Annotated in this window: 106 protein-coding genes and 1 pseudogene (2 of these 107 cut by a window edge); 49 read left to right on the top strand and 58 right to left on the bottom strand. The window is 42.5% G+C overall.

Translation table 11 applies throughout. The annotated features are described in order from the left end of the window. Nucleotides 1–69, bottom strand: partial view of a DsrE family protein gene (locus tag ACOOE0_RS15560; RefSeq protein ID WP_420399829.1) — the beginning only. The gene continues 471 nt to the left of window position 1, outside the view; the window shows 69 of its 540 coding nt (coding positions 1–69); it begins with the start codon at nt 67–69; its stop codon lies off the left edge, out of view. A 133-nt stretch (nt 70–202) separates the two neighbouring features. On the opposite strand from ACOOE0_RS15560, the gene ACOOE0_RS15555 reads away from it, so the two are divergent. Beyond that, a complete protein-coding gene (locus tag ACOOE0_RS15555) occupies nt 203–2527 on the top strand; it encodes an ATP-dependent helicase (RefSeq protein ID WP_420399828.1) in 2325 nt (774 codons plus the stop codon). A 42-nt stretch (nt 2528–2569) separates the two neighbouring features. On the opposite strand, the gene ACOOE0_RS15550 is transcribed toward ACOOE0_RS15555, so the two are convergent. Further along, on the bottom strand, nt 2570–3892 hold the full coding sequence (locus ACOOE0_RS15550) for a hypothetical protein (protein WP_420399827.1): 1323 nt from the start codon (nt 3890–3892) through the stop codon (nt 2570–2572). Nucleotides 3893–4046: 154 nt separating this feature from the next. Here ACOOE0_RS15550 and ACOOE0_RS15545 point away from each other — a divergent pair, with 154 nt between their 5' ends. Next, nucleotides 4047–4667: an L-threonylcarbamoyladenylate synthase gene (locus ACOOE0_RS15545; RefSeq protein ID WP_420399826.1), complete on the top strand. Its 621-nt coding sequence runs from the start codon at nt 4047–4049 to the stop codon at nt 4665–4667. Nucleotides 4668–4722: 55 nt separating this feature from the next. On the opposite strand, the gene ACOOE0_RS15540 is transcribed toward ACOOE0_RS15545, so the two are convergent. The 3 genes from ACOOE0_RS15540 to ACOOE0_RS15530 form a co-directional block, all read right to left on the bottom strand. Continuing rightward, nucleotides 4723–5595: an OmpA/MotB family protein gene (locus ACOOE0_RS15540; protein ID WP_420399825.1), complete on the bottom strand. Its 873-nt coding sequence runs from the start codon at nt 5593–5595 to the stop codon at nt 4723–4725. Nucleotides 5596–5693: 98 nt separating this feature from the next. Beyond that, nucleotides 5694–6695 (bottom strand): glycosyltransferase family 2 protein, encoded by a 1002-nt coding sequence (locus ACOOE0_RS15535; RefSeq protein ID WP_420399824.1) that lies wholly within the window; start codon nt 6693–6695, stop codon nt 5694–5696. A gap of 12 nt (nt 6696–6707) precedes the next feature. Continuing rightward, the gene (locus ACOOE0_RS15530) at nt 6708–7154 is read right to left on the bottom strand and encodes a type I restriction enzyme HsdR N-terminal domain-containing protein (RefSeq protein WP_420399823.1); all 447 of its coding nucleotides are present in this window, start codon (nt 7152–7154) and stop codon (nt 6708–6710) included. Between the two features lie 26 nt (nt 7155–7180). Here ACOOE0_RS15530 and holA point away from each other — a divergent pair, with 26 nt between their 5' ends. Further along, the gene (gene holA / locus ACOOE0_RS15525; protein ID WP_420399822.1) at nt 7181–8182 is read left to right on the top strand and encodes a DNA polymerase III subunit delta; all 1002 of its coding nucleotides are present in this window, start codon (nt 7181–7183) and stop codon (nt 8180–8182) included. A 2-nt stretch (nt 8183–8184) separates the two neighbouring features. On the opposite strand, the gene ACOOE0_RS15520 is transcribed toward holA, so the two are convergent. After that, the gene (locus ACOOE0_RS15520; protein ID WP_420399821.1) at nt 8185–8562 is read right to left on the bottom strand and encodes a DoxX family protein; all 378 of its coding nucleotides are present in this window, start codon (nt 8560–8562) and stop codon (nt 8185–8187) included. A 199-nt stretch (nt 8563–8761) separates the two neighbouring features. Between ACOOE0_RS15520 and ACOOE0_RS15515 the strand changes: the two genes are divergently transcribed. Next, complete coding sequence (locus ACOOE0_RS15515) at nt 8762–11542, top strand: M16 family metallopeptidase (RefSeq protein ID WP_420399820.1); 2781 nt, start codon at nt 8762–8764, stop codon at nt 11540–11542. Between the two features lie 34 nt (nt 11543–11576). On the opposite strand, the gene ACOOE0_RS15510 is transcribed toward ACOOE0_RS15515, so the two are convergent. From ACOOE0_RS15510 to uvrA, 4 genes are all read right to left on the bottom strand, one after another. After that, nucleotides 11577–13988: an alpha-ketoacid dehydrogenase subunit alpha/beta gene (locus ACOOE0_RS15510; protein WP_420399819.1), complete on the bottom strand. Its 2412-nt coding sequence runs from the start codon at nt 13986–13988 to the stop codon at nt 11577–11579. A gap of 158 nt (nt 13989–14146) precedes the next feature. After that, complete coding sequence (locus ACOOE0_RS15505; RefSeq protein WP_420402232.1) at nt 14147–16921, bottom strand: metalloprotease; 2775 nt, start codon at nt 16919–16921, stop codon at nt 14147–14149. Nucleotides 16922–16991: 70 nt separating this feature from the next. Continuing rightward, complete coding sequence (locus tag ACOOE0_RS15500) at nt 16992–17678, bottom strand: TIGR00730 family Rossman fold protein (RefSeq protein ID WP_420399818.1); 687 nt, start codon at nt 17676–17678, stop codon at nt 16992–16994. A gap of 15 nt (nt 17679–17693) precedes the next feature. Continuing rightward, complete coding sequence (gene uvrA, locus ACOOE0_RS15495; RefSeq protein WP_420399817.1) at nt 17694–20555, bottom strand: excinuclease ABC subunit UvrA; 2862 nt, start codon at nt 20553–20555, stop codon at nt 17694–17696. Nucleotides 20556–20660: 105 nt separating this feature from the next. On the opposite strand from uvrA, the gene ACOOE0_RS15490 reads away from it, so the two are divergent. Then, entirely contained in the window at nt 20661–21185 is a 525-nt protein-coding gene (locus ACOOE0_RS15490) for a hypothetical protein (RefSeq protein WP_420399816.1), read from the top strand. A gap of 5 nt (nt 21186–21190) precedes the next feature. Here ACOOE0_RS15490 and ACOOE0_RS15485 read toward each other — a convergent pair whose 3' ends face one another. After that, the gene (locus ACOOE0_RS15485) at nt 21191–21970 is read right to left on the bottom strand and encodes a DNA alkylation repair protein (RefSeq protein WP_420399815.1); all 780 of its coding nucleotides are present in this window, start codon (nt 21968–21970) and stop codon (nt 21191–21193) included. Nucleotides 21971–22005: 35 nt separating this feature from the next. Next, complete coding sequence (locus tag ACOOE0_RS15480) at nt 22006–22605, bottom strand: TIGR03915 family putative DNA repair protein (protein WP_420399814.1); 600 nt, start codon at nt 22603–22605, stop codon at nt 22006–22008. A gap of 104 nt (nt 22606–22709) precedes the next feature. Here ACOOE0_RS15480 and ACOOE0_RS15475 point away from each other — a divergent pair, with 104 nt between their 5' ends. Further along, nucleotides 22710–23474 carry an XRE family transcriptional regulator gene (locus ACOOE0_RS15475; RefSeq protein WP_420399813.1) on the top strand — a complete coding sequence of 255 codons (765 nt, stop codon included), beginning with the start codon at nt 22710–22712 and terminating at the stop codon, nt 23472–23474. Here ACOOE0_RS15475 and ACOOE0_RS15470 read toward each other — a convergent pair. Beyond that, a complete protein-coding gene (locus tag ACOOE0_RS15470) occupies nt 23471–24379 on the bottom strand; it encodes a DUF1338 domain-containing protein (RefSeq protein ID WP_420399812.1) in 909 nt (302 codons plus the stop codon). The genes ACOOE0_RS15475 and ACOOE0_RS15470 overlap by 4 nt on opposite strands. A gap of 87 nt (nt 24380–24466) precedes the next feature. Here ACOOE0_RS15470 and ACOOE0_RS15465 point away from each other — a divergent pair, with 87 nt between their 5' ends. Continuing rightward, the gene (locus tag ACOOE0_RS15465; RefSeq protein WP_420399811.1) at nt 24467–25351 is read left to right on the top strand and encodes a LysR family transcriptional regulator; all 885 of its coding nucleotides are present in this window, start codon (nt 24467–24469) and stop codon (nt 25349–25351) included. Nucleotides 25352–25355: 4 nt separating this feature from the next. Here the strand turns inward: ACOOE0_RS15465 and ACOOE0_RS15460 are convergent, their stop codons facing one another. The 3 genes from ACOOE0_RS15460 to ACOOE0_RS15450 are packed head-to-tail and all read right to left on the bottom strand — an operon-like array spanning nt 25356 to nt 28540. Continuing rightward, on the bottom strand, nt 25356–26270 hold the full coding sequence (locus tag ACOOE0_RS15460; protein WP_420399810.1) for an ATP-grasp domain-containing protein: 915 nt from the start codon (nt 26268–26270) through the stop codon (nt 25356–25358). Between the two features lie 6 nt (nt 26271–26276). Continuing rightward, a complete protein-coding gene (gene ggt / locus ACOOE0_RS15455) occupies nt 26277–27959 on the bottom strand; it encodes a gamma-glutamyltransferase (protein ID WP_420399809.1) in 1683 nt (560 codons plus the stop codon). Then, nucleotides 27947–28540, bottom strand: coding sequence for an ACP phosphodiesterase (locus tag ACOOE0_RS15450; RefSeq protein WP_420399808.1), 594 nt, complete (start codon nt 28538–28540; stop codon nt 27947–27949). Before ACOOE0_RS15450 ends, ggt begins: the two co-directional genes overlap by 13 nt. Nucleotides 28541–28625: 85 nt before the next feature. On the opposite strand from ACOOE0_RS15450, the gene glmM reads away from it, so the two are divergent. Beyond that, nucleotides 28626–30017, top strand: coding sequence for a phosphoglucosamine mutase (gene glmM, locus ACOOE0_RS15445; RefSeq protein WP_420399807.1), 1392 nt, complete (start codon nt 28626–28628; stop codon nt 30015–30017). On the opposite strand, the gene ACOOE0_RS15440 is transcribed toward glmM, so the two are convergent. The 4 genes from ACOOE0_RS15440 to ACOOE0_RS15425 form a co-directional block, all read right to left on the bottom strand. Beyond that, a complete protein-coding gene (locus ACOOE0_RS15440) occupies nt 30014–30553 on the bottom strand; it encodes a YybH family protein (protein WP_420399806.1) in 540 nt (179 codons plus the stop codon). The two genes, glmM and ACOOE0_RS15440, sit on opposite strands and share 4 nt — an antisense overlap. Before the next feature lie 76 nt (nt 30554–30629). Continuing rightward, nucleotides 30630–31613, bottom strand: a complete 984-nt coding sequence (locus ACOOE0_RS15435) for a sterol desaturase family protein (RefSeq protein ID WP_420399805.1) — start codon at nt 31611–31613, stop codon at nt 30630–30632. A gap of 79 nt (nt 31614–31692) precedes the next feature. Next, nucleotides 31693–32562, bottom strand: a complete 870-nt coding sequence (locus ACOOE0_RS15430) for an alpha/beta fold hydrolase (protein WP_420399804.1) — start codon at nt 32560–32562, stop codon at nt 31693–31695. 6 nt (nt 32563–32568) lie between these two features. Next, nucleotides 32569–33465, bottom strand: a complete 897-nt coding sequence (locus ACOOE0_RS15425) for a lysophospholipid acyltransferase family protein (protein WP_420399803.1) — start codon at nt 33463–33465, stop codon at nt 32569–32571. A gap of 53 nt (nt 33466–33518) precedes the next feature. Here ACOOE0_RS15425 and ACOOE0_RS15420 point away from each other — a divergent pair, with 53 nt between their 5' ends. Beyond that, nucleotides 33519–34169: a rhomboid family intramembrane serine protease gene (locus ACOOE0_RS15420; protein ID WP_420399802.1), complete on the top strand. Its 651-nt coding sequence runs from the start codon at nt 33519–33521 to the stop codon at nt 34167–34169. A gap of 71 nt (nt 34170–34240) precedes the next feature. On the opposite strand, the gene ACOOE0_RS15415 is transcribed toward ACOOE0_RS15420, so the two are convergent. Then, nucleotides 34241–35350: a redoxin domain-containing protein gene (locus ACOOE0_RS15415; protein WP_420399801.1), complete on the bottom strand. Its 1110-nt coding sequence runs from the start codon at nt 35348–35350 to the stop codon at nt 34241–34243. 100 nt (nt 35351–35450) lie between these two features. Beyond that, nucleotides 35451–35945, bottom strand: coding sequence for a hypothetical protein (locus ACOOE0_RS15410; RefSeq protein ID WP_420399800.1), 495 nt, complete (start codon nt 35943–35945; stop codon nt 35451–35453). Nucleotides 35946–36032: 87 nt separating this feature from the next. On the opposite strand from ACOOE0_RS15410, the gene ACOOE0_RS15405 reads away from it, so the two are divergent. After that, complete coding sequence (locus ACOOE0_RS15405) at nt 36033–38945, top strand: FAD-binding and (Fe-S)-binding domain-containing protein (protein WP_420399799.1); 2913 nt, start codon at nt 36033–36035, stop codon at nt 38943–38945. Here ACOOE0_RS15405 and ACOOE0_RS15400 read toward each other — a convergent pair. Next, nucleotides 38916–39836 (bottom strand): UDP-2,3-diacylglucosamine diphosphatase, encoded by a 921-nt coding sequence (locus ACOOE0_RS15400; RefSeq protein WP_420399798.1) that lies wholly within the window; start codon nt 39834–39836, stop codon nt 38916–38918. The genes ACOOE0_RS15405 and ACOOE0_RS15400 overlap by 30 nt on opposite strands. Nucleotides 39837–40031: 195 nt before the next feature. On the opposite strand from ACOOE0_RS15400, the gene aroC reads away from it, so the two are divergent. The 7 genes from aroC (at nt 40032) to ACOOE0_RS15365 (ending at nt 50693) form a co-directional block, all read left to right on the top strand. Beyond that, nucleotides 40032–41096 carry a chorismate synthase gene (aroC, locus tag ACOOE0_RS15395; RefSeq protein WP_420399797.1) on the top strand — a complete coding sequence of 355 codons (1065 nt, stop codon included), beginning with the start codon at nt 40032–40034 and terminating at the stop codon, nt 41094–41096. 57 nt (nt 41097–41153) lie between these two features. Then, nucleotides 41154–42479, top strand: coding sequence for a dicarboxylate/amino acid:cation symporter (locus ACOOE0_RS15390; protein ID WP_420399796.1), 1326 nt, complete (start codon nt 41154–41156; stop codon nt 42477–42479). A 19-nt stretch (nt 42480–42498) separates the two neighbouring features. After that, complete coding sequence (gshB, locus tag ACOOE0_RS15385; RefSeq protein ID WP_420399795.1) at nt 42499–43530, top strand: glutathione synthase; 1032 nt, start codon at nt 42499–42501, stop codon at nt 43528–43530. Then, nucleotides 43523–44350: an N-formylglutamate amidohydrolase gene (locus tag ACOOE0_RS15380; RefSeq protein WP_420399794.1), complete on the top strand. Its 828-nt coding sequence runs from the start codon at nt 43523–43525 to the stop codon at nt 44348–44350. Before gshB ends, ACOOE0_RS15380 begins: the two co-directional genes overlap by 8 nt. Then, nucleotides 44347–45519, top strand: a complete 1173-nt coding sequence (locus ACOOE0_RS15375; protein WP_420399793.1) for a flavohemoglobin expression-modulating QEGLA motif protein — start codon at nt 44347–44349, stop codon at nt 45517–45519. The genes ACOOE0_RS15380 and ACOOE0_RS15375 overlap by 4 nt, the downstream gene beginning before the upstream one ends. Before the next feature lie 229 nt (nt 45520–45748). Continuing rightward, nucleotides 45749–49330 (top strand): DUF1592 domain-containing protein, encoded by a 3582-nt coding sequence (locus tag ACOOE0_RS15370; RefSeq protein WP_420399792.1) that lies wholly within the window; start codon nt 45749–45751, stop codon nt 49328–49330. Nucleotides 49331–49340: 10 nt separating this feature from the next. After that, on the top strand, nt 49341–50693 hold the full coding sequence (locus ACOOE0_RS15365) for a DUF1552 domain-containing protein (protein WP_420399791.1): 1353 nt from the start codon (nt 49341–49343) through the stop codon (nt 50691–50693). A 69-nt stretch (nt 50694–50762) separates the two neighbouring features. Here the strand turns inward: ACOOE0_RS15365 and ACOOE0_RS15360 are convergent, their stop codons facing one another. The 4 genes from ACOOE0_RS15360 to ACOOE0_RS15345 form a co-directional block, all read right to left on the bottom strand. Next, complete coding sequence (locus ACOOE0_RS15360; RefSeq protein WP_420399790.1) at nt 50763–51170, bottom strand: thiol-disulfide oxidoreductase DCC family protein; 408 nt, start codon at nt 51168–51170, stop codon at nt 50763–50765. A 60-nt stretch (nt 51171–51230) separates the two neighbouring features. Next, the gene (locus ACOOE0_RS15355; protein WP_420399789.1) at nt 51231–52085 is read right to left on the bottom strand and encodes a nuclear transport factor 2 family protein; all 855 of its coding nucleotides are present in this window, start codon (nt 52083–52085) and stop codon (nt 51231–51233) included. A 1-nt stretch (nt 52086) separates the two neighbouring features. Further along, a complete protein-coding gene (locus ACOOE0_RS15350) occupies nt 52087–52728 on the bottom strand; it encodes a GntR family transcriptional regulator (RefSeq protein ID WP_420399788.1) in 642 nt (213 codons plus the stop codon). 213 nt (nt 52729–52941) lie between these two features. Beyond that, the gene (locus ACOOE0_RS15345) at nt 52942–53289 is read right to left on the bottom strand and encodes a winged helix-turn-helix transcriptional regulator (protein ID WP_420399787.1); all 348 of its coding nucleotides are present in this window, start codon (nt 53287–53289) and stop codon (nt 52942–52944) included. 114 nt (nt 53290–53403) lie between these two features. On the opposite strand from ACOOE0_RS15345, the gene ACOOE0_RS15340 reads away from it, so the two are divergent. Together ACOOE0_RS15340 and ACOOE0_RS15335 are read left to right on the top strand one after the other, a co-directional pair. Next, a complete protein-coding gene (locus tag ACOOE0_RS15340; protein ID WP_420399786.1) occupies nt 53404–54177 on the top strand; it encodes a type 1 glutamine amidotransferase domain-containing protein in 774 nt (257 codons plus the stop codon). An 11-nt stretch (nt 54178–54188) separates the two neighbouring features. Next, nucleotides 54189–54818 (top strand): NADPH-dependent F420 reductase, encoded by a 630-nt coding sequence (locus tag ACOOE0_RS15335; RefSeq protein WP_420399785.1) that lies wholly within the window; start codon nt 54189–54191, stop codon nt 54816–54818. A gap of 235 nt (nt 54819–55053) precedes the next feature. On the opposite strand, the gene ACOOE0_RS15330 is transcribed toward ACOOE0_RS15335, so the two are convergent. From ACOOE0_RS15330 to ACOOE0_RS15265, 14 genes are all read right to left on the bottom strand, one after another. Further along, on the bottom strand, nt 55054–55656 hold the full coding sequence (locus ACOOE0_RS15330; protein ID WP_420399784.1) for a hypothetical protein: 603 nt from the start codon (nt 55654–55656) through the stop codon (nt 55054–55056). 65 nt (nt 55657–55721) lie between these two features. After that, the gene (locus ACOOE0_RS15325) at nt 55722–56960 is read right to left on the bottom strand and encodes an amidohydrolase family protein (protein WP_420399783.1); all 1239 of its coding nucleotides are present in this window, start codon (nt 56958–56960) and stop codon (nt 55722–55724) included. A gap of 228 nt (nt 56961–57188) precedes the next feature. Then, nucleotides 57189–58253, bottom strand: coding sequence for a ribosome small subunit-dependent GTPase A (gene rsgA, locus ACOOE0_RS15320; protein WP_420399782.1), 1065 nt, complete (start codon nt 58251–58253; stop codon nt 57189–57191). A 290-nt stretch (nt 58254–58543) separates the two neighbouring features. Beyond that, complete coding sequence (locus ACOOE0_RS15315; RefSeq protein WP_420399781.1) at nt 58544–59422, bottom strand: bile acid:sodium symporter family protein; 879 nt, start codon at nt 59420–59422, stop codon at nt 58544–58546. Nucleotides 59423–59496: 74 nt separating this feature from the next. Continuing rightward, nucleotides 59497–60285 carry a hypothetical protein gene (locus ACOOE0_RS15310; RefSeq protein ID WP_420399780.1) on the bottom strand — a complete coding sequence of 263 codons (789 nt, stop codon included), beginning with the start codon at nt 60283–60285 and terminating at the stop codon, nt 59497–59499. A gap of 81 nt (nt 60286–60366) precedes the next feature. After that, nucleotides 60367–60747: a DUF1428 domain-containing protein gene (locus ACOOE0_RS15305; protein WP_420399779.1), complete on the bottom strand. Its 381-nt coding sequence runs from the start codon at nt 60745–60747 to the stop codon at nt 60367–60369. 58 nt (nt 60748–60805) lie between these two features. Then, nucleotides 60806–61084 carry a hypothetical protein gene (locus tag ACOOE0_RS15300; RefSeq protein WP_420399778.1) on the bottom strand — a complete coding sequence of 93 codons (279 nt, stop codon included), beginning with the start codon at nt 61082–61084 and terminating at the stop codon, nt 60806–60808. 59 nt (nt 61085–61143) lie between these two features. After that, the gene (locus ACOOE0_RS15295; protein ID WP_420399777.1) at nt 61144–61692 is read right to left on the bottom strand and encodes a hypothetical protein; all 549 of its coding nucleotides are present in this window, start codon (nt 61690–61692) and stop codon (nt 61144–61146) included. Nucleotides 61693–61819: 127 nt separating this feature from the next. Further along, nucleotides 61820–62386 carry an outer membrane beta-barrel protein gene (locus tag ACOOE0_RS15290; protein WP_420399776.1) on the bottom strand — a complete coding sequence of 189 codons (567 nt, stop codon included), beginning with the start codon at nt 62384–62386 and terminating at the stop codon, nt 61820–61822. Nucleotides 62387–62479: 93 nt separating this feature from the next. Beyond that, on the bottom strand, nt 62480–62998 hold the full coding sequence (locus ACOOE0_RS15285) for a hypothetical protein (RefSeq protein WP_420399775.1): 519 nt from the start codon (nt 62996–62998) through the stop codon (nt 62480–62482). A gap of 182 nt (nt 62999–63180) precedes the next feature. Beyond that, nucleotides 63181–63993, bottom strand: coding sequence for an endonuclease/exonuclease/phosphatase family protein (locus tag ACOOE0_RS15280; protein ID WP_420399774.1), 813 nt, complete (start codon nt 63991–63993; stop codon nt 63181–63183). A 199-nt stretch (nt 63994–64192) separates the two neighbouring features. Then, on the bottom strand, nt 64193–64588 hold the full coding sequence (locus tag ACOOE0_RS15275) for a lipocalin family protein (protein WP_420399773.1): 396 nt from the start codon (nt 64586–64588) through the stop codon (nt 64193–64195). An 80-nt stretch (nt 64589–64668) separates the two neighbouring features. Then, nucleotides 64669–65748, bottom strand: coding sequence for a serine hydrolase domain-containing protein (locus ACOOE0_RS15270; RefSeq protein ID WP_420399772.1), 1080 nt, complete (start codon nt 65746–65748; stop codon nt 64669–64671). Between the two features lie 73 nt (nt 65749–65821). Continuing rightward, on the bottom strand, nt 65822–66625 hold the full coding sequence (locus tag ACOOE0_RS15265; RefSeq protein WP_420399771.1) for an AraC family transcriptional regulator: 804 nt from the start codon (nt 66623–66625) through the stop codon (nt 65822–65824). Nucleotides 66626–66635: 10 nt separating this feature from the next. Between ACOOE0_RS15265 and ACOOE0_RS15260 the strand changes: the two genes are divergently transcribed. Together ACOOE0_RS15260 and ACOOE0_RS15255 are read left to right on the top strand one after the other, a co-directional pair. Then, entirely contained in the window at nt 66636–66893 is a 258-nt protein-coding gene (locus tag ACOOE0_RS15260) for a hypothetical protein (protein ID WP_420399770.1), read from the top strand. Between the two features lie 64 nt (nt 66894–66957). Beyond that, nucleotides 66958–67200: a hypothetical protein gene (locus ACOOE0_RS15255; protein WP_420399769.1), complete on the top strand. Its 243-nt coding sequence runs from the start codon at nt 66958–66960 to the stop codon at nt 67198–67200. A 12-nt stretch (nt 67201–67212) separates the two neighbouring features. Here ACOOE0_RS15255 and ACOOE0_RS15250 read toward each other — a convergent pair whose 3' ends face one another. Beyond that, nucleotides 67213–69099 (bottom strand): tetratricopeptide repeat protein, encoded by a 1887-nt coding sequence (locus ACOOE0_RS15250; RefSeq protein WP_420399768.1) that lies wholly within the window; start codon nt 69097–69099, stop codon nt 67213–67215. A 308-nt stretch (nt 69100–69407) separates the two neighbouring features. Here ACOOE0_RS15250 and ACOOE0_RS15245 point away from each other — a divergent pair, with 308 nt between their 5' ends. Beyond that, a complete protein-coding gene (locus ACOOE0_RS15245) occupies nt 69408–71033 on the top strand; it encodes a thiol-activated cytolysin family protein (protein WP_420399767.1) in 1626 nt (541 codons plus the stop codon). A 145-nt stretch (nt 71034–71178) separates the two neighbouring features. Here ACOOE0_RS15245 and ACOOE0_RS15240 read toward each other — a convergent pair whose 3' ends face one another. From ACOOE0_RS15240 to ACOOE0_RS15225, 4 genes and pseudogenes are all read right to left on the bottom strand, one after another. Further along, complete coding sequence (locus ACOOE0_RS15240) at nt 71179–73350, bottom strand: endonuclease MutS2 (protein WP_420399766.1); 2172 nt, start codon at nt 73348–73350, stop codon at nt 71179–71181. Between the two features lie 78 nt (nt 73351–73428). Further along, nucleotides 73429–74652 carry a cytochrome-c peroxidase gene (locus ACOOE0_RS15235; RefSeq protein WP_420399765.1) on the bottom strand — a complete coding sequence of 408 codons (1224 nt, stop codon included), beginning with the start codon at nt 74650–74652 and terminating at the stop codon, nt 73429–73431. After that, nucleotides 74645–75247, bottom strand: coding sequence for a short chain dehydrogenase (locus ACOOE0_RS15230; protein WP_420399764.1), 603 nt, complete (start codon nt 75245–75247; stop codon nt 74645–74647). Before ACOOE0_RS15230 ends, ACOOE0_RS15235 begins: the two co-directional genes overlap by 8 nt. Nucleotides 75248–75275: 28 nt before the next feature. Then, a pseudogene (locus tag ACOOE0_RS15225) lies at nt 75276–76780 on the bottom strand (YfcC family protein). Between the two features lie 73 nt (nt 76781–76853). Here ACOOE0_RS15225 and ACOOE0_RS15220 point away from each other — a divergent pair. Then, the gene (locus ACOOE0_RS15220) at nt 76854–77519 is read left to right on the top strand and encodes a uracil-DNA glycosylase (RefSeq protein WP_420399763.1); all 666 of its coding nucleotides are present in this window, start codon (nt 76854–76856) and stop codon (nt 77517–77519) included. A 140-nt stretch (nt 77520–77659) separates the two neighbouring features. Beyond that, nucleotides 77660–78010 (top strand): response regulator, encoded by a 351-nt coding sequence (locus ACOOE0_RS15215; protein ID WP_420399762.1) that lies wholly within the window; start codon nt 77660–77662, stop codon nt 78008–78010. Here the strand turns inward: ACOOE0_RS15215 and ACOOE0_RS15210 are convergent, their stop codons facing one another. From ACOOE0_RS15210 to ACOOE0_RS15190, 5 genes are all read right to left on the bottom strand, one after another. Further along, the gene (locus tag ACOOE0_RS15210; protein ID WP_420399761.1) at nt 78011–78859 is read right to left on the bottom strand and encodes a substrate-binding domain-containing protein; all 849 of its coding nucleotides are present in this window, start codon (nt 78857–78859) and stop codon (nt 78011–78013) included. Between the two features lie 62 nt (nt 78860–78921). After that, entirely contained in the window at nt 78922–79791 is an 870-nt protein-coding gene (locus ACOOE0_RS15205) for a nucleoside phosphorylase (protein ID WP_420399760.1), read from the bottom strand. Nucleotides 79792–79794: 3 nt separating this feature from the next. After that, nucleotides 79795–80727: a DUF1835 domain-containing protein gene (locus ACOOE0_RS15200; protein WP_420399759.1), complete on the bottom strand. Its 933-nt coding sequence runs from the start codon at nt 80725–80727 to the stop codon at nt 79795–79797. A 145-nt stretch (nt 80728–80872) separates the two neighbouring features. Beyond that, on the bottom strand, nt 80873–81205 hold the full coding sequence (locus tag ACOOE0_RS15195) for a translation initiation factor (protein WP_420399758.1): 333 nt from the start codon (nt 81203–81205) through the stop codon (nt 80873–80875). 2 nt (nt 81206–81207) lie between these two features. Beyond that, nucleotides 81208–82158, bottom strand: coding sequence for an isopenicillin N synthase family dioxygenase (locus tag ACOOE0_RS15190; protein ID WP_420399757.1), 951 nt, complete (start codon nt 82156–82158; stop codon nt 81208–81210). Between the two features lie 114 nt (nt 82159–82272). Here ACOOE0_RS15190 and ACOOE0_RS15185 point away from each other — a divergent pair, with 114 nt between their 5' ends. From ACOOE0_RS15185 to ACOOE0_RS15135, 11 genes are all read left to right on the top strand, one after another. After that, nucleotides 82273–84249: an alpha-ketoacid dehydrogenase subunit alpha/beta gene (locus ACOOE0_RS15185; protein ID WP_420399756.1), complete on the top strand. Its 1977-nt coding sequence runs from the start codon at nt 82273–82275 to the stop codon at nt 84247–84249. Between the two features lie 86 nt (nt 84250–84335). After that, the gene (locus ACOOE0_RS15180) at nt 84336–84821 is read left to right on the top strand and encodes a lipocalin family protein (RefSeq protein ID WP_420399755.1); all 486 of its coding nucleotides are present in this window, start codon (nt 84336–84338) and stop codon (nt 84819–84821) included. A 4-nt stretch (nt 84822–84825) separates the two neighbouring features. Beyond that, on the top strand, nt 84826–85521 hold the full coding sequence (locus ACOOE0_RS15175; RefSeq protein WP_420399754.1) for an OmpA family protein: 696 nt from the start codon (nt 84826–84828) through the stop codon (nt 85519–85521). A 72-nt stretch (nt 85522–85593) separates the two neighbouring features. Then, on the top strand, nt 85594–86721 hold the full coding sequence (locus tag ACOOE0_RS15170) for an NAD(P)/FAD-dependent oxidoreductase (protein ID WP_420399753.1): 1128 nt from the start codon (nt 85594–85596) through the stop codon (nt 86719–86721). Next, entirely contained in the window at nt 86721–87434 is a 714-nt protein-coding gene (locus ACOOE0_RS15165; protein WP_420399752.1) for a methyltransferase domain-containing protein, read from the top strand. Before ACOOE0_RS15170 ends, ACOOE0_RS15165 begins: the two co-directional genes overlap by 1 nt. Then, the gene (locus ACOOE0_RS15160; protein WP_420399751.1) at nt 87434–88489 is read left to right on the top strand and encodes a type III polyketide synthase; all 1056 of its coding nucleotides are present in this window, start codon (nt 87434–87436) and stop codon (nt 88487–88489) included. Before ACOOE0_RS15165 ends, ACOOE0_RS15160 begins: the two co-directional genes overlap by 1 nt. A gap of 10 nt (nt 88490–88499) precedes the next feature. Next, complete coding sequence (locus ACOOE0_RS15155; RefSeq protein WP_420399750.1) at nt 88500–89282, top strand: SDR family oxidoreductase; 783 nt, start codon at nt 88500–88502, stop codon at nt 89280–89282. A 2-nt stretch (nt 89283–89284) separates the two neighbouring features. Next, nucleotides 89285–89743 carry a 3-hydroxyacyl-ACP dehydratase FabZ family protein gene (locus tag ACOOE0_RS15150; protein WP_420399749.1) on the top strand — a complete coding sequence of 153 codons (459 nt, stop codon included), beginning with the start codon at nt 89285–89287 and terminating at the stop codon, nt 89741–89743. Beyond that, nucleotides 89733–91004, top strand: a complete 1272-nt coding sequence (locus tag ACOOE0_RS15145) for a beta-ketoacyl-[acyl-carrier-protein] synthase family protein (RefSeq protein ID WP_420399748.1) — start codon at nt 89733–89735, stop codon at nt 91002–91004. Before ACOOE0_RS15150 ends, ACOOE0_RS15145 begins: the two co-directional genes overlap by 11 nt. A gap of 5 nt (nt 91005–91009) precedes the next feature. Continuing rightward, the gene (locus ACOOE0_RS15140) at nt 91010–91261 is read left to right on the top strand and encodes an acyl carrier protein (RefSeq protein WP_420399747.1); all 252 of its coding nucleotides are present in this window, start codon (nt 91010–91012) and stop codon (nt 91259–91261) included. A gap of 1 nt (nt 91262) precedes the next feature. Further along, a complete protein-coding gene (locus tag ACOOE0_RS15135) occupies nt 91263–91694 on the top strand; it encodes a hypothetical protein (protein WP_420399746.1) in 432 nt (143 codons plus the stop codon). Nucleotides 91695–91857: 163 nt separating this feature from the next. Here the strand turns inward: ACOOE0_RS15135 and ACOOE0_RS15130 are convergent, their stop codons facing one another. Further along, nucleotides 91858–92370: a YceI family protein gene (locus tag ACOOE0_RS15130; protein WP_420399745.1), complete on the bottom strand. Its 513-nt coding sequence runs from the start codon at nt 92368–92370 to the stop codon at nt 91858–91860. Nucleotides 92371–92564: 194 nt separating this feature from the next. Here ACOOE0_RS15130 and ACOOE0_RS15125 point away from each other — a divergent pair, with 194 nt between their 5' ends. Next, on the top strand, nt 92565–92894 hold the full coding sequence (locus ACOOE0_RS15125; protein WP_420399744.1) for a hypothetical protein: 330 nt from the start codon (nt 92565–92567) through the stop codon (nt 92892–92894). Between the two features lie 119 nt (nt 92895–93013). Beyond that, the gene (locus ACOOE0_RS15120; RefSeq protein WP_420399743.1) at nt 93014–93931 is read left to right on the top strand and encodes an EamA family transporter; all 918 of its coding nucleotides are present in this window, start codon (nt 93014–93016) and stop codon (nt 93929–93931) included. On the opposite strand, the gene ACOOE0_RS15115 is transcribed toward ACOOE0_RS15120, so the two are convergent. Further along, the gene (locus ACOOE0_RS15115) at nt 93932–94507 is read right to left on the bottom strand and encodes a Crp/Fnr family transcriptional regulator (protein WP_420399742.1); all 576 of its coding nucleotides are present in this window, start codon (nt 94505–94507) and stop codon (nt 93932–93934) included. 80 nt (nt 94508–94587) lie between these two features. Between ACOOE0_RS15115 and ACOOE0_RS15110 the strand changes: the two genes are divergently transcribed. Next, complete coding sequence (locus ACOOE0_RS15110) at nt 94588–95778, top strand: MFS transporter (RefSeq protein ID WP_420399741.1); 1191 nt, start codon at nt 94588–94590, stop codon at nt 95776–95778. Nucleotides 95779–95795: 17 nt separating this feature from the next. Here the strand turns inward: ACOOE0_RS15110 and ACOOE0_RS15105 are convergent, their stop codons facing one another. Beyond that, on the bottom strand, nt 95796–98024 hold the full coding sequence (locus tag ACOOE0_RS15105) for a DUF5916 domain-containing protein (protein ID WP_420399740.1): 2229 nt from the start codon (nt 98022–98024) through the stop codon (nt 95796–95798). A 112-nt stretch (nt 98025–98136) separates the two neighbouring features. Between ACOOE0_RS15105 and ACOOE0_RS15100 the strand changes: the two genes are divergently transcribed. Next, on the top strand, nt 98137–98709 hold the full coding sequence (locus ACOOE0_RS15100) for a DUF4251 domain-containing protein (RefSeq protein ID WP_420399739.1): 573 nt from the start codon (nt 98137–98139) through the stop codon (nt 98707–98709). An 80-nt stretch (nt 98710–98789) separates the two neighbouring features. Here ACOOE0_RS15100 and ACOOE0_RS15095 read toward each other — a convergent pair whose 3' ends face one another. Together ACOOE0_RS15095 and ACOOE0_RS15090 are read right to left on the bottom strand one after the other, a co-directional pair. Next, entirely contained in the window at nt 98790–99524 is a 735-nt protein-coding gene (locus ACOOE0_RS15095) for a LytTR family transcriptional regulator DNA-binding domain-containing protein (protein WP_420399738.1), read from the bottom strand. 82 nt (nt 99525–99606) lie between these two features. Continuing rightward, the gene (locus ACOOE0_RS15090) at nt 99607–100116 is read right to left on the bottom strand and encodes a hypothetical protein (RefSeq protein ID WP_420399737.1); all 510 of its coding nucleotides are present in this window, start codon (nt 100114–100116) and stop codon (nt 99607–99609) included. A 385-nt stretch (nt 100117–100501) separates the two neighbouring features. Here ACOOE0_RS15090 and ACOOE0_RS15085 point away from each other — a divergent pair, with 385 nt between their 5' ends. Further along, the gene (locus ACOOE0_RS15085) at nt 100502–101680 is read left to right on the top strand and encodes a PQQ-dependent sugar dehydrogenase (RefSeq protein ID WP_420399736.1); all 1179 of its coding nucleotides are present in this window, start codon (nt 100502–100504) and stop codon (nt 101678–101680) included. Between the two features lies 1 nt (nt 101681). Further along, nucleotides 101682–102347, top strand: coding sequence for an ion channel (locus ACOOE0_RS15080; RefSeq protein WP_420399735.1), 666 nt, complete (start codon nt 101682–101684; stop codon nt 102345–102347). Nucleotides 102348–102371: 24 nt separating this feature from the next. Here the strand turns inward: ACOOE0_RS15080 and ACOOE0_RS15075 are convergent, their stop codons facing one another. Beyond that, the gene (locus tag ACOOE0_RS15075) at nt 102372–102878 is read right to left on the bottom strand and encodes a hypothetical protein (protein WP_420399734.1); all 507 of its coding nucleotides are present in this window, start codon (nt 102876–102878) and stop codon (nt 102372–102374) included. Between the two features lie 185 nt (nt 102879–103063). Between ACOOE0_RS15075 and ACOOE0_RS15070 the strand changes: the two genes are divergently transcribed. From ACOOE0_RS15070 to ACOOE0_RS15055, 4 genes are read left to right on the top strand one after another with little or no spacing between them, the layout of a single operon-like run. Then, the gene (locus tag ACOOE0_RS15070) at nt 103064–103468 is read left to right on the top strand and encodes a MarR family winged helix-turn-helix transcriptional regulator (protein WP_420399733.1); all 405 of its coding nucleotides are present in this window, start codon (nt 103064–103066) and stop codon (nt 103466–103468) included. 45 nt (nt 103469–103513) lie between these two features. Then, nucleotides 103514–105841 (top strand): efflux RND transporter permease subunit, encoded by a 2328-nt coding sequence (locus ACOOE0_RS15065; RefSeq protein WP_420399732.1) that lies wholly within the window; start codon nt 103514–103516, stop codon nt 105839–105841. A 5-nt stretch (nt 105842–105846) separates the two neighbouring features. Next, nucleotides 105847–106644, top strand: a complete 798-nt coding sequence (locus ACOOE0_RS15060; protein WP_420399731.1) for an outer membrane lipoprotein-sorting protein — start codon at nt 105847–105849, stop codon at nt 106642–106644. A 2-nt stretch (nt 106645–106646) separates the two neighbouring features. Then, nucleotides 106647–107981 carry a DUF1302 family protein gene (locus tag ACOOE0_RS15055; protein WP_420399730.1) on the top strand — a complete coding sequence of 445 codons (1335 nt, stop codon included), beginning with the start codon at nt 106647–106649 and terminating at the stop codon, nt 107979–107981. Nucleotides 107982–107986: 5 nt separating this feature from the next. On the opposite strand, the gene ACOOE0_RS15050 is transcribed toward ACOOE0_RS15055, so the two are convergent. Continuing rightward, on the bottom strand, nt 107987–111736 hold the full coding sequence (locus tag ACOOE0_RS15050; RefSeq protein WP_420399729.1) for a tetratricopeptide repeat protein: 3750 nt from the start codon (nt 111734–111736) through the stop codon (nt 107987–107989). Nucleotides 111737–112122: 386 nt separating this feature from the next. Between ACOOE0_RS15050 and ACOOE0_RS15045 the strand changes: the two genes are divergently transcribed. The 4 genes from ACOOE0_RS15045 to ACOOE0_RS15030 form a co-directional block, all read left to right on the top strand. Further along, the gene (locus ACOOE0_RS15045; protein WP_420399728.1) at nt 112123–112956 is read left to right on the top strand and encodes an oxidoreductase; all 834 of its coding nucleotides are present in this window, start codon (nt 112123–112125) and stop codon (nt 112954–112956) included. 97 nt (nt 112957–113053) lie between these two features. Further along, nucleotides 113054–113962 carry a helix-turn-helix domain-containing protein gene (locus ACOOE0_RS15040; protein WP_420399727.1) on the top strand — a complete coding sequence of 303 codons (909 nt, stop codon included), beginning with the start codon at nt 113054–113056 and terminating at the stop codon, nt 113960–113962. A 4-nt stretch (nt 113963–113966) separates the two neighbouring features. Continuing rightward, nucleotides 113967–114635, top strand: coding sequence for an NAD-dependent epimerase/dehydratase family protein (locus ACOOE0_RS15035; RefSeq protein ID WP_420399726.1), 669 nt, complete (start codon nt 113967–113969; stop codon nt 114633–114635). A gap of 10 nt (nt 114636–114645) precedes the next feature. Continuing rightward, nucleotides 114646–115343, top strand: the 5' portion of a protein-coding gene (locus ACOOE0_RS15030; protein ID WP_420399725.1) for an MBL fold metallo-hydrolase. The gene runs 436 nt beyond the window's last position; 698 of the gene's 1134 nt are visible here — the first part of the coding sequence; it begins with the start codon at nt 114646–114648; the stop codon falls past the right edge of the window.

Here is a 115343-nt window from a genome sequence, read left to right as displayed (position 1 = left end):
CGGGGATTGGGAATTTACAAAACAGCTAAAAAGAACAAAAAGGGGTAGTAGTCGGAGATGGAATCTCATTCAATTTCAAATTAGTCTTTAAATATATCAATTTCGAGCTAAACGGATTGCTGTTTATAAGTATTAACAGGATGATTTTAGCATGAAACCAAGAATGGCTATTTTCACCTTTACTTTTTAAATACCTGAGCGGTTGGATACTTTTTTGGATGAATTGAATGATGCGCAGCGGGCTCCGGTTTTGCACAAGGATGGCCCCTTAATGGTCATTGCTGGTGCAGGATCCGGTAAGACCAGGGTATTGACCTATAGAATAGCGCATTTGATGGGGCAGGGAGTGGATTCCTTCAATATTCTTGCATTGACCTTTACCAACAAAGCGGCCCGTGAGATGAAAAAACGGATTGCTACAATTGTTGGGAATTCGGAAGCAAAGAACCTGTGGATGGGTACTTTTCACTCTGTTTTTGCCAAATTGTTACGGTTTGATGGGGACAAACTGGGCTACCCAAGCAATTTTACCATCTATGATACCCAAGATTCCCAAAGATTGATTGCCTCCATCATCAAGGAAATGGGATTGGACAAGGATATCTATAAGTACAAACAGATACAGAATAGGATTTCTTCCTATAAAAACAGTTTGATTACGGTCAAGGCTTACTTTCAGAATCCAGAGTTAGTTGAAGCCGATGCGATGGCTAAACGGCCAAGGCTGGGGGAAATTTATCAAAACTATGTGGACCGTTGTTTTAAGGCGGGTGCTATGGATTTTGATGACCTGCTCCTCCGAACCAATGAACTTTTGACACGTTTTCCGGAGGTGCTGATGAAGTATCAAGACCGATTTAGGTATATCCTTGTGGATGAGTACCAGGATACCAACCATTCGCAATACCTCATTGTAAAGGCTTTGTCAGATAGGTATCAAAACATCTGTGTGGTGGGGGATGATGCCCAGAGTATTTATTCTTTTCGTGGGGCTAATATCAGTAACATTCTCAATTTCCAGAAGGATTATGATGATGTAGCGGTCTATCGTTTGGAGCAAAATTATCGTTCCACCAAAAACATCGTTAATGCCGCCAACTCCATTATTGCCAAAAACAAGAATCAGTTGGAGAAGGTGGTTTGGACCTCGAACGATGAAGGCAATAAGATAAAAATCCATAGGAGTATTACCGACGCTGAAGAGGGGCGCTATGTTGCGGGTTCTATTTTTGAGAATCGGATGCAGCATCAATTGATGAATGGTGAGTTTGCTGTTTTGTATCGGACCAATTCCCAATCCAGGGCCATAGAGGATGCCCTGCGTAAAAGGGATATTCCTTACCGGATTTATGGAGGTCTTTCCTTCTATCAACGAAAAGAGATCAAAGATGTGTTGGCTTATCTGCGTTTGATCATTAACCCCAAGGATGAGGAGGCGCTTAAACGCGTCATCAATTTTCCCGCCCGTGGGATTGGTCAGACCACTGTGGATAAACTAGTGGTTGCAGCCAATCACTATGGCCGTTCCATTTTTGAGGTCATGGACAACCTGTCCAAATTGGAATTGAAGATTAATGCAGGAACCCAACGAAAGCTGGGGGATTTTGTGACCATGATCAAGAGCTTTCAAATCATGAATGAAGGTTCGGATGCTTTTACCTTGGCCGAACATGTGGCCAAAAAAACGGGCTTGCTCCTGGAGTTTAAAAAGGATGGGACACCCGAAGGCATTGCGCGGATAGAGAACATTGAGGAACTCTTGAACGGGGTCAAGGATTTTGTGGAAGGACAAAAGGAACTGGCAGATTCCACAGGGAGCTTGACCGAGTTTTTGGAAGATGTGGCCCTTGCGACCGATATGGACAAAGACACTGGAGATGATGACCGTGTTGCTTTGATGACAATTCACTTGGCCAAAGGATTGGAATTCCCATACGTTTACATTGTGGGGATGGAAGAGGATTTGTTCCCTTCCGCCATGAGTATGAACACCAGAAGTGAATTGGAGGAAGAGCGAAGGTTGTTCTACGTGGCCTTGACCCGAGCAGAGAAGCAGGCCTATCTCACGTATACCCAAAATAGATACCGTTGGGGCAAACTTATCGATGCTGAGCCTAGTCGTTTTTTGGAGGAGATAGAGGAGCAGTATGTTGAAAACTTGACCCCAGTAAATGATGGATATCGATACAAATCCATGATCAGCGCCGATATATTTGGAGAGGTGGACAAGAGCAAACTACGGCAGGTAAAACCAAAAAATGGTACTCCACCAAGTGTGCAACGCCCCAATGAAAATCAACTGAGAAAACTAAGGAAGTTAAAACCGGAACTATCAGCCACAAACACCAATGCCTTGGATCCAAATCTTATTGAAGGCTGTCTGGTTAACCATACGCGTTTTGGAAGAGGGAAGGTGCTCAAGATAGAGGGAGTGGGCAATGACAGGAAGGCCGAGATCCAGTTTGAAAAGGGCGACATTAAAAAGCTGCTGCTTAGGTTCGCCAAATTGGAAGTGCTTGATTCATAGAAACCATGCTTTGCTAGTTTGGCATTCAAAAAAAAATACAGATTACAGCTTGGCCAGTTGATTGTTTGAGCTGCTTCCGCAAAAAATCTGGTTGGTGAATTCCACAATAGGATGCTTCTCCCCATAGGTAACGGAATAGACCTTATAATAAGCCCTGTTGACTCCGACCGAGGAACTACACGAGACTTCATTTGGATTGGATAGCAAATACGCCTCTATTTCTTCCGTAAACAGAATGGAGTCATCCAAAATAAGCGCTTTGGTCATCGGGCGGGACCATTGGACGTTTTTTTGGTCAATGTCATACAGGTGCAATCTTCCTACGCTCGAGCCCATCTCTTCGGAAAAAAATAGAAAATGATTTTTTTTCGCAACCAAAGATACTTTTCCCTCCCAAGGGATTTCAGTTTCCAATGCACTGGGAGTGGTCAATTTGAATAAAGATTGATTGTTCCCCTCATTATGGAGTGTTTTAACTGCATACCCATCCAAGAATAATAAAGTTTCATCAGTGGGCCTTTCAATTTTCTTAGGCATTTCGGAACCTTGAAGAAAGCTGTTGGAACTTTCTGCTTCAAACGCCTCGGAACTAAGTTGCTGATCTATGGTAGTGGTAGCTTCAGCATAGTTTACATTTTGATGATCAGCATGTAACTCCAATGGTCTATAAGCCAAGGTTGTTCCCCAAGTCTCTGGTATCAGAATGAGGGAACCATCCATTTCAACATTAAAGTCCAATGGGGAAACCATGGAACTTTGTCTGTTGGGAAAGATTTTGGCGAGTTCCATGCCATGTTCATTGATTGTATAGGCATCCATCCTGAAAAATCCATTTGTGGTATTGGTGCCGCCTTGACCTTGTAATAAATAGAAGCTTTTTGCGCTGGTTTTAATTGTATGGATTTGCTGATAGGCTATGGACTCCCCATATAATGAGGTAGGAATTACTTTTCCATCATTGATATATAATGCGATGTTTCGAATGCTATGAAGTGTCCTCTGCATTCTAGATTCCCATGAAAACACCCCAACTTTTTCGTCTTTAGAGAGGGTAAATACAAAGTCGTGTTCCAAAATGTTATAAGATTTGCAAACCTCTTTCAGTAACTTTTTGGATTGGATTTGTTCTATGGTTTTTCTAATCTGTTCGTTGATCAATACTGCATTTTCGTTGAATTCCTCATCGTTGGCATCCAAGTTCTTGAGCAGGGATAGGTTATAGTCTAGGTGGGCAATCAGTTCCCTGCCATGATTAAATTGGGGAGGAGCTGGTGTTTTGTTGGAGAGATTGTGATTGCCACAGTTTGTCAGCAAAAAGGTGAAAAGGCCAAGAAGTATGAGTAAGTGTATTCTGGAATCTATCATTTTGAAAGTATTGGGTTGTACTTCAACAAAAGTGAAAGTTTGAAGGCTTACTCTAAGCCCTCAATTGACGGATGGCCCATATGAATTGACGGATACCTACTTTGGAGATATTCTTTGTTACTTTGTAGCTCGAACAAAGGTTAACCCCAATGAAATGGCTGAATTAATCAAACTCTTTGAGGAGAACCCCAATCCTAGGCAGGTGGAGAAAATAGGAGATGTCTTGCGCAAGGGCGGATTGATCATCTATCCTACGGATACCGTGTATGGTTTGGGTTGCGACATTACCAATTCCAGAGCGTTACAGCGCCTTGCCAGAATAAAGGGGGTGAAGCTGGAAAAGGCCAATTGGTCCTTTGTTTGTGCAGACTTGAGCAATCTGTCCGATTTTGTGCGGCAAATAGATACTTCGACTTTCAAAATATTGAAACGATCTCTTCCAGGCCCCTATACTTTTATCCTTCCTGGGAACAACAACCTTCCCAAAGACTTCAAGAAAAAGAAAACGGTGGGAATTCGCGTTCCTGACAACGAGATTGTAAGGGCATTGGTTCGGGAACTGGGACATCCTATTGTCTCCACTTCCATTTACGACGAGGATGATATTTTGGAGTACACTACTGACCCAGAACTGATTTATGAAAAATGGGGAGAATTGGTCGATATTGTGATTGACGGGGGATATGGGGGCAATGTGGCTTCCACTGTGGTGGATCTTTCCAGCGGATATCCCGAAATTATCCGTGAGGGCAAGGGGGATTTGGATATCTTCTAAATAAAAAAAGCGACCCAATGGGTCGCCTTTTCTGGTTTTTTTATTGTACTCTCGATTAGTTGCCAGAACCGCCAATGGCTGGATCTTTCATACCTTCTTCGATCATGCTATAGAATTGATCGATTTTTGGTAATACAACAATACGTGTTCTTCTGTTTTTAGCTCTTTCCGCAGCTGTATCGTTGGAAGCCAACGGCACATAGTAACTTCTACCTGCTGCTGTCATGCGTTTAGGATCAACATTGAAATCATTTTGAAGCGTTCTCACAATAGTTGTCGCACGCTTAGCACTTAAATCCCAGTTGTCAACTAAAACACCACTTGAGAAAGATCGATTATCAGTATGTCCTTCCACCATGAACTCAAAGTCAGGTTTGTTGTTCACAACTTTGGCTACTTTGCCCAAAACTTGCTTGGCTGCATTGGTGATGTTGTAGCTTCCGCTTCTGAACAAAAGCTTGTCTGAAATGGAAACAAATACCACACCTTTTTCAACACTTACCTCAATGTCTTCATCATCAAGATTGCCCAGAACACCTTTTAGACTCTGAACCAAGGCTAGGTTCACGGAATCACGACGGGTAACGGCATCCTGCAATCTTCTAATGGTCAAATCTTTTTCCCTTAGGCTTTCCAAAGATTTTTCAAGGTTTTCAGCCCCTTTGGTAGTAAGGGTAGTTAAGTTCCCCATGTTGTTGATCAATTCTTGGTTGTTGGCCTTTAGGAAGGCGTTTTGATCCTCAAGGGTTTGCAATCGGGAAGAAGCGGTCGCTTTTTCCTCAAGGCAATCGTTTAATTTAACGGTTGCGGAATTCAATAGATCTTGGGTCTCTTTTTGTTTGGCCTCAAGATCGGCATACTTTTTTTGTGATACACAAGATGACAACAAAATTGCCATGGACAAGGTTCCTAGGAAAACTTTTTTCATAGTACTGGGTATAAATTATTAAGAATTGTTAGATATTTCACTGCTTAAACTATCCGCCAAAATTAGAGAAATTGCAAAGTTGGCGTCTTTCGGCATCGTTAATCTTTTACTAAAATGTTAAATCGCTTCACTTGATGTACGAAATGAGACCAAACAATGGATGTTGCGGAATAGTATTTTAATAAAAATTTTGCTTTTTCCCTCTTTTTGTAAAGTTTTCTAAAGTTACTATAAAAACTGAGATGGGCACGCAATATGGCCAAGCAATGGCCAAATTTTAATTGCAGGACAAATCGCATTCCGGCGATCCCATCCAAGAGTAACCTCATGAAGATAATCCTAAAAGCAACTTTACCCGGCAAGTTCTTGGTAATGGAGTAGAGGGAGTTCCTGAAATTAAGAAAGGTTTTTTTGGGATCCATGTTCTTCAAGGTGGAACCTCCAAGGTGGAAAACATGGCTGTGGCCCACATAAAGCACTTGATGACCTTGATTCTTGGCCCTCCAGCAAAGATCTATTTCTTCCTGGTGTGCAAAATAATCCTCGTCAAACCCACCAAGATTTCTGAAAACCTCACTTTTAATGAACATGCACGCCCCTGTGGCCCAAAAAACTTCCTTGATATCGTTGTACTGCCCTAGGTCCTTTTCAAGGGCCTGAAAGATTCTTCCCCTGCAAAAAGGGTATCCCAAACGGTCGATAAACCCTCCAGCAGCACCGGCATACTCAAAATACTCTGGGCGTTTTAGATCCAGAATCTTGGGTTGAACAATGGCAGCTTCGGGTCGGGTTTTGAATACTTCCATTACAGGCTCCAACCAATTGGGGGTAACCTCCACATCCGAATTCAATAAACAGAAGATATCGGCATCTACATATTTCAGGCCATCGTTGTAACCTTTGGCAAAACCACCGTTGGTGTCATTTACAATGACTTGTACACTTGGATAATTTTCTCTGAGAAATTGGACGGAATCGTCCTCGCTTGCGTTGTCCACGACATGGATACTCGCGTTTTCTGAATGGGCCATAACAGCAGGGAGAAACTTTTCAAGCAAAGTTTTCCCATTCCAATTCAGTATGACGACTGCAACTTTCAAAACGGCAGCAAATTAACGGCTAAAATCAGGAATTTCCTTCAAAAACTTGTATTTTTCACTTTCAAGATCCATTTTACAGTAATAATGGTTCAGTCCGTTGGTCACCATTAAATACTTGGCCTGCAATTGCAAATTGTATCTTGCTATTTGATCAAAAGTGGCCTGGTCAATGGTAACTTCCGGAGCTTTACATTCCACTAGTAAATAAATGGAACCATTGGGTAGGTATACCACCACGTCGTATCGCTTTTTTAACTTGTTAACCACCAGCTGCTTCTCTACGTTTATCAAACTTTTTGGATATTTCTTTGTTTCGATCAAGAAATGCACCACGTGCTGGCGTACCCATTCCTCGGGCTGTAGCAAAACAAATTTTTTCCGTATGATGTCGAAGATTTGGAGTCCTTTTTCGCTACTTTTGAGTCGGAACGGATATGAAGGAAAGTCCAATGGCTGCATAGGACAAATTTGACGATTTTTTCTGAATGGATAGGGTAAAGGAAATAGTTTCTGACATAAAACAAGGGAATCCCAAACCCATTTATTTTTTAATGGGGGAGGAACCTTATTATATAGACAGAATTTCCCAATACATCGCTGACAACGTATTGACGGAGGACGAAAAGGGTTTCAACCAGATGGTACTGTACGGCAGGGACACCACCGTGGATGAAGTCATTGGGAATGCCAAAAGGTTTCCTATGATGGCAGACCATCAGGTGGTCATCCTTAAGGAAGCACAACATCTCTCCAGAACTATTGAGAATTTTGTGGCCTATGCCCAAAATCCGCAACCAACTACCATTTTGGTGATTTGTTACAAATACAAGAAACTGGACAAGCGGAAAAAACTGTACAAAGCCGTTCAAAAAACCGGGGAACTGTTTGAGAGCAAAAAACTGTACGAAAATCAGGTAGCGGAATGGATTAGGCGAACTTTATCCGGTAAGAAATATAAAATCTCACCTAAGGCGGCCATTATGTTGGTGGAATTTCTGGGAACCGATTTAAGCAAAATCAGCAATGAACTGGACAAACTTACGCTCATTGTACCGTCCAACGTTGAGATTACCCCAGAGCTTATCGAACAGCATATTGGAATAAGTAAAGACTTCAACAATTTTGAATTGAAGAAGGCCCTTGGGGAGCGTGATGTGAAAAAGGCAGCACGCATCGTGGATTATTTTGCCCAAAATCCGAAGGACAATCCTTTTGTGGTCACGATAACCTTGTTGAACACATTTTTCACCCAGCTTTTAAAGTACCATGGTCTCAATGACCATTCTCCAGGAAATGTGGCCAAAGTGCTGGGAGTTAATCCCTATTTTGTAAACGAATTTACCGTTGCGGCCAAAAACTACCCAATGAAGCGGGTTAGCGCCATTATTTCCAATCTTCGCCAATTGGATTTAAAAGGAAAAGGAGTAGGAGCCAGCAATTTGGCCCAAGCAGATTTGCTTAAGGAAATGCTGACCGCAATAGTTTGATCTTATTTTTTGTCCACGCTATACTTACCTGGACCAAGCAAGAACACCACGATAAAAACTACCGCAAAAAGAAGTGCCTTTTCCTTGGTGCCAAAAGGATCCGCCGCATGTACACGGAATGCTGCTACCAGCATCACCAAAGTAGTTGGAATTGCGGCCCAACGCGTTTTTAAGCCAATGATCATCAAAATGGGACAGATAAATTCACCCAACACTGCCAAGAACAAAGAGGGCCCTTGTCCTATTCCAATGGGGTTGGCAAACTCCATATTTCCGCTAATCAACTTTTGGAATTTCGGATAGCCGTGGGTAAGCATAAAGGCAGAAGGAACGATCCTTAGAATGGCCAATCCTAAATGGATCAAAAGATTATTTTTCATTGGTGGGGGATTAAGTTTTCGTGAAAGTATAAATTATGTTTCAACAAAAGAAAAATAGGCATCAAAAATTACATATAGCACTATTGAAGGAACCAAACTTTAGAATTGGCCTTTTTGAGGGGTAGGCGCATGGGATGACAAAAATTTAGTACCTTGTTAAACAGTATTAACATCAATCACTTAACGAAAATTTCATGTCATGAAGAGACTATTGACTTCCTTGGTTATGGTCCTGTTTTGTGTACAATCACAATTGGGCCAAAACTTTCAATTCAAAGCGGATCAAATTGAAATTCCGCATAAGAAATACCAACTTCCCAACGGGCTCACCCTTTTGGTGCATGAAGATCATAAAGCACCTATTGTTGCCGTGAACGTATGGTACCATGTAGGTTCCAAAAATGAAAAATTGGGTAAGAGTGGATTCGCCCACCTATTTGAACATTTAATGTTCAATGGAAGCGAGAACTACAACAAGGACTATTTCCAAGCCTTGGAAAGTATTGGGGGAACAGACCTCAACGGAACCACCAATACGGACAGGACCAACTATTTCCAAAACGTTCCTGTATCGGCTTTGGATCAGGTGCTTTTTCTGGAATCGGATCGGATGGGTCATTTATTGGGTGCCATTGACCAGGCAAAATTGGACGAGCAACGTGGGGTTGTTCAAAATGAAAAAAGACAGGGTGAGAACCAACCCTACGGAAAGCAATGGAACTACTTGACCAAGTCCATGTATCCCAAAGGACACCCATATTCTTGGACGGTCATTGGAGAGATGGAAGATTTGAATGCCGCCTCCCTTGACGATGTTCACGAGTGGTTCAAATCGTATTATGGAGCTGCAAATGCCGTGGTTGCCGTTGCTGGGGATATAGACCCTGAGGATGTCCACCAGCGTGTTTTAAAGTACTTTGGTGACATTCCTGCCGGGCCAACCATTGAACGTCAGGAAGTGCGCATTCCAGAAAGAAATCAGGATACTTATCAAGTTTATGAGGACAGGGTTCCCGAAACACGGGTGCTTTTTGCTTGGCACACACCTCAATTTGGTGACAAAGAGGACCTCCACTTTGATTTGATTTCAGCTATTTTAACAAGTGGTAAAAACTCGCGTTTGTTCAAAAGGTTTGTTTATGAAGATCAGACGGTAAGTCAGGCAGTTTCTTTTCAGGCTTCCAGTGAGATTTCCAGTAGGTTTATTACCTGGTTGAACGTGAAACCAGGTCAGGATGCCGATCAGTTAAAAATTCAATTGGAGGAAGAAATTCAAAAGTTTATGGACGAGGGCCCTACAGAAGCCGAATTGAATAGGGTAAAGGCAGCCTATTTTTCCAACTTTATCAAAGGCTTGGAAAGGATTGGTGGTTTTGGAGGAGTCTCAGATATACTGGCCTCCAATCAGACTTACTTTGGAGATGCGGCCTACTACAAAACCATGCTGAAATTCGTGGAGGATGCTACTGTGGCTGATATCCAAAAAACTGCCAAGAAATGGTTGGGCAAAGGGAAACACGTTTTGGTTTGCAATCCATTTCCAGAATACAGCGTGGAGAAATCAACCGTGGATCGTTCCAGTTTACCGGCCCTAGGCCCTGAAAAGAGTTCCAAGTTCCCAAGTTTGGAAAAAGCGCAACTATCCAACGGATTAAATGTTGTCCTGGCAAAACGTACAGGAGTTCCCACAGTTGTAGTCAATATGGTGTTCGATGCCGGATATAAAACGGATTACCTATCCAGTCCAGGTACGGCGCAGTTGGCCATGAACCTTATGGATGAGGGGACGAAAGACTTAAATTCATTGGAAATCAGCGAGAAATCCGAACTATTGGGTGTTAGTCTCAATACCTTTTCAAATCAAGATCAGTCCAACGTATTCATGACCACCTTGAAGCAAAGTTTTGATGCCAGTATGGACTTGTTTTCTGATGTAGTGTTGAACCCTGTTTTTCCAGAAGCAGAATTTGAACGCTTGAAAAACGAGCAAATCAACAACATCAAAAACGAAAAGGCCCAACCTATTTCCATGGCCCTTCGGGTTATGAACAAGTATATGTATGGCGAAGGGCATCCCTATAGCAATCCATATACGGGAACGGGATATGAAGAAACGGTGGAAAAACTTACCCGAGAAGATGTGGTGAAATTCTATGAAACATGGATGAAACCCAACAATGCTACACTCATAGTAACTGGAGACATTGAAATGTCGGATCTTAAGTCCAAGTTGGAAAAATCCTTGGGCAAATGGAAAAAGGGAGATGTTCCCACAGTAGTCTTCAATGAGCCACAGGTGAATTCCAAAAACACCTTGTATCTGATGAACAGACCCGAATCCCAACAGTCGGTAATAATTGCAGGACATTTAACTGAGAAATATGGGGGTGTTTCAGAAATTGCTTTGGAACAAATGGTGAGTATTCTCGGAGGGGATTTTACTTCAAGAATCAATATGAACCTTAGGGAAGACAAACATTGGTCGTACGGTGCGGGCGGCTTTGTGCTTGGATCCAAAGAAGAAAGACCTTTTATTGTTTACGCCCCGGTTCAAACGGATAAAACTTCGGAATCTGTTACCGAATTAAGAAAGGAGATTTCCGAGTTTATTTCCACGCGGCCCGCTACCCAGCAAGAACTCGATAAGGTAAAAACGAACCAAGTGTTGAGTTTGCCTGGGCAATGGGAAACCAATAGCGCAGTGAATACCTCCATTAGAAATCTTCTTAGGTACAATCTGCCTGATGATTATTATGAGACCTATGATCAAAATGTACGGAACCTTTCGTTGGATGATGTGCGCAAGGTTAGTACCCAAGTGGTAAAACCTGAGGCTGTCAATTGGTTTATGGTGGGTGATCGTGCCAAGATTGCCAGTAAATTGGATGAACTTGGATTTGATAATATCATCGAGATTGACGCAGATGGAAATCCATTGGTCCCAGCGGTGCAACAACCCGAAGAGGAGTTGAAAAACTAAATAAAAAAGCCCCCGATTATCGGGGGCCTTTTTTTTATCTCAATTGCGGATAGGAAACAGGATCCGTCTCGTGCATAATGGAATAGACCTTTTCAAAAATGTCTTCGGCATTGGGCTTGGAGAAATAATCTCCATCCGAAGCGTAAGCTGGTCTGTGTTCCTTGGCCGTAAGGGTTTGGGGAGCACTATCCAAATATTTGTATCCTTCTTGGTTTTCCAGAATTTCTTGCAGTAAATAGGCGGAACATCCACCTGGCACATCCTCGTCAATAATCAGCAGCCTGTTTGTTTTTTGAAGACTTTTAACCACCTCATGGTCTAAATCAAAGGGGAGTAAGGATTGCGCATCAATAACTTCTGCATCAATACCTACTTCCAATAGCTCGGAAGCTACTTTTTGAACGATTCTGAGTGTAGAACCATAGGATAAAAGGGTAATGTCCTTACCTTCTTTCAATGTTTCCACCTTTCCTATAGGTGTGCAAAACTCACCCAAATTGGAGGGTTTCTTTTCTTTTAAGCGATAGCCGTTTAGACTCTCAATGACAATGGCGGGCTCATCACTTTTCAGTAATGTGTTATAAAATCCTGCAGCTTGGGTCATGTTTCTGGGAACGAGAATATACATACCCCGAAGTAAGTGTATCAATCCACCCATGGGAGACCCAGAATGCCAAATACCTTCCAATCTATGTCCGCGCGTTCTAACGATTAAGGGAGCCTTTTGCTTCCCAACTGTACGATACATCAGGCTGGCAAGATCATCACTTAAAGTCTGGATTCCGTATAGAATGTAATCCAGGTATTGTATTTCAGCAATTGGACGAAGTCCTCTAAGGGAAAGACCAATACCTTGTCCTATGATTGTGGTTTCACGTATTCCGGTGTCCGCAACACGTTGCGGTCCATACTTCTTTTGAAGCCCCTCCAATCCTTGATTCACGTCCCCAATATTCCCAGTATCCTCTCCAAAGACCAACGCTTGAGGGTATTTGGCGAAAAGCGCATCAAAATTATCCCTAAGAATGATACGTCCATCCACTTCGTCAGGATTGTTATCATAGGCAGGCTCCAATATTTTAACTTTGGTTGCCTTGCTATCCAGTTCGTTATAGAGGTGCGAGCTGTATTTGGGTTGAACTTCGTCTAGAAAGTTTGAAATCCATTGTTGTAGGGCGGCCCTTTCCGGATTTGTTTCCCCAATGAGATATCGCAAAGCTTTTCTGGCTTTGGAAGCCAAATCTTTTTTGATGGGCTCTTCAATGGCAATCAAATCATTTTTCACCTTATTGATGAAACTGCGATTGGGGCTCTTGGAAGCTGCGCTTTCCAATAGTTGGATCAATTGCTTTTTGGCTTGGATATGCGGTTGAAGGAATTCTGCCCAAGCTTCTTTTTTGGCAGCACGGACTTTAAGCTTGATTTCCCGTTCCAGAAGTTTAAGCTCTTCTTCAGTTTTGATGCCGTTTTCCAGAATCCACTCCCTAAATCGCTTGTTACAATCATTCTCCCGTTCCCATTCCAGACGCTCACTGGATTTATAACGTTCATGGGAACCAGAAGTAGAATGTCCCTGTGGCTGTGTCAGTTCTGTTACATGGATCATCACGGGAACATGGTCTTCCCGGGCAATGTCCGATGCGTTTTCAAAAGCATGGATCAAGGCCGTATAATCCCAACCTTTGACCTTTAGGATTTCGTAGCCAGGGGTGTCTTTATCCCGTTGTAAACCGGACAAAGCTTCAGAAATATCTCCCTTGGTTGTATGGAACTCGGCAGGCACTGAGATACCGTAATCGTCATCCCAAATACAAATGACCATGGGAACCTGCATAACACCGGCAGCATTGATCGTCTCAAAGAAATGACCTTCACTAGTACTTGCATTTCCTATGGTTCCCCATGCCACCTCATTTCCGTTATTGGAAAAGTTGGTTTGGTCAATTTCCTCTAGGTTCCGATATAATTTGGAGGCCTGTGCAAGCCCCAAAAGACGTGGCATTTGACCTGCTGTACAGGAGATGTCCGCGCTACTGTTTTTCTGTTTGGTAAGATCTTTCCAGGTACCGTCCTCATTCAAACTGTGGGTCACAAAATGGCCACCCATTTGCCTACCGGCACTCATGGGTTCTTTTTCCATATCAGTGGTGGCATAAAGCCCATGGAAAAACTCCTTTGGATTTAGGTAACCCAAGGCCATCATAAAGGTTTGGTCCCGGTAATAACCGCTTCTAAAATCCCCATCCTGAAATGCCCTGGCCATGGCCAACTGAGGTAGTTCCTTTCCATCACCAAATATTCCAAATTTTGCTTTACCGGAAAGCACTTCCCGTCTTCCCAATAAGCTACACTCCCTACTGGTGACCGCAACCTCGTAATCCTTAAGGATTTGGGACTGAAAATCATCAAAGGAAATATCGCTGCTTGTCTTGGAATGGGGTTTCATTGGCACATTGGAATTTGCGCAAAAATACTAAAATCGAAGGAGAATGGCAACAGCAAAACCTGTTAATAAAGTAATAATATGTTATGAAAATTGCATTTTTAAGGAAAATTATTCAATCAAACGATAATTAAGAGCCTCTTTTTTGTGAATGTATCAATTTAGAACCATTTTCTGGTAAAGAGGCCAATAAGCGTTTTTGGGCTGATGGTGACCACAAAGCGAATGCGCTCGCCATAATCCCTTTCTGCAATTTCCCAACCTCGATTGCTATATACAGGAAAGTAGAGTTCAAAATAGTCAGTCACCAAATTTAAGCGAACTCCAGAGTCGTAAACAAAACGGGCGTTTTCCCCTTTGTTTCGGATATAGCCCAAATCCCCATAGGCTTCAATCCATCTCCATATATTGGTACTGGCGTTGGTGGTAACAATCCAATCGTTGGCAAAAGGGTTTTCCAGTTTGGATTTAAAACCACCCTCAGCAATAATGATTTGTTGGCTGTAGATTCCGGAGTTTTCTGAACGTCCCAAATAGTTTAGGTCAAACATATAATCCGTGGGTCTATCCAAAGCAAAACTGAAGAAGTCAGAGTCTGTATTGTTGCGCAAAAATTTACCGGCATATAAACGAAAGTTAAACTGCCGGTTGCTTTCAAATAATTTTCGATATTCCAGCTCAAAGGCCAGTTTTGTGAAGTCACTGGAGTGTTGTGCATCCAAAAACCAAGAGGTGTAGTTTAGGATATCGTTGTCCACATCTATAAACCTCAGGTTCAGCACTCCGTAATCCGGTTCTGTATCCAGTTGGTCTGCAATACTCTCATCAATGTTTCTAAAAACACTTCGGTACCGCAGTAAAAGACTCTGCCGTCGATTAGAAATTAGATTATCCGGCCTCCATCCAAATGAAACTGCTGGAGTTAGTGTGGTATATCGGGAATTGACCTGAAAATGCGATGTTGATCCAGCAAAAACATAATTGGAAACAAAGAGGCCACTTTTTCCGTGATATTTACGGTAACGAAAACTAGCCTTGCCCACTACCGTTTTTTCCAAAAAGGAATAGGTGGGGGAAATATCATATTGAAATGGGCGCTCCAAAAAGGTTTTGTTATAAATACGTAGCCCTGGAGTTATCCCATCGTACACATTGAAATTGGCAATGGGCACATAAAATATCTGGTGGTAATAAGGGTCTTCCGTGTCCTTAAAAAATTGGAATTTTAATCGCTTGTTACTGGCAAAAAAACCATTGAGCGTTTTCCAGTTATCGCGCTGGTTGAATTCCGGAATCTTCTTATCGTAGTTGAGCACTAGGCGGTCTTCCCCATTTCTTGGAATGGTAAAAGTTCTGGAGGTGTCAATATCCTTAAACCAATATTGGGACACCACTGAATCCTTATTAAGCCCAAAAAGGGAGACGGGAACCTTGGTTCCTCGTTTATTTTTAATCACAAAAGTCAGCGAATCCTCTGATTTTTCAACCTTTTTGATTTTGTAATCAATCTTCTTTCGTGTGGAAACATATTCTTTAAAGAACCAATCTACATCCTTTTCTGCGTGTTGTTCTATTTCCTTTTGGAAGTCCATGGCTTTTACTGATGGATTCAGCATATGACCTCTATAAAAAGAGGTAATGCTGCTATCCACCTTCTGACCTCCTAGGTATTCAGCCAAATAGGACATCCCCAATCCAGCCTTATAACCATTTGCGATTTTTTGATTGAATTTGATCAAGGAGTCATTAGGTGTGTCCAAGGCCTGGTCAATGTTTTTACGGGCAGAAAGCATACTTAAGAGCGCATATTGCTCATTGAAGTCCATCTGTGCCAAATGAAATCCCCGGAACCCCCAGATTTTGGACAATTTACCAGCCAGTTTCTGGTCAGGATAGTGTTCCTCCACATATTTGATCATCAAATAGTTGCCAATGGCATCCAGTACCCAACGTTCCGCTCTTGGATCCAGATAAATGGTTTCGTTTAAAAAACTATGGATGGCAGTTTTAAGAAACTTCATCTCAAACTGAAACTGCTCTTCATAAGGCCTTATAAAAGAGGGTAGCTGGTTGATACCGTACAAGGGACTTTTGTTGTATGCAATTTCACTTACCAGAAGATTGGGGTGTGGATACTTTCCTAAGTTTTCATTTAAGAAAACGGCAATCTTATTGATGGAAATGCCCTGTGAGATTTTATCATATCGGTTGGATTCCAAGTCCGTGGTAACCGTAATCATTCCGGTTACGTGTTTGGTAAACCTGGAGGTTCTTTCCAAGATGATTTCACAGTTTTTTCTATTATCCCCTTGAAGCTGTATGAATTGTCCACCTGGAAAATTAGATTTCCCAATATCGATAAAATTGGAGGACAAAAATAGTTTGTCAGGATAGGTAAAGTTGATGGAGGTATTGGCTGGATCCGTGTAGTTGTCATCCAAATCCATGTTGTCGTACAGTTTCCAGCCATCGTTGTAAACGGCTGGGGTAAGGTACCAATCCTTTAGATGATACTCACCATTAGGACCAAAACCATAGGCGGTAAACTTGGCATTGGGCAGTTTGATCGTGTAGGTGAAAAATAGCTTTACGGATGCCCCAGGAGCCAGAACCTCTTCCAGTTGTACCCTAATCACGTCGCTATTGCCCATTCTATTCCAACTTAAGCCCGCATAGTTGTGGTCAACTATACTAACCACATTGGTGTGTCCGCGTTCTTTGTCCTTGGCCAAATGCAAACTACGTTTAAACTCCTCCGCAAAACGTTTGGCAAGGGCTGTTTTTTTGTTGGAATAGGCGTGGTTCCAGTCGTTGAAGTAAAGAGCGGTCAATCCATCCTTGGATGTATTGACATAGGTGAACTTTTGTTTGATTTCAACCTCCTTGGTTTCGTCCTTTAAGGCGGCTGTTATCTCATTGGTGTGCTGCCCCAACATCTTGAACCCAACAAGAAGGAAGAGCAAAGAAAAATATGTTATGCTTTTTTTGATCGCCAAAGGCAAGGGATTAAAAATTGGGGCTGAGGTTACGCCCTTTATAGAACGCATCAATAATATCAACAACATCTTCTGCAGAATCCACAATTTTAATCAAATCCAGGTCTGTGGGACTAATGTTGCCCGCATTTAGCATGGTTTCCTTGATCCAATCAATAAGGCCACTCCAGAATTCGGTACCTACCAAAATAATAGGGAACGTATGGATTTTGCTGGTTTGGATTAGTGTTATAGCCTCAAACAATTCATCCAAGGTGCCAAACCCACCGGGCATCACCACAAATCCCTGGGAGTATTTGACAAACATAACCTTCCGAACAAAAAAGTAGTCAAAGTCCAGGTTTTTGTCGTTGTCAATATATGGATTATCGTGCTGTTCAAAAGGAAGGTCAATATTGAGACCCACGGAAGTTCCTCCCGCAAGGTTGGCTCCTTTGTTTCCAGCTTCCATAATCCCTGGCCCACCGCCGGTAATGATCCCATACCCAGCTTCGGCTATTTTTTTGGACACTTCCACGGCTAACTCATAGTAAGGCTGTCCAGGTTTTACCCGAGCCGATCCAAAAATGGAAACACACGGGCCAATTTCACTCATCTTCTCAAAACCATTGACAAATTCACCCATGATCTTGAATATGGCCCAAGAGTCATTGGTCTTTATTTCATTCCATCCTTTATGGTGCTGTTCTTTTCGCATTTGAATAATTATGTATTAAACGGCAGGAGCAATTTTTCGTTTGGATTGCTCAAGCTCCTTCTTTAAAAACCGGGCTGTGTGGCTTTTATTGTCCTTGGCCACCTCTTCGGGTGTACCTTGGGCAACGATCATTCCGCCGCCACGACCGCCCTCGTATCCTATATCAATAATATAATCCATCATTTTTATGACGTCCATATTATGTTCTATGACCAAAATGGTATTTCCTTTGTCCACCAATTTGTTCAAAACTTCCATCAAGACCCTTATATCTTCAAAATGTAGTCCAGTTGTAGGCTCATCCAAAATATAAAAGGTATTTCCTGTATCTCTTTTGGAAAGCTCCGTTGCCAGTTTCACACGTTGGGCCTCTCCTCCGGAAAGGGTAGTGGACTGCTGTCCCAGGGAAATGTATCCCAGCCCAACATCCTGAATGGTTTTTAGTTTCCTATGGATTTTGGGAATGTTCTCAAAAAAGTCCACCGCTTCGTTGATGGTCATTTCCAGAACATCCGCAATGGATTTGCCTTTGTACCTAATCTCTAAAGTTTCTCTATTGAATCGCTTACCATTGCAGGTCTCGCATTCCACATACACATCGGGCAAAAAGTTCATCTCAATAACTTTGAGACCACCTCCCTGGCAGGTTTCGCATCTTCCCCCGGCCACATTAAAACTGAAACGGCCAGGTTTGTACCCACGGATTGTTGCTTCCGTGGTTTTGGCGAACAGGCTCCTAATTTCACTAAAAGTACCGGTATAGGTTGCTGGATTGGACCTTGGTGTTCTTCCAATAGGCGATTGATTGATGTCAATAACCTTGTCCACATGCTCCAAGCCGGTAATCTTTTTATAGGGCATGGGCTTTTTCACCCCATTGAAATAATGGGCATTCATAATGGGGTACAGGGTTTCATTGATCAAGGTGGACTTTCCACTTCCCGAAACACCGGTTACTCCTATAAGCTTACCCAAAGGAAACTGCGCCGTTACATTTTTAAGGTTGTTTCCTGTACAGCCCGTAAGAACAATTTTCTTCCCAGTCCCTTTTCTTCTGTGGGTTGGAACGGGAATTTCCCTTTCCCCGGTAATGTATTCCGCTGTTAGGGTGTGGTGTTGTTTTAATTCCTCGGGTTTACCTTCGGAAATAATTTCCCCGCCATGTCTTCCTGCCTTTGGCCCAATATCAATAACATGGTCGGCATGTTCTATCATGTCACGGTCATGCTCTACCACTATAACAGAATTACCTATATCCCGAAGGGATTCCAAGGAATTGATCAGTCGCTCATTGTCCCGCTGGTGAAGACCAATACTGGGTTCATCCAATATATAGAGAACGCCAACCAATTGAGAACCAATCTGGGTTGCCAATCTGATACGTTGTGCCTCCCCACCGGAAAGCGATTTAGAGCTACGGTTCAAGGATAGGTAATCAAGTCCCACATCAAGCAAAAATTGAACCCTGGTCTTGATTTCCTTGATGATTTCTTCCGCAATCTTTTTCTGGTTACCCTCCAGGTTACTTTCCAGTTGTTTGAAGAAGTCAGCCAATTCCGCAATATCCAGTTGTGCCAGTTCGGCAATGTTCTTTTCGCCTATTTTAAAATACAAGGACTCTTTCCTCAGTCTGGCACCATGGCAACTGGGACAGCTCACCTTGTCCATATATTCCTTGGCCCATCTGCGGATGGAGGTAGAGTTGGCCTCATCAAATTGGGTTTTGATGAAATTGGCAATACCCTCATAGTCAATTTTATATTGCCTTTTTACTCCCAGGGTTTTGGAGTCAACTTCAAAACTGTCATTGCCCCCATTTAAAATGATGTCCATTGCCTCGGTAGGAATCTTTTCAAGCGGATCGGTCAAATCGAATTTATAGCGCTGGGCAATAGTTTCCAGTTGTTTGAAGGCCCAGGATTTTTTGTATTCGCCCAAAGGGGCAATCCCACCAGCTTGGATGGACAATTTTTTATTGGGAAATATCTTCTGTTCGTTTACCTCAAATACATGCCCCAATCCGTTGCATTCTGGACACATCCCTTTTGGGGAATTGAAGGAAAAGGTATTGGGCTCAGGAGTAGGGTAGGAGATCCCTGTTGACGGACACATCAGATCTCGGCTAAAGTACCTAGGAACGGACTCACCTTCTTCCAAAACCATAAGAACATTGTTGCCACTGTACATGGCCGTATTAATCGTCTCGCCCAAACGCTTATGGAAATCTTCGGATTCCGATACTTTGAGGCGGTCAATGACAATCTCAATATCGTGGGTCTTGTAGCGATCCACCTTCATGCCTTTCAAAATATCCAGGATTTCCCCGTCCACCCTTACCTTCACAAAACCTTGTTTGGCTATTTGTTCAAAAAGTTCACGATAGTGCCCCTTTCTGGACTTTACTACTGGTGCCAGTACATTGATTTTCTTGTCCCGATACGAATCTATGATCAAATCCTTTATCTGCTCATCGCTATAACTCACCATTTTCTCTCCTGTGTTATAACTGTAAGCATCCCCGGCCCGTGCGAAGAGCAAGCGGAGAAAGTCATAGACCTCTGTAATGGTGCCCACAGTAGATCGTGGTGACTTGGATGTTGTTTTTTGTTCAATGGCAATTACAGGGGAGAGGCCATCTATTTTATCCACATCGGGACGTTCCAATCCGCCAAGAAATTGTCTCGCATAAGCAGAGAAAGTCTCAATATAGCGCCGCTGTCCTTCTGCATAAATGGTATCAAACGCCAAGGAGGATTTTCCACTGCCGGAAAGGCCTGTGATGACCACCAATTTCTCCCGGGGAATGGTCACGTCAATGTTTTTCAGGTTGTGGACCCTGGCGCCTTTGACTTCAATATTTTCTTCGTAGTTAATCATAGCACAATTTGCTAAAATAAGGTTTTGATACTTAAAAAGGAAGCGTGTTCCAGTTTCGTTATTGACAATGGATGGCTTATTTTTGGGTTCTTTAAATTGACGCAAATGAAACTACTGGGCATAGGCTCTCGTATTAACCATCCTGAGTACGGTAAAGGGGTGGTGACCAATGTATCTTCCCAACACTATTGGGTCACTTTTTTGGAAAATGGTTTGGAAACCATTGACATTGATTCTGAATTTGAGGTAATTGAAGGAGTTTCGGATGAAGTGGATACCGTCAGCTTTTTTGATGTGGAAAGTTCCCTGGTATCCATTCTTAAAAAATGGAGCGATACTACTGAGAAAGTTGCCATAGCGGACAAATGGCGTGGCGGGAAATTGGTTTTGGAACCTGGAGGCGATTTGGCCAACAAGGAAATGCCGATTGACACTTTCTTTCATAAAATTGTGATGGTGCGTGATCGTATCAGGGTAATGGAGCAAAAAATCAACAGTAGCAAAAACCTGGATGATCAAGAAAAAGTTGACCTGCAACAGTACATAACCCGAATTTATGGAAGCTTGACCACTTTCAATGTCCTCTTTAAAAATAAGAGCGACCAATTTGTGGGTGAGCGAAGCAAATAGCCACATCAGGATAAAGAGCCTAATACTCCTATTGACCAAGGATCTTCTGCTTTAAGCAGATTGCGCATCGCATGTTTGATGATCCATTTACGTTGCTTGGATGCCAAGGGAACCCAGTTCTCAATCCAGGTTTTTCCAATGTCGGGATTGTCCTTTAAAACATCGTTGACGCAATTGGCTACGGACTTTTGCACATATTTGCTGGAATCATCCTTCAGGTTCTCCAAAATGGGGAAAATTGGAGTTGGGTCTTGAATAAACTGATCTAATTTACTGGCCCAGGGCAATCTGGGGCGTACACCTTCGCTGCTCAATCTACGCAGGTGTTTATTGTTGTCCTTGGACCAGGTCAGCATAGCTTCTAGGGTTTGCCCAGGGAATCTTTCCAAATATGGTCTTATGGTATATTCCCCCGTATTACGTTGCGTAATTTCCCGAATCGCAGACATGGAAGTATCAAAATGGTCCAACCCATACTTCTCCACATATTTGGCGATGGGCATCACCCAATAAAACTCCTTGAACATCCCAGTTTCCTTTTCATTTTTGGGGCCAAGGATATCCATCAGGTGTGAAGTTGCGGTGGGATAGTCATCCGACAAATGGGAGTGAAGCGCATCCGCCATTAACTCCACACGATCTTTTAGTTCGAGGTAGGCCAATTTTTCAGCTACTGAATTGACAAAGGAGGCCTTATCAAAATCAATGCCTTTTGCAAGGAGTTTGTCCGCAAGGAGTTCAGCCAAATCTGTATCGAACCATAGTTTAAGTTGTTTATAAGCCATGTTCGCTTCGGAAAGTTTAAAGATAGTTTTCAAAGTTAAACCGCAGCCCGGACTTCTGTAGTATTCGAAATTAATTCCAAGCCCAAAGTACTGTATCGAACACCATACCTTCTTTTGTCGTCAAAGACTTGCCAGTCCCTTCCCCTGTAGGTTTGTCTCAGGTGTTTGGACAATAGGGGCAATACATTGTACTTCGGCTTGATATGGGCCGCTCCTGTTTCTTGGGAGAGTTGGAACTGTACAAAAGCTTCCATTCGTCCCTTTTCCCGTGCAACTTTGTTCGACTGTATGTTTAGGGTATCAACAATCTCATTAATATCAACTTCCGGTAAGGCTATTCCCATTACGGACTGAATATATTGGTACAGTAAGATTTCAATATGGGATTGTTCGCTTAGAAATGCATAGTATATTCTTTTTACAGCAGTATGATTTTTTTGATGTATACCGAACCAGACCTTTTTCGCCAGTGCAACATCTGTTTTGACATAAGTGGTATTGGTGAAAAGCTCACTGACTCCAGCACCTTGTTTTTGAATGTTGGTTATGGACCATTTGTGTTCAAACGCCTTAAATATTAAAGTTAAAAACCCATTAAAAGTACCGTCGTAGATGATTGTTTTGCTTGATCCCATGTTACTGCGTCTTGTAATTTGTCCAAAAATATGGAATAATTCCTAAATATGGAAATAATCCATAAAATATTTTGGAAATAATCCAAATTCTATATATTTGAGGTATGGAAAACGAATTGACGCTTAAGCGATTTATTGATATTAGAAGGGACTTGGGGCATACCCAAGCTGAGTTTGCCAAGCTTTTGGGTATATCCAATACGACAGCTGACATTGAACGGGGTCGGACCAAGTTGTCCGGGAAAGTGGTAGTGGAGCTTTTGCGTCAGTTTAATATAAATCCACTGTGGTTGTTTGGGGAAAGTGAGGATAGACATTTGGAAACCTCAAGAACCAGCGTTATTCCTAAAGTGGTCACGGTGAACAGTGAGGAACAAGAGAATATGGTGTTGGTCAACGCCAAAGCAGCAGCGGGTTATCCCCAGAATATTGCAGATACAAGTTGGTACAGGCAATTACCTGCTTTTGACATGCCTATCCCTGAATTTAGGAACGCAACATATAGAGGATTTCAGGTTGAAGGGGATAGTATGTTACCCAATTTAAGGCCCAACGACTGGGTATTGGCCAGGGCCATTGAACATATAGACCATGTGAGTGCCAACAAAATGTATGTGGTTGTACTCCAGGATGCCGTATTGGTCAAGAAGATTGAGAGGCGTCCCAATTCCAACAATATTACCTTGGTATCCCTTAACGAAACCTATCCTCCCTATGAGATCAAACCATTTCAGATTCAGGAAATCTGGGAGGTAAGCAGCAAATTGACCTTCAATTTGGATGCCACCACTGAAACGGGGTTGCTGCGCCAATTGCAACAGTCCATGGAAGAACTAAAAAGACAAGTGGGCCAATCCCGGCCTAACTAGTTTTTCTGGGTTTGTTCCGTATAGGTGCTCTCAAAGATTTTATCCGCGTTTGCAGCCTCAAATCCCTCCCTACGGTGGTTACGGGATAACTGTTCCTTAGCTAAACTTTGAAACTCTGGTAGGGGTAGGCGTTCTGCAAATTCGACATAACTCCCGGCTATTTTGGTTTTTTCCCCATTGGCGAATTCAGCATCCACCATTTGGGCAACGGAACTGCTTTGTCTCAATAGGCCATCTTTGCTTTCTTTAAGTTTTCCTCCGGCAGAGTTCAATACAATACCTATAGATTCCAAAAAACTATTGAAGTTCTCCAAGTCGGCGTAAGCTTCTGGAAGTTCATGTACGCTGATGGTGTAATGGTTAAGGTAATAGCGGTTGTAAATGACCCAGGCAGCATATTCGCTTTCCTCTAAAAGAAGTTTATAGTCTGCTAAGGTTGGCAATGACCATAAGGGTTTGTGGAAGAACTCCCCAACAGCAGTAAGATCGTTCAGATTCAAATGGTCAACTGGGTCTGAGGTAACTTGTCCCGTATATTTTCCAATGATGCCTTGAGCTTGTTGAGATAGATCCTGAACCCGCAATTCACTAATAAATATTCGAGGTAGTCTTTCTTCTGGTGGTGCATACCAATAAGCGTCCAGTTTTTTCTCTGGAAAGTGGTAAGGCTCCATCCGCTTATACCCATGGTGCAGGAATATCTTTTCAAAAGAAGCAATGCCCAAGTTGGGTACGCCCAAGGTTCGAAAAGCTATATGATCATTTACAATGGCCTCTTCATTTGCGATAAGCTTGTTCTGAATCATGGCAGAGATAATTTTGTCCACATCAGCCACACGCTTTTTATAGGGGGTAAAGAGCGCTTCCATTATTGAATCCAAAGGGGTTTGTTCTGTAGCAACCATACTCAACGATATTAATAGATTTATTGGGAACAAAATTAATTGTACTTTTAATCGTTAACAATTATTATTTAATTATAAACAATAAGTTTGACTAATCAAATTGAATTTCGTCATTTGGAGTATTTCCTTACGCTTTCCCAAACTCTTCATTATGGAAAGGCGGCGGAGCGTTTGTTTATTTCGCAATCCGCGTTGAGTCAACAAATCCAGCGGTTGGAACATCTGTTGGGCCAGCCCCTTTTTGACCGAACCAACAGACGGGTCGGGCTAAATCAAGCTGGGCAATTGTTCAAACAAGTCGCACAGCAAGTCACCAATCAAATGCATGGATCCTTGGAAAGTTGGAGATTGGCCTTGGAGGAAATAGAAGGGATGATCAGAATTGGTTTCGTGGGGTCGGCCATGCAGGAGTTTTTACCTCCATTGATCAAGGATTTCAGTGAAAAATATCCTAAAACAAAATTTTCTTTGGATGAGATGAACAACCAATTACAGCTTCAGGCGCTGGAAGCGGAGCGATTGGATATTGGATTTGTACGATCCAATGAGGTTCCCCCTGGTCTCAGCTGCAAAGCGGTTTATACGGAAAATCTTTGCGTGGTACTACCAGAGAATCACGGTATTTCAGATGCGACCTTCAAGGACATAAGTCAGTTTTCTAATGAAAACTTTATCCTGTTTCCCAATCAACAGAGCCAAATGTACTATCAGCAAATTATTAAGTTATGCCAGCACTATGGTTTTTCACCCAGTATTTCACATCGTTCCATCCACGGACCAACCATTTTTAAACTTGTGGAAAGTGGAATGGGAATTTCCATAATCCCCAAGTCGTTGATGGACAACAAAAACTATGGGATTCGATTTATTGAGCTGACCAATGTTCCTTTTGACACGTCACTTTTTGCGGTTTGGAACCCAGAAAACTCGAAAAACGGGCTAAAGCATTTCTTGGAACTCCTTTTTGGCTAGGAGCTTAAAAGAGTTTGTTTTTGATATGTTTCGCCAAGACAGCGGCTGCTCTAGGATTATTTCTGAACCATAGCTCAGGTTCAAAAATTTCCAGTTCGGCAAGCGCAAGTTGATCATCATTGTCTTGAAAGATATCGACTCTGGCATACATGGGAAGTTCCGGTGCCGCGTGAACTGTTTTTAATGCGAACTGGATTTCCGCTTCGCTGGGATGGTATTCATGAACGCTACCTCCAAAATCGTCCTGAACCCTAAAATCCCCTGGTTTGGCCATTTTTAGAACTGCGTGGGTGTATTCTCCATTGAAAACCATCAGTGAGATTTCGCCCTTTTCCACAATGTTATTTTGAAACTCCTGGAGCATCATGGCCTCATTTTTTATCAGGGAACCAAATATCTCTTCGTACTCGTCAATGGCATTGGTTTCAATTTTATAAGTATGTCTAGCTCCTCCGGAAATACATGGTTTCAATATTAAAGTGGAACCTTGGAAACCATAGGATTTTTTTGCAAGTTCCCAGCTATTCTTCAAACTGGTGTCCGTTCCCTTTTCAATAAAAACCGTTTTGGGAATATGCACACCCTCCACTTTCAAATCCTGGAGGTAGTGTTTGTCCAAATTCCAATCGATAAGTTTTTTGGAGTTGATAAACCGGGTTTTTGTTGACGCGCTCTCCAACCATTCCCCAAATTCTTTAACGCGATGAATATAATCCCAAGTAGATCTGAATAGGGCAAATTTGGTTGTTGACCAATCAAAATCTGGATCGTCCCAGGACTTACGAACTACATTTAAACCTTCCTTCCGCAGCGCATCCGCAACTAATTGATCCTCCCGAACTACGTTTTGGAGCAACATCGAGTCTTCCTTGGCTGAAAGGTATCTGGGAGCTGATAGCAAAACAATATCGTAAATCATCCTAAACTAGAATCCAACGGCAGTATCATCTCCCCTGGGGTCGGCGCCACCTTCCAATTTCCCGTCTGGTAATACTCGAATGGCATCAACCTTCCCAATTACAGGTGTCCTGTCTTCTTTGATCACATATCCTTTGGATTTGAGCTCATTGATCAACGCTTCAGGAAAACCATTGGGTTCAAAAGTTATGTGGTCCGGCAGCCATTGATGATGAAACCTTGGTACATTTACCGCTTCCTGCATGCTAAGATTGAACGCATGCACGTTCAAAATAGTTTGGGCAACCGCGGTTATTATGGTAGAGCCACCTGGAGTTCCCACAACCATAAACAATTTCCCGTCTTTCTCCACGATGGTTGGGGTCATGCTGCTTAACATTCTTTTTTCGGGAGCAATACTATTGGCTTCAGCACCAATAAGTCCAAACATATTGGGTACTCCGGGTTTGGAACTAAAGTCGTCCATTTCGTTATTGAGAAAGAAGCCAAGTTCGGCTGCATAAAGTTTGGAGCCGAACCCACCGTTTAGCGTAGTTGTGGCAGATATGGCATTGCCCTCGGCATCAATGATGGAATAATGGGTGGTTTCAGAACTTTCCACGATTTCAACTGCTCCATGCCCCACATCAGCTGATAAGGTAGCCTGTTCAAAACTGAAATCCTTCATGCGTTCTTGTAAATATTCGTCGTCTAGAAGCACATTCAATGGAATATCCACAAAATCAGGATCGCCCAAAAAATAGTTTCTATCCGCATAGGCCCTACGGGCCGCTTCCGTGAAAAGCTGTATGGCCTCCACTGAGTTATGCCCATATTTCCCTATATGATGTGGCTCGATCATCTTAAAAATCTGGTTGATGGTCACCCCGCCGCTACTAGGGGGGCTCATAGAGATCATACGGAGGTCTTTGTAGTCAAAAACCACAGGGTCTCTCCATTTGGCTTCATACTTTCCAAGATCTTCCACAGTAATAAAACCTCCTTTTTCCTGGATAAAACCAGCTAATTTTTCAGCAACTTCACCTTTGTAGAACCCATCTTTTCCATTTTCCATGATGATGGTCAACGTTTTGGCCAACTCCGGATATTTGATGGTATCCCCAGGCTGAAATTTTTGGGCAAACTTGGTGCTGTCCCCATTGACCTGCATAAATTTCTCCCGATATCTCCCAATACGCTTCGCTTGCTTTTCCGTTACCACAACCCCTCTTTTGGCCAAGGCAATAACGGGTTTTATTAATTCTTCCATGGGGAGGGAACCGAATTTCTCATGTACGGCAAAAACTCCTGCCACCGTTCCAGGTACGCCCACCGCTGTTGCGCCCAAGGTGCTCATGTCTGGAATTACATTGCCCAGAGAGTCCAAATACATGTCCTTATGGGCAGACAGGGGAGCTTTTTCCCGATAATCGATGCCGCCAATTTCACCGTTGTTTTTACGGTAGACCATAAATCCACCCCCACCAAGATTTCCTGCATACGGATAAGCTACTGCCAAGGCTAGTTCTGTAGCCACCATGGCATCAAAAACATTTCCACCTTTTTCCATTACTTCGGAACCAATTCGGGATGCATCTTCACGTGCCGAGACTACCATGGCTTTTTCGGTGACCAATCCAGTGGGAGCTGCGGGTTGTTGTTTACAATGGATAAAAAGTAAGAGTGGGAGCGCTAAAATTAGTCTTCGCATAGGGATTTGAATTTATGTCGGGAAAAGGTAATCAATTCTTCAAAAAAACGGGTGAATTCATTTTCAAAGGCTTCGTAATGCACCTCCAAGTCCAAGATGGCAAAGTTCATGCGGGATTTGTTCTTTGTTCTACGGTTCATGCCATCCAGTACTTTGGAAATTCCATCCAAATCCGCATAGCTGAGCAGCCAATTATCTGCGATCAAGAAGGGCATCATTCGCTGTGTGGACAACGGAAGAATGGCATAATTGTCTTCTAAAAGGTCATAAAATCGTTCCACATAATCTTCCAGCGGCACTTCGGAGTAATTGGCCCAATTTTTGGCTAAAAAATGGTCATAAAAAATGTCAACGATAACCCGACTATAATGACTGTAATTCTTATGCAGTCTTTTGCTGCTTTCCTTGGCAATGGGATGGGCATCCGTATACGTATCTATTTCCCGATGAAGCAAAATCCCTTTTTGGATTCGCTCTGGAAAATGTTTGTATTTGTTACCTCGAATATGATCCGCAAAGAAATTCCCCAAGGTAATTTCAGGGTCATCAAAGGAAAGATAAATATGGGCCAGAAAATTCACTAAAAAGTATTGAATGTGAAATTTACGAATTCGAAACACGGAATCTAAACCAGCCTTTTATATTTGCAAAAACTTTTTAACAATTATGACGCTCATCAAATCAATTTCAGGTATTAGAGGAACCATTGGAGGAACCACCAGTGACAATTTAACCCCGATTGACGCAGTTAAATTTGCTGCGGCTTATGGAACTTGGTTGAAGCAATATTCCGGAAAAGATAAATTGACCGTTGTAATTGGGAGGGACGCCCGACTATCCGGGGAAATGATCCAGAATTTGGTGGTATCAACCCTTGTAGGCCTCGGAATTGATGTGACCGATTTAGGCTTGTCCACAACGCCAACCGTTGAGATAGCAGTCCCTTTGGAAAAGGCGGACGGAGGAATTATTCTGACCGCAAGCCACAACCCCAAACAATGGAATGCGTTGAAATTGTTGAATGAGAGAGGCGAGTTTTTGGATGCGGAACAAGGCGCGCGTATTTTGGAATTGGCCGAGGCTGAAGACTTTGATTTTGCAGCGGTTGATGATTTAGGAACTGTTACCCATAACGATGCCTATATCGATATCCACATTGATGAAGTACTGAATCTGTCCTTGGTAGATAAAGAGGTAATCAAAAAAGGCAAATTTAAAGTAGTGGTTGATGGGGTCAATTCTACTGGTGGAATTGCCATTCCCAAACTGCTGGAAGCATTGGGTGTGGAAGTTGTCAAACTCTATTGCGATCCTACAGGCCATTTTCCCCATAACCCAGAACCGCTTAAGGAACATTTGGGGGACATTTGTGAGTTGGTCGTCACGGAGAATGCCGATTTTGGAATAGTGGTAGACCCAGATGTGGACCGTTTGGCATTTATAAGTAATGATGGGGAAATGTTTGGTGAGGAGTACACTTTGGTTGCCTGTGCGGATTATGTACTGGGAAAAACCAAAGGAAATACGGTTTCCAATCTGTCCTCAACAAGAGCACTTCGGGATGTTACTGAAAAACATGGTGGCTCGTATGAAGCAGCAGCCGTTGGGGAGGTCAACGTGGTGACCAAAATGAAGGCCAAAAATGCCATCATTGGCGGCGAAGGTAATGGGGGAATCATTTATCCAGAAAGTCATTATGGAAGGGATGCCCTAGTGGGAACGGCTTTGTTTTTGATGCTGATGTCCGAGCGCGCAGGTACAGTAGCAGAACTAAGGGCAAGTTATCCCAGCTACTTCATGAGCAAAAAGAAAATTCAATTAACACCTGAACTTGATGTGGATGCCCTTCTAGCTGCCATGCACGACAAGTACAAAGACCATGAAGTCTCCACTGTGGACGGAGTTAAAATCGACTTTGCTGAAAATTGGGTGCACCTCAGAAAATCAAATACGGAACCCATCATCCGAATCTATACGGAAGCCAAATCCCAATCCGAAGCGGATGCACTTGCAGATAGAATTATTGGGGAAATAAAAGAAGTAGCGGGACTGGCCTAGGAAGGCCCATCCATTTCGTAAAGGGTTTTTTGCTTGCTGAATTCAGAATCCGAGATGTCGGCTTTTTTATCGGAATCCAACCAGATTCTCCAGCCATCATCTTCCAGTTTCAAGCCTACGTTGAAATACCCGTATCCGCGAACCACCATTTCCTCACCGTCTTTTCCTAAAGAACTAAAACGGTAGTAGCCTGTTTGATAAGCCATTTCCTCACTTTCGTCAATGGCTGTGGACAAGATGGCAAAGGCAATGGCAACTTTTCCTCCTTTTTTCTTTACCACGTCCAAAAATTGGCCAAAGTACTCCAGATAACTCTCACCGGATTTGATTTCGTTGTCATCTATGGTCACCCGAACAATTTCTTGGGAGTGGACAGATTTTAGCTTATTGGAGTTAAGCTCATTGTACGATTCCATAAAAGGAATCCACACATCCTTTTTGATGGCATCAATAATTTCTGGATTAACCGCTTTGTCTTTTTGTCCGAAGGAAATTGCGACGCAAAGCAGCAGCAAGGTTGATACTAACTGTTTCATTTTTTGGTTTTTGAATTAGGTTCAATTTAGGAAACAAAACAGTGATTGACCAAACTTTAGGAAAATTTTATCGGAGCTATCTGTTCTCTAGATACGCCCTGCGAACCAGTTTGGCGGTTTTATGTTCACCAGTATGACTCCAGCCTGGAGGCATGATCAAATACCGAATTTTGTTGGCAATTCCAGGTGCCTTGGCAACATCTTTGGCCAGTGCCACAATTTCTCCGAAATAAACATCCATAAAATTCCCTGAATCCATTTCACGGGTAATGCCATATTCAATTTCCACATTTCTTTGTTCTTCTTGATACGTGCCAAACACTTTGTCCCAAATGTTCAGTAGATTGCAGAAGTTGGTGTCCATGTACAAAGGATTTCTTGCATGGTGGACCCTGTGGTGTGATGGGGTGAGCATCAGTTTGTTCAAAAAGCCGAAACGGGCATCTTTGATCATGTTTTCCCCAATATGGATAAAAGCGCCATACGTTCCATCAATAAACATTACCGTGAACAACATTTCAGGTTGAACTCCCGCCAAAATGCAAATCGTGGTACGGATGGTGTCCGCATAGGGCGCCTCCAAGAAAAAATGGGCATGTGTCACGGAAAGATTCATTTCTTCCGGAGCATGGTGGGTGGAATGTAAACACCAAAAAAGTCGCACCTTATGGCCCAGATAATGATAGATGAAATGTCCAAACTCCCACACCACATAGGCATATAGGAACCAATACCAAGTGTTGGTCGTTTTAAAAGGGGCATAAGCACTGAACAGTCCAATGCAAAAGGCAACCATGGCTATGGAGATAAAACGTCCCACAAACCGATTGAAGATATAAATGAGGAAATTGACCTTGTACACTTTGATCTGTGGCTTTTTATAGATTAAGCCAACAACAAGCTCTAGCAAAAGCAATAGGGGAATTATGGGATAAATCAGGGAGGCTATACCGTCGTAGGTTCTAAATGCGCTATAATCACCGGATTTTAGGATTTCCAGGACTTGGGTTATGCCCAGGAAACCGAGTAGTTCTTCCAAGAGGACTGATAGTATTTCCATGAAAGAAGTATAGGGAATAAGCGTGGCATTTCCATCAAAATTAGACCAACAACTTTGCTGAACTCATCAATAGAAGGTTTTAATCACTTCGTACCCAGCTTAGTAGTGCCTCTTTGACCAATTGCCCCTGGTTCCAAACAATAAAATGGTTTTCATTTTCAATGGATATGACCTTTAAGCTGTCCACCTGGGTAAAGTGATCTTGCATAAAAGCCACATTCTGGTAGGGGACCAATTGATCCTCCGTACCATGAATGATAAGAGTTGGCGTTTTTAGATTTCGGAGCCTGGGTTTCAAATGTTTTAAGTCTTCCTTCAGCATCCAAAGCTCATCGTTGGAAGGCTTTAATGCACCTGGGACCAAATATTTTAAGGGAATCCAGGTAAGGGGTTTGCGCCATTTTTCAGGCTTTTCAGCATCAGGGTCCAGGGCCCCGGCCAGTATAACCAGATTGTCAAATAGTTCTGGCTTTTCCAAAGCCATTTGTACGATGAGTGGGCCGCCATAAGAATGCCCAATGAGTGTAACAGGCTTCCCATTATCCAATCGGGACAATAGTTCATTTAGCAATACTGCTTGGGGTTGGAGCGCCATGCTCTTTCGAAATCCGCTTTTTCCAAAACCAGGCCGATCGGGTGCAATAAGCCTAAATTGACTCGTTAAGGTGGTATCGGAAAGGTAGGCTTTATAAGCGTCCCAGCTACCTGGTGAACCATGTATGAAAACCAGGGTGGGTGCATCTTTTTTCCCTGTCTGAATATAGTGCAGTTCCCTGTCTTGAACAGGGATTGTTTGTTCAGAAAACGTAGTTTCGTGTTCCTCAAAATATATTTTGGTGTTCTTGGAAGAGGTTCGCATGGTCATACAAGAGTGCGCAAAAAGAAGATAGGTAAGAATCAAAAAACCAAGAATCTTACGTTTCAGAAACCTTTTCCTTTTGCCCGCCATTGTACGCTAGATGTTTTTAAACTCCGAAGGCACTTTGTCCTTATGTTTCCATCTTTTGTGGGTCCAAAAATAGAATTCCGGGGCTTCATAAATGGAAGCTTCCACCTCCTTCAAGAAAGCCTTGGTCAATTCAAACTCTGGAAGCATCTCAGGGTTTTCGGACAACACCTTGAACGAGCCTTGATAGTGGCCGCGATTTAATTTGGTCACCTTAAGATAAACTGCAGGCAGGTTCAATTTTTTACAGAGCAACTCGGCACCTGTATGGGCAGGTACGGTAACTCCCATAAAAGGAGTCCACAGATGGGTTTTCTTGATCATGGGGGATTGGTCACTTAGTATCCCATACATGCTCAATTGTCCTTGCTCTTTGTTGTTGGCCACAATTTCCTTGGTGTCTTTGGTAGATATTAGGGTAGTGCCAAATTTTTGTCGGATATCCCTGATCAACTTGTCAAAATACTTGTTCCCAATTTTTTGGTAGATGGCATACCCTTTTGAAGCGATATGTTGGTCCAATGCAATGACCCATTCCCAACTGGCGTAGTGTGGGAACATAAGCATGACGCTCAGCTTTTTTTCTTCCAATTGATGCAGTACTTCTGGATTGGTAAAGGTGAATCTTTTTTGGAGCTGTTCATTGGAAATGCCCATGGTCTTGATCATTTCCAGGAACATATCGCAAAGGTGCTTGTAGAATTTCTTTTCTATGGATTTTCGTTCAAGTTCTGATTTGTTGGGAAACACCAAGGCCAGATTGGCGCGCACTACTTTTTTCCGATAGCCGACCAGCCGATATAGGATAACGTAAACACCATCCGAAAGGAAATAAAGTGCTTTGAAAGGAAGTCTGGAAACCAGCCAGAGTAGGGGATAAACAAGTAAAAAAACAACCAGCTGCATACGTAATTCTTGTGCGCAAATATAGCTATATTTGAGTCCAAACCTTTTTGTTCATGCACAATTTACATGCTGTGACCATAGCCATTATGGTAGCCAATGTTTTAGTGTCCCTAAAGGGATTTAATGATGATGCTTTTTTTGACCGATATAAGTTCAGCATAGGAGGAATAAAAGCTGGACAGAAGGACCGAACGATTACTTCTGGATTTCTTCATGTGGACATGTCACATTTGTTTTTCAACATGTTCACCCTCTATTTCTTTGCCAATGTGGTCATCAATTGGTTTGGCCCCGGAAAGTTCCTGATCATCTACTTTATAAGCTTGTTGGGAGGGAGTCTTTTGGCCCTATTTTTTCATAAAGATGAGCCATATTATAGTGCGGTTGGCGCCAGTGGCGCGGTAACGGGTATTTTATACGCTGCCATTCTTTTGAATCCGGATATGCCCTTGCAATTTGTTTTTATCCCTTTTGAGTTTCCTGCCTACGCCCTAGGGATTGGATATATGCTATACTCCATTTATGGAATGAAAAGTCGAATGGGAAATATTGGTCATTCCGCGCACTTTGGAGGAGCCATAGGGGGGTATGCCTCTGTACTTCTATTCAAACCCGACCTTTTAATTACTGAAACCTTTACTGTGATTTTACTGGCCATTCCCATTGCCATTCTTTTCGTCTTGGAGAAAATGGGAAAAATATAAGTGGAATCAGGACACAAAAAAACCGAAGCGATAGCTTCGGCCTTTCTATTTTTCTTATTTATGTGCCTGAGCTAGTTCAACAGCTCGGCTACTTTTTGTTCCAAAGCTGGACCTCTTAAATCCTTGGCTACAATCACCCCGTTTTCATCAATCAGGAAGGCGGCGGGAATAGCATTGATGTTATACAATCGTGCCACTGGGTCTTGAAAACGTTTTAAGTTGGAAATATGGTTCCAAGCCAGACCGTCTGCTTCTATGGCCTTGGTCCAATCTTCGGCTCTCGTATCCAAAGACACCCCTATGATGTTTAATCCTTTATCGTGGTATTTGTTGTATACATTCACTATGTTAGGATTCTCTGCTCTACACGGTCTGCACCAAGCAGCCCAAAAGTCCACCAAGGTCAATTTGCCTTTGACATCACTTAAAGCCAATAGGTTTCCTTCAGGCGTGGGAGCCGAAAACTCTGGTGCAACTCCACCAATTTCTGTGCTTTTGGCATTGTCCAATTGTTCTTGAAGCTTTTTGCCCGGATTTGAAGCCTTCATTTCCGGAGTCAGCCCATCAAAAAGGGCTTTAACTTCATCATGTGGTATTACTTTGCCCATCATAAGGTTGTTGATGATCAAAACAGAAATCAAAGCACTTGGGTTATCCTTGGCAAATTGGATATTAAAGTTTTTTACGTCGTCTTGGAACTCGATATACTCTTCACGCAGGGCAGATACGGTTGCCGTGTCACGCTGTTGAGCTGCTGTTCGCATATCGTTCTGCATAGATCTTGCCCGGGTTGACAGTTCCCTGGATTCATCCAAAAATGACATGAATAATTCGTTTTGGGGGGTTCCCTTTACCTTGGCAAAATTCATACTATCCTTTTGGAATTTGACCTGAATCTTCCCGTTCTCCAAAACCAAGGGGATATTGCCCATCGCAGTTTCCAAAGTAATGTAATGCAATTGGGGCTCGTTCTGTATACCAGAGAAGGTGAAAGACCCGTTTTCCACGGTAGTGGTATCCACATCCACCAATTTGTTAAGGGTATCCGCAGTTTTTAGGAAAACTCGGGTACCATTGTCCAATTCCCCGGTAACGGTAGCATTTAAGGTAAATCCTTCCGGATTGGAATTGCACGAAACAAGGAATGCAAGACCCAAACCGATGGTCAATATTTTTTTCATTCTATCAAATTTAGCCGCTAAGGTATTCAATCCTTACGGCATAAAAAAGACCCTTAACTTTAAATGAAAGCTAAAGGCCTGTTTATCCAAGAAAGATTGATTAGAACTGATAGCGTATACCCAGCGCTATGTCAAAATCAAAATCATTGTCGAAACCATCGTAGCCAATAAGGCCAATTTCAGGTCTAAAATCCAAGGAAAGTAAGAGCGGGATGTCAAAATTGTATTCTATTCCGATATCTCCAGCGGCAAAAACAAAAAGTCCATCATTGTCATCACCTCCGGGAACGGCATCAAAATCAACACTGCCCAATCCGCCACCAACGCCATAGTACCAGTTAAAATTTCCATCCAATTGGTGCACCCATTGGTAAACTCCTGATAATTTAAAGGCATCAAAAGCTCGGCTGTCTCTCCAACCCAGGTTAAATTCAGCTCTGTTATATCTACCTATTGATTTTTGATACGAAATTTCCGCTCCAAATCCATCGCTGTCACCCAAACGCAATCCTAGGGCATGTTCAGAGATGTCTTGTGCACTGACCATGGTCGTTGCAAACGCAAAAAGTCCGATAAATAATGTGGTAATCCTCATAAGTTTCTCGTTTAGTTAAAAATTAAAGATAGTTTTGTACTTCTTTTTGACATTAAAACTGAGTAGGAGACCAAAAATTGTTCCAGATTGGAAAAATCTTTATTCACAACCCTGGCCGAACAACTGGAAGGGGAACTTCAAATTGATGGTTTAAGCAGGGCACTTTATGCCACCGACGCATCTGTTTATAGGAAATTACCTTTGGCTGTAGCCTACCCAAAAACCATCGAAGATATCCAGGTTTTAATTGCCTTTGCCAACGATCACAAGGTGGGTTTGATTCCCAGGACTGCCGGCACCTCTCTTGCGGGTCAATGTGTTGGGGACGGAATCGTTGTGGATGTTTCCAAGTATTTTACCCAAATTGTTCATCTTGACCAGGATAAAAAACAAGTCAGGGTACAGCCTGGGGTGGTTAGGGACGAACTAAATCTCTATTTAAAACCATTCGGACTTTTTTTTGGCCCAAACACCTCCACATCCAACCGCTGTATGATCGGGGGTATGGTAGGGAACAATTCTTCAGGGACTACTTCCATCCAATACGGAGTAACCCGGGATAAAGTTGTTGCCATGCAATGTTTGTTGGCTGATGGGAGTGAGGTTTCGGTTGCATCCTTGGGTAAGGACGAATTCCTCCAAAAGAAACAGGAACAATCCAAAGAAGGTGAAATTTATGCATTCTTGGATACCGAGCTCGGAAATATTGAAAACCAGGAGCGTATCAGAAACGAGTTTCCTCACCCCAGTATCCATAGAAGAAACACGGGATATGCCGTGGATGAACTTTTGAATAACAATCTATTTGGATCTGATTCCGAGGATTTTAATTTGAGCAAACTGCTCTCCGGAAGTGAAGGGACATTGGCCCTCACCACAGAAGTGACTTTGCAATTGGATGATCTACCACCACCTTTTGCGGCGATGGTAGCCACGCATTACCATACCTTGGAAGACTGCTTGGCCGATGTTGCCCCAGTGATGCAGCATAGCCTGCATCTTTGCGAGATGATGGACAAGGTAATCTTGGATTGTACCAAAAATAATAGGGCACAATTGGCCAACCGTTTTTTTGTGGACGGCGATCCAGCTGGAATTTTAATGCTGGAGGTCAAAGCAAACTCTGAAAAAGAATTGCAACAGCAATTGGATTCACTGTTACAAACCATAGAAGAATCGGGTTTAAGCTATGCCAGTCCTGTTCTTAAAGGAGATGATATTGCCAAGGCCATTGAATTGAGAAAAGCAGGATTGGGCTTGTTGGGTAACATGGTTGGGGACAGAAAGGCTGTTGCCTGTATTGAAGACACTGCGGTGGCTTTGGACGATTTAAAAGACTTTATTGGGGAGTTTACGGATATCATGAAGGGTTATGGGCAAGAGGCTGTGTATTACGCTCATGCAGGAGCAGGGGAACTGCACCTTAGACCCATATTGAACCTGAAGAAATCAGAGGACGTCAAATTGTTCCGTTCCATTACAACGGACGTGGCTCATCTGACTAAGAAATATAAGGGAAGCTTTAGTGGGGAACATGGAGATGGGATTGTGAGAGCCGAGTTTATTCCCATGATGATCGGTGATGAAAATTATGAATTGCTGAAAAGATTAAAATCCACCTTTGACCCCAACAACATTTTCAATCCTGGGAAGATCGTGGATGCATTCCCCATGGATGAATCCCTTCGGTATGAAGTAAATAGAGACGAACCAGAGGTGCATACACTTATGGATTTTTCGGATAGCGAAGGGATATTGAAAGCAGCTGAAAAATGCAACGGAAGTGGGGATTGTAGGAAGAGTCACAACATGAAGGGTGGCATGTGCCCCAGTTACCACGCTACCAAAAACGAAAAGGATACAACAAGGGGGAGGGCCAATACCCTAAGGGAATTTTTGACCCATTCCGACAAACCCAACCGTTTTGACCATCAGGAGCTGAAAGAAGTATTCGATTTGTGTTTGAGTTGCAAGGCTTGTGCAAGTGAATGTCCCAGTAATGTGGATGTAGCGGCATTAAAGGCCGAGTTCTTATATCAATACCAGGAGAATAACGGGTATTCCTTCCGGAGCAAACTCTTTGCATATAACACCAAATTAACAGCTTTAGGCAGCACTTTTCCTGGCCTCACCAATGCAGTCTATAAATCCAAAATATTGGGAGGATTGTTAAAATCGGTAACTGGAGTGGCCAAGGAGCGTAGTTTCCCGCCCGTGCATAAAGTCAATTTTAATGGCCATCTCAATAAACTCAGGGAAGCTCAGGACAAGAAGGGGAAAAAGGTGGTGCTGTACTTGGATGAGTTTACCAGATACTTGGATGTTGAGGTAGGGCAGGACGCCATCGAGTTATTGTGCAAATTGGGTTACGATGTCCAACTGCATTATGCAGAAAGCGGCAGAACCTATTTGTCAAAAGGTTTTCTAAAGCAAGCAAAAAAACTGGCTGCCAAGAACCTGGAGGAATTGGAACCTATAGTTGAGAAGAACATTCCCATTGTAGGCCTAGAGCCCTCGGCCATTTTATCGTTCAGGGATGAGTACAAACGCCTGAGCCCTCGTAAAGAGCTTCTGGAAAAATTGGCATCCCATTCTTTTTTAATTGAGGAATTCTTGGCCTCGGAGATTGAAAATGGGGTTGTTACCGCGGAAAGTTTCACCGAGGAAAAAAAACAGGTCAAAATTCATAGTCACTGTCACCAAAAAGCGCTTTCCAATCAGAAAGTGACATTTGATATCCTGAATCTCCCCAAAAACTATGAGGTTACCATAATTCCCTCGGGTTGCTGTGGAATGGCAGGTTCTTTTGGGTATGAGAAAGAACACTACAAGACCAGTATGCAGGTGGGGGAGTTAAAGTTGTTTCCCTCAGTTCGAAAAAGCGGGAAAGAGACCCTAATAGCAGCCAATGGTACCAGTTGCAGACATCAAATAAAGGATGGAACGGACAGGGATGCGGAACATCCAGTTTCAATCCTGCGTAAAGCTTTGATCGTCTAAATCCCTGGCTTTTTCGGGAACGTCCGCAATTTCAGGATCACCGTCCAGTTCTGAAATCTCAGCATCCACATTCTGATCGGTGATGGAGGCAATCAGTTCATTCATGTCCATATCCTTCAAATCTTCATCTACAAAGAAAGGAGAAAGACGGTCATGGTTATAATGGTAAATCCGCCATCTTTTAAAGGAGTATTCAAGCGCGGTCAGATTTTCCACCCAATCCCCTGAATTGAGATAGACACAACTGCCGTATTTGTTTTCGTAACGTTCTTTTTTAGGTTGATGGATGTGTCCACAAATTACATAGTCGTAATGATTCTCAATGGCCAGGTCTGCCGCGGTACGCTCAAAATTGTTGATGTATTTTACTGCACTTTTTACTCCATTCTTGATACGTTTGGACAGGGAATACTTTTCTCGACCCATTTTAGTCAGACACCAATTGACAAAACTATTGATCAATATCAGCAAGTCGTAACCGTAGCCACCCAATTTGGCCAGCCATTTGGCATTTTGGATGGACATATCGAAGACATCACCGTGGAAAATCCAAGCTTTTTTTCCGTCCAGATTCAGCACCAGCTTGTTCATGATTTTAAAATTTCCCATTGAAGTATCACTGAACTTACGGAGCATTTCATCGTGATTTCCAGTAATATAGTAAACTTCCACACCCTTGGACGCCATGCCAATGAGCTTTTTAAGGACTTTTAAATGTGAGGCTGGAAAGTAGCGCTTGCTAAACTGCCAAATATCTATGATGTCCCCGTTTAAGACCAGCTTTTTGGGTTGAATACTATTGAGGTATGCTATAAGTTCATCGGCGTGGCATCCATAAGTGCCCAGATGCACATCCGAGATTACTGCGAGTTCGATTTTCCTTTTTTTCAATACAGTGGAGGTTTAGTTGCAAAATAAGTTTGTGGGAATAAACTGAAAATCAATTCTAAATCAAGAATTTATGAGTATTTCGTTAAGAAAACATGAATTTGAATCCCCATCTGTTACATATAGGTTAACTGGCTAAGCTGTTTTTGATTAAGCGGAATAACAGCTACCTTTGAAGCTTTTAGATTTTTAGGATAGATGGCAGGTAATAGCTTTGGACAACTCTTTAGACTTACAACTTTTGGTGAATCACACGGCAAGGCACTTGGTGGGGTAATTGATGGCTGTCCGGCTGGGATTAGCTTGGATATGGAACAAATCCAAAGTGAACTTGACCGCAGAAAACCAGGCCAATCGGCCATTGTTACCCAACGCAAAGAGCCGGATACCGTTGAGTTTTATTCTGGGATTTTCGAAGGAAAGACCACGGGAACTCCCATAGGTTTTGCCATCCACAACACCAACCAAAAATCCAAGGACTATTCCCATATCAAGGATTCCTATAGACCATCCCATGCCGATTACGTATATGATAAAAAATATGGCTTCCGTGATTATAGGGGTGGCGGCAGGAGCTCTGCTAGGGAGACGGCAAGTAGGGTAGTGGCCGGTGCCATTGCCAAGCAGCTTTTAAATGGGGTCAAGATAAACGCCTATGTTTCCCAAGTGGGCGAAATGAAATTGGAAAAGGATTACAAAGCATTGGATTTGTCCAAAATCGACTCCAATCCAGTACGCTGTCCAGACATGGAAATGGCGCAAAAGATGGAGGATTATATCAAAACCATCAAAAAAGAGGGAGATACCATTGGTGGGGTAGTGAGCTGCGTCATCCAAAATGTACCTATTGGTTTGGGAGAACCAGTGTTTGATAAGTTACATGCCACATTGGGAGCCGCGATGCTGTCCATCAATGCCGTCAAGGGTTTTGAATACGGTAGTGGTTTTGAAGGCGTACAAATGAAAGGAAGCCAACACAACGATGCTTTCAACTCCGATGGAACCACAACAACCAATCGAAGCGGAGGTGTCCAAGGTGGCATAAGCAACGGAATGGATATTTACTTCAATGTTGCATTCAAGCCAGTAGCAACGGTGCTCCAAGCGTATGAGACCATAAACAAAGAAGGGGAAAAAGTCACTACCCAAGGTAAAGGGAGACACGACCCTTGTGTTGTTCCTCGTGCGGTACCCATAGTCGAAGCCATGGCCGCTTTGGTTTTGGCCGATTACATGCTTTTGGCCCGCTCCAACAAAATCTAATTTTGAGGTTAGGGCAATTCCAGCCAAAATAGTATCTTACTTTCCTAAAACATACGTATGCGTAAATTAGAACTGCATTGGCAGATCCTTATTGGAATGCTTTTAGGAATTGTATTTGGATTTGTCATGACCGGGTTGGATTGGGGCAAGGACTTTGTTACCGATTGGATTCAACCGTTGGGAACCATCTTCGTAAAATTGCTCAAACTCATTGCAATCCCCCTCATAATTGCGTCTTTGGTAAAAGGGATTTCAGACCTGAAAGACATCTCAAAATTTAGGAATATTGGCTTACGAACAATCGGCATATACATTATGACCACAGTTGTGGCAATTACCATTGGGCTATTGCTGGTCAATGTGCTGCAACCAGGCAATGGTATATCGGACGAAACAGTAGCCAAACTCACGGAAACCTACGCAAGCGATGCAGGAGTGACCTCCAAAATTGAAGAAGCAACCAGACAAAAGGATAGCGGACCATTGCAGTTTTTGGTGGATATGGTACCTGACAATGCGCTAAAGGCCATGAGTGAAAATGGCTTGATGCTTCAGGTTATCTTTTTTACCATCTTTTTGGGTATTTCCATGCTACTGATAGGGGAACAAAGAGCCAAACCGCTGAAGGACTTTTTTGATTCCCTGAACGATGTCGTATTAAAAATGGTGGATTTGATTATGCTAACGGCACCGTATGCTGTTTTTGCGCTACTTGCAGGTGTGGTGGTTTCCTCAAGTGACCCAGATTTGTTGCTGGCTCTTCTAAAATATGCCGGTGTTGTTGTTGGAGGATTGATCCTAATGGTAGTTTTCTACACTGCTGTTGTATCCGCTTTCACTAAAAAGAATCCCTTTTGGTTTCTAAAGGAAATCAGTCCAGCCCAATTGTTGGCCTTTTCCACGAGTTCCAGTGCTGCGACCTTACCCGTAACTATGGAAAGAGTTGAAGAGCATATTGGAGTGGACAAGGAAGTATCCAGTTTTGTGCTCCCGGTCGGGGCCACTATAAATATGGACGGAACTAGTTTGTATCAAGGTGTAGCGGCGGTTTTTATCTCGCAAGCTTTAGGTTTTGATTTAACGTTTGCGGATCAATTGACCATTGTGCTTACCGCCTTGTTGGCTTCCATTGGTTCAGCTGCAGTTCCTGGCGCAGGCATGGTGATGCTGGTTATCGTATTGGAATCGATAGGGTTCCCTGCTGATAAACTGGCTATTGGTTTGGCCTTGATTTTTGCGGTGGATAGACCTTTGGATATGTGCCGTACCGTAGTCAATGTCACTGGAGATGCAACTGTATCCATGGTAGTGGCCAAATCCGTTGGAAAATTGGGCAAACCCAATGTAAAGGAATGGGATGACCACTTGGATGAAGTAAGATAAACCATCAAAATAAGGTGCTATGAATATCTGTTTTTTAATGTACCCTTGGGATGAGATAGATCCGGAAAACGATACCAGTTTGGCCCTCATTCATGAATGTGTAAAGCGCAAGCATGGGGTGGCCCTTTGTACGCCTGCCAACCTCACCATTCGGAACAGCGTAACCAGTGCGTTTTGCACGGTCATAAACCGGATGGATAAGGTTTCCAGCAACTTAAAAACATTTTACAGACAGGCCTCTATCAGAGAGGAAATGCTTCCATTGGCAGGATTTGATGTGATTTTTATGCGCGCAAATCCACCTCTTGATCCTTTAATGTTGAACTTTTTGGATTCGGTAAAGGATGATGTATTCATCATGAATTCGCTTCAAGGCCTTCGCGAAGCCAACAACAAACTATACACCGCAGCCTTTGGTGATAGCCATAGCAACATTATACCCGCTACCCACGTCTCCAAGAACAAACGGTATTTGGTACAACAGATTAAAGAATCACCAGCGGACAAGATGATCTTGAAGCCGTTGAATGGTTTTGGTGGATCGGGTGTCATTTTGATTGAAAAATCGGCTATGTCGAATATCAAATCCCTGTTGGATTTCTATGTGACCAACTCCGATGGTACGTCCAACTATGTGATTCTTCAAGAATACATAGAAGGGGCGGATCAAGGAGATGTCAGAGTCTTGATTTTGAATGGGGAACCTATAGGTGCTATGCGGCGCATTCCGGGTTCGGATGACCACCGTTCCAATGTTTCTGCAGGAGGCTCCGTCTCCAAACATACACTGACCAAACAAGAAAAAGCCTTGTGCAAGCAGATTGGCCCAAAACTGGTCAATGATGGACTTTATTTTGTCGGCATTGATGTCATCGGCGGCAAATTGGTGGAAGTCAATGTGATGTCCCCTGGAGGCATTACCTATATGAACAAGGTGTACAAAACCAAGATACAGTGCAAGGTCATTGATTTTGTGGAAAGCAAGGTTTTGGATAAGCTCCAAGCTTTTGACAGAAGGTCAAGACTACGAAGCGAGGTGGAAAATGCATAAGCGGACCGTTGATGATATTATACTTTTAATTGAGGGTGGAGCATGTTTTGAAGCTGTAGCCCAAGATTATTCCTTTACCATAAAAATCGACAGATACGTTCCCTTTGTTTGCGGGGCTGTTCATGACGGACATCAATTCAGACAATCACTTTGGGATAATTGCCTGCATACCGAATATGAACGATGGTACGAAGAGGACCCATGCACCCGAGAAATGGTGCAAACTTTTCCCATTCTAATTACTGGATGTGATAGTCGGTTTGAATACGACCTAAACCGTCCTCCGGAAACCGCAATTTTTGATACGGCCTGGGGCAAACAGTTATGGAAAAGGGAACTACCCAAGGAGGAAAAAGAGAAAAGTCTTGCCAAACACCGCAATTTCTATCGAGTTGTTCATGCGTTGATAGATAAGCTGGAGAAGGAGTTTCGGGATGTTGTGGTTTTTGATATGCACAGCTACAACTGGAAACGTTGGGACAGGAAAGTGCCTGTTTGGAATTTGGGGACTTCCAATATTGATATGGAAAGATATGGCTCCCTTGTTGAAAGTTGGAGATTCAAATTGGAATCCATGCATTTGCCCAATGGCATTCAAACTACCGCCAAAATCAACGATACCTTCTACGGAAATGGGCATTTTTTAAAATATATCACCCAAAACTTCGAAAATACCTTAGTTTTGGCGACCGAAATCTCCAAAATCTATTGTGATGAACTCACGGGAGTTATTTTTCCCGAAGTGGTGAAATCGGTAGAAGATCAGCTGAAGGTTTTAATACCGGAACTGGTCAAAGAATTTGAAAAAGCCTCTGCATGATTGGGACTCAGGAAATAAAGCGACTGGAAAAAGAGTACAGCAATCTTTTTGAAATTGATGCGAACCTTGATCGTTTGGTACGAAGGATTGAGCTTTTGAGCTATATCAATCCTTTGAACATTGAAAAGGAGAAACAACGCTTTTTTGCTTCCAAGTTTACATCCAACCCAAATTTCAAGTATCCCAAATTAAAGTTTGACCCCTATAAATTGCATCGTTTGTTCTTTTCACAGCGATTGGAGCGAATCAAGGATGAGCGGATCAGACAATTGTACCAGGAAGTGATTTATCACTATTCCAATATGATCCAATGCATTGAGACCATTGGGAAAAGCAAAAAATTCTATTATAATTCCCTCCGGGTTTACGGAACTCCAACTGAGCGGGATGTTCAGAATGCAAGGTATATACTGCACTACGAAGATGAACCAAGCTCTTCCGATATAGAGAAAGTGTATACCGCTGAGGAGGCAAGGGCGTATTTTGAAGAGTTTTCACACCAATATAGTTTCCCACTAAACATTAAATTTTCTACCCATATAGCCGCAGAGGCTATGGTGAGCAACAGTTCCCAATCCCTTTTGATTCGAAAAAACATCAAGTTCAGTAAAAATCAATTGCTTACATTATCTAACCATGAGATTGGGGTGCATTTGGTCACCACCTTTAATGGACTGTTGCAGCCTTTAAAGATTTTTTCCAATGGTCTTCCCAAAAATGTAGAGACCCAAGAGGGCTTGGCAGTGTTCAGTGAATATATGGGCGGGGCGCTGACCTTAAAGCGACTGAAGGAATTGTCATACAGGGTTTTGGCGGCGGATAGTTTGATTAAGGGCTATTCATTTGCGGATACTTTCGATTTAATTCATGGGCAATACAAACTTAACAGGGACGAAGCTTTTGGCATTACCTTGCGGGCACATAGGGGTGGAGGTTTCACCAAAGATCGTTTGTATTTGAGTGGGCTACGGAAAATATACAAACGATATCAAAAGGAAGAGAGCTTGGATATTTTGCTTTCCGGAAAGGTAGCTTTGGAAGATGAGGATATGATCAGATATCTAAGGACTTTGGGGTTGGCCCAACCCATTTCGCACAAAAGCATATCCTTTCAGCAAAAACTGAATACCAATCCCACTTTGGATTTTATTTTGAATAATTTGAAATAACTTGGGAAAGGCTCCATGCAACTCCAAACGACTTCTGCAATTGGGTCATTAACCGTATTTTTTTGTTAAAACTTTGGCTATTTATCAGAATAGTGCAATTAAAGTATTGAAAAAAGCAAATTTTTAGGAGAATCCTAGGGCTTTGATGAATTAGATTTGTCTACAAGTTGCATCCTTTGGATGTCAAAGGATTAAAAATTTTTGGTCAAACCTCTAAGCTAGCTACTACATGAAAGACAATAATTTGGTCTTTAAGGCTGTATTATTATCTGTAATTCTTATCGCAATACCATTGTTACCCTTCCAGGGTGATACCCATTGGCTTTTGGACTTTTTTGGAAAATTCCACCCATTGATTGTGCATTTGCCCATTGGGGCCTTATTGTGTCTTTTTATCCTTGAAATTATTGTTCCCAAATCCCATATGGGTCCCATTCGTGGAGTGGTGCTGAAGTTCATTGTCATAACAGCAATACCTGCTGTGTTGGCCGGAACCTTGCTGGCAGGCTCAGGAAGTTATGGTAGTGATGTTTTCACACTTCACAAATGGTTTGGGGTGGCAACTGCGGTGTTAAGCATTTGGCTGTATGCGCTACACAAAAGAAATTTACCCAACAAAATAGGTAAGTTTTCCATATACCAATGGTCCCTGTTTGTAAATGTAGTGTTGCTTAGTATTGCAGGCCATTTTGGAGGTTCCCTGACACACGGCTCAGATTATTTGACCAAAAGTCTTCCACAAGAAGTACGTACTTTTTTTGGTGATGACCCATATGCCCTAAAAGGCTTGGTGGCCATGAATAATTCTAAGGTGGACAAAACACTTAGTACCTACGATTTTGGACAGGACCTCCGCCCGGTAATTGAAAAGTACTGCGTCCAGTGCCATGGCCCTGAAGAACAAAAAGCGGGTTTGCGGTTGGACAGTATCAATCCAGATTTAATTAAAGGACCCGATGCTGCTACATGGCGTGGAATGCTGGATATGATCAATAGCGGTGAGATGCCCCCAGAGGATGAGGAGCAACTTACGGATGAAGAACGGCGGATGTTGGTGGATTGGATTACCGCTTCGGTACAGAATGCGATAAAGATTAAAAAATCAAGTCAGGCGGCTGTAATACGCAGGTTGACCAAAAAACAATATACCAATTCACTTAACGAGTTATTGAATGTATCGGTGGATTTTGGGGATGTGTTGCCCGATGATGAGAAATCCGAGATGGGTTTCAGTAATAATGGGCAAGAACTGCAAACGTCAGCCCTTCATATCGAATACTACAAACAAATTGCAAGGGAAGCCCTGGACAAAGCCATTGTTTCAACTGAAAAACCAGCCTCTACCTACTATCGGATTAAGTTCGGAAAAGGTATAGGCGAAGAATTGCCAGCGGCAATGATAGGAGGATACCAAAGTGCACCCATCAATTCAGACGATTTTATAGTGGACATCTTGGATGGAGACGGCTTGCCCATTCAGCCCAAAGACAGTCTTGAGGAAGCGTACTTTACAGAAGTCAAAAAGAACGTTGGGGTAGGGATGAGAGGTTCCCATGCGGATCGCTACGAAGTAGTGGAGGATGGTGTGATACTCTATTCTGCCTTACCGCATAAAGAAGTAAGTCCAAAATCATGGCAGGGTCCTTCACCCAATTTGAAGCTTTTGGTCAAAGATTATTTTCCCATGGACGGGGATTTTGAATTCCGGGTGAAAGCCTCCAAAGGGTATCAGGAACATGTTAAGAAAGAAGGTTTGATTAGTCTCCGCACACCTGTTCCAGCAGAACCTATGGCGAGTACCATAACCTTGGGTGACAGAGCATTTAAGGATAAGAGAAACCTGATCAAAAAGGGAAAATATTTGGTCTCAGAGGATTTGACCAACTATAGTTTTGCCAGAACCACTTTTATCGCTCCAAAGACGGGCTATTACCAAATTGACTTTACCCACCCCTATGCTGCTCAAGATGGAATGCCTTCCATAGGGCTTAGATTAGATCAGTTCCGTTTACAGGAACGACTGCATTTGGTAGAACCCGAAGAAGGTGGAATGGACATGGTAACCCCATTGACTTTGGCATATCTGGAAGAAGGAAAACACAACTTGGAGCTAGGGGGACGATTTTTTGTAGGTTTTGGAAAGCTAATCATCACCCCATTTCCAGACGACCATCCCGTGTCCCTTCAATTGGATAGCGAAGAAGAGGAAAGCAAGCGGAAATATGATTTAGCGGCACCAATAATGCGGGTTTTTGCAGGAACACGTACCGATGATGGCATTGACTATAAGAACTTTGATGATTTCAGAAACGTTATTAACTCGGACCAACCAAGACAATATATTTTTAAGGGCAGATTGGAAGATCTTCCTATTCCGGTGATTGATACTTTGGAAACCGAAATTTTGGCCAATATCATGGGGATGGGGGTTTGGAACGATTACCTGGTTAAGGACAATCGTGATTCGGGGCCACCGCTTTTAGTTCACGAAATTGAGTTTGAAGCCCCCTACCATCCGGTTTGGCCTCCAAAAAGTCATACAGACATATTTTTTGATTCCCCTGATGTAGCCGATAAGGAGAAGTATACCTCGCAAGTACTCTCCAGTTTTATGGAGAAGGCTTTCAGAAGACCCTTGGAAAAGGGAGAAGTGGAAACATATATGGAATTTTGGAGAGCAATCAAGGAAGACTATGATCGCTATGAAGATGGAGTCAAGGAGGTGTTGGTTGCCATACTCTGTTCCCCCAACTTCATCTATTTGGCGGAACCTGAAAAAGGGACTTCCGATGATGAGCGCGAATTCTTCCTGGCTTCCCGTTTATCCTATTTCCTTTGGGATTCGCCACCAGACCAAGAATTACTGGCACTGGCGGATAGGGGCAAACTCCACAAAAAGAAAGAACTAAAAAAGCAGGTGCAACGGATGTTGCAAGACGATAAGATTTGGGAAATGGTGCGCAATTTTTCCAAAGAATGGCTGCGACTGGATCGTCATGAGACCATGAGCACCAATGTGAACGAATATGAGGCTTTTAGCCGATTTGTAAAACGGGATATGTCCGAGGAAACCTATCATTTTGTACATCATGTGCTCAATTGCAACATGTACATTGGCAACCTGATAGAATCCGACTTTGCCATGTTGAACCAGAATTTGGCCGAGTTTTATGGGATAGAAGGTGTAAAGGGAAACCATTTTAGACCGGTCAGTTTACCTCCTGATTCCAAAAGAGGTGGATTGCTTTCCCAAGGTTCTTTTTTAAGCGGACATTCAGATGGAACCCAAGCGCACCCTATTAAAAGGGCAGTATGGCTTCGCTCTCGAATTTTAGGGGATAGGCCACCAGACCCACCGCCAAATGTACCGGAACTAGATCCGGAAACTCCTGGATTTGAAAAAATGACCTTAAAAGAGCAGTTGTTCCTTCATCGAAACAAGGTGTCCTGTATGGATTGTCATCAAAAGATTGATCCCTTTGGAATTGTATTCGAAAACTACAATGCGGTAGGACTTTTTCAGACGGTTTCCAACAACGGAAATCCCATAGATGTAAAAACCGAACTACCTGATGGTAAGGTAGTTGATGGAATTGACGAAATAAAAGCGTATATTTTAAATGAGAAAATAGACGACTTTACACGATCCTTGGTCAAACATTTATTCTCCTATGCGGTAGGACGTGATGTGACCTTTGTGGACGAACCGGAAATTGAATCGATTGTGAGCGCTGTGCGTGAAGACGGGTATCGTTTCCAATCGGTATTTGAACATATTATTACAAGTAAATCGTTTATTGGTGATTTTTAAAGACTAGATTATGGCTCGAAAATCTTGGCATTTAGATCGAAGAACATTTCTCAAAGGATTGGGTGTTAGCTGCATGATTCCCTACATGGAAGCCATGGGAATGGGTAGCATGATGAAAACTACCAACACCAGCAGTGAAGCCATGAAGAGGCTTTGCTTTGTGTATTTTCCCAATGGTGTGGGACTGCCTCCCGTGGAGAGTTCCTATCATAAGAAATGGAGCTGGTTCCCCATGGGAGAAGGAAAGGATTATGAGTTTACACAATCGCTTATGCCTTTGGCGGGTCACCGCGAAAACATGTCCATCCTTGGTGAATTGAGCCATCCACGAAGTAGAGCTTTGCTCGGGCATTTGGCTGGAGACACTTGGTTAACTGGAGGTGATGTGCGGGGAAGCGAATACATGAACAGTATTTCTGTGGATCAATTGGTGGCGCAGAAATTTAGCAAGCATACACGATATCCTTATTTGGCCCTTTCCACGGATGGTGGAATTGGTTACAAGTCAAGGGTTTCTACTTTATCATTTGATCTGTCAGGAAAACCTATCCCTTCAGAGCATCGTCACCGCGAAATCTTTGAGCGTTATTTTGCCCCTGGGGGTGGTGCAACAACCCAAGCGCGAAGAAAGAGTATTCAGCAAGACAAGAAAATTGTTGACCTGATTTTAGAGGACAGCAAGCGATTGCATCGACGGCTTGGAAAGCATGATCAGACCAAAATGGATGAATATATGCATTCCTTGAGCACGGTTGAAGAGCAAGTGAAGCGAAATGAACAGTGGCTGGATATCCCTATGAAGGATTTCGATGCCGGTCATATCAACTTTAACGCCGATGTTAAAGTTGATCCCGAAGCCTATATCAAGACCACCTTTGATCTCATGGTTTTGGGGATGGAAGTGGATTTGACTCGGGTAATGACCTATATGATGGCTCGGGAAGATGGCCTTGGATTGGGAGAAAACTTCCCAAAACTGGCATTGGGCCTTAGCAAAGGACACCATACCATTAGCCACGACCTGACTACGGGGCATTGGGAAGAGTGGGGTCGCTACGATCAGTGGTTATCCAAACAGTTTGCCTACTTCCTAGATCGAATGAAAAACACCCATGATGAGCATGGTTCCCTATTGGATAACACCATGATTCTCTATGGAAGTGCTTGCAGTACGACACACAATGCCGTAAATTACCCCTTGATCTTAGCTGGAGGAGCCAATATGGGCTTAAAGCACGGGTCATACGAGAAGTTTGGGGAGGAACCCATGTCCAATCTCTTTGTAAGTATGTTAAATACCTTGGGCATCGAATCTGAAAGTTTCTCGGATAGTACGGGAGAGCTCCATTCCAGTATTTGGTAAGGCTAACATTTAACCATTCGTACGAATTAGTGAATTCGTGTCAAACTGAAAACTACCACACGGAATACACTACCCCAAAAATTTAGCCTGTAATTCAGGGGTTGGAATCATGCAGGCATCCTTTCGGCCAAACCATCGATAACGATTTTTGGCAATGAGGTTGTATATCGCATCGCGGAAGACCTTCGGAATCCAAGTAAAAATAGCCAAAGCTTTCCATAGGCCTCCAAATTCCTGCCCTATGCGAAGGGCTGCATCCGATTTGACGAAATAAGCAACGCCAGGCTCTATTAAAATGATGGAATCCACTTTGGACGTATCAATACCGCGTTCAGCAATAAATTTTTCCCCAATTTCGCTTTGCAGGGCCGCATAGCGGAACACATCTTTTTTGTCCCTTTGGATGATAAATTGGACAGCTCCATTACAGAGGTTGCAAACCCCATCGAATAGGATTAGTTTTTTATTGTCTTCCACAATGCAAAGATACGATAGGCGTCAAGAACTTAAAAGAAAGAGGCAAGCTCACTCCCTTGGTTAATTTGTCGCTATACGTTCATTGGTGATTTGCCAAATACCATCGATTTTAAAAATGGTAATAAAAGAAGTACTGTTTTGCGAAGGAATGTCGATTCGGACAATGGCCAGTTTGTCGTGGTACAAATCTATGGACAGCAATTGGGTGAAATCAATTTGCTCGGTTTTTGGGTTTTGAAGTAGCGCTACTTTAGAAATAGTGGTCAACTTCCCTTCGCTGTCAATTGTTTTGGAATCCCAATCAGGATGCAGGATGTCTGAAAGAACTTGGGTATCCGCAACAGCAAGTGCTTTAAAATAAGTATGAAGAAGCATTTCCACAGCATGATAGGACTCCGAAGTAGGAGCGAGCTTGGCCGCTTCCCTTACCGGTACCCAGAGTTTGTCCATGATGGTCCACCCTTGATTCAATTTGTAAAGATAAAAGCAGGTGGAGCTTCTGCTAGGGGCCTTGTTGATTCGTACAAAGGCCAAGTTGTCATTGGCCATCCCTACATGGGCAAATACCCTTTCACTGGCATAACCAGGGTAGGGCCCATGGTCTCTGACCATGTTAACAAAATTGTTTTTATCCGCTATATGTAAAGTAGCCTCGTCAGGTGTCCCTGTATCCCTCATCTGCCATTCCGTATGGAAAACAGTTTTAAGTAAATCCGCCTTTCCCAGTTCAACACCTTCATAATACTGGGCCATTACACCATAAATTGCTGACAGGTCTTCTGAGTTCCGTATAAGATTGTCGGGATGAAAAATAAAGTTGGGGTCTAAATTTTCATTTGGGGCTTGGGGTTGCCCATGGGCATCAATGGATACAAATAAAGTAAATGCGAAGAGTAGAATTCCAAGTGGTTTCATTTTATAGGTTTGAAGGGTTGTTAGCGTAATGTTTCTCAATGAATTCGGCACTGGTTTCCCAGTTCTGTTGGAGAAGTCTGCAGGCCTTGGATTTATTTCCAACTTCCAAAGCTTGTATGATTTTTAAGTGGGTTTCACTGGATTTTTTATGGTTTTTGGAGTTCATATATTCCAATTCATAAAAGAATACCCGAATCTTCAGGTCACGAAGAATGTTTGCTGTAACCTTGTTCTCATAGTTTGAAATGAGTATTTCATGAAAGTCAAGATCAAACCGAACAGCATCTTCCTTGTTGGTCGCATGCTCAAATTTGGTTTGAATGTGCCTAAGTCTAGTGAGAAGTTCTGAATCCACTGTAGATTGTTCAAGAGCTAATTTTTCCAAAGCGTAGATAGCTGGATAAATATCTTGGGCTTCTTTAGCGCTAAGGGCAGGAACAAAAAAACCACGATTGGGAATGGTCTCCACAATACCAGCACGCGATAATTGGGACAATGCTTCCCGTATTGGAGTAACACTGACTTCCAAATCTTTGGAAATATCCACTAGGGAAAGTTTTTCCCCATTTTGTAAAGTACCACTTAGCAATTGTTCTTGAAGCCAACTACCAATTTGATCGCGCAATATTATTTTCTGAAGCATAGGTTAAAAATAATATATCGTATACGATTTTTAATCCTGTTCAATGCTATTTAACATGTTTTTTGCACTCTTGTTTATTAAAGAGGCCCCAAGCTTTGTCAATCTTCATGCCCATTCCGACAGGTTTAACCAATTTACAATAAAATAAACTAGAGGAAATGAGATTATGTTTCTGATAGTCCTTTTGGATTGGTTTACTCGATTCCCATGCCGTCATTTGTGTTTTATCCCCTCTTTTTCCATCAACTCCAGCCCATAATTTCGGATGGTTTCTATAATCGGAATGGCCGTCATGCCCTTTTTGGTTATGGAGTACTCCACTTTGGGGGGGACAACGGCATATACTTTTCTATGAATAAATCCTTCCGCTTCCAGTTGACGCAATTGGGAGGTCAACATCTTGTCGGTAATATGTGGGATATCCTTTTTGAGCTCACCAAAACGAAAGACTTTTCGTTGCAATCGCCATAATATGGGCATTTTCCAAGTCCCCCCAATTCGATCCATAGCAAACTCCACAGGGTTATAATATATCTTGTTGTTGTAGATAAAGTCCGGCATAGTTATCTGATTATCAAATTACTTTCATAAAAGTAAGTACCATTCAATATAGTAAGTATGGTTTTGTAAGCAAGTTAATAAAATAAATTTGTGAGGAACCAAAAATAAAATGCAATGAAATCGCAGATAAAAGAAGTCCATGGCTATGTGCATGCCCATGGGATGCCTTTCAAGGGAAAAATTCTAATGGTGGCTAGCAGTCCAGCTATCTCCAAACAAACGGGCTGGCCCATTGGTTTTTGGGCAGCGGAGCTAACCCACCCACTTCAGGTCTTTCAGGAAGCGGGTTATGAAGTCGATTTAGTCTCCACAGAAGGTGGTAAGATAGAAATGGATAGCTATTCCAACCCCACCGATGCAAGTGGTTACTCAGCGCATGATGTTATCTCTTTAGGTTATATGAAATCCAATGGGTTTGGGCAAATGTTGGAGAGCACACAGAAACTCACGGATGTAAATGCCAATGATTACCTAGCTATTTTTCTTGTTGGAGGACAAGGCCCCATGTATACGTTCAGAAGCAATAAGGATTTGGAACAACTATTTGTGAATTTCTACGAATCCAAGAAGCCTAGCGCAGCGGTCTGCCATTCCACCACCTTATTGTTGGAGGCCAAAATTTCGGATGGGAAGCTTTTGGTGGATGGAAAAACATGGACAGGCTTTGCCAACGCTGAGGAGGCCTATGCTGATGAGGTCGTAGGACAGAAAATTCAACCCTATTGGATAGAGGAGGAGGCAAGAAAGTTACCCAACACCCACTTTAAGGTAGCCACACCCTTTAGTTCGTATGCCATTTCGGATGGTAATCTGATTACGGGACAACAACAAAATTCGGGAGCTGCTGCTGCACGACTTGTTGTTGAGCAATTGGAAAATACACCTTAAAAAAAGAGGACATGAAACTGGCTTTTATTGGAATTGGAAATGTAGGGTTTGCTTTGGCCCATAACCTTCAACAAAGTGGGCATAAGGTTATCATTGCCCATAACAACGTAAAAAGTGAAAGTGTCCTAACAGCCCAAAACAGGAATCCGGCATTCTTGGCCCTTCCCATTCAAGAGGCAATAGATGCCGCAGAGGTGGTGTTTTTGGCTACGCCCTTCAAGTTGAATGAAGAAATCTTGAAGCCATTGGACTTTGGCAATAAAATTTTAGTTGATTGTACCAATCCTGTGGGACCGGGAATATCCCACGGACTAGAAAGTAAGGTTTCCGGTGCTGAAAAAATCCAGGAATGGGCAGCCAATGCCAGGGTAATAAAAGCTTATACCATCTACGGATTTGAGAATTTAGAAAATTCAAGATTTCCAGACTATGACCTTAAGCCTGTAATGCTCATTGCAAGCGATTACCCTAAAAGCAAAGAGCTGGTGGCATCCCTAAACGCAGACTTGGGCTTTGAGACCTTGGATGTGGGCGATTTGTCCCAATCCCTTCATCTAGAGCATATGACCCTATTATGGGTTAAAATGGTTCGGGTTAATGGACATCATCCCCATTTTACCTGGGCCTATTTGAAGCGATAATGCCCAAGTGAGTCAACTAATTCAGTTGGGATAAAATTTCCCTGACGTGCAGGTTATCTTGATAGAAAAGTGGAAGATTCAATACATTTTTGATATACAGGTACATGTACATGGGCCATGCAACCAACCAGGACAGTGAGCTGAATGTGCGGAATATATATTGAATTGGTATGTGGTAAGACCATGTGACTTTGCCCTAACTGAATTTCTATTTTAAAAATGCAAATAGGTTGCTCTAGGGGACTCCCCCACAATATTCATTGTAATTCCATACCAAGTCCTCTATATCATATTCCTTTACCCGATCACTTAAGATTATTTCCTTCACCTCTGGACAATCCTCAAAACACTCCAGCAATCTTTTTTTCCACATTTTTTTGTTCCGAGAAACTGGGCAGGGGTCAATCTGGTCTTTTCGTTTTAAGAAATAGCTGGTGGTGGCCACTTTGGTGCTCCCGCCCATCAACCCATTTCCAACTGGAGTATTGGGTGTCCAGTAGGAATCATCAATTGCATACAAGCTCAAAAAACCAGGTTCGATAACTCTATACAATCCAGGTCTGGACTCCCCGAACTTTACATATTCATAAGCTATGATTTTAAATCCATTGTCAAACTCAATCCTTCTAACTTGTTCACTGGTCCAGGTGTCCGGTTCATCCTCCAAATCCATTCGAAAGAGAATTTTGTTGTTTTTGAGGACTTTGGCGTACCCCTCAAATTCGGTACTATCCAATAGGATCAATCGAGCTTCTGTGGATTGTCCATTTACCTTGGCCGCGAGTAAAATTAGAAATAGGGTAACAAAGGATTTTAAGCTAAGGCTTTTTAAGGGCATGTTTGTGAATTGCGAAGTTTACGACTAATCGTTCCTAAAAATATACATTATCTTTTTAGGGTTCTTTAGTCAAGAATTTTGCCTTGTTTTATTTTAAGGCTAATATTTTGGTTGACATCTTCGATATCCTCCAAAGGATTTTTATCCAATACCAAGAAGCTTGCTTCATAGCCGTCCTGTAAAAAACCCACCTTTCTATAGGGAAGGGTAGTGGTCGCCGAATGCTCGCACCACATCTTGAGCAATTCCAGGTTACTGAACACCTCCAAACCATGCAATAACTGGAATTCTCCCACGGAATTGTCGTTGTACATATCGGAACCAAGGCCCATAACAACACCGGCTTCTTTCAGGATTTCCAAATTGGACCTTACATTAGCCACCAAGGCTTGGTAATTGGGTTTTTCCTTGTTTTTGGTTACCAATGAAGCGGTAGTGACCACCATGGTCCCCTGTTCGGCTGCCAGGATTGCATCCTTTGGATCAATGGGTTGGCCATTGTGGATTTCGGGCAGGTGTGCAACCTCGTCCACCCCAGAGGTAATGGCTACATGAAAATCATAGGATGTGGCCACATGTGCGCTTACACGTAGGTTACTGTCATGAGCCTTCTTTACAATGGCAGGTACCAAGTCTGGATTCAGGCCTTTTTTGCCGAAAAATGTGGTATCGTTTTTCCGTTTTTCATATTCCTCGGAATACAGTAGGTTAATTTTGATAAAATCTGGACCAAATGATAAAATTTGTTCCCATTTATTGTTCAAGTCTTGTTCTGAGTCGATAATATAATACCCATGGGATTCGATATCCTCCAAGGTCTTGAAAAGCCCATCAAAATGGCCATAGCCCAAAAAGCGTTTTCTTAAGGCAATGGGATGCCCACCCGAACCGGTCAATGGGGCATGTGCCATGGAAATATCAATGCCAGTTGGTTTGTTGTAATGGTGCATAAGGGGGTCAATTCTTTTTTTTATGGAGGATAGTAGTTTTACATAAAACACCCCATTGTCCAAATAGGAACGGATGCGTTTCTCCAGTTCATAGTCACTTTCCAGATTGTGGTTATGCGCTTCGGCAAAGGGTGGAATCACATATTGGCCTTCAAGGTCTATAATGGTATCACTTTGCACCGCTTTCTCACTAAAACTTAGGATGCCATCTTTTATCCAGACTGTTCTTTGCTCAAAATCGCTGCCATTGAACCAATAACCGTTGGATAATTGCATCTGAACTTGCCCAGGCTTACTGGGCTTACAAGAAATTATAACAGAAGTCAGCAAAAGTCCTAGGAGAAGCTTTTTCATAAGGGGTTGGTTTACCTAAGGACTAATTTAGGAAAGCAATGTGACAACTATCCATCAGGATTTAGGGATTAAATCAAGGTATTCAACAAACAAAATAGATTTGCACCTCCAAGAACAAACTCAAACCATATACCTTGGATAATTTGTTTGTTAGGTTTTCAATCAATCCATGAATATAAAGGACAAGCTGCCCCTATAAAGCACAAAACCTTACAGGAGCAGAAATTCCTATTTGTTGGACTTTTTAATACGCTTGAACTGCTTAACCATTTTGCCAAAATCCTTGTCCTTTTTTCGTTTTTCAGCAACCGTGGATTCAAAATGCACTTGCTCCCGCTTCATTTTGAGGTAGTTTTCATAAGATGACCTGTCAAGCTTTCCTCTTTCCACTGCTTGGATTACCGCACATCCCTTTTCCACGGTATGGGAGCAATCCTTGAATTGGCAATCAACTGCCAATTCCAATAAGGATCCAAAGGTCTTATCGAATCCATCTGAGACATTTGCGAGACCTACTTCCCGCATACCGGGATTGTCAATTAGGATTCCGCCTTTTTCCAAAACCACCAATTCCCTGTGGGTGGTGGTGTGCTGGCCCTTTTTGGAGGAACCACTGACCTCCCTGGTTTCCATCAATGGTTTATGGGAGAGGGCATTTACCAAGGTTGATTTCCCTACACCTGAGGATCCCAAAAGACAATAGGTGTTTCCAACTTGAATCATCTCTTTTATGTTTTCAAGACCTTTTGAAGTGGAGGCGCTAACACCAAGTACTGGAATTCTCTCAAGTCTGGTTTTAAGTAGTTCCATCAACTCGGATAGTTTAGCTTCAGTTACCAAATCAACCTTGTTCAGGATGATGATGGGCTGAATGTGCGATGCATGGCAGAGCGTGAGATAGCGTTGTGTTCGATTAACGCTAAAATCGTTATCCACGGAAAGCACGATAAAGGCATAGTCTATGTTGGTGGCAATAATTTGAACATCTCCTGAAACGCCAACAGCTTTTCTGGAGAGTACCGAGTATCTGGGTAGGATTTTATGGATGATCGCATTATTGGAATCATAAATCATTAGGGCTACCCAATCCCCAACAGCTGGAAAGTCAGCTCTACTGGATGCCGTATATCTTAAGTTTCCCGTGATTTCAGCTTCAAATTCCCCTTTTTCAGTCAATACAAGGTAGCGCTCCTTATGTTCGGTTACCACTCTTCCTATTTCGAAATCGTCAAGTCCAATTTCTAAACCTAAGCTTTGGATTTTATCGTTATATCCCAATGTTTCTAATTTCATATTGGATGTGTTTATATGATTGTAGCGCTGCCCAGATGTTCAAAAAACAGAGTAGGGGCTTGGCCCAAGGCGGCAACAATCAAAATTGTTTTGTTTGTAAAATGTAAATAGATAGTTTTCCTCAGAGGATACTCTGAAGTCGGAAGGTGACAGTCAATCAGGAGACTGACTATCTTATTTTACAATATCCAAATATGATATTTGTGTAGTAGTGGACATAAAGTCTAATGAGACCACAAAATTAGGAAATATATCTTCCCTGAAGAAATTTGAGTGCGTATTACGCATGGTTAACTGGCATCCACATCCTGTCTTTTCCCAAAATACCACATCAAAATTCCCCCTGTTATGAACATCCAAATGGAATAGGCCCCGGTTGGAATTCCCATTTCAATATTATTAAGTATGGAGGTAGCGATAACAAAGGCCAGGGTCCCGTTTTGAATACCGCTTTCTATGGTAATGGATATTACGTTCTTTAGATTTAATTTGAACAATCTGGCCGTCATGTATCCCAATCCCATGGTTGCCAAATTAAGTACCAAGGTAACAATCCCCGCCGCTTTCATGCCCTCCACCAGTTTTTCGGCATTGGCGGCCAACACCGCTATAAAGACCAGAATAAAAATCACTGTTGAGGCTATCCGCATGGGTCTTTCCATACGCTTTGCAAATTCAGTCCTACGTCTACGAATGAACATCCCAATCGAAATGGGAATAACCGTAATTCCCATGATTTGAATAATCGTATCCAAAATGGGCAGTTGAATGGCAATATCCGTTTTACCGCCGAAATAGGTCAGGGCATAGGAAATTATAAAGGGAATGGTCAAGATGCTTATAAAGCTGGCAATGGCGGTAAGGGTTACTGACAGCGCGATGTTTCCCTTGCACACCTGTGTTATTAGATTACTGGTAGGGTCTCCAGGACAGGAAGCCAGAATCATCAATCCTACAGCCGTAACCGGGTTTAGTCCAAAAATAATGGCCAGGGCGAACCCAATTAAAGGCAAAAACACCAGTTGGTTGGTTAGGCCAAGCAAAATAGCTTTGGGATATTTGATGATTCGGGTAAAATCGGCGGGAACCAAAGTCATTCCCATACCCAACATAATAATGGCAAGAGATAAGGGTAAGAATACCTTGCCCACAAGTTCGGCTGCGGTCATAGATTATTGGTTATTTGAATGTGTTAGTGGCTGCAAAAGCCATGCTTGATGGTTATTGGCTTTGAAGATACTATTTATTGGTACGTATCCAAAAAAGAGAGCACCACCTTCCATGTTTCGTCAACATTGCTGCCCACCCTGGAGGCCACCAGCATGGAAGAACCGTGGACGCCATGTTGGGGCACAAAGGTTTGATGGCCATGGGTATTGGCCAATTCCGATTGCAGTTTTGAGGTTTCTCGTTCCATCTCATGGGGAGGCCTGAGAAGTAGTAAGGGAATCTTTATGGTTTCAAAATATTCATTGGGGAGGCAATCCTTCACGGAATTGCCGGACGCAGGTGAAAAAGCCAAGACCGCACTAATATCTTGTTGCCTGCTGTTGGCCAATTGAATGCCAAGCGATGCACTGTAACTGCTTCCCCAAACAATTTTATCTCCCGTAAACCCTGAGGTTATGACAAAATCCAATGCACTCTCTAGATTATTGTAAGCATCGCAGTACCCGTATCCGTCACCGAAACCGTTAGTGGGAATGTTGGCAAGGGTTCGGTTGTAACTCCCATAAAATTGTCCGCCCACACGTTGGTCTATGGCCAAAATGTTGTAGCCCTTTTCAATTAGTTTTGGGATGATGGGCGCATATTCACCCCTTGCATTGGATCCTCCTTGATGGAAGAGCAGAATGGTTTTCCCTTGTTTGTCCAATTCATACAGATCACCAAAGATTTGGATGCTGTCGGGGGTATAAAAGCTGATTTCCTTGCTGAGTTCAGGTTCTGATATCGGTTCTTGTTTTGGCTCTTTTTTGCAGGAACCCAACAATAGCAATATCCCAATACAGGCGATGGATAAATTTCTCATGATCTATTCTGTTTTGATGATGCTATACAAGATACAACTAAACAGCATAAAGCAGAGCGACTTTGGAAATTGGATTTTAACCTATCTGTTTGATTGAACCAAGGGTTTAAATCCACCATAGACCATTCTACTGGCGTCAAAAATCAATTTTTCAGGATTAACCAATGGTGTAACCAGTTCTGCCATCCTTGGATCCAAGGGTACTTTGGTGTTGGCAAGGTCCCGCACCGCTTTGGATGGAAAAACCACCCAGCCCAATACAACTTCCTCGTCTTCTTTGGTGGCCACAGCTTCCATAAAAGACCTGGTGCCTTCCAAGTTCATGTCATCCCCAACAAATTCAAAGTAGGCTATGGCACCATACTCTTTCCAAATTTGAGCCACTTTTTCAGCCACTTTCTGGTATTCTGCTAAATGAATTTTAGCAATTGGAAAAACGAAGCCATCTATATAATTGGTCATAGTTTTTTGTGTTTTTGTGTTTGCGAATTGGGTGATGCCAAATATTGTCACTGTCTATTCAAAGATGAGCTAGTTGCCCTATCAGGAAGGCAATAGCAATCAATAGCACTTCCAACAACAACCCTTTTTTTATGGACCATTGGGTACTAAATACGTTTACTCCCACAATGGTACCAAGTATCCCTATAAAGATAAAGGAGAACAACATCCAATCGGGACTTTTGTTGAAAAAGCGTAAATCGGAATAATGGAATTGATAAAACAGTTTGGCCTCCATCCAGATAAGACGGAGATTGAACAGGATTATCAAAACACCTATAAGTTTGTTCCATTTCATCCTTTTTTATTTTGAAAATGGCCGTGCAGTCGAAGCCACATTTAAATGTTCTTGTTTTCCTAACACCTACTTTTATATTGTTCCAGTGCTCTTTTTAGCTGCAAAGCTCCGCTAGCCGTCATGCCCATATCCAATTTTATTTCTTCTGAGTTACAGAATTCCTGGAATTTGGCAAATTTGGCGTAGTTGAAACGTGCTGTTTCAGAGTGACCAGGCATGGTGTCAAGAATGGATTTGAGTATTTTATCATCCTTTACCACATATTTAATTTTGAACGTTCTTGGCTTTCGTTCCAGTATCGAATCCATAAAATGATACGTTTGTTCAACTGTGGTGACCGTATCCTTGGAACTTTTTAGGGATAGCAGATTGGACTTGGAGTTCATTATTTTTCGCCACGCCATGAAATCTTTGAGTTGATTCAAATTCTCAATTTCCACTGATTCATCAATAAATACTTCTTGGTAGTCCGAATCCAAGAATTGGAATGCCCCTTCAAAATTGTAATTGTTGGATGCCTGCAAATAGTTCCTTACCAATTGCTCGGTTTCTGTGGAATAACTGGAAATACCTAAAACCAGGAACAAAACGATACCGTAGCTCTTCATACTTTTTTAATTGTTAAGCAGGTTTAAATACATCTAAGCTTCCTCATATCATGGCCTTTTGCTCTCCTCAATATACCTATTCTATTTCGTTTCGATGCTTGTTGTACTAGGTATTACGGTCTTGGTACTATTTATTTTTCAAAGGAATTGAAAGTCCAACGGCAAAAGCGCCAACATACTGTTCCACGTCTGGTTGAAAATAATACATAAGACCTAAATCAACACTGTTTTTTGGTCCCAATAGGAGTCCAACCGAAAAGGGAATGTGGTATACAATCCCTTCTCTTCTGATATTGGTAAAGCCGGTATACGTAACAAAGTTGCCTATTGAGGTTCCTATACCAATTTCAGCATAGGGAGATACCCAAGGGATGGGCGCTCTCAGTCTTGCTTTGGCGCCTACAAGAAAGGCTCTGCTTTCTGTTCCCTCGTTTGTTGGGTTGCCGTTGAGGTCTTCCATGCCCGCCCTGGTCAATATTAAACCGAGGTACCCTTTGGTCTGCAGCCAAGAAGTGATATTGCCCCCATACTCTCCTTGTACAAAAAAGCCATCATCTACAACCTCGTCAACACTGTGATAAGGTGCACTAAGGCCGTAGCCAATTTGGGCATTGATAAATCTGGATCGGTCATTTTGAGCTTTTGCAAAGGTGGTCAATAGCAATAAGGGTAGCAGGGTAATGATGTTTTTCATTGAGGTTAAGTTGATGTTGATTTTTGGTTGTTGTTTCTTACAATAATTTAGATAAACGATGCACAAGATAAAATCTTGTGGGAGATGGGAAGTTTAAATTTTTGATTCAAGGAACCCAACAATCGTATTAAAATCTTTATTACCGACTTCCTTCTCCCCAATTACTAGAATCTTACCCTCTTTTTGATTCACTATCATTAAAACATTTCTTTCTATAACTTTAAAACCTTCAAATTCTGACCAGGGAGTATTTGACTCACTTAGTTCATCTTTATAAAAAAGGCTATTGGGTCTAAACTCAAAAATGCCTTTTTTCAAGATTTCTCTCTTTGAATCCAACTCTTGATGGATTACACCTAAAACTGTTGATTTTCTCAACAGGTAAGATTTCTTATCACGATAAGATTGATATAAAAAAACAGGCCCTATTATAATGGGAAGTCCACCAAAGTCCACATCAAACTGAAGCAATAGGATACCAACTAGGATCAAGAAAACTCCAATGGTAATATTCCTTTTTATCTTTATACGGAGTCCAGAATAAATTACAGGAATTACCAATCTAATTTGATTCAGGTATGTTTTTTCCTCAAATGGTATTTCGAATTTCAAATTGGATATGGTGTAATTACTTGCTTGACTTACCGAATGTACAGCTTTAAAAGACTCGTTGCAAGATACACCTGCGCTGAGCTTGTCGAAGTGATCTTGTGGGAGCGGAGACGTTTATTAGTCTAAAGTCTAAAGTCTTGATTCTTGCCTCTTGGTTCTCGACTGCGCTCGAACTGACATAGTTAATTTTTGAAGGCGAACTCTGCCATCACTGGATAATGATCGGACAATCCGTGTGTCTCCTCTTGGTTAAAGATTTTAAAGTCGGTACAGGAATTTCCCAGCTCTGGGTTAGCCAATATGTAGTCAATTCGCACCCTGTTTTCCGCAATGGATTTGTCGGTATGGTTGTATTTTCCAATTAGGGCAGGAGCGGGGAAGGTGTGGCCTTGGGTAAACAAGTCGACCTTGTTCAAAGCCAAATCCACTGCCGGGCAGGCCAGAAATTCGGCAATTACCGAGTAGTCAAAATTCCCTTTCCTTAGATTGGAGTGTTCGGCATCGGTAGTTTTGGGACGGTATTTTTCCCGAAGCACATCATTTTTTTCCAAGGCTTGGGCATCAAAGGGGGAGGTGGCATTAAAATCCCCAAGAATAATAAAGTTATCGGGCTGGCTTTCTTGTATGAGTTGGGTTATCATTTGGGCTTCGCGAAGTCTAAACTCGGCATCGGCAGGGGAGAGGTGGACGACGTAAAAGTCTATCCCATAAGTCTGGCAGTGCAACAGGCCATGCCAAAATCCTTCTGTTTTTCGTTCCTTGAGCTGAATAGGTTGGTTTGAGGTAAGTGCCGTTGGGTAGCCTTCCGTTTTCAACAATTGCACATACGGATGTCCCCATTGCATTGCGTCCTCTTTGAGCATCTCCTCCGTATAGCCACATAATTCCTGTAGGGCCAAGACATCTGGTTTTTTGCTCTTGATCCAATCGATACATTGAGCCTTTCTCTCCGTGTCCTTTCCCCACTCAAAGCCGTTCCAGATGTTATAACTCATCACTTTAAGGGTTTGTACTTTGCCTGGATCCTGCTGCGAAAAACAGCTGAAGGACAGCAAAAATATCAAGAGGATGGACAGAAATGTAGTTGGGTTACGGTGCATAGGGTTGGGTATAAAGTTAGCCTAAGGGCTATTCCCGACTAAGATCGTTTAATTAAATCGTTCAGCCAAGTGCTGCTAAAAAAGCGAGTGTTACCTAATCCAACTTCTGGAATTTCTGCGAATACCCTTCATTGGATATAAAATCCAAAACCAAGATTTCATCTTCCCATTGAATATAGATTTTTGCTATGTTGGGGTTTTCACAGTTGGTGGTAATAGTCAAGTCTTCAAGACTAAACTTGCCAGTAGTTCTAACTTCTTCGGAATAGGGTTCGCACAAGGAGGTATTGGTGGTAATAGTGCCATCACTTTTAAACTGAATGGTCTTCTCGCTTTCCACGGAACGAAACTCCGCGCTACCGCCCCCCGGATTGGCCTTGATTTGAATCAGTTTCCAGGTTCCCACGATATCGCTATCTGCATAAATGTCGTCATTGCTACAGGAAAAAACCAAAGCGATCACAAAAGTTAGAGCCGCCATCTTTTTCATAAGGTTGATTTCATTTTAGATGCGGCCCTTAGTTATGGTTGCGTACCTCGGGAATAGCCTGGCTACTGAGTTTAGCTATTTTATTGCTGGTCGGTCAATACAGGAACGATGTACTCATTTACCAACTCGTCCGTGTAGTTATGCGCATTTCTGTTGCCGTAGTTGGTAGTTGTAATGACCATGACCGCGTCCAAATCGGGAATGGCCAACAGTTTCTGCCCTCCGTTCCCTGACATATGGTAAGAGTAATACTGCTGATTTTCACCAAAACTTCTTAGCCAAAACAAGTAGCCGTATTCCACTCCATCCCTTACCCTAACTTTGGGCGTGGTAGCCTTTTGTAGCCAGGTAGCCGGAATGATTTCTTGACCATTCCATACCCCTTTATTTAAGCAAAGTTGAATAAGTTTCAATAGATCCCTGCTTTTGTATTCGCTTCCCCCTGCGGTATTTAAAACCCCTTCGGGAGTATAATGCAAGACATAATCTTCAAATCCCAATGGATTTAAAAGATTTTGCTTGGCAAATTGGTCTGCAGGCATGCCCACCGCACGCTGTACTATGTCAGCCATGGCAGCGGCCCCTGCCGAACAGTAACTGAAAGCCCTTCCATAGGGTTGGTCTTCGGGTTTCGGCTCAAAGGGGTATGCTCTAACGGGCAAGTCCACTAAAAAGCCGGTCCAGTCCTCGATAATGTACATACGTTCTTCATTGCCCCTGGAGAAACTATTAAAATCATTGCACTCCAATATGGAACTCATACTGAGCAAATCTTCTAGGGTAATCCCCGACTTACGGTCATCCGGGTTTTTCACTGGGGTCTTGTGTCCAAGATATTTGAATATTTTATCCTTTTCGGATTGGATGTACCCCTGTTTAATGGCAATCCCAGTAAGCAGGGTAGCCATGGTCTTGGTAGCAGAGCGGGTGTTGTGTTTCGAATTTGAATCTGCGCCGTTGTAATAATTTTCAAAAAGGAGTTCGCCATTTTGGGCAACCAAAACACTGGTTATTCGTTCGTATTTTCCAGATTTAATGGTGCTGTCCATTTTGGACCAAAGCGGATGGGAAGTTCCACGGGGAGAAGTTAAATCCAACTGTGAACAAGCGTTTTGGATTGAGAACAGGTAAACAAAAAAGACTACAATTAGTTTATTCATGATTTGATTGTTTTTTGAGTCATCCAAAGTACCGTGGAATTTGACATCAAAATAGAACAGATTTAACATGGGGTCAAATCATCTGTTTCCGAAAAGCGCTGGGAGTGTTGTTCATATAGGTTTTAAAAGTTCGGGTAAAATGGCTTTGGTCCGAAAAACCTAACAGGTATGTAATTGCTGTCAACGAATTGGACGGATCCAACAAAAGCGGGATGGCTTTTTTGATTTTCTGTTGTCTTATATATTCTCCAAGACTCATGGACAGATATTTTGAGGCCGCTCTAGAGATATGTACCGGATGGATATTTAGCTCAGAAGATAAATAATCAAGACTGAGCGAGGAACTGTCGTAATGCAGTAATTCTTTTAAGCCATCTACCCATATGGGATTGTCCTGGGTGTTTATTTCTTTTTGGTTACCTAAAGCTTCACAGATTTGAAGCAATAAAACCTCAACAGACACCTCACTATAGTCATCTGAAAGTAAGAATTCGCGATATAATCTGGCGAACAGAACATGTAAATGAGGATTTTCAATGAGTTGGCTACCCTCCAATAAGTGCAATGGGATTCCATTTTTTTTGAGCCAATCCACCTCAAACTCCAGATGGAACCCACTGGCTTTGTCGGAATGTTTTGACCCATAATGGGGTTCTTGCCAATTGTTGAACATTAGGCTACCCGAAGGGCAGAGCGTTTGCACTCTGGTATTGCTATCCTTCATGTTCCCTTGCAGCACATACATAAAGTATGGGTTTTCATGGTAATGCCAGTCCGTTTTGTCTCCTGTGTAGGTATACTGCGATAACAAAACCCCATTAAAGGACACTTCTGAATTTGGACTTCCGTAATATTTTCCCTTGGTTAGAATTTTCATTTGCTAGAGCATGCAGACAACGAAAACTATCTTGTCCCGATTTATGAGCTATGTCCGCCGTGAACGAATTTCGTTTAATTTTCATTCAAAATCAAGAGGTATTGTTCATGGGCGATTAAGAAACCATAAGGAAGCAGTGGATAGTTATAAAGTATTCAAAAAACTGGTCAAATCCATTTCCTTGTCCAGTTCCAGTTTCTTTTTTAAACGGTATATGGACTTCAGAATACCATCGGGTATTACATTTTACGGAAAAAGATTCAGATAAATTCGGAAAACTAGTAAGAATAACCTTATAAATTGATATATTCAGGCAGTTAAAAACTTCAAAAATGAAAAAACTATTTTATTTGTCGGCCATGGCTTTTGTCTTTACTTCGTTTGTAGCTTGTACAACGGAAAGTGTGGAAGAGGTGGAAAATCTTCAGGTTTTGGAGGTTCAAACATCTTCTTCAACTACCAACGGTTCTTCAAGGCCAAATTCAATGAGAAGTAGTGGTTCCTCATCGCGACCTATGAGCGCACAAAGTAATGTCAGCTACAATAGCAGGGTGCAAACCATGAAAAGTGATTAAAGAGATTCGTTCTTAAAGGGTATTTAAAAAACTGCTTAAGTCCATTTCCTTTTTCAATTCTAATTTCTTTTTTAATCGGTATTTGGATTTAAGTATACTGTCCGGAAGTACATTTAGCGTAGCTGCAATCTCTTTAGTGGTCAAATTCATGCGTAAAAAGGCTGCCAACCGGATTTCTTTTTCCGAAATATCGGGGTAGAGTGTCTTAAGTTTTTGGTCGAAGTCGTTATGGACTTCAGAGAAATAAGATTTAAACACTTCCCAATCTTTGTCTGAGGCATTCTGTTTTTTGAGTAGCATGACAATACGTCGGAACTCCACTTTGAATTTCTCGGGGGAATTTTTAAGGTTTTCCAGGTTCTCTTTCAGCTCCTGGATAAATGTGTTTTTTTGCACCAGATGCAAGGTCTGGCTGGCCAGTTCTTTTTTCTTGTGCGCAATCTCCTGCTTGTATATTTCCTCTTGTTTTTCCCTTGCTATTTTATTTTTCTTAATACGTTGCCTATACCCAAAGACAGATAATCCAAACAAGGCTAGGGCAGAAGCCATACCTCCGGCATAAAGTCCTTTGGTAAGTTTGTCCACTTTGGCTTTCTCATTCAGGGTGTTTATTTCCTCTTCCTGTAATGCGATTTCGGCTTCCTTCTTTTCTGTTTCGTAGATTGTCTCCAATTCTTCAATAGCTTTTGTTTTCTCTATGGAGAACAAACTATCTTTAATCCTTTGGGAAGCGGAATAGTCTTCAAAAGCAGATTTATAGTTACCGGCATTCAAGTGCACTTTGGATCTATAATCCAGTGCATGTTTTAGTTCGTTGGAAATCTTGAGAGAATCTGCCAACTTTACGGACTTGTCCAAATACTCAATTGCTACTTGATTATTGCCCAAAAGGGAATGAGTGAGTCCTATATGGTATAGTTCGAGCACATAGTTTATAGAAGACATATCATAGGTGTCAATCTCAGCTCCTCTTTCGAAGTATGATAGGGCTTTTTGATAGTTTCCATTTTCTCTTTGGGCAAATCCGATGTTGAAAAGGGCATGGGCGGTAGCCGTCGGAAAATTAAATTCATTACCTATATCATAACTATCATTAAAATATTCAATAGCCTTGTCATAATCCTTAAGGTAGATATACACATTACCTATATCATTGAGAACATGTGCACTATATAGATTGTCTGATACTTCTTGATAAATCTCATAGGCATTCATGAAATTTACTAATGCCTGGTCGAAATCTTTCTGCTGATAGTTCAGTTTGCCAATATTTCTGTATACATCGCCCCTCCTATATATTTCTCTATCAATGGTATCTAATACTTCAAGGGCCTTTTTGAACTCATTCATAGCATTTAAGTACTGCCCAAGCTCATAGTAATTATTGCCGTTATTATTAATAGAAACACCATACCTTAGAAAATCTTTATTATCTAGTGAAATCTTTGCTACAGAGTCCATTAATCTTATGGCCTCCCGATAATTACCTTTATCACCAGCGATGATCGATAGGTTCGAAAGTGCACCCGTTACATTAGCTTTGAGGTTATATTGATATGCTAGATCAAGTGTTTTTTGATAGTAGAGGGTTGCCGAATCCATTTTTTTAAGGGTGAAATAGTGCCCCCCTAAACTGAAATTTCCAATAATCATACCTAAAGGATATGAATTTTCCTTGGAGAGTGAGATTATATTCTGGGCATAACGTTTGCTCTTATCGGAATCAAAATAGCTGGCAGTTTCATAAATCTGTTCCAAAACTGAAATTTTAGAAGGTACATCCTTTAAACTTGAAAGCACCTTGGTTAAACTATCAATTCTTTCTTGTCCTTGAAGCTGGGAAAAAACCAAAATTGGGAAGGTTAGCACTGACAATAAAAGTGAAATGCGTTTTTTCATAGGAGGTTGATTACTTTTCTAATATACCCATTATATCCCTTGCCTATACATTGGTTTCCATGTATCAAAAACTGCTTGTCCATAAAAAGTCCATGTTTTGTTTGTTAGATTTTGAATTGCGAAAGCTTGTCAAGTATTGATTTTATTGGGCTTAACACGGACATCTATCATTTTCGATTTTTACGCTGTCCATACCCATTTTAATGCAAATCCATAGGTGCTGTCCATACTTTGTCCATGCCCAAAATTAGGCTTGACCTTATTTCACAGATAATTTCGAAGCGTTGAATCCTTAAAACCAAGAAATTATGAAAACAAATCACCCCCTATTAAAAGTTGGAATGTTAATCATCCTTTTAGGCATGTCCTTTTCAATTTTTGTTGCGTGCAGCAAGGACAGCACGGATCCACCCATTACAGATGACGAAGTAGTCACGGATGACGATGATGTTAATCCTGTTGACATTAATTCGGAACTGGCAAGCTTACAAGCCTTTTCCCAACCGGCCGAAATTGCTACACCAGAGCTTTTGGACGAAGAAGACCCTACCCGGGATGTGGACTATGAATGTGTTGTAAAACATTATAAAGCTGCTCCAGGCTTTGATGAGATGCTCTCTTTGGATCCATCAACCGATGTAATCTACCCAGGAGCCATGCTTAAAGGCGAATCCATACCAACGGGTGAGTATATTGGCATCAATGGAGGCCGAGCGCCAATTACCCTCTCCGTTTCCCTTGAGAATATCGATGGTTCACCATCAATAGAAATAGAAGACCCTGATTTGGATGGTGTGCGAGATGGAATAAATGAATTACTGGGTCAGGGAGTGACCGGAGCTACACCTGCAGAATTGAATTTTACCATAGAGGAGGTCTATTCGGAGGAGCATTTGGATATCGCCTTGGGCGCCAATTATCGAAGCAAAAATAAAGACGTTTCCGCTTCTTTCGATTTTGCAAGCTCTGAGTATAGATACAAATACGTGGTCAAGTTTTTCCAAGAATACTACACAATTGATATGACCTTGCCACCCAATGATGACCCAGGTTCCCTTTTCACGGAATTACCCGATTTAAACAGCACAAGTCCTGTTATTGTTACTTCGGCCATGTATGGTAGAATGGTATTGTACACAGTAGAATCCAGTTACTCTTATTTAGAGGTGAAATCAGCATTTGCACTATCCTTTAGCCAAGGACAGTCTTCTGGAGACGGCGGAATCGATGTGGATTATGAAGAAATTATCAGCAATTCTAAGGTAGACGCTTTGGTAATTGGTGGTTCGGCAGAAGATGCTGTAGGTGTTATAACTGGACCTTCAGGGGTATACAGTTATATCATCAACGGTGGTAATTATTCCAAAGATTCCCCAGGTAAGCTTTTGGCCTATAAGCTAAGATACATTAAGAAAGATATGCCGGTTGCAAGGGTTGTTCTGGCATCGGAATATCCTGTTCGTAATTGCGAACAAGCATGGTTTAAATATGAAGTAAAGATTGAGGAAATCGCACGTGTGGACGGATTTGCCCAAAAAGAGATTTACGGGGAGATCACCGCCGGTGTTAGGAAAAGCGGAAGCAGTAGCTATACCGGAAGTTCCGCGTCGTGGTCGGAAAGTTGGGGAGATGCCAAAGATGTATCGCCAAGTGACCCTCATACGGTTAACAAATCTGCAACCATCGAATTGTACAAACCCAATTTGGCGCAGGACGAAGTCTATTTGTATGCGCACTTAAAGGATATGAACACCATTGGATTTGATGATTTGGGTGATGACAGCTCGTCGATAGATTTGGAGGACATAGGTTTTACTACCGTGAACTTGGGTACAGACGAACCGGAGACCAAAAAATCGTATACCCACTATCTCGATTCTTTTGAGGACGATATGAAGGTAACCTTTACGCTCAAGCGAATAGCATACGATTAGAATCCATATGCAGCTGGCCGCTCAGGTTGGGTTCAACAACTTGATGCCGGCTGTTTTCATTTGTCATTCCGCACTTGATGCGGAATCCATAAAAAAGATTCCTGCTTTCTAAAGATTCCTGCTTTCGCAGGAATGACACACGGGGTTACTTTTTCGCTTCTACAAGTTCCAACTGATCCACACTGACCTGGGTAGTAAACATACCATAATTGACAACTGCCTTGCCTTTTTCCAAAGTGTCGATGCTACCCACTGCCTTTCCGTCCTGCATTCTAACGCGATCCCCTATTTTAAACACCGGTCTAGGTTTGTTCTTTTCCTTTTGGATGGCCTTTTTCTTCTCAATCTTCTTTTCCTGCCTTACTTTAACGATTTTCTTTTCCAACTCTTGGGCGACCTGTTTCTTTTCCGCCTGTTTGGCCTTGGCCTGCTTTGCGGTGATCTTTTTACGCTTGCTGTTCTCGGTTTCCACAATGCGAAGCAATTCGGAAATGAGCGGCCTCTTTTTGTTGTCTATAAAATAGCGTTCGGCAGCAGTGTTCACCTTATCGCCCAACTGGATCATCCGTTGGTTATGGTCGTACAACTCCTGGTAATTTTCCAGCTTGGATTTGATTTTGGCATTCAGTTTTTCCAGACGTTCGGCCTCATCCCTTGCCTTGGTTTCCTCTTCTTGGAGTCTGGAGCCGGTTTGTGCCATTTTGCTCCGCTCTTTCTGAAGTTTCGCAATAGTGGCATCAAATCGCACTTTCCCGCGTTCTATCTTCTTTTTGGCCTTGTTGATGAGGCTATACGGAATCCCGTTTTTTTGGGCCACCTCAAAGGTGAAAGAACTTCCGGCTTCACCCAAGATCAATTGAAAGGTAGGTTCCAGGGTTTTTGAATTGAACAGCATGTTGGCATTTGTGGCATGGGGTAATTCATTGGCCAAGGCCTTTAGGTTCGCATAGTGCGTAGTTATAACGCCATAGGCCTCCCGCTCGTAAAATACTTCAAGGAATGCCTCTGCAAGGGCACCTCCCAACTCTGGGTCACTTCCTGTCCCAAACTCATCAATCAGGAACAAAGTTTTGGCATTGCACTTTTTCAAAAACTGATTCATGTTCTTGAGTCTATAGCTATAGGTACTTAGATGATTTTCTATGGATTGGTTATCGCCAATATCCGTCAATATTTTGTCAAACAGGCACACCGAACTTCTTTCATGAACTGGGATTAGCAATCCTGATTGAAGCATGACTTGAAGTAGTCCAATGGTCTTTAGGGTGATACTTTTACCACCGGCATTGGGTCCGGAAATTACAATGATTCGGTTTTCGTTATGTAGCTGAATGGTTTGCGGCCAAGTTTTTTCGTTCTTCAGCTTATTGGTCATATACAAAAGCGGATGGTAGGCTTCCTTGAGATGTAATTCCTTCTTGTCGTTTATCTCCGGAAGCAATGCGTCCATTTCCGCGGCATACTTGGCCTTGGCAGCTGTAACATCAATATGGGTTAAATATGCTTGGTAAGCTCGCAAAAGCTCTTGGAAAGGTCGTATGTCATTGGTAAGTTGGTTTAGAATACGTTGTATTTCTTCCTTTTCCTCAAATTCCAGATTGTTTAGTTCCCGTGTATGGCCCAAAGTGGTCTCAGGAACAATGTAGACAATGCTCCCTGTTTTGGAAGTACCCATGACCGTTCCCTTTACTTTTTTCCGATGCATGGCCTTTACGGCCAATACCCTTCGGTTTTCTACAACAGATTCCCTGATTTCATCCAAGTAGTCTTGCCCTTGGTATCGACCCAAAGCAGCTGCAAAACTTTGATTGATTTTAGCCCGGACTTCGTTGATTTGGATTCGGAGATGTCTTAATTCATCCGAAGCATTATCCCTTATTTCCCCAAACTTATCGATTACTGCATCTATAGATGCTGGAATTTGGGAATTGCCTTCCAATTGGCTGGAGTACTCAAAGAGCAAAGGATAATATTCCTTGAATTTCTTAAGAAATTTTTGATGGAGTTCCACCGTTTTGCAAATGGAAGCGATTCGCCTAAAGCCCGAAATTTCTAAAGTGGTGTTCTCAATACCCAGTAGCTTTAGCTCCCCATTGATATGGTCAAACCCGTGGTTGGGAATCCGGTTGTCATTGGAGAAAGAAGCGAGATATTCCGATGTTTGCCCCAAAATGTTCCTTAGGAATGCGGTGTCCGTCAACGGACGAATCTCTAAGGCCTCCAATTTGCCCAATTCCGTATTGCACCGCGCTGCAATTTGCTCCAGTACAGTGGGGAACTCTAAATCTTGAAGTGTCTTTGGGTGTATTTTCTGCATGTTCAATTACTCGCGGGGCAAAGATAGCCATTCAAACCTCCAATCAAAGGGAATCCCTGGAACATCTATGCCATTGCTTTATTGGATATTACCCCCAACGGAAAGACCACTAGGCACCGTTTCAGGAATGGACTTGTCAAAATCTGGATCGTTCAGGGTGTTTAAAAAGGAGATGATTTGGCTCATTTCCTTCACGGAAAGTTTAAGTTCGGCAACCAGGGGGTCAAACTTATTCTTTGGTACATTCTTATTCCGAACTTTTCCGTGGGCAATGTCCTCGTAAAACTCCAAAACCCGCCTTAGATCCATAAAGCTCCCATTGTGCATATACGGAGCTGTAAACCGAAGGTTTCGCAGTGAAGGGGTTCTAAAGGCAAAACTATCCAAGGCTTGCTTATCGGCCCGCCCAAGATCTGGAAGGGGCAATTTTTTGTTTTCCGGAACTCCGAGAACATGAAATTTGTAGTCCGAAAACATGGGGCCGTTATGGCAATTGGCACAGCCCACTTTTTTAAATTGTTCAAAGCCATCTTTTTCAAATAAGGAAATGGCAGATTGGTCTCCATTCATATACTGGTCAAAACGGGAGTTGTTGGTGACCAGTGTGCGCTCAAAGGCAGCAATGGCCTTACCCAGGTTGGAAACTGAAATGGCACTTTCCCCACCAAACGCCTTTTTAAAAAGTTCCTGATACTCTGGAATACCTTGTAACCGCTTAACCACCACTTCGAGGATTTCTTCCTCAGTAAAGTGTGGGCCACGCATTTCTTCCAATGCTTTGATGGGTTCCAAAGCCTGTTTTTCCAAACTTTGAACCCTGTCGTCCCAAAACATGGGTGCATTTTCAGCTTGTACGGTTTGGTGGCCTTGCATACCGTTAAAAGCCGTGTTGAGTATGGTTTGCGCGTTCCGTTTGACAAAGGGAATGGAATTGGGCTCCAAGAACTTTCTCCTACTTCCCAAACCTTGGGCATTGGGGCCAATGGAGATATCCAAGAATTCAGCATAGCCCATTTCCGGATGATGGCAGGTGGCGCAGCTTACATCTTTGCCTCCAGACAAAATGGGATCATAAAATAGGAGCTTACCTAGAATTTCTTTGTCTTTGCTCGAGGGATTATCCGCTGGGGTGGGAACTTCTCGAGGAAGGGCTGTAAAAGGGGGCATATCAACTTTGGGTTTTACGGTCTCTGGCTCTTTCGCTTTGGGACCGCCACAACCTAGAGGAATAAATACGGTGGCAATTAAAAACAATCCAAGTAGCAGGGTAAAACCAATCTTCGATGCGGTATTTTCACCCATAAACCCGAATTACTTTTCCGTATCCTTTGCCCTTGATACTTTTGATGTAGGCATTCACAGCTTTTTCCATTGATATTGGAGTATGGCCTGGGAAATAATCCTTGTACTTTTCATAGGCGTCTATGACCAGTCCTAGGGACACTACATTAAGGCGAATCCCATTTTGCAGTTCCAAAGCTGCCGCTTGTACAAAACTATGAATAGCTCCATTGACCATGGCCGCACTGGCTGTTTTTACCACTGGGTCATCTGCTAAAATACCGGTGGAAAGGGTAATGGATCCTCCAGGATTGAGATAGTGTTGTCCGATTCTGGTCAAATTGACCTGCCCCATGAGCTTGCTTCGTATCCCAATATAATAGTCTTCCTCGGAAAGAGCGTCGAAGTCGTCCCATTTGGCCTCACCGGCTATACACACAATCGCATCTAGCTTTCCAATTGTTTGGAACATACTTTCAATGGAGGCACTTTGGGAAATATCCACAGTAATATCGCCAGTGTTTCTACCCGCCACAAGGACCTCGTCCCCATTGGACAAATACGATACTACTTTGTTTCCAATGGTTCCTTGCCCACCTATGATCAAGATTTTCATACCAATAGCATTTGTTTATTCGAAGGTATTAAAAATAGACACCAATTGTGAGCATGACCATGGCTAAGATGCCCAACTGTAATACCAAGGGTAGCGCAAACTTTAACCACTTGTCATATCCTACATTGACCAAGGCCAAAGACGCCAGGATTATGCCTGTTGGATTGATGATTTTGAATAAACCCACCCCATATTGATAGGCGCTTACCATGAGTTCCCGCCCAATTCCTACACTGTCGGCCAAAGGAGCCATAATGGGCATGGTCAAAACTGCCATTCCGGACGAGGATGGGATAAAGAAGGTAAGCCCTGTATACATTAAAAAAGCTACATTGATAAACAATCCCTGCGGCATAGTTGAGGTGAACTGACTTGCATAAAACAAGAGCGTATCACTAATTTGTCCATCTTCCATCAGCACGGTAATTCCCCGTGCAATGCCAATAATAAAGGCAACACTCAAAAGGTCTTTGGCGCCGTTCATGAATTCCGTGACAAACTGTTTTTCATTCAACCTTGCGATTACGCCAATAAGTAGTGCAGCAGCCAAAAAGACCGACGTCATTTCCAAAAACCACCATTCCAATTGGGAGACCCCATAGACCATCACAAAAAAACAACTGGCAAAAATGAGAAGCACCAGTCTTAATTTAAGTGTAAGCGGGGTAATCGCGTTAGTATTTATGGTGGGATAAATTTGTTCTATTTCATCGCGCTGATCGTAAATCAGGGAATGTGATGGGTTCCTTTTTACTTTTTGGGCATACCGCGTGATATAGAGAATGCAAAGTACCAGTCCAAGGGTCAGCATAATTAATCTATCCGTAAGTCTTCGGTCCAATTGATACCAGCGGCATCCGAGGCAATAATGGTGCTAAAGGGATTTATGGTAGAAGCCAAGGTTCCAATGGAGGAACCTATATAAATGGAGGCAATGCAAACCAATGCATCGTATCGGGCTGCCAAAAAAATGGGAATCAAAATAGGGTAGAAGGCGATGGTCTCTTCTTCCAGACCGAAAGTGGTTCCGCCCAAAGCAACTAGCAAAGTCACCATGATAATAAGGATAAACTCCCTTCCCTTCAATTTAAGGGCCAGCCAGGCTATTCCTGATTCAAAGGCCCTTGTGGCATTGACTATGCTAATTAAACCTCCAATGATTAGCACCAGCAAAATAATCTGAATGGAATCGGAAATACCTCTTAGTGGTGCTTTAATTAAATTAACCAAACCCTGTGGATGGCCTTTTAGCTTTTTATAGGTACCTGGAATGCTAATAGGTTTTGAAATGGCACCTTCCCTGAACTTTTCAATGGGAATTTTAACAGTTAGTTCGTCCAAAGTTTTCTGGGTAGCAGGCAGTGTGGTTTGACTTTCTTCAGTAGTTCTTAGAAAATTATCAGTATCTGCTGAGTAGGTTAGACGGTCGTATTGTCCAGCTGGCACCAACCATGTCAGGAGGGCAACAAAGGCTGCTATTATGAGCAAAACGGTATGCGCGGTAGGGAATTTCCTTTTTTTGGTTTGGCCCATAAGTCTGAATAATTAATTAGTGGGGTAGAAAGATATTATTTTTAGTTTTATCGTCGGAAATGCAAAAAATTAAATGGAGGTAAATATTGAACCAAGCTGGAAGAAGCAATTGCAATCTGAATTTGACCAGACCTATTTTGATCAACTGGTTCAATTTGTAAAAGGAGAATACCAACAGTATACCTGCTATCCCAAGGGCAAAGACATATTTGCCGCTTTTGACCATTGCCCATTTTACGAAACCAAGGTTGTGGTTATTGGTCAGGACCCTTACCATGGTCCAAATCAAGCCAATGGACTCTGTTTTTCCGTTAAAGATGGCATTCCCCACCCACCATCTTTGGTCAATATTTTTAAAGAAATAAAAACCGATGTTGAAAAGCCCTATCCGCAAAGCGGTAATTTGGAGCGTTGGGCGCAACAGGGAGTGCTATTGCTGAATGCCACCCTTACTGTACGGGCCCATCAGGCAGGAAGCCATCAAAATAAGGGTTGGGAAAAATTCACCGATGCCGTGATCAAAACCATTTCCTCGCAAATGGAGGGGGTAGTGTTTTTGCTTTGGGGAGGCTTTGCCAAAAAGAAAATTTCCCTCATCGATAAGACCAAACATCATATACTTACCTCTGGACACCCGTCCCCATTAAGCGCAAATCGTGGACTGTGGTTTGGTAACCAGCACTTTAGCAGCACCAACAAGTTACTGGCCCAGATGGGAAAAACGTTAATAAGTTGGTGAATTACTTCTTGAAAGTGTTTTCTTAAAACTAGTTGGAATTTCTTACGTTTATATGTAAACTAACCCCATACGAAAATTCTGATACGTTGCGCAGATTGAAATCGGTTTTGCTTGTCGATGACGACGAAACCACGAATTTTTTGAACAGATTTTTTTTAAAGCAGTTGGATGGTAACCTTCCGGTCTTTACAGCATGCAATGGCATGGAAGCTATTGAATTCTTGGCCACTGATTTGGATGAGGATCATCTTCCCTGTCTACTTGTCCTGGACACCAACATGCCTGTAATGAACGGCTGGGAATTTCTGGACGGCTATGGACAACAATTTGAAGCGGATTTTAAGGACAAAATTGTGATTGTTATGCTAACTGCCTTGGATACCGAAGAAAATACAGCTTTGGCGTTGGCCAATCCCAATGTCATGGACACGGCTCAAAAGCCGTTATCTGACATATCTTTTAAGGCGCTCATCAAGAAACATTTTTCTTGATCATGAATGCAAAAATTGTTCATTGGATTTGATGTCCTGAATCAGATCCAAATCCTTGAGTTGCTGCTGAACCCTTTCCAGTGTTTTGCTATCTATCTGGGTTTGTCCCCAAGTAGTTTTAGAGAGCCACTCCCTAATGTCTTCCAATTTTTGCCCATATCTGTTGGACAAGGTGCGGTCTATGCTGGGGATCCGTTTAAATTCCGATGTATAAATGTTTATAATTTCCAGAATGTGTTGAACAACATTCTTGTTTTTGCTGAGGAATGCAGCGTTGGACGCAATCACAAAACACGGCCATGGCGTTGGACAATCTCCCAATCGTTTGAAGATACCCTGATCTACCAGGGGTTTGGTGGTAAAATGTTCCCACATGAAGTATGCTCCAGAGCCATTGACCAAGCTCTCTACAGCACCATCCAAATTGTTTATGATTTCAAATTCCAAGCTTTGGGTATCCCAGCCTTGACTTTGGGCGTGGACATAGGACATCAAATGACTTCCACTGCCCATACGACTTATTGCTACTTTGTCCTTTTCTAGGTCTGCAATTGAAGTACGATTGCTGTTGGCTGCAACATGGATTCCCCAGAGCAGGGGAGAGGACACGTATTCTTGGACAATTTTGGTTGGATTGCCTTGGGAAATACTTTTAACAATTCCCTCGGTAAGGATAATGGCCATGTCCGTATCGCCATTTTCCAAAAGTTTAGCCATTCGACCAGTTCCTTCCGGAACATCTTCCCACAGTAATTGAATGCCACGATCTTCAAAGGCGGATTCTTCAATGGCCAAATGCCAAGGCAAATTAAAATGCTCTGGAACACCGACGATTTTTACCTGTTTCATAGGTTCTTTTTAAGCGGGTAATTTAATGGGTGGTTAAAGTTAAGCAAAAGAGAAACCAATCGTTATGTGGTTAGTTTTTCCAGTGCCAATTGAATGAGTTCGTTTACAGTGCGTACAGGTCTTTGGGAAAATTCACCTGTGGCCCTGTTGGCCAAGATGGCATTAAGGGAAATAGCACGGTGTCCATGCATTTTGGACAGTCCATAGATGCCTGCTGTCTCCATTTCCAGGTTGGTAATCCGTTGATTTTGATACGAAAAGTCGGCAAGCTTCTGATTAAAATCAGTGATACGGGGTTCAAGCCTAATGCTTCTTCCTTGAGGCCCATAAAACCCTGAATTTGTTGCGGTTATTCCGAATCGTATATGATTTTCGGCAAATGTATCCGCTAGGGAAGTATCTGCATCAAAGGCATAAGGGCTTATTTTATGGGGCTGCCAACCCAAAAAATCATTTAACTCCTGCTCCAATTCTTGATTGCTCCCTTGTCCAGTGTTGTAAAAGTGCATCAAACCGTCAAAACCGACAGCTGAAGAGCTTAGCAAGAAAGAGTCCACGGGGATGTCTTCCTGAATCGCACCCGATGTACCAATCCGTATAAAATCCAATTGGGTGAGCTCCTCTTTTATGCGACGGGTCTCAAAATCTACATTGACCAGGGCATCCAATTCGTTGAAGACAATATCGATATTGTCGGTTCCAATTCCCGTTGATATTACCGTAATTCTTTTTCCCCTAAAAGTACCCGTATGCGCAAGAAATTCCCTTTTACCTTTTTCGACCTCAAGGGTTTCAAAATGTCTACTAACGGAACGTACCCGGTCAGGATCACCTACGGTGATAATGGTATTGGAAATGTCTTCTGGATGAAGATTAAGATGGTAAATACTGCCATCAGGATTCAGAATGAGCTCTGAGTGGCCCAATGTCATATATTACAATTTTAGTATGCGGTCCGTAGATGAATTATATAAGAAGCTATACTTTAAAGAACCTCCTAAATACAATTGATTATCACGTAGTTGTGAATAATAGTTAGCCTTGTTTGCTAAAACGTCCTTACCCATTTTGGTCAGCTTTACTGGATTGAAAGAAGTGAACAATGGTTTTAAGGAAGTGATGATACGGCTGTGTTGGGTGTCCCCGAATCCATAGTACCCTTGGTTGGTAAGCATACTGTTCAAAAGTTCCTTTCTGGATTTGGGCTTTTCACCAACTACGGTCTCCAAGACTTGGTTTTCCAACTCGTTCAAACCATTTTTAATGGTAGGGAACCGTTTGAGATGGGCTTTTAAGGCTTCGGAAAGATATTCAAATTGGAAATTGTTATGCGCAATGAGGTTTTCCAAGCGTATAGGGTTGTCACTGCAGTACAATTGCCAAACGTAATCAGCGAACTCTATGTCGTCCTGGGACAAAATCGTTCTTTTTTCGTACAGTTCGAGTAACTTTTCGTCGCTGAGTTCACTTAGACCATATAATTTGTCTGTTTCATCTTCTTTTCCACTGCAAACTAGTGAGATTTCAGCATGTCTTCGGTGGGTCTTCAGCCAGCTAAGCACTGCTAGCATATTAATTTGGCAGAATAGGTCATACTCAAACCACAGCACAATTTGGTCTTGTTGCTTGTGGTTGCAAAGGGAGCGGTACTCCTTCAGGGTTTTCTCTACGAACCAAGATTTGGTAACCTTGTAATTCTTGTTCAAAAATTCAAAACGCGTCTTCCAGAAGGATTCACTGCCTACAGCACAAAGGGTTTTGCCCTCGCAAAGCATTTCCCTCCATGTAATAATATCCCCCTTAAGATTTAGCGTTTGAAGTTTTGACGTGAAAGAGTCCCCGTTGGTAATATGCAACAGTGATTTCATTTTCAACTTAGTTTTCGTCGGTTAGGAGCATTAAATGTAATATTTAAACCAAGAACTCAAAAACTTTTTTCGTAAAACCTTGGTTGTCAAAGCTTAAATTTAACATGAGATAAAAAACGCCCCAGGTATTCCTGGGCTAATAGAGTTAACCGCCAACCCGTTTTACCGAAAATCCATGATCTTTTAGATATTCCATGATTTGATCCCTATAATCCCCTTGAATAATGATGGATTCGTTCTTAAAACTACCCCCAACACCCAATAAAGACTTGAGGTCCTTGGTCAATTTTTTAAAATCCGAGTTTGCTCCGTTGTAACCTTCCAGAATAGTGACCGGCTTTCCCTTTCTTTTTTCGTATTTGCAAATAATAGGGTCCTTTTGAAGCCAATATTTGGGAGCTTTGGACTCCTTGTCGGCTTCTGTTTGCTCTGGAACGTGGTCAGGAAACAAGTTTTTCAGTTGGTCCTGTAAATCCATGTTTATTTTTTGACTAGTCCAAGCTCAATAAGCCTTTCATTTAGATATTCACCGGCGGTGGTGTCCTCAAATCCCTTCGGATGATCATCATCCACACAATGTTCAAGACAGTTTAAAGGCATTTCACTAACGGGATGCATAAAAAATGGAATGGAGTACCGAGAAGACCCCCAAAGTTCCTTGGGAGGATTTACTACCTGATGTATGGTGGATTTAAGCTTGTTATTGGTCAGCCTGGAAAGCATATCTCCCACATTGATCATCAATTGGTCGGGTCTGGCAATGGCATCTACCCATTCTCCTTGATGATTTTGTACTTGCAGACCCTTTCCATGTGCTCCCATAAGCAATGTTATCAGGTTGATGTCTCCATGGGCTGCAGCTCTAACGGCATTTTTGGGTTCCTCGGTTATAGGTGGATAGTGAATAGGTCTTAATATCGAATTCCCATTTTTGATCCATTGGTCAAAGTATTTTTCTTCCAAACCTAAGTGTAGCGCCAACGCTCTAAGCACATACCTTGCAGTTTTTTCCAACATTTTATAGGTCTCTTTTCCTGTGCTATTGAAATCTGGAAGTTCACTTACGGTAACGTTGTCTGGATATTCGGCTTCCAAAGTTGGATTGTCTTCAACATATTGTCCAAAATGCCAGAACTCTTTTAAATCGCCTTCCTTTTTTCCTTTGGCATGTTCCTTCCCAAAGGAGGTATAACCTCTTTGACCTCCAATGCCCGCTATCTCATAGCCATCTTTGACCTCTTGCGGCAATTGGAAGAACTTTTTGATCTGCCCGTATAGCTGTTCCACGAGTTCATCCGAAAGAAAATGACCACTTAGGGCCACAAATCCAATATCTTCAAAAGCGGCACCTATTTCTTTAATAAACTTTTGTTTTCTGGAAGGATCTCCTGATATAAAATCAGAAAGGTCCACACTTGGAATTGCACTCATGACATGAAAATTTAGCTATTTTCAAAAGTAAGGAATATTAGGAAACGATTGGGAATATTTCATGGTCGATGGTGCGCATTTTTATTACATTTATCCCGACTGAATTGAAACTTTATGAGATACCATATTGGTGGTTTGCCCCAGGAGAAATTACTGGATTTATACAAAGGAATGTTGAAGCCCAGGATGATAGAGGAGAAGATGTTGGTGTTGTTACGGCAGGGAAAAATATCCAAATGGTTTAGTGGAATTGGCCAGGAAGCAATTTCGGTTGGGGTGACCCAAGCCCTTAATGCTGAAGAGTACATTTTGCCCATGCATAGGAATCTTGGGGTCTTTACTTCAAGAGGGGTGCCACTTCATAGACTTTTTGCCCAATGGCAGGGAAAGAAAAGTGGTTTTACAAACGGAAGGGATAGAAGCTTTCATTTTGGAACCCAGGAATACAAGATAGTTGGAATGATTTCCCATTTGGGACCGCAGTTGGGTGTGGCCGATGGCATCGCCTTGGCCGACATGCTTAGACGTAAGAAGCGTGCTACGGCTGTGTTCACAGGTGAGGGAGCTACAAGCGAAGGTGATTTTCATGAGGCTTTGAATGTTGCCTCCGTTTGGAATCTTCCCGTACTGTTCTGTATCGAAAATAACGGATATGGTTTGTCCACTCCAACCAATGAGCAATATAACTGCAAGGATTTGGTGGATCGGGCCAAAGGCTATGGAATGGAGTCCAGGATAATTGATGGGAACAATATTCTGGAGGTATACAGCAAAGTGAATGAGCTGTGCAAGGCTATCCGTAAAAGACCACGACCCATTCTCTTGGAGTTCAAAACCTTTCGTATGCGAGGGCATGAGGAGGCTAGCGGAACCAAGTATGTTCCGGAAAAATTGATGAAGAAATGGGCCAAAAAAGACCCAATAGCCAATTACGAGGACTTTCTTAAAGAAAAAGGGTTTCTGGATAACAAGAAAATAGAGGCATATCGAGCTGAAATTGCCGAAGAAATCAACGTCAATCTTAAGAAAGCATATGATGAGTCGACGATTGAATCTACTTCAACTAAAGAATTAAATAATGTTTATCAGAGTTTTGATTATAAGCATTATGAAAAAAATGATAATACAGAAAACATTCGCTTTGTAGATGCCGTATCCCAAGGGCTGGCGCAATCCATGGAGAAGTACAATGAATTGATCATCATGGGGCAGGATATCGCAGATTACGGAGGTGTTTTCAAGATTACTGATGGCTTCACCAAAACCTTTGGGAAGCGAAGAGTGAGAAATACGCCCATCTGTGAGTCGGCAATAGTGTCCGCAGCCATGGGACTGTCCATCAATGGGATGAAATCCGTTGTGGAAATGCAATTTGCAGATTTTGTTAGCTCCGGATTCAACCCTATTGTAAACTATCTGGCCAAGGTGCATTACCGTTGGGGACAAAATGCGGATGTGGTGATTAGGATGCCTTGCGGGGCGGGGGTAGGTGCAGGCCCATTTCATTCACAGACCAATGAAGCCTGGTTTACCAAAACTCCTGGACTAAAAGTGGCCTATCCTGCATTTCCTTCTGATGCCAAAGGCTTGTTGGCAACAGCCATAAATGACCCCAATCCTGTACTGTTCTTTGAGCATAAAGGCCTTTATCGTAGCATTTATGCAGATGTGCCCACGGATTACTATACGATTCCATTTGGTAAGGCTAACTTACTGAGGAATGGAAAGGATTTAAGCGTGGTCACCTATGGGGCAGGAGTGCACTGGGCACTGGAAATTTTGGAAAAACACCCAGAAATCAATGCAGATGTCATAGATTTGCGTACACTTCAACCTCTGGATGTCGATGCCATTTATGAATCGGTGAAAAAGACATCAAAACTGATTGTTTTACAGGAAGACACTTTATTTGGCGGCATTGCCAGCGACATTGCTGCCATGGTCATGGAAAACTGTTTCGAGTTTTTGGACGCTCCAATAAGGCGGGCGGGTAGTTTGGAAACCCCCGTACCATTTGCGAAGGCATTGGAACAGGAATATTTGCCCAAACAAAGATTTGAAGCAGCACTTTTGGAACTATATGCCTACTGAAATATATGTTTAACATTTTTTTAACAACTTAAAAGAGTCAATACGGTGTCTCAACCGTATATACTCAAAATTAAACTCCTAATCTTATGGTAAGAAAATCATTGATTTTTATGGCACTGGCGGGACTTATGTTCTCGTCATGCTCCGTTTCCAAAAGTGCAAGGACGCAAAGAAATCTCTTTAGCGGTTCCTGGACCTTGGACAACATTTCGTACGAGAACAACACAGGTAATTTCAAATCCGTCATTTTCAACGACGCTGAGGATATCTGCTTTGAGGGCAGTGACTGGTTTTTTAGGGACAACAACAGTACAGGAAGGTACACTATCTCCCAAAGCAGTCTTTGTCAAGGCGGGGATCGTTTTTTTAGATGGTCGGTCGTGGAACCTTCACAAAACTATAGTAGCCAGTTCCAGTTTAAGTTTATTGATGAAAACAGAAAGGATATCTCTGGCGGGGTAGGATACCGCCTTAATATTGCCAGTCTTTCCGAGCAGGCCATGGTGCTTAAGTCCAATGTTTCGGTTGAAGGTGAGCTCGTCACCATAGTTTATGAATTCTCAAAAAAATAATCAGATGAAAAATATAGTAGTTAGAAGTACCGCCATTATTTTGGCTTTTGGTCTTGTGGTGGGCTGTAATGCCGTCAAAAATGCAAACAACACCCAAAAAGGAGCGGCCATTGGTGCTGCAGGGGGGGCAGTAATTGGTGGAATTATTGGTAACAATGTCGGCAAAAAAGGAAACACTGCCTTAGGGGCCATTATCGGGGCCGTTGTTGGAGGAGCTGCGGGTGGATACATCGGTAACCGAATGGACAGACAGGCAGAACGGATTGAGGAAGAAATTCCAGGTGCCGAGGTAAAACGTGTGGGTGAAGGAATCAACGTTACCTTCAATGAAGAAGCTGGAGTTTATTTTGATACCAACAAATCTGACGTGAAAGGAACTTCTGCCACTACCTTGGATAAATTGGCGGGTATTTTTAAGGAGTATCCCAAATCCATCATTTTGGTAGAAGGCCATACAGATAGCGCGGGTAGCGATGAGTACAACTGGAACCTATCCCAGCAAAGAGCCGAATCCGTGACCAATTATTTGGTGAGCAAAGGAATCTCCTCTGGTAGGTTTACCACCAAGTGGTATGGGGAAACCCAGCCTCGTGAAAGCAATGAAACTGCTGAAGGCAAAGCCAAAAATCGTAGAGTGGAATTGGCCATCATGGCTAGTGAGGAACTCAAGGAAGAAGCTTACGAAAGCACCAAGAACTAGTATTCTTGCCTAAATAATTTGAATCCCGGCCAATGGTCGGGATTTTTTTTGCAAAAAACCTATCTTCATAAGGTGAAGAACGCGGACGTGCTTATCATTGGAGGAGGTGTGGCTGGATTGACCGCAGCAGTGGACTTGGCTTCCAAGGGAATTCAGGTGGTCGTGGTGGAGAAAAAGACCTATCCCAGACACAAGGTCTGTGGGGAATATGTCTCCAATGAGGTGAAACCCTATCTAGAACAATTGGGAATGAATTTTACTACTTTATCCCTCCCAGAAATCAACACCCTTCAACTGACTACGCAACAAGGAAAGGCAATTTCCGTGAAATTACCACTAGGCGGATTCGGAGTGAGCAGATACACCCTGGATAATCAATTGTATCAATTGGCCATGAGAAACAAAGTGGAGTTTGTGTTCTCTACGGTTACCGCGGTGGACTTTCAAGGGGGTGAATTTGAAGTTTCATTGGCATCAAAGTCTATGATAAAGGCCAAAGTGGTTCTGGGAGCCTTTGGCAAGCGCTCCAATTTGGATGAAAGATTTCAATTGAAGAGCAGGCATCAAAAATCCCCATGGCTAGGGGTAAAATGCCATTATCATTACGATGGGCATCCCAAAAACCTTGTTTCCCTCCATAATTTTCAAGGTGGGTACGCTGGTTTATCGCAGGTAGAGGAAGGTGTGCTGAATCTATGTTATCTGGTTCGGTACGACAGCTTCAAAAGGGTGGGGGATATCCATGAATTCAACCGTCAGGTGCTGAGCAGAAATCCATATTTGAAGCAATTTTTGGAAAATGCCAGACCGATTTTTGATCAGCCTTTGAGTATTGCACAGATTTCCTTCGGGAAGAAACTGTCGATTGCTGATCATATGCTGATGTGTGGAGATTCGGCAGGAATGATCCATCCGTTGTGTGGAAATGGTATGGCCATGGCCGTACATGCTGCTAAAATGGCTTCAGAGCAGGTTGTGTATTTTCTTAAAGATCAAATCATCGATAGAAATGAGATGGAAAATGCGTATCAAAAACAATGGGACAAACACTTCAAAAAAAGAATTTGGCTTGGAGGGCAACTACAAAGAATAATGTTGCATACCGGATGGTTTAATTTTGGAATGCAATCCATAGCCAACTCCAAACCAATGCTGCAAACCCTAATTAAAAGAACTCATGGTAATCCAATTTTAAGTTGATGGATTTAACGGTAAGAAGTAGGATGGATGAGCTGATGGATGACCCCAACATGCAATTTCGGCTGCTCCAAAATGCGTATAAGGACATCAATTTTTGCAATAAATGGTTGGGTGGTGAGTCCATTACGCTCCAAGGTGTTTGGGAATTGGTCAAAAACGACCCCACTAAATCGTATACGATTCTGGATATGGGGTGTGGAGATGGCAATATGCTGTTCAAATTATCCCATTTCCTTAGTAAAAAAGGGGTTTCCCATAGAATGAAGGGAATTGATTTAAGGGATGATGTTTTAGCCATAGCTCGAGAAAAATGCAAGGGTTTACCCCATGTTGCATTCCATAAAGTGGACATATTAAAGGCAGATTCGGACTTTGAATGTGACATATTGATCAATACCTTGACCATGCATCATTTTGAAGAGGAACGGATTGAGGCCTTCCTGAACAGGTTTGTAGCCTTGGCAAGAGTTGGTGTGGTGATTAATGACCTTCAAAGAAGCAAAATATCCTATATGCTGTTCAAGATGTTCAGCTCCATTTTTTTGAGAACCCATGTGGCTAAGCATGATGGTTTGGTTTCCATAAGCAAAGGTTTTAGGAAAGCAGAACTATTGGGATTAGCTAAAAAAATACCGAATGTTTCGCACAAGATTCGATGGAAATGGGCATTTCGATATGTATGGGTCATGGATTTCAATCGACATACTGAATAATGGCGGAAGTACGAATTTCTGGAGTATCAAAACAGTTGCCCAAGTATAGTCGGGATACCTTGGACATAATCCCCTTTGTGGATCAATGGCTGGGCAGCCAAGAAGAACGGTTTAGAAGAAAGGTGGTCAAGATTTTTGAAGGTGCAGGGGTTGATTGTCGATATGGAATAATGGATATTGAAGAGGTTTTTACGGCAACCTCCTTTGAGGAGAAAAATGAGATTTATGTACGGGAGGTCAAGGAATTGGGAGAAAAAGTGCTTCAAAAAGCGCTTACCAAGCTAGCTTGGAACCCCGAATCACTGGATTTTATTATTACCGTAAGCTGCACGGGAATCATGATTCCGTCATTGGATGCGTATCTGGTCAATGCCCTGGGATTAAGACAGGATATCGTTCGTCTTCCCGTTACTGAAATGGGATGTGCTGCGGGTGTTTCCGGGCTTATTTATGCGGCCAACTTTCTTCGGTCAAACCCAGGCAAACGGGCTGCGGTGATTGCTGTTGAGAGTCCGACGGCCACTTTTCAGCTGGATGATTTTTCCATGGCAAACATGGTCAGCGCTGCCATTTTTGGTGATGGGGCTTCTTGTGTATTGCTTTCTGCTGAAAAAGAGGGGGCTGGCCCCAAAATTTTGGGAGAAGAAATGTATCATTTCAGCAATGCCACACATTTGATGGGCTTTGATTTGACCAATACAGGCTTAAAAATGATTTTGGACCCTGCTGTTCCCGAAGTGATAGCGGAGCACTTTCCAAGTATCATCCATCCGTTCTTGGCCAAATTCAATTCAAGCTTGGACAAGGTCAATCATCTGATTTTTCATCCGGGAGGAAAAAAAATAGTGAGTACGGTGGAAGAATTGTTTGGTAAATTGGGGAAGAATATCGACGATACCAGGGAAGTACTGAAAAGTTATGGGAATATGAGCAGCGTAACTGTCCTCTATGTTCTTGAACGATTTCTGAAAAAGGAGTTGGGAGCCGGAGAGCAAGGATTGATACTAAGTTTTGGGCCTGGATTTTCGGCACAAAGGGTGTTGTTGGAATGGTAAACAAAGATAAATGGGAGATTCCGCGAAATGGGCTTTAATTCTTGGGGGGAGTAGTGGTTTGGGATTGGCCACGGCCCAAAAATTGGCCAGTGAAGGGTTCAACCTAATCCTGATCCATAGGGATAGAAGAGCCAATTTGCCTTCCATTCAAGAGGAGTTCCAATTGATGGAATCCAGTGGAGCCATTGTCCATAGTTTTAACAAGGATGCTGTTGATGCTACCAGTCGGAAGGAGATAGTGGAAGAAATAAAATCCCTGTTGGGAGCTATCAAAATTTCGGTCTTGGTACATAGCATTGCCAAGGGTAATGTAAAACCTATGTGGGATGCCAAGGAGGGTGCATTGTCCAGTAGCGATTTTCAATTAACCATGGATGCCATGGCCATAAGCCTGTATGACTGGGTGAAGGTTTTGCACCAAAGCCAGCTTTTTGATCAAGATGTTAGGGTGATTGCCTTTACAAGTGAAGGTAGTACCAAGGCTTTGAAAAACTATGCGGCGGTAGGTGCCGCTAAGGCGGCCTTGGAGGCCATAACCCGTAATATTGCTTTGGAGTTTGCTCCATTTGGGATGAAAGCGAACTGCATCCAAGCTGGAGTAACAGATACTCCTTCCTTAAGGTTGATTCCCAATAGTGAAAAATTAATCCAAACATCCATACGAAGAAACCCAAACCAAAGGTTGACCACTCCCAAAGATGTGGCCAATGTGGCCTATCTGTTGACAATGGATGAGGCTCAGTGGATTACGGGAACTGTTATCAAGGTTGATGGCGGTGAAAGTTTGCAATAGTTATGACCTATCAAGAAATTATAGACCATCTTCCGTATACCCAACCTTTTCATTTTGTGGATGAGCTTCAACATGTAGATTTGGATGGAGCGGAAGGAAGCTACCTTTTTAAACCTGACTCCTACTTCTATCAGGGGCATTTTAAAAGTAATCCGGTTACTCCTGGGGTTATCCTAACGGAATGCTGCGCACAAATAGGCTTGGTTTGTTTGGGAATTCATCTTTTGGGTCAAGAACATGTGGATGGCGGATTCAAATCATTACAAGTGGCCTTTACAAGCTCGGAAATGGAATTTTTGTTGCCTGTTTTTCCCGGAGAAACAGTCAGGGTAACTTCGAAAAAAGAGTATTTCCGGTTTAACAAGCTCAAATGTCAGGTTCGGATGTTCAATGCTAACGAAGAAATGGTTTGCAAGGGAACCTTGGCGGGGATGTTTAAAACGGGGGAGCATGGCAGTTAGGGTAGTGGTCACAGGAATGGGAGTTTGTGCACCCAATGGAATTGGACTTGCAGCGTTTGGAAATGCGCTGCGGCAACGCAAGAGTGGTATCAGTTTTCGTCCTGAACTGGAAAAATTAAAATTTTCATGTCAAATTGCTGGAAAACCGAATATTGAAAGTGTTAATCTAAATAATTACTTTACCAATATTCAACTTAAGGGATTAAATGCCTCTGGTGTAATTTATGGGGTTAAGGCAGGGAAAGATGCATGGCAAGATGCTGGTTTATCAGCTGATATCGAAACGCCGGACTGGGACAGTGGGATTATTTTCGGCACTGGAATTTTGGGAGTGGATAAGTTTCGAGAAGCCATTTACCAGGTGGATGAGGGTAACGTAAGACGTTTGGGGAGTACATCGGTCATCCAGACCATGGCAAGCGGAATAAGTGCCTATTTGGGTGGAATGTTGGGATGCGGAAATCAAGTGACCACCAATTCCTCGGCTTGTACCACTGGAACCGAGGCCATTCTTATGGGTTATGAACGAATAAAAACCAAAAAAGCTAAGCGAATGTTGGTGGGGAGTTGTAGTGATAGCGGTCCCTACGTTTGGGGCGGATTTGATGCCATGCGAATCTTACCCAGAAACTACAACGATAACCCAAAAAAAGCAAGTAGGCCCATGAGTGCCACAGCCAGCGGATTTGTACCAGGGAGTGGGGCAGGGGCGCTGGTTTTGGAGTCCTTGGAAAGCGCCAATGCTAGAGGTGCCAAAATTTATGGGGAACTTTTGGGCGGTTCCATTAACAGTGGCGGCCAACGAAATGGGGGAACCATGACGGCTCCCAATAGCGAAGCGGTAATTAGATGTATTCGTTCAGCCGTGCAGGAGGCAGGAATAAACTCTGATCAGATAGATGTTATCAACGGACACTTGACCGCCACAACCAAAGATTCATTGGAAATCCAAAACTGGAGTAGAGCCTTGGGAAGAAGTGGCAAGGATTTTCCCTATGTAAACTCTTTTAAGGGGCTGTTTGGACACTGTTTGGCCGCGGCTGGGAGTATAGAATGCGTGGGTAGTTTGCTCCAATTTGAGTCAGGGCAAGTTTTTGGAAACCAGAATTGTGAGGATCTACATCCAGAAATTGAAAAGATTGTGGATCCTTCAAGGATTCCGCAAGAAAGCTTGGATGTAAAACCGAAAATTATTGCAAAAGCCAGTTTTGGTTTTGGGGATGTCAATGCCTGTGTTATTTTTAAATCCCACACTAATTAATGTTTATGGAAAAGGAACACTTTGTAAAACTTAAGAAAATTGTGAGCAATTATCTTCCAGACGATGTTTCTTCGGAAGCAATTCAAATGGAAAGTAATTTTTTGGACGAGCTGAACATCAACTCTGCCAATCTGGTGGACATTGTGTTGGATGTGGAGGATGTCTTTGACATTATATTGGAAAATGAGGATATGGACGGAATGCAGACCATGGCCGATGCACAACGCATTATTCAAACCAAATTAGAAGCCAAATAAGATGAAGGAGTTCTGGAATTTTATCTTGCAAAAAGTAAATGTGGATAAGCGATTGCTGCTCACGTACTGTATGGTCTACTTCACATGGGGCATGGGTATGGACTGGTTTGGGGAGCAGGTTCAAATTGCCAAGTTTACGTATTGGTGGCAGGTAATCACTTGCTATATTTTGTATATGGTTCCTGTTTCATTGATCCTTCGTGGGCTTCCATTTCACATGCAATACGCCTACGGTCTTGTCGCCATGGGGCTGCTGGAATTTAGCGGGTATGCACTTCAAACTTCATATGCCTATCCCGATAATATTTTGGATCAGCTTTTCAACATTCGCAATTTTAGTTTGGGAATGGCGCTGTTCTTTGCGCTCTATTTCCCGCTTGGGAATTGGCTGGTAGGGAAAATTTATCATGCTCTATATCGAAAGGGAAATTAGTCTTTAGTCTCAAGTCTTTGGTCTGTGGCTCTAAGTCCTATTTCCAAAAATCGAATCGTCCAACAATCCAATTATCCAAAGAAAAGTTCAAACATCAAGTTCAATTTCATAAGGACTAAGTCTTGTGTCTTGTTTCTTGGCTCTCAAGTCTCTAATCTAAAATCTAATCCAAATCGAACTCCATCCTCACTTTCACCAAATTATCCTCCCGTTGCTTTTTGATTTTTATCCCATAATCTATAGAATACATCGAAAATGTTCCTACTAGCTTTTTTCCCTCCTCTTTGAAAATTATAGATACTGATTTAGTAGTGGATTTAATACTAAGATTACCCATTACCACCCATTGATTTCCATCCTGAGTGACTTTGGTGCTTTTAAAAGTAATATAGGGATGGTCTTTCGCATCAAAGTACTTGCCGCTCCTCAAAGACCAGTTCCGTAGACCATTATTGGTATCCAGGGTTTTGGATTGTACCCTGCCCTTAAAAACAGAATTTTCAGGATGTTCCCGATCAATTGAAGATTCGGATTCAAATCCTGCAATGGTGCCCTTCACTCCTTTGGAGACAAACTCAAAACGAATCTCCGCATTTTGAATCTGTGTGCTCTGAGGGTTCAAGAACATTCCTTGAATGCCGAAGGTCAATACAAAAAGAAACGGAATCAATCGCATAACAGGCTTTTAGTCTAAAAATAGCAAAAACCTTATCAATGTCATTTGGTTTGGAGTACTCGTTCACTATAAGGTTCCAATTGCTCCCCAATGTTAAATTATGGCAAATTATAAGTGTATAGGCGGAAAAATGTAAGATAATTACTAACTTAATGGTAGCATTTAGATAGGTCTAAAATGGTAAACAAAATGATATGGCAAGCTTGACCAAAAATAGCAAGGATTCCATTCAAGATTTGTTGGTTCGCATGGAACGAAACAACAACATCATCCAACGGCTTACCAAAAAAATTAATTCCTATACCTGCGAACCTCGCGATTATACCTGTTTTGAGAAACTCTATGAATTGAAGCAAAGTTTTAAAACCTACGCAGGACAACAAAACAGGATCATGGATTTGATCAAACAAAAAAGAGGAGAGGCCAAAAGTTTAAAGGCGGATATCCAGTTACATTTGGAGCGTTTCAAAAAGTTGGAGCAGGATATCGCGGCCTATCTCTTGGCCACCGACCAATATTCTTAAAAGCGGTCCATCCAAAAGCTTTTTCCACCCAATTTTTTTGGATAAAACTTATACTAAAATTAGTTTTTCACTGTCCCAAATAGCTGTAATATTGTAGTACAATTTCCGACCTAGGCGCTATGGGAAAAACTTCTAACACCACCCTGATCATACTTGCTTTTTTTGCAATTTATGTCATCTGGGGTTCCACCTACATGCTCAATAAGATGGCAGTAATGGAGATTCCCCCATTTATGTTGGCAGCTTATCGTTTTGTGGTGGCAGGACTCCTCATTTTTGGAATTGCACGACTTATGGGCATTTCCGTGGCCATTACTAAAAAGCAGTTGGGCAATACCATAATTGCTGGGTTTCTCTTTTTGGGTATTGGGAACGGGGTAGTGGTCTGGGCACTTCGTTATGTGGATTCTGGATTTGCCGCCTTGGAAATCTCCGCCCAACCTTTGGTTGTTTTAATTTTGATGCGCTTGTTGCAAGGCAAAAAGATTAAACCCATGTCCGTGGTGGGCGTGGTACTTGGTGTATTGGGGATTTATCTATTGGTGAGCCAAAAGGAGGTGATAACCAAAGAAGGCTCTGTAATGGGCATGATTGCCATTTTTGCGGGAATGCTGAGTTGGGCCTACGGCAGTCTGTTTGTAGGCAAAGCCGATTTACCCACCAGTTATTTTGTGAATACCGGATACCAGATGCTCATGGGGGGATTCATCTTGGCTCTTATGAGTTTGGGACTGGGAGAAACATGGACATCCCCGCTGGTTTGGAGTGGTGAAGTGCAATTGGCCATGGTATTATTGATTGTTTTTGGTAGTATTGTTGCTTTCACCTCGTTTAATTATTTGCTGAAGTCAGTCTCTCCGGAAAAAGTGGCCACCTCCACGTATGTAAATCCTATTGTGGCCTTGCTTTTGGGTTGGTATTTTCTGAATGAACAAATCAGTATGCAATCAATGTTGGCCGCTGCCGTTTTGCTTACAGGGGTCTATTTTATCAACACCAAAAAGACCTTGGCGATTTTTGAGCGGTTTAAGCGCTAGTTAAAAGAAATCCGATTTTTCTTTGAGTTCCTTTAATGCCCTGTTCAAACTTCTTGGGGTGATGCCAATGTAATTGGCGATGTCCTTTTTCGATATGACTTCCGTAAACTCAGGAAAAAGCTGCTTTAATCGAATCAGATTGTCCTCAATCGGATAAGAGTGTTGATAGGAATGTCTCGGAGCCTTAAACCGTATTTTGTTGGCCAGGGCTTTCATGATCAATTGGTTGAACTTCGGGTCGGTACCCAACAATGTATGATAGGCGCTATGGGGGAGTGCGTAGGTTTTCAGTGCGGTAATGGATTCCACGGAGCAAATTGTGGTATGGTTGTCAAAAACCTCAAGTTCCCCAAACTCCATGCCCTCTCCCAAAAATTCCTGGATAAACTCTTTCCCATTTTCATCTGAGATATAACATTTTGCAATGCCTTCGCGAATCAGGTGGACTTTCCCATATCTCCTGTCCTGTCTAATTATCACCTCTTTAGGGCCAAAATCCTCTTTTAGGATTTGGCTTCCTTCCAAGGCCCATAAGCTTTGAATATAGGTTGCTAACTCAGGATTGGTTCGAATCATTTTCCAGGGAGGACAAATGTCCTTTTAGGTGATTGCCTCAAGATTTTTCTTTGCATTAAAATTAGGCATAAGCTATCGCGATGACAACTGCAAAGGGAGAATTAATTGTCAAAAAACAATCCTTGTACAATCCAAAATTTATTATGGTTTGCTTGGGTTCCCTGTTTTTTTCGGCAAGCTACAACATGTTGATTCCAGAGCTCCCGTCATATCTGAGCGACTTGGGCGGAGCTCAATATATTGGATTGATCATTGCCCTTTTTACGCTTACCGCGGGATTGTCCAGACCGTTTAGTGGAAAGCTTACAGACACCATTGGCCGAAGACCGGTGATGTTATTTGGAGCTTTGGTCTGTGTGGTTTGCGGAAGTCTTTATCCTGTTTTGACCTCGGTGTACGGATTCCTTTTGCTTCGTCTTTTTCACGGTTTCTCAACTGGATTTACACCTACTGCGGCATCCACCTACGTTTCGGATGTTGTTCCTCCCAACAGACTAGGGGAGGCCATGGGTATACAGGGCATTGCTTTTAGTACAGGTTTGGCTTTGGGGCCAGCATTGGGCAGTTTAATCAAACTCCATTTCTCCTATGAAATCCTATTTTATAGTTCTTCGGTAATGGCGTTTTTGGCCTCTTTGCTCATATTAAATTTGGGCGAAACCTTAGCTGTCAAACAAAAGTTCAGCCCTAAACTTTTACGCATTTCCAAACAGGATATTGTAGCCAAAGAAGCTTTTCCAGCCGCCCTAATTACCTTTTTGGCTTATGTAGCCTTTGGTGTAATACTCACATTGATTCCGGATTGGACGGAGCTGATAGGTTTTGCGAATAAGGGTGTTTTCTTTATTGTGTTCACTTTGACCTCGCTTTTGGTCAGGGTCATCGCTGGGAAACTATCCGACCGCTACGGAAGAATCAAAGTCATCCTGCTTGGTTTAATATTGCTATGCATTGCCTTGGTCATGATTGGCGCGATGGGGTCTGCCACGGGCTTTCTAGTTGGAGCTGGTGTCTATGGTCTAGGTATGGGTATTGTATCTCCTGGAATCAACGCATGGACTATAGATTTGAGCTCTCCAGGACAAAAAGGAAAAGCCATTGCGACTATGTTCATAGCCTTGGAGGCGGGTATTGGTCTCGGAGCCTTACTTTCAGGATGGTATTACCATGAAATTCCTGGCCGAATCCCAATTACACTTTACGTTTGTGCAGGATTGGCATTTTTAGGAATCCTTTATCTCCTATTTCGAATGCGGAGCCACCGCCGCTAAATACAGCTTGGCGTTTCCTAATTCAATATATCAAATCTGTGGGTATACTTTACAGTCACAACCTGATTGTTCAAAAGGTCGAGGTCATTATCGTCTTTAACAATATTGAACACGACAAAAAGACCTGTATTGGCATTCTGGAGCCATCCAAAACGTGCATTTACGGAAGTTATTTCTGAAACATTGTTGCGTTGGATCAAGCTTTGGAGGAATATTCTGGGCGTAAAAGAATAGGAGAGACGTAATCCGCCCACCAAGGCGGTGAAATCCCCAGTATCCAGTTGAATATCACTATGGCTAAATGTCAAAGAGGAAACAAAGCGGTCCCCAATTCTATAATTCGCCGTACCACTGTTGGTAATCCTATCACCGTTGAAATAACCTCCTATAAATGTTCTGGAGCTCAGGGAAAAGGCATTGTTGGGATTGGTAATCAACACCAGCTGCAGCTCTTGATTTTTGTAGTTCCCTACGGGAACGGTCACATCGGACAGGGTGAATTCCTGCAACACCCTTTCCGTGGTAAAATTGATTCCCGTATGCACTTCAAATCCACTTTTAAACTCCCAGTGGTTGTCCACATGCAAAAAACCAGTAATCAATTGGTCGTCAAAATTCCAATAGCCACGATACGATACATGAGGGCGTATTTCCAAAAGATTGCCCATGTTTTTTAATCGCTGGGCTTTCCAAATCAAAAACTCTGGTTTACGGAAGGCCGTACGTTGTAAAAAGCCAACTTCGGGATTAAACCCTTCACCAACCTCAGTGTAACCTGCCCTTAAATCCCAGCCGTTCCAATTGTAGTTAGCCAGTAATTTGAATGCATGATCGTTTTCCTCTATTCCTGGTGTGGAACTCTTGGCCACAAATCCGGTGACTTCGGCTTTGTTTCCAATACCCCATTTACCATCCATGGCAAAGACCCTGTTGTAATCATCGTCCATGGATCCCAATCCAGCGCGGTTGATGAAAATGCCTCCCAAGGAAGAGCGGGTCCCTTGAAAATCATGATTGACACGCCCAACCGTATAATTATTTTTCTCTATGCCTGCAGCTTCCACATCATCAGTAAACATACTTAGGAAGCCAACATTGGTCTGACCCACTTTTCCAGATAATCTGGCCCCACCGATAATCGGAACCAAATCCCCTGCATCACCAATTCCTATTCTGCGGCTAAAGAACAAATCCACCTCTCCAGGACTTCCCACGCTAAATTGCCCCGCGTTCTCCAAGAAAAAGGCTCGTTTTTCAGGAAAGAACAGATTGAAGCGGTCCAGATTCACTTGCTGGTCATCCACTTCCACTTGGGCAAAGTCCGTGTTGTAGGTAAGGTCCAACGTTAAACTAGGGGTGATGCTGTATTTGATATCCGCCCCAGCCTCAAAATTGGTATCTGTTTCACTGGGGTCTACGGCCTTGTTATTGGACACCTGACCCAAAACATAGGGAATGAGCTTCAGGTTGCCCGGATTTTTCAAGCTGAGCCCCGTTAGTTTACCAGCCAAAGAGAGCCTTTTCATATCAAAACCAAGAGGTAGGGAGGTCCAGTAGGCAGTCTCGGTATTCTTACTGATGTTCCTTCTAAAATTCAACCCCCAAGTCTTGTTGGTACCGGAGGCAAATCGGAGGGATCTAAGGGGAATGGCAAATTCGGCGCTCCAACCATAATCCCCAATTTGAGTTCTGACGGTCCAGGAGGCATCCCAGTTAATATTGGTTCCCCCAATAACACCACCTTGCTGTCTATTGGCATTGAAGTTGCCTTTACCCTCGTTGTCAATTTGTGCGTCATACTCCATGCCTTGCGCATTGGTTCCGAACAAAAAACCATTCTGGCGATCGTGATAAGTGTCAATGATAAATAAAAAGCTGTCTTCGTCGTTTAGGTCCGCATCCCTTCTGGAATCTGACACCACTATTTTTTCCGGTTCTGAATCATGACAGACCACGGCCACATAGAATGTACTTTTACTATAGGCCACACGGATGACTGTTTTCTCGGAAACCGGTTGTCCATAGTTGGGCCTTAATTGAATCAAATTGTCTATGGCCGGAACCATTTGCCAAATGGGGTCATTGATGATTTCCCCATCCACAACCGGGTCTTGCGCCAAATTAAATGCTCGGAACTCTGGTCTATCACCAAGAGAGTCCAAAGGTTGGGTTGTTTGTGCAAAAACAGTGGAAAAAGCCAGGAAGGTCAAAAAAAGTACAAGTACTTTTGAACATATAGGGTTCATAAAATGAGGTCTGGTTGTAAGTAAATATAGCGTTAATCTTGGAATAATTTTTGTGAACTATTGAAATAAGAAATTGTATTCGTATCTTATTGAATAATAAAAAGTTGAGAAGATGAAAATGATAAAAAATGTAGTTGGGAGCCTCCTAATAATCCTATTGCTGGGTTGCGGTGCCGCCAACAAAACTGCGCAGGTCAGCGAGGCAGATAAACTGGCCCTTCAGGATTTAGTAGAGAATGGAAGATTAGAATTTACAGCCGAATGGGCGCGACCTTTGTTGACCAATACTATGGCCAGTATTGCCAACTCGGGCTTGTTGGCACCAGGGAATACTGCAGGCCAAATCAATCTATTGGGAAATCCGGCGTACTTACGAGTGGTAGGAGATAGCGTATCCGCTTATTTACCGTATTATGGGGAGCGGAACATGGTCACAGGATACGGCAACACCAACAATGCCATTCAGTTTGATGGGCCTGCCAAAGATTTGGAGCTTGTTGAAGATTCCAAGACACAAGGTTACAGCTTGAATTTTACAGTGGACAATGATACGGAGTCCTATACTGTGTTTGCCAAGATTTTTCCAGGAATGGCCGGGACCGTCAACGTGAACAGCACCCATAGGCAGACCATCACGTATACTGGTGAAGTTTCGGTCCTTGATGAAGAAGCTGAACTGAATTAAACGCGCAAGAATTTAAAGAGGCACTTTGTTTGTCCGACAAGAACTTTGGACGAATGGATTTTCTTTGGCCATAGCTGAACCTACCAGGCTATGGGTTTAAAGGACTGCCCAATTTTTAGTCTTTTTCCTGATTTTAATACCAAAAATTCATCCCGTTTCTCTTTTTCCGTAGCACTGATCTCATTCCGATTCACCATATATTTCCTGTGAATTCGAATAAACTCAGGTTCCAATTGTTCTGCCAATGACACTAGTCGCTCCCTTTTGATAAAGGAATCTGTTTCAGTGTAAAAATTTAAATAATGTCCCTCAGCCTCAATCCAGTGAACGAGAGACAGGGTCATGGTAATCTTTTTGCGCCCCTTGTATACTACAATGGTTTTGGTATCTGACTTCGTAAACTGAACAAAAAAGGCCGCTCCAACTATCAATATCAAATGGTAAAGGGCTTCACGGCCAAAGTAGTAGCGGGCATATTCCATGTCCACAAAATGGTCAAAATAACCTAGACTGTGAAGTATTACATTGGAAACCAGATAAAACAAGCCCAGTATGCCCAATGCAGAAAGGATAATAAGGGGCCAATACCCTTTTCTAAATCTGTTCTTTAAGTAGCGTTGCAAGCGAACTGTAAGTATGATTACCGGAATAAATAGGATAATGGAAATCAAAAGATAAACTATGGAAATCCAAACACTGTAACTACTGTGATTGCGATACCGAATAAAGTTTTGGAGCAGTGTTAGCGCAAACATGACAATTAAAATGCCAGTGGAAATCACGTAAAACTTTTTTTCACTCCATTTGATTTGCATATCCAATGTTAAAGGGTAAAAGGTTCTTCAACAAAGATAAATAAACCTTGTTGCGACATATTAAATGGACCTGGCTTGGGTTTTAGTTAAAGATTCCCTTGAACATTTTTTCAGTCAAACCTTTGGACTGTAACCATTCGGCCAGCTCCAATCGTTTTCCAACTTCGGCATGGTGCAGCAGAGTGAACCCATGTGGTCCAGGTGCTTTCAATAGATGGGGATGATCGGCAATCATTTTCTTTACAAAATCGTCGTATCCAAGAAAGGCGTAGTTAAAGATATCCAATCGAGCTCCCTTGGACACCAAGTAATCCACAATATCCCTTCTTCCCATATGGCTGGCGCCCCCAACGGCCGTTTCAAAATCCCCTTTGATGAACTGATTGGCGCAGTTGAGCAATAGGGGATGTTTCTCAAGTATCTTTTGGGTCTCCTCCAAACTTCTATGGGCGGCAAATACAAATTCAGTAATTAGTTCTTCCCCGAAGAGTTCTTTTTGGCCCTGCTTTGAGGAAGGCAACATTGCAGTTGGGCCTAGGGCAATAGCACCGCCCAAGACTAAATTTCTTTTGAGAAACGTTTTTCTGTCCATTGTTTTTGTTTTTGATGAATACACAAAAGACCAGCAATTTTTGGGGATTCGTGATAGGAAAATGGGGATTTGTCCTGAAATTGTTTGTGACCGTCATGAAGTCGACATTCGCTCATGGAGTTTTGTAAGGATTTTATACCGACTGCGCCTTAATAGTTGTAAAACCAAAAACCACTTTATTGATACCATGAATTTTATGTATTTTCGGGAACATTCAGCGTCAGGTGACCTGTATCATGGTTAATAATTGGAGTGGCATTCATATCTAAGTCAAGGGCTTAAGGAATGTAGTTTCCAGTTGAAAACAAGCCGCAGTGGATATTGAAATCACTTGAGGCAAATAGTTACAAAAGCATTAAATCATAAACCTATATCAATCAGAAAAATGACACCAAAAAAAACGTTGGTTTTTATGCTAGGCCTTCTGGTCATGGCATGCAATGGTAAAAAGGAAAAAGAAGAAGTAAAAGAGGAGACAAGGATTGAACCCAAAGAGCGAGTTCATCCGACCAGTCTCCCATTGGATAGCCTAAATCTGCCGGAAGGATTCAAGGTAGAGGTCTATGCTGAAGGGGTGGATGGCGCCCGTTCCATGGCCATGGGTGATGATGGAACCCTGTTTGTAAGTACACGCAATGACAAAACCGTATATGCGCTTCAAGACTTGGATGGTGACTTCTGGGCAGAAAATGTCAAGGTGTTGGACTCCACTTTGGAAGTGCCCAATGGTATCGCTTTTAAGGATGGGGATTTATATGTTGCTGAGGTGAATCGTTTACTGAAGTATAATGATATTGAACAAAATTTGGACAGTTTACCCGAACCCGAGGTTATTTATGATGACTATCCAACGGAATTCCACCATGGTTGGAAGTACATCGCTTTTGGCCCAGATGGTAAGCTCTATGTTCCTGTTGGTGCTCCTTGCAACATTTGTGATAGAACCGACGAAGATGAAAGGTTCAATACCATTACCCGTATGGATCCTGATGGTAGCAATCGTGAGATTTATGCCAAAGGCGTAAGAAACACGGTTGGGTTTACTTGGCATCCAGAAACCAAAGATCTCTGGTTTACGGATAATGGTCGGGATATGATGGGAGATGACGTTCCTCCTTGTGAGCTCAACCGGGCTTCGGCAATAGGTCAACATTTTGGATATCCACACTGCCATGGAGGAACTATTGCTGACCCTGAATTTGGAGAGGGGCACCCTTGCGCTGATTTTGTGGCACCTGTACAGCCCTTGGGAGCGCATGTGGCTCCGTTGGGGGTTAAGTTTAATACAGGGGACATGTTTCCGAGTCAATATAAAGGGCAGGTTTTTATGGCAGAACATGGGTCGTGGAACCGCTCTTCCAAAGTGGGGTACCGTATAACCATGGTCACCCTTAATGGAAACGAAGCTGTAAGCTATGAACCTTTTATTGATGGCTGGTTAAACGATGATACCCAAGATCAATTTGGAAGACCAGTGGATTTACTGTTTTTGGAAGATGGTTCCCTGCTTATATCAGATGACTTTGGAGATGCCATTTATCGCGTATCTTATGTAGGGGTTTAGTATGATCAAAAAATGGTACAAGTTTAGGTTCGAGATTTTTCTCACCACCCAATTGGCAATTCTTTTTGGGTCCTTGTTCTTTCCTGAGAACTTTTTTGAATTCACCCTGCTACCATTGTTGTATTTGATGGGGATTTTGGCAGGGATTCTGATGATATCCAAAAGGAAGAAACTCACCTGGATTTTTATCCTCCTTTTTGCTGCTTCCGCCTTTATTTTTGGCAGTTCCATGATTTATAGACAAGAATCACAAGGGGATATCCTGGTTCGCCTGATGATATATTTTGTTTTCTACATTGTGGTAAGCTGGAATGTGATCCACCAGGTGTGGAAGGCCAAATTGGTGAGCAGAAAGGTTATTGTTGGCTTGATGAGCGGTTACATTTCTCTTGGATTTCTTGCATTCTTTCTGTTTATGGCCATAGAATTGACCCACCCAGGAGCATTTCAAGGGACCTTACTTGAAAATCAACAGATAGAAATCAAAAGCGAAGCCATCCTATACTATGCTTATATCACTTTGATGACCATTGGCTACGGTGAAATTGTTCCGGCCATTCCCATTGCACAAAAGGCAGCCATGTTGGTTGGGCTGATGGGACAGTTCTATTTGGTCATTGTTACGGCAGTGGTGGTGGAGAAGTACATCAAACACTCCCAAAAATAGAATTGGACCAAGAGTTAAGAGTGCTTAGTTGGGTAGATTCAAATCCTTCATTTTTCCATAAAACTTTTGTGTTTTGCCCTCCAAGACTTCTAGAAAAATATGGTTGAGTTTGGATCTTCGCTTAACCGGAACGGTTTCTACAATATAGGACTGATTGTCCACACTGAACTTATATTTTGCCACTCCCCAAGAGCCAGTTTTTTCAATTTCTCCGTTGTAGAGAACTATATCAGGTTTTTCCAGAGGCGTCTTGGGCTGCATCCAACTTGCATACCGCAACTTTCCTTCCTGGGTTTGGTCAATTCTTATGGTGTATTTATCATTTGAGGAATGGATTACATTTTGTACAGTCTCGACATACATTTTGATCAGCTCGGCATTGGACTGGTTTGTATGGATTGCCTGTAACAATTTTTGTTCGGTTGCTACAAGTTTGCGTTGCGTGTCCACCAGTTTTTGCTGTGTCTCTTGGTCTGAACAAGAAAAGATTGTAAAAAGAACGAGGAACAATGGAATGGGACCTACTTTCATAACTAATAAATTATTTAATGTTGATAAAGTATCATCAAACTACGTGGTGTTGGGAATAAAAGCTGAGCTGAATTGATGGATGGGCGGTTTGGATTGACCAATGAGGAATAAATAGGTTGGAACAGCAGATGTTATCAAAAAGTTAAAAGTAGTATATGCAACATATAAATCTATATATTTGCCCCATGAAGTATGATTATAGCGAATGTATTGGATCAAGGTTACGGAAGATATCAAGAATGGTAGACAGCCATTTTAGGCAACACCTCATGGACTTTGATATTACCGAAAACCAGATGACGATATTGTTTGCTATGAGTAAAATGAAGAAAGTGGAGCAGGGAAGGATTGGAAAATATCTTTATTTGGAAAAATCCACAGTCAGTAGAAATATAAAGCTATTGGAAAAAAGGGGTTTTGTTTCTCGAAGCTCAGATTACAGACCCACCGTAGAGCTAACAGATGAAGGTTACAAAATGGTGGAGAAACTGACGCCTGTTTGGCTGGGCATTATGGACGAGTTGGTTGGGTTACTGGGCAGTTCCGGATTGGACGGGCTTAGGAATTTGGAAACGAAAATGAGAACATAAATTTTTTAAATATAAAGTTGTATATACTACATTAAAACCATCAAAATGAAAACAAAAAGGGCACAAGCATTTTTTAATTGGGTTACATCACATTATAAACCCATTCTGATCCTAAGCTTTGCGGCGTTCATTGTTTCCGTGGTCTCTTTACCAAAGTTGACCAAGGACACCCGCTACGAAGCTTTTTTACCACCACAGGATTCCGTATTGATTCAGCGTAACTCCATCAAGGAAACCTTTGGTTTAAAAGACCCCATGGTCATTGCAGTTAAAAATGATCATGGGATATTCAATCCAACTTCCCTGGGAATTGTGGATGACCTTAGCGAAAAGCTAAAGAAAATCCCAGGCATTGATCCCGACCAGGTGCGGAGTCTATCCACAGAAAACAATGTGGTAGGAACAGACTTTGGAATTTTGGTGGAGCCGTTTTTTGAATCCGAGGAACTTACCGACTCCAATGCCAAAGCTGTTTCCAAGGCCATAGACAATTTTGAATTGTATAAGGGCAGTCTGGTTTCCAAGGATAAGACCACCACTTTGGTCATTGCTGAGATGTTGGACAGTTATGACCTAAAACAGCATGAAGTGTACAATTCCCTCCAGGCGCTACTGGCAGACTACCAACATGATAACCATGACTTTTATTTGGCAGGGGAAGGTGCCGTAAGCGGTTACCTTATCAAATACATTGATGAAGACGCTATGCGCACCAATCCATTTGCGGGTTTGGTCATTGCCTTCATTCTCATTTTTGCCTACAGAACGGTTAGGGGAGTGGTCATTCCAAATCTAATGGTCCTGGCCTCGGTTGGAATTGCATTGGGGTTGATGGCCTTTTTTGGAGTGGACTTCTACGTCATCACCAACGGACTGCCCGTGGTGCTTATTGCCATTGCTGTAGCAGATGGTATCCACATTATGGGAGAGTACTATGAATTGGCAGCCAAACATCCAGGGTTGAGTCAAAAGGAATTGGTGGTCAACACCATGTTGAGCATGTGGCGACCCATTACCATTACCTCCATCACCACCATCGCTGGGTTCATGTCTATTGTATTTTCTTCCTATATGCCTCCAATGGCTTTCTTTGGTGTGTTTGGTGGAATTGGAGTGGCAACAGCACTTGTGTATGCATTGTTTATGATTCCATCGGCCTTGATGCTATTAAAACCACAAAAAAGTAAGGCGTTTAAATCCGCCAACACCATCGATGGCTTTGGCAAATTGATGACGGGATTGGGAAATTTTGTGTATAAGAGGCCCAGAACCATACTTATATCTGCAATATTGATTGTTGCCTTGGGAATTTTTGGTGCACTTAAGCTCAAAGTAAATGAAGATAGAATCGCCAATTTCCAAAGTACCGAACCCATTGTTCAGGCGGATGCAGTAATCAATTCCAAAACAGAAGGCACCAGTTATTTGGACGTCTTGATTGAGACACCGGGAACGGAGGATATTTTTAAACCCCACAATCTCAAAAAAATTGAGGCTTTGCAACGTCATGTGGAAACGTTGCCCAAAGTACAGGGAAGTACTTCAATTGTTGATTTCGTTAAAAAGATGCATCAATCTGTAAATGAGGATAATACGGATTACTATACTATCCCTGATAACGAAGCTTTGGTTAGTCAGTTTTTCCTTTTGTATTCCGCTAGCGGGGATCCAACGGACTTTGATAATTATGTAGATTACGATTACCGTTTGGCCAACGTAAGATTCCGAATAAACTCTGGGGAATACCTGGATGAAAAGATAATCGTGGAGAAAACGCAAGATTATCTGGACGCAAATTTCAATACACCTACGATCAAGGCAACCCAAAGTGGCAAAGTGGCCCTTGATGTGCACTGGATAGGCAAACTGGGACAAAACCACTTTACTGGAGCTATAGTTGCGCTGCTGGTTGTTCTAATTGTCGCTGCATTGAGCTTTCGGTCCATGGCGGGTGGTGTACTTACCATTGTGCCTGTATTGATTTCGGTATTGTTCATCTACACCGTCATGGGCGTGCTCGATATATGGTTGGCCGTAGGTACTTCCATGTTTGCTGCCATCGCCATTGGAGTAGGGGTCGATTTTGCAGTACACACTGTAGACCGATTTAAATATCTCTTAGCCGAAAAAGGACTTTCCCTACATCAGGCATTTCAGGAATTCTTTAAATCAGCGGGGAGGGCCCTATTGTTCAACTTTTTGGCACTGACCCTCGGTTTTGGTGTGCTTATGACCAGCGCCGTACCACCATTGAACCGATTTGGCTTCCTGGTGGCCGTGGCCGTTATGGTCAGCTTCATTGGTAGCATGACCATCTTACCTGCCATCATTCTATTGGCAAAACCAAAATTTTTCATCACACATAAAAATTAAACATTATGAAATTCAACACGATAACAATGATGGCCTTTTTGTTGGCCATCGGATTTGTTCAAGGACAAAGTTTGCCGGATGGGCAATCCATTGCGGAGAAAACCTATGCGCGGAATGAAGGGAATTCCGTAAAGCGAAAACTAATCATGGAACTTACGGATAAACGCGGTAAGACTCGGGTTCGGGAAACCACAGCGCTCCGAAAATATTTTGGAGAAGAACGTCGCTTGATCATTTTCTATGAAACGCCCACAAGTGTAAAAGGGACGGCTTTTTTGACCTATGATTATCCAGATGCCGAAGTGGACGATGATCAGTGGCTGTATCTTCCCGCGCTTCGAAAAACAAGAAGGATTTCAGCTTCCAACCGAGGAGATTACTTTTTGGGAACAGATTTGACCTACGAGGATATCAAATTGGAAACCAAAATCAGTAGGGACGACTATAATTACAAGACTATAGGTATAGACCAAGTGGATGGGCAAGATTGCTATGTACTTGAAGCGACCCCGAAGGATGAAGCCACCGCCAAGGAATTGGGCTACAGCAAGGGCAAATTCTGGGTGGATTCCAATATATGGATGATGCGTAAGTCCGAGAGTTGGGACATTGCCGGCAATCCATTAAAGACGGTACACGTAACCGATATCAGAAAAGTACAGGGAATTTGGACTTTGCACCGAATTGATGTGCAGAATCACAAGACCAAACACAAAACGGTATTCCGCTTTGAGGATATTGACTACAGCACTGATTTAAGTGATGACTATTTTACTGAGGAGGCATTGGTTGACGGGCTGTAGTTATGAAAATTTCAAAAATACTTCCGAAGTTGTTCCTGCTGCTGGGCCTATTGGGCTTGGCACAGGAGCAGCCCAGGAAAACGTTTTGGGACAAGTTGAATCCCAGCTTGGTGGTTGCAACAGAAACCTCTTACGAATTTGATTCTGGTCAATTGCAGAAGTCGGAATGGATTATTAAACCAGAGTTAACGTATAAATTCAATAGACGTTCTAAGCTGGTATTCCGTGGACAGATGTATAGCGAGTTCATGGACAATCTAGAAGCGGGCATCCCCGATCAGCATACCGTAGGGAATTTTAACCAAAGGTTATTTTTGGACAAGCATACCAATTTGGAGCTTCGGGAACTGTATTACCATGCACGGCTAAAAGGTTTAGGTTTAACCTTGGGCAAACAGCAGATAGTCTGGGGCGAGACGGATGGCATCAAATTACTGGATGTGGTGAACCCACAGAATTTCAGGGAGTTTATACTTGATGATTTTGAGGATAGTCGTATACCACTTTGGTCGGTAAAGGCCGAGTTCGATATTAAGGATATTGGCGTGCAACTGGTTTGGATACCTGATAACACCTATCATATCACTCAAGATTTTGACGCACCATTCTTTACTAAAAGTCTGTTTCCAAGCCCTCCGGAAGGCGTTTCTTCGCAATTGAACACTCCTAACAAACCTGGACGGTTTTTTATGGATTCCGATTTTGGAGTGAAGCTTACGTCATTTACCAAAGGTTGGGACTTGTCTCTGAATTACTTGTATTACTACGATGATCTCCCTGCCTTCTATTCCAATTTTGAGATGGTTGATGGCACTCCTACAGTTTCCATTAATCCGGAATACGAAAGGCAACAATTATTGGGTGGGACTTTTAATAAAGTATTTGGCTCCTCAACTTTTCGGGGAGAGTTGGCCTATGTATTTGGGCAAAATTTTATCTCGGATGATTCCAATGCGCTCAGTGGGGTAGAAGAGTCCGATTTCTTTAGAACGGCTTTGGGGGTGGACTTTATTAAAGGGGAGTATGTAGTAAGTGGACAACTATTCAATGAATGGGTGATGGAATCCATTAGTCCCTTTAATCGGGAACGTTGGGAAACCAACCTGACCCTGTTGGGAAGTAGGGAATTTTTGAACGACAGCCTTAAGGCCGAGGTACTTTGGGTGCATAGCACCAACCATGGCGATGGATATGTGACTCCAAGACTTAGCTATTGGCTCAACACCAATACCCAGCTATTGCTAAATGCCCATGCTTTTTATGGGAACGAATCCCAACTTTTTGGGCAGTTTAAGGACCGTAGCAGGATTTCTTTCGGGTTAAAGTGGGGGATTTAGCAAGGTTAATCCAAAAAGCCAATCCCCTTCCTACCTTCTTTTTTGGGAACGGTAAACTGGGACAAGGCGTTATGAACATCATCAGCGGTGATGCCGACCAATGCTTCATTGCTGATGTTGGATTCGCCCGAGATTCGGTTGGCCTGTGTCTCCACAATCTTTTCAAAAACATTGCGCACCAAACGGCCGTTGCCAAAATTACCATCCCTATTTTGGTAAATCTGGGTAAAAAATGAAGCCAAGGCCAACTCGCTTTGCTCGTCAAGGGTATAATTGTTGGATGAACAGAAAAAATGGAATATCTGCAACAATTCCTCGGGGGTGTAATCTGTAAAATCAAGGTAACGGTTAAATCTTGATTGTAGACCAGCATTGGATTTAATAAAGGTATCCATGTCATGTTTATATCCTGCCACAACCACAATCAACCTGTCCCTGTCATCTTCCATTCGTTTGAGAAGCGTGGCTATGGCCTCTCCTCCAAAGTCCGAACCTCCGCCTGAAGAGTTTAAGGTATATGCCTCATCAATAAATAACACCCCATTCAAGGCCGAATCTATAACTTCATTGGTTTTTGGAGCGGTTTGCCCAACATATTGGCCAATAAGGTTGGAGCGATCCACCTCCACTACATGTCCTTTGCCAATGATTCCCATAGCCTTAAAAATACGACCGAGTAACCGGGCAACGGTGGTTTTACCCGTTCCTGGAGGGCCTTGAAATACAAAATGGAGGGACAGTTTGGTGGGGGACATCCCTTGTTCCGACCTCATTTTTTCCACCTTGATAAAGTTGATTAAGGCATTGATTTCCTGTTTAACATTGTTGAGTCCCACCAGTTTCTGGACCTCTTCCAGTACTTCTTCCAAAGATTCCTCTGTCGTTTCCTGGAACTCGTTTACCAAAGCGTTGTCCACATCCTTTAAGGTCAATGTGGACAGCACATCATCTGGTATATGGCCATAATCTGCCAATCTTAATGACTGTGCTTGAATAATTTTTTCGAACGAATTACGTACCATTCTTGCGTTGCCAAAGGTTTCGTCCTTGGTTTCATGCAGATACTTAAAGTATCTGAATAGCTTTTGTTCGGCATCATCGTGTATGGACATGGAATTGTTGGAACAGAACAGTTTGAAGATTTCAAGTAACTCTTCCGGTTTATAGTCCATAAAATTGAAATAGCGGTTAAACCTGGACCGTAAACCAGGATTGGTTTCCAAAAAATTATGCATGGGTTGGGGGTACCCGGCCACTATAACCATCAATTTATCACGATCATCTTCCATTCGCTTCAAAAGTGTATCGATGGCCTCCACTCCATAATCCACAGAATCGCCTTTATTCAAAGTGTAGGCCTCATCAATAAAAAGTATCCCACCAAGAGCCTGATCAATAATTTCATTGGTTTTTTGGGCCGTTTGCCCCACAAAGGAAGCTACCAATTGTGATCGATCCACTTCTACCACATGACCACTGGACAATACGCCAAGAGCATGGTAAATTTTACCTAGTAATCTAGCCACGGTGGTCTTTCCAGTACCAGGAGGTCCCAGAAATACCGTGTGCATGCTTATTGGGTTTTTGGAGAGGCCCTTTTCCCGTCTTAGTTTCTCAATTTTGGTAAACTTCGTGAGAGTATCGATATCCTGTTTAATGTTGTTTAGGCCAATCATGGCGGTCACCTCTTTCATGACTTCATCCAAAGAAGGCTTGTCGGACATATCCAGTTCATCCCCATGTTTTTCTTTTTCTGCCAAGGCGGCATTCAGGTTGTCCTTATAGGTGGGGTTGGAGGGATCCAAATCGGCTGCCTTTTGAAAATGCGAGGCGGATTTGGTAAATCCATATAATTTAAAATAACAAAAGCCCAATTGGTTATGAATGTCATGGGCATCGGGCAACAATTCAGAAGCCTTTAAGTAGTGGGCAATGGCTTTTTTGAATTCATCCTGTTTAAAGAACAGGAATCCCATATCCTTATGGGTGGCCGCATGCGAAGAATTAATTTCAAGTGCCTTTTCATAGGCTGATGCCGCCTTTTTAAAATCTCCCTTGTCCCTAAAAGCATTGCCTAACGCATTGGCTGCGTCCGCATACCCTGGATCCAGCTTCAGGGCTTTTTCATAATATTCTATGGATGCATCAAATGCCCTTTGGGCATGATAGGCAGTGGCCAGATTGTAATTGCCCAAAGGATCATTGGGCAACTGTTCCAAATATTTCCCAAATAGCGTAATGGCCAAAGAATAATCTTTTTGATTGTATGCGTTCATGGCCTGTTGGTTCAAAGCCATGACTTCCTTTACAACTTCTGAGGGTAGTCCGCCGTAGATTTTTTCGTTGGACCGTGTTATTTGAACATTGGTCTTGTAAACCTCATTGTCCGGACTTAGGTCAAGGGCCTTTTGAAAATACTCGGCTGCTTTCCCATATTGGTGCATGGAAAAATAACAACTACCCAGATTGTTGTAAGCTTCAGCATCATCTTTGAATTCCAAAGCCTTATTATAGGTGGCAATAGCCTCGTCAAATTGTTTAAAGTGTGTTTGTATGTTGCCCATCAAATTAAGAGCGGGTAGATTTTTGGGGTCCAGTTCCAATGATCTTTTCAAATAAGGTAGACTTTCTTCCTGCCTGCCAAGGTTGAAGAGGGCGTTAGCCAGGTTAAAAACAAGAATGGCATCATTGGGATTAAGGTCCACCGCCCTTTGGTAATAGCCTAAAGCTTCCTGATACTTGGCTTGGCTGAACAGATCTGTCCCAATTTGATTGAGTTTGGTGGCTTCTTTCTGGGTATCTATCTGATCAGGACTCAGTTGGTCTTGCTGTCTGGCATAATCGATATTTTGACGGTAATAGGTGTTGTTGGGGTCTATGTTCAGTGCCCTGTCAAAAGCATCAATGGCCTCCTTAAATCGGTTTAATCGTATGAGGCAACAGCCCAAGTCGTTATAGGTATTGCCATCATTAGGATCAATTTCCACTGCCCTTTGATACGCGGGTAGGGCACCCTCGTCATTTTTTTGCGCGGTATAACTCCCCGCTAAATTACGCTGTAAAACTGGGTCATTGGGTGCTTCAAGGGTTGCTTTTTGGTAATAAAAAATGGCCTGGTCAAACTCCCCACTTCGGTGATAGGAATTTCCTTTTTCATTAAACTGTTGTGAACGTAGTTTGGGTAGATCTACGGAAAAATTGGTATGGGCTTCCCTTGCTGTCTTAAGATTGTTTTGGTATAGCGGGTCCGATGGCTTAAGGTTCATCGCCTTTTCAAAGAACTGGGCGGCGATATCAAATTCAAACATTTTGAAATGAGCATTGGCCAACTCGTTGTAGGTTTCAGGCTTTGGAGCCAGAAGGGCTGCTTTTTCATATGCTTGGGCTGCCTTTGTATAGATCTGTTTGTTGGCATAGATCACCCCCAAATAATGATGGGTGTTGGCATCTGAAGGCTCCAAGGCAATGGCTTTCTCATAACATTCCAAAGCCTCATCGTCCTTGTGGGTTTCAAAATATACATTGCCCAAGGATTTAAGGGCCGGTACATGGTTGGGATTCAGTGATAGGGCCTTTTGAAAATGGGTAATGGCTTGTGGGTAGTCCTTTTTCATGTGATAACAGGAGCCCAGATTGCCATAACAACTGGCATTGGAAGGGTCTTGGGCAGCAGCTTGCGAGAAATAAGAAATGGCCTCGTCGTAATTGCCCGCGTTGTAGCTTTGTATGCCCTTGTTGATTAAATCGCTTGTCACGGGAGGTTGTTTTGTCTTCAATGTACAAAAATTGTGGGCGCATGGGTAGGATTCCCATTATTTTTAGAGGTATAACCTACATTGTGATTGAATTGAAGGCCGTGGTCCTATGGGATTTCCAATTTGCCTCACTTGATTCGTGACAAAGTTCAACCTCAACCTCAAGTTCAATTTTCCACTTTCCACTTTCCATTTTCCATTTTCAACTTTCCATTTTCCATTTTCAATTTTTCATTTCCCACTTTCCCACTTTCCATTTTCACCTACATCCAATCCCAACAGTAATTTGTATACATCATTCTGTAAAATGTATACGTGTCTGGAAAACAGCGCTTTTACCTTTGTCCTGTAATTGGAAAGGAAACCATTTCATTAAAACATATATCATGAAAAAAGTAATCATTGTCACAGGTGCATCATCTGGCATAGGTAAGGCCACGGCCCTACAATTAATTCAGGAAGGGCATACCGTTTATGGTCTGGCCCGCAGAGTGGAAAACATGCAGGATTTGATCAAGGCTGGCGGAAATGCCATGTCCATGGATGTCACCCAGCATGATCAGGTAAAGGCGGTAATTGCCAACATCTTAAGAAAGGAAGATCGTGTGGACGTACTCGTTAACAATGCCGGTTTCGCCATTTGGGGAGCGGTGGAAGATGTTTCATATGAAGATGCCAAACGTCAGTTTGAAGTGAACATTTTTGGTTTGGCGGAAGTGACTAAGGCCGTGCTTCCAAGCATGCGAAATCAAAAAAGTGGAACCATTATTAACATAAGCTCCATTGGTGGGAAAATATACAGTCCTCTTGGTGCTTGGTACCATGCCACAAAACACGCCTTGGAAGGCTGGAGCGATTGCCTCCGATTGGAAGTGGAGAAGTTTGGAATTGATGTTGTAATTGTGGAGCCGGGCGCCATTAGAACGGAGTTTGGAGATGTGATGAACGATAACTTTTCCCGCTCAAAAAATGGGGCTTATTCGGACTTGGCCAATTTGATTACCGCGGCAGTGGAGGACACCTACAGTCCAGGTAAAAGTTCGCCTCCAGCGGTGATTGCGGAAGTAATATCCAAAGCAGTGAAAGTAAATAAACCCAAAACCAGATATGCAGCTGGAAAAATGGCGGCCCAGACCTTGTTCTTTAGAAAATGGTTCAGTGATCGCTTCTTTGACAGAACCATTATAAGAATGATGGGTAATGCAGCCAAAAGTGCATAATAAATGTTTGTTTGATTAATGTTTGGTTGAAGCTGTCGCCCGGGCACTGTTCGGGCGGCGGTTTAAAACCCGAGGAAATACGTAATTTAGAAAAGCCATGAGTGATATCATCCACATAGAAAGCATTGAAAAAATCCATCAAATCATGGGTTTTCCCAAACCTAAACATCCGCTTGTGTCGGTAGTTTACATGAAGGATTTCCCAAGCAATATGGACTTTGAAGGGTTTCGCTTTTCATCAGAGCTCTATATGGTATCCCTGAAAGACGGGGTTGAAGGATCCATTCAATATGGTAGGAACTCCTATGATTTTTCAGATGGCACCATGGTGTTTATGAAACCGCAACAAGTCATTCACGGTACCTCAGAAAATATTTGTGCCGACTCCAAAGGATGGATGATGTTGTTCCACCCAGATCTGATTCGAAAGTCAGAACTTGGGAAAACCATAAGCCAATACTCCTTTTTTGGTTACGAAGTAAACGAAGCTTTGCATCTTTCCGAAGAGGAACAGCTTATGGTGAGTGATTTAGTAAGGAAAATTGTTTTGGAATACCAGCAGAACATAGATAAGCACAGTCAAAAGCTTATTGTTTCCAATATAGAGTTGTTGTTGAACTATTGCACTAGATACTATGATCGGCAGTTTTATGTTCGAACCAACTTAAACCAAGATCACGTAAGCCAATTTGAATCGCTGTTAAAGGAATACTTCAACTCTGGTAAGGCTTCAGAAATAGGTGTTCCTTCCGTAAAATACTGTGGGGAGAAGCTTAACATGTCACCCAATTACTTAAGTGATCTGCTTAAAAAGGAAACGGGCAAAAGCGCCAAGGATCACATCCATGGGTTTGTGGTAAATAGGGCCAAGAATCGCTTGCTTGGTTCCACCGATTCCATAAGCGAGATTGCCTATGATCTGGGATTTGAATATCCTCAGCATTTCAGCAAACTTTTCAAGTCAAAAACGGGCTTGAGTCCCGCACAATACCGAACGCAGAATTAACAAAATGAAAAAAGTAATAATTACCGGCGCCACTGGCATGGTGGGTAAAGGTGTACTATTGGAATGCCTTGAGGATGAGCGAATATCCGAAGTTCTGGTCATCAACCGAAGTCCGTTGGGAATTGAACATCCAAAACTAAAGGAAATCCTGTTGAAGGATTTTATGGAATTGGAATCGGTCAAGGAGCAATTGGAGGGATACGACGCTTGCTTTTATTGTATGGGCGTTTCTGTCTTGGGGCTGAATGAGGAGACATACAGCCATATTACTTTTACTATGACCAAAAAGTTTGCAGATATGCTTTTTGATCTGAATCCAGATATGGTATTCAATTATGTTTCAGGTACTGGAACGGATAGTAGCGAAAAAGGCCGCACCATGTGGGCTAGGGTAAAAGGGAAAACGGAAAACTACATCTTGAATAAAGGGTTTAAGGATGCCTACGCTTTCAGGCCAGGAGGCATTATTCCGGAAAAAGGGATTAAATCCCGTACAGGATGGTACAATGCCTTTTATGTAATTACCAGACCTTTTTTTCCTTTAATGAAAAAGTCCAAAAACATCACGACCACAACAAAAATTGGTCAGGCCATGATCCATACGCTGTTCCATTCCCAAAAAATGAAACATTTGGAAAATAGAGCTATCAACGCTCTCGTCCAGAACCCTTAATTATAATGAGTTGAAAAAACTAATAAAGATTTTAAAGCGAATGTTGTTATCCATTGGAATACTAATTGCTCTTTTGGTAATTGCCTATCTGGCTTTTGTTAACTTTTATCCCTCCTTCGGGGGTGACGTATCCGAAGAGCGTCAAAAACAATATGCATATTCACCTCAGTTTAAGGACGGAACCTTCAAGAATAAAAAGGACGTACCCAAAGAAGCTAGTTTTGGGGAGATGCTGTCCATTGCCCGAAAGTTCTTTTTTCAGAAAGTTGAAAACGGAAGACCGGAAATGGAACCACCATTGCACAAAGTGGATTCCCTTGAAATTGTTTCGCAAACCAAAGGTACCCAGTTGATTTGGTTTGGACACTCAGCCTTTCTGCTGCAGATGAGTGGCAAAAATATCCTAATAGACCCTATGTTGGGTGCAGTGCCAGCGCCACATCCCATGATGGGCTCCAAACGTTTTAACCCCGAGTTGCCCATATCCATAGAAAAACTCCCTAAAATTGACGCAGTCTTGATTTCACATGATCATTATGATCACTTGGATTACGAATCCATTAAAAAACTGAAGGATAAAGTTGACCGCTTTTATGTGCCCTTGGGTGTTGGCGTGCACTTGGAGGCATGGGGTGTTGCCAAGGACAAGATTGAGGAGTTGGATTGGTGGAAAGAAACATCCTTGGACGGACTGGATTTTGTTTGCAC

Origin of the sequence: Flagellimonas sp., assembly GCF_965215805.1 — a bacterium.
In the GTDB taxonomy this organism is placed as follows: Bacteria; Bacteroidota; Bacteroidia; order Flavobacteriales; family Flavobacteriaceae; genus Flagellimonas.
This window is presented reverse-complemented; position numbering and strand designations above follow the sequence as displayed.

Bases quoted from the DNA above. Each gene is read 5' to 3' on its own strand.
- ACOOE0_RS15105 (WP_420399740.1), bottom strand. From the start codon at position 98,024: ATGAACCCTATATGTTCAAAAGTACTTGTACTTTTTTTGACCTTCCTG.
- ACOOE0_RS15160 (WP_420399751.1), top strand. From the start codon at position 87,434: ATGGCGGAAGTACGAATTTCTGGAGTATCAAAACAGTTGCCCAAGTAT.
- ACOOE0_RS15515 (WP_420399820.1), top strand. From the start codon at position 8,762: ATGAAGAGACTATTGACTTCCTTGGTTATGGTCCTGTTTTGTGTACAA.
- ACOOE0_RS15235 (WP_420399765.1), bottom strand. From the start codon at position 74,652: ATGGGTGAAAATACCGCATCGAAGATTGGTTTTACCCTGCTACTTGGA.
- ACOOE0_RS15140 (WP_420399747.1), top strand. From the start codon at position 91,010: ATGGAAAAGGAACACTTTGTAAAACTTAAGAAAATTGTGAGCAATTAT.
- ACOOE0_RS15335 (WP_420399785.1), top strand. From the start codon at position 54,189: ATGAAACTGGCTTTTATTGGAATTGGAAATGTAGGGTTTGCTTTGGCC.
- ACOOE0_RS15040 (WP_420399727.1), top strand. From the start codon at position 113,054: ATGAGTGATATCATCCACATAGAAAGCATTGAAAAAATCCATCAAATC.
- ACOOE0_RS15175 (WP_420399754.1), top strand. From the start codon at position 84,826: ATGAAAAATATAGTAGTTAGAAGTACCGCCATTATTTTGGCTTTTGGT.
- ACOOE0_RS15500 (WP_420399818.1), bottom strand. From the start codon at position 17,678: ATGCGAAAAGAACAGCACCATAAAGGATGGAATGAAATAAAGACCAAT.
- ACOOE0_RS15100 (WP_420399739.1), top strand. From the start codon at position 98,137: ATGAAAATGATAAAAAATGTAGTTGGGAGCCTCCTAATAATCCTATTG.
- gshB (WP_420399795.1), top strand. From the start codon at position 42,499: ATGAATATCTGTTTTTTAATGTACCCTTGGGATGAGATAGATCCGGAA.
- ACOOE0_RS15460 (WP_420399810.1), bottom strand. From the start codon at position 26,270: ATGATTTACGATATTGTTTTGCTATCAGCTCCCAGATACCTTTCAGCC.
- ACOOE0_RS15415 (WP_420399801.1), bottom strand. From the start codon at position 35,350: ATGAAAAAAATATTGACCATCGGTTTGGGTCTTGCATTCCTTGTTTCG.
- ACOOE0_RS15255 (WP_420399769.1), top strand. From the start codon at position 66,958: ATGAAAAAACTATTTTATTTGTCGGCCATGGCTTTTGTCTTTACTTCG.
- ACOOE0_RS15245 (WP_420399767.1), top strand. From the start codon at position 69,408: ATGAAAACAAATCACCCCCTATTAAAAGTTGGAATGTTAATCATCCTT.
- ACOOE0_RS15180 (WP_420399755.1), top strand. From the start codon at position 84,336: ATGGTAAGAAAATCATTGATTTTTATGGCACTGGCGGGACTTATGTTC.
- ACOOE0_RS15300 (WP_420399778.1), bottom strand. From the start codon at position 61,084: ATGAAATGGAACAAACTTATAGGTGTTTTGATAATCCTGTTCAATCTC.
- ACOOE0_RS15410 (WP_420399800.1), bottom strand. From the start codon at position 35,945: ATGAGGATTACCACATTATTTATCGGACTTTTTGCGTTTGCAACGACC.
- ACOOE0_RS15265 (WP_420399771.1), bottom strand. From the start codon at position 66,625: ATGAAAATTCTAACCAAGGGAAAATATTACGGAAGTCCAAATTCAGAA.
- ACOOE0_RS15045 (WP_420399728.1), top strand. From the start codon at position 112,123: ATGAAAAAAGTAATCATTGTCACAGGTGCATCATCTGGCATAGGTAAG.
- rsgA (WP_420399782.1), bottom strand. From the start codon at position 58,253: ATGAAATTAGAAACATTGGGATATAACGATAAAATCCAAAGCTTAGGT.
- ACOOE0_RS15120 (WP_420399743.1), top strand. From the start codon at position 93,014: ATGGGAAAAACTTCTAACACCACCCTGATCATACTTGCTTTTTTTGCA.
- ACOOE0_RS15330 (WP_420399784.1), bottom strand. From the start codon at position 55,656: ATGCCCTTAAAAAGCCTTAGCTTAAAATCCTTTGTTACCCTATTTCTA.
- ACOOE0_RS15065 (WP_420399732.1), top strand. From the start codon at position 103,514: ATGAAAACAAAAAGGGCACAAGCATTTTTTAATTGGGTTACATCACAT.
- ACOOE0_RS15370 (WP_420399792.1), top strand. From the start codon at position 45,749: ATGAAAGACAATAATTTGGTCTTTAAGGCTGTATTATTATCTGTAATT.
- ACOOE0_RS15355 (WP_420399789.1), bottom strand. From the start codon at position 52,085: ATGAAACCACTTGGAATTCTACTCTTCGCATTTACTTTATTTGTATCC.
- ACOOE0_RS15295 (WP_420399777.1), bottom strand. From the start codon at position 61,692: ATGAAGAGCTACGGTATCGTTTTGTTCCTGGTTTTAGGTATTTCCAGT.
- ACOOE0_RS15475 (WP_420399813.1), top strand. From the start codon at position 22,710: ATGGAAAACGAATTGACGCTTAAGCGATTTATTGATATTAGAAGGGAC.
- ACOOE0_RS15425 (WP_420399803.1), bottom strand. From the start codon at position 33,465: ATGCAGCTGGTTGTTTTTTTACTTGTTTATCCCCTACTCTGGCTGGTT.
- ACOOE0_RS15480 (WP_420399814.1), bottom strand. From the start codon at position 22,605: ATGGGATCAAGCAAAACAATCATCTACGACGGTACTTTTAATGGGTTT.
- ACOOE0_RS15110 (WP_420399741.1), top strand. From the start codon at position 94,588: ATGACAACTGCAAAGGGAGAATTAATTGTCAAAAAACAATCCTTGTAC.
- ACOOE0_RS15350 (WP_420399788.1), bottom strand. From the start codon at position 52,728: ATGCTTCAGAAAATAATATTGCGCGATCAAATTGGTAGTTGGCTTCAA.
- ACOOE0_RS15345 (WP_420399787.1), bottom strand. From the start codon at position 53,289: ATGCCGGACTTTATCTACAACAACAAGATATATTATAACCCTGTGGAG.
- ACOOE0_RS15260 (WP_420399770.1), top strand. From the start codon at position 66,636: ATGCAGACAACGAAAACTATCTTGTCCCGATTTATGAGCTATGTCCGC.
- ACOOE0_RS15315 (WP_420399781.1), bottom strand. From the start codon at position 59,422: ATGACCGCAGCCGAACTTGTGGGCAAGGTATTCTTACCCTTATCTCTT.
- ACOOE0_RS15250 (WP_420399768.1), bottom strand. From the start codon at position 69,099: ATGAAAAAACGCATTTCACTTTTATTGTCAGTGCTAACCTTCCCAATT.
- ACOOE0_RS15505 (WP_420402232.1), bottom strand. From the start codon at position 16,921: ATGTTGGGGCAGCACACCAATGAGATAACAGCCGCCTTAAAGGACGAA.
- ACOOE0_RS15390 (WP_420399796.1), top strand. From the start codon at position 41,154: ATGCGTAAATTAGAACTGCATTGGCAGATCCTTATTGGAATGCTTTTA.
- ACOOE0_RS15290 (WP_420399776.1), bottom strand. From the start codon at position 62,386: ATGAAAAACATCATTACCCTGCTACCCTTATTGCTATTGACCACCTTT.
- ACOOE0_RS15190 (WP_420399757.1), bottom strand. From the start codon at position 82,158: ATGAGTGCAATTCCAAGTGTGGACCTTTCTGATTTTATATCAGGAGAT.
- ACOOE0_RS15420 (WP_420399802.1), top strand. From the start codon at position 33,519: ATGCACAATTTACATGCTGTGACCATAGCCATTATGGTAGCCAATGTT.
- ACOOE0_RS15135 (WP_420399746.1), top strand. From the start codon at position 91,263: ATGAAGGAGTTCTGGAATTTTATCTTGCAAAAAGTAAATGTGGATAAG.
- ACOOE0_RS15195 (WP_420399758.1), bottom strand. From the start codon at position 81,205: ATGGATTTACAGGACCAACTGAAAAACTTGTTTCCTGACCACGTTCCA.
- ACOOE0_RS15060 (WP_420399731.1), top strand. From the start codon at position 105,847: ATGAAATTCAACACGATAACAATGATGGCCTTTTTGTTGGCCATCGGA.
- ACOOE0_RS15550 (WP_420399827.1), bottom strand. From the start codon at position 3,892: ATGATAGATTCCAGAATACACTTACTCATACTTCTTGGCCTTTTCACC.
- ACOOE0_RS15540 (WP_420399825.1), bottom strand. From the start codon at position 5,595: ATGAAAAAAGTTTTCCTAGGAACCTTGTCCATGGCAATTTTGTTGTCA.
- ACOOE0_RS15340 (WP_420399786.1), top strand. From the start codon at position 53,404: ATGAAATCGCAGATAAAAGAAGTCCATGGCTATGTGCATGCCCATGGG.
- ACOOE0_RS15070 (WP_420399733.1), top strand. From the start codon at position 103,064: ATGAAGTATGATTATAGCGAATGTATTGGATCAAGGTTACGGAAGATA.
- ACOOE0_RS15095 (WP_420399738.1), bottom strand. From the start codon at position 99,524: ATGCAAATCAAATGGAGTGAAAAAAAGTTTTACGTGATTTCCACTGGC.
- aroC (WP_420399797.1), top strand. From the start codon at position 40,032: ATGGCAGGTAATAGCTTTGGACAACTCTTTAGACTTACAACTTTTGGT.
- ACOOE0_RS15530 (WP_420399823.1), bottom strand. From the start codon at position 7,154: ATGCAGCCATTGGACTTTCCTTCATATCCGTTCCGACTCAAAAGTAGC.
- ACOOE0_RS15440 (WP_420399806.1), bottom strand. From the start codon at position 30,553: ATGAAACAGTTAGTATCAACCTTGCTGCTGCTTTGCGTCGCAATTTCC.
- ACOOE0_RS15520 (WP_420399821.1), bottom strand. From the start codon at position 8,562: ATGAAAAATAATCTTTTGATCCATTTAGGATTGGCCATTCTAAGGATC.
- ACOOE0_RS15080 (WP_420399735.1), top strand. From the start codon at position 101,682: ATGATCAAAAAATGGTACAAGTTTAGGTTCGAGATTTTTCTCACCACC.
- ACOOE0_RS15310 (WP_420399780.1), bottom strand. From the start codon at position 60,285: ATGAGAAATTTATCCATCGCCTGTATTGGGATATTGCTATTGTTGGGT.
- ACOOE0_RS15115 (WP_420399742.1), bottom strand. From the start codon at position 94,507: ATGATTCGAACCAATCCTGAGTTAGCAACCTATATTCAAAGCTTATGG.
- ACOOE0_RS15150 (WP_420399749.1), top strand. From the start codon at position 89,285: ATGACCTATCAAGAAATTATAGACCATCTTCCGTATACCCAACCTTTT.
- uvrA (WP_420399817.1), bottom strand. From the start codon at position 20,555: ATGATTAACTACGAAGAAAATATTGAAGTCAAAGGCGCCAGGGTCCAC.
- ACOOE0_RS15490 (WP_420399816.1), top strand. From the start codon at position 20,661: ATGAAACTACTGGGCATAGGCTCTCGTATTAACCATCCTGAGTACGGT.
- ACOOE0_RS15240 (WP_420399766.1), bottom strand. From the start codon at position 73,350: ATGCAGAAAATACACCCAAAGACACTTCAAGATTTAGAGTTCCCCACT.
- ACOOE0_RS15270 (WP_420399772.1), bottom strand. From the start codon at position 65,748: ATGAATAAACTAATTGTAGTCTTTTTTGTTTACCTGTTCTCAATCCAA.
- ACOOE0_RS15275 (WP_420399773.1), bottom strand. From the start codon at position 64,588: ATGAAAAAGATGGCGGCTCTAACTTTTGTGATCGCTTTGGTTTTTTCC.
- ACOOE0_RS15055 (WP_420399730.1), top strand. From the start codon at position 106,647: ATGAAAATTTCAAAAATACTTCCGAAGTTGTTCCTGCTGCTGGGCCTA.
- ACOOE0_RS15155 (WP_420399750.1), top strand. From the start codon at position 88,500: ATGGGAGATTCCGCGAAATGGGCTTTAATTCTTGGGGGGAGTAGTGGT.
- ACOOE0_RS15185 (WP_420399756.1), top strand. From the start codon at position 82,273: ATGAGATACCATATTGGTGGTTTGCCCCAGGAGAAATTACTGGATTTA.
- ACOOE0_RS15210 (WP_420399761.1), bottom strand. From the start codon at position 78,859: ATGAAACAGGTAAAAATCGTCGGTGTTCCAGAGCATTTTAATTTGCCT.
- ACOOE0_RS15230 (WP_420399764.1), bottom strand. From the start codon at position 75,247: ATGAAAATCTTGATCATAGGTGGGCAAGGAACCATTGGAAACAAAGTA.
- ACOOE0_RS15085 (WP_420399736.1), top strand. From the start codon at position 100,502: ATGACACCAAAAAAAACGTTGGTTTTTATGCTAGGCCTTCTGGTCATG.
- glmM (WP_420399807.1), top strand. From the start codon at position 28,626: ATGACGCTCATCAAATCAATTTCAGGTATTAGAGGAACCATTGGAGGA.
- ACOOE0_RS15200 (WP_420399759.1), bottom strand. From the start codon at position 80,727: ATGAAATCACTGTTGCATATTACCAACGGGGACTCTTTCACGTCAAAA.
- ACOOE0_RS15305 (WP_420399779.1), bottom strand. From the start codon at position 60,747: ATGACCAATTATATAGATGGCTTCGTTTTTCCAATTGCTAAAATTCAT.
- ACOOE0_RS15145 (WP_420399748.1), top strand. From the start codon at position 89,733: ATGGCAGTTAGGGTAGTGGTCACAGGAATGGGAGTTTGTGCACCCAAT.
- ACOOE0_RS15365 (WP_420399791.1), top strand. From the start codon at position 49,341: ATGGCTCGAAAATCTTGGCATTTAGATCGAAGAACATTTCTCAAAGGA.
- ACOOE0_RS15220 (WP_420399763.1), top strand. From the start codon at position 76,854: ATGGAGGTAAATATTGAACCAAGCTGGAAGAAGCAATTGCAATCTGAA.
- ACOOE0_RS15470 (WP_420399812.1), bottom strand. From the start codon at position 24,379: ATGGTTGCTACAGAACAAACCCCTTTGGATTCAATAATGGAAGCGCTC.
- ACOOE0_RS15205 (WP_420399760.1), bottom strand. From the start codon at position 79,791: ATGACATTGGGCCACTCAGAGCTCATTCTGAATCCTGATGGCAGTATT.
- ACOOE0_RS15430 (WP_420399804.1), bottom strand. From the start codon at position 32,562: ATGGCGGGCAAAAGGAAAAGGTTTCTGAAACGTAAGATTCTTGGTTTT.
- ACOOE0_RS15325 (WP_420399783.1), bottom strand. From the start codon at position 56,960: ATGAAAAAGCTTCTCCTAGGACTTTTGCTGACTTCTGTTATAATTTCT.
- ACOOE0_RS15380 (WP_420399794.1), top strand. From the start codon at position 43,523: ATGCATAAGCGGACCGTTGATGATATTATACTTTTAATTGAGGGTGGA.
- ACOOE0_RS15090 (WP_420399737.1), bottom strand. From the start codon at position 100,116: ATGGACAGAAAAACGTTTCTCAAAAGAAATTTAGTCTTGGGCGGTGCT.
- ACOOE0_RS15510 (WP_420399819.1), bottom strand. From the start codon at position 13,988: ATGAAACCCCATTCCAAGACAAGCAGCGATATTTCCTTTGATGATTTT.
- ACOOE0_RS15435 (WP_420399805.1), bottom strand. From the start codon at position 31,613: ATGGAAATACTATCAGTCCTCTTGGAAGAACTACTCGGTTTCCTGGGC.
- ACOOE0_RS15075 (WP_420399734.1), bottom strand. From the start codon at position 102,878: ATGAAAGTAGGTCCCATTCCATTGTTCCTCGTTCTTTTTACAATCTTT.
- ACOOE0_RS15280 (WP_420399774.1), bottom strand. From the start codon at position 63,993: ATGAGTTATAACATCTGGAACGGCTTTGAGTGGGGAAAGGACACGGAG.
- ACOOE0_RS15035 (WP_420399726.1), top strand. From the start codon at position 113,967: ATGAAAAAAGTAATAATTACCGGCGCCACTGGCATGGTGGGTAAAGGT.
- ACOOE0_RS15375 (WP_420399793.1), top strand. From the start codon at position 44,347: ATGATTGGGACTCAGGAAATAAAGCGACTGGAAAAAGAGTACAGCAAT.
- ggt (WP_420399809.1), bottom strand. From the start codon at position 27,959: ATGCGAAGACTAATTTTAGCGCTCCCACTCTTACTTTTTATCCATTGT.
- ACOOE0_RS15485 (WP_420399815.1), bottom strand. From the start codon at position 21,970: ATGGCTTATAAACAACTTAAACTATGGTTCGATACAGATTTGGCTGAA.
- ACOOE0_RS15545 (WP_420399826.1), top strand. From the start codon at position 4,047: ATGGCTGAATTAATCAAACTCTTTGAGGAGAACCCCAATCCTAGGCAG.
- ACOOE0_RS15165 (WP_420399752.1), top strand. From the start codon at position 86,721: ATGGATTTAACGGTAAGAAGTAGGATGGATGAGCTGATGGATGACCCC.
- ACOOE0_RS15130 (WP_420399745.1), bottom strand. From the start codon at position 92,370: ATGCGATTGATTCCGTTTCTTTTTGTATTGACCTTCGGCATTCAAGGA.
- holA (WP_420399822.1), top strand. From the start codon at position 7,181: ATGGATAGGGTAAAGGAAATAGTTTCTGACATAAAACAAGGGAATCCC.
- ACOOE0_RS15125 (WP_420399744.1), top strand. From the start codon at position 92,565: ATGGCAAGCTTGACCAAAAATAGCAAGGATTCCATTCAAGATTTGTTG.